The following is a 102,849-nucleotide window of genomic DNA, read 5'->3' as shown; positions in this document are numbered from 1 at the left end:
CACCCTCACGGCCTTGTAGCGATCACTAGCGACTCGACACCGCACATGATCACTCAAGGCCGTCTTGCTGTCCCCGAAACGATCAAACCCCGCTCAGCACAACAATCCGGAGGATAAAGAACAAGCTTAGAAGCGTAGCCACCGGGTCGCATCGGTCGTTGGGGCGTCGGCGGTGTGTTTTCGTCACAGCTTGGTGGTCGCGTGACCCCAGCGAGCAAGTGGAACTTTTACCTCACCAGGGGTGGTTTTCCTCTCCAGGACAAGACGGTCGGAGCGGGGCATGTGGGGATGTCCTGATCGGTGGTATGCATGGGGCGGGGGAGAAAATCGCACCCGGCCCCGTGTGCCGCTGGTTCTCGACGGCGACGACGTCGCGGGCCTTCGCCGCCGGACAGACGGGGCGTGTCAACTCGACTCGACCTGACACGATCGGGAGGATCGAGGCCCTGAGGCGCAACCTGCACGATCTACGACGAGAGCTGGGTCGCTGGCGAGAGGGAAAGCCGCGTGGAGGACCCGGCTTGAGCCCCGGATCCGTGCCGGGGCTCACATTGGGCGCTCTCCCCAAACTCCGCCGACTAAGTGGTCTGGCGAAGGGCCTCCGCGAGGGCGGTCAAGCGTTCTCGGGAGGCGAGGCCGGCGTGGTAGAGGTGGAACTCGGTCGCGCCTGCCTTCGCGTACGTCCGCAGGTGGTCGGCCAGGACGGCGGCGTCGGCGGGGCGGGGTGGGAGGGCGAGGACATAGGCGCCTACTCGCTGGCCCGCACGGGACAGCTCCGTCAGGCGGGTGAGTCGGGTGGCGTCCGTGGACGGGTCGCCCCAGCAGTTGGCCACGAGCACGTCCGCTCCCGGCTCGCCCGCGGGGAGCGGGGCGAAGGCGCCGGCTGCCCACGGGTCCGGGTTGGCGTGCAGGGTGATGGGGACGTTCGGGGCGGTCCTTCTGGATACGGCGATCAGACGTTCCCTGAGGGAGGTGGCCAGGCCTACGCGGATGGCGCGGACCTCGTCCGCCACCGGGCCGAGGGCCTCCTCGACGGTGGTGGGTTGGGGGGCCGACGTGTCGCCCGTGCGGTCTATCGCCGCGCGGACGCGGGCCCTCGTGGATTCGGGGTAGCGGGAGGCGCAGGCCGCACAGAAGCACAGGGACAGCAGGTCCGCGTCCACGGAGGTCCAGTCCGCTCCGGAGGTCTTCTCGTGCACGCTCTGATGGCCAAACCCCAGCGGGCCACAGGCTTCCAGGATCAGGCCGTCCGGCTCGCCGACCGTCAGGATCTCCTGGACGAGGCGTTCGCAGTACTCGATGACGTCCTCGTGGGCCGGGCACAGTGCGTACGGGTACGGGTCGCCGAAGGCGTTGCGTACGACCAGGTCAGGATGGGCGGCGCCCAGGTGGGAGTTGTGGGTGAGGACGGTCCAGGCGTGGACGGGGAGGCCGACCGCCTTCAGCGCGTCCCTGGCCTGGAGGTAGGCGTCGGCGGGGGTCCACGTGGGAGCGGCCGGGACGAGGCGGTCCCAGGCGGACGGGCGTACCGGGAGGTAGAAGGCCGGATAGGGCACGTCCAGGACGCGATGGGACGGATGGTACGGCGTGGCGGCCCGGGTGGAGTGGTAGCTGGCCGCCAGGGCGACCGCGTCCACGCCCAGCGCGGCCAGGCGCTCAGGGGCGGAAGGGTCGCCGACGACGTCCCAGGGGTAGACGTAGGCGATGTTCATCGGAGCGGTCTCCTGCTGGACGGGCCGGGTGTGGCGTTCATCGGACGGGGCTCAGTGAGACGAAACAGGGGTCACCACCGCGGCCTCGCCGCCGTGAAGCCAGGCTCGAACCGCTGCATGTACGTCGTGTCGTCACGCGCCACGATTCCGCACTTCTGATACTGCTCGTGCATGCGGGCCAGCGCGTCCCGGTCGAGCTCCACGCCCAGGCCGGGGCCGCTGGGGACGGGGACGGCCCCGTCGGTGAAGCGGAGGCTGCCCGGCACGACCACGTCCTGCCCGTCCTGCCACGGGGTGTGGGTGTCGCAGGCGAAGGTGAGGTTCGGGGTGGCGGCGGCCAGGTGGGTCATGGCGGCCAGGCTGATGCCGAGGTGGGAGTTGGAGTGCATGGACAGCGACAGCCCGAAGGTGTCGCAGAGGGTGGCGATATGCGCGGAACGTACGAGTCCGCCCCAGTAGTGGTGGTCCAGGAGGAGGACCCCGATCGCGCGGGAGGTGATGGCGGGTGGCACGTGTTCGGGGGTGACCACGCACATGTTCGTGGCGAGGGGCATGGGGACGGCGGCGGCGACCTCGGACATGCCGGGAATGCCGGGCGTCGGGTCCTCCAGGTACTGGAGGGTGCCTTCGAGCTCGCGGCCGACCCGGATCGAGGTCTCGACCGACCAGGCGGCGTTGGGGTCCAGGCGGAGCGGCACGCCGGGGAACGCCTCGTGCAGGGCCTTGGTCGCGGCGATCTCCTGGTCGGGCGGGAAGACGCCGCCCTTGAGCTTGATCGACTTGAAGCCATACTCCTTGATCAGGAGCGCGGCCTGCTCGACAACGCCCGCCTCGTCCAGTGCCGCGCCGAATCTGTCCGGCTCCTCGCCCGGGTGGCCGGCCCACTTGTAGAAGAGGTACGCGCTGTACGGCACCGCGTCCCTGACCCGGCCGCCGAGCAGGTCGACGACCGGCACGCCGGCCGCCTTGCCGCGAATGTCCAGGCAGGCCACCTCGAAGGCGGCGAAGACCCGGTCGACGCTCTTCTCCTTGGTGGCGACGCCGGTCAGGCCGTGCAGATCGGTCACCACGTCACCCACGAGCGCGTTGATCCGCGCGTACATCGTGTTCACGGCGTGCATGTCGAGCCCGATGAGGGCCTGCGCGCACTCACGCACCCTGCCGAGGTGCTCGAGATCGCCGTACGTCTCACCGAGGCCGGTCAGGCCCTCGTCTGTGACGACCTCGACAATGGTACGGAGGGCCCACGGCTCGTGGACCCCGGCGGCGTTAAGAAGGGGCGGATCCCGGAAGGCAACGGGTGTGACGCGGATCTCCCTGATGATCATACGACCGCCGTCCATATATGTGAACAATAGCCAGATTTGTGGACAAGTTGCCAAAACTGTAAGAATCAGGCTGAAGAAGTGTCAAGACTCCGAAGGGCCATTCGATGATCTACGGACACGACCCCAGGACCGGCGAGACGGTGGGCGCCGCCCTGCAAGAGACCGACAGCGCCGGGGTCGACATGGTCGTTTCTGCCGCGGCCGCGGCCGGCCAGGCCTGGCGGTCGACGCCGGCGGCCGAGCGCGCGATCGCGCTCGAGGCGGTCGCCGACGCCCTGGCCGCGCACGTGGACGAGCTGTGGCAGCTCGCCGACGAGGAGACGGCTCTCGGCGAGGTACGCCTGCGCGGCGAGGTCGCCCGCACCGCCGGCCAGTTCAGGCTCTTCGCCCAGGTCCTCAGGGACGGCGCGTACGTCGAGGCCATCATCGACCACGCCGACCCGTCGCTCACGCCGCCCCGGCCCGACGTGCGGCGCATGAAGCACCCGCTGTCCGGTGTGGTCGCCGTGTTCTCGGCCAGCAACTTCCCGTTCGCGTTCTCCGTGGCCGGCGGCGACACCGCCTCCGCGCTGGCCGCGGGCTGCCCGGTGGTCGTCAAGGCGCATCCCGGTCATCCGAACACCTCCGAGCGGGTCGCGAAGATCGTGCGGGACGCGCTCCCGTACCCGGACCTGCTGGGCCTCGTGCAGGGCATGCAGGCGGGCATCGACCTGGTGCAGCACCCGTCGGTGGTCGCGGCCGGGTTCACCGGGTCCGTGGCCGGCGGGAAGGCGATCCAGAAGCTGATCGACGAGCGGGAGGTGCCGATCCCCTTCTTCGGCGAGCTGGGCAGCGTCAACCCCGTGGTCGTGCTGCCGTCGGCGCCGGTGGAGGGCGTGGCCGCCGGTTTCGCGGGGTCGCTGACGCTGGGAGTCGGGCAGTTCTGCACGAATCCCGGGCTCATGTTCGTGCCCGAGGGCGACGAGCTGCGCAAGGCCCTGGTGGAGGCCGTCGAGGGGACCAGCGGCGGGCCCATGCTGGCCGAGCGGATCAGGGACGGGTATCTGGGCGGGGTCGAACGGCTCGGCGAACTGCAGCTGCTGGCCGAGGGCAAGCCGGGCGAGGGCGCCTGGGCGGTCACGCCGAAGGTGTTCACCACGGATCTGGACACCTTCGCCGGGAAGCTGCCGCACATCGGCGAGGAGTGCTTCGGGCCTGCGTCGATCGTGGTGACATATCGGGAAATTTCCGATCTACGGCCCGTGCTCGAGCGGCTGGACGGCTCGCTGACCGCCACCGTCCACGGCACCGACACCGACGAGGCCGGTGAGGTCGTGGAGGTGCTCGGGAGGAGGGCCGGGCGGCTCATCTGGAACGGGTGGCCGACCGGTGTGGCCGTGTGCTGGGCGATGCAGCACGGAGGCCCCTGGCCTGCCGCCACGACGACGCACACCTCCGTCGGGGCCACGGCCATCGACCGCTGGCTGGCGCCGACCGCATACCAGGACTGGCCGGGGGCGCTGCTGCCGGACGAGCTGAAGGATGACAACCCGCTCTCCATTCCGCGACGGGTGGATGGGCGTCTGCAGGTGTGAAGCGCGTAGGCCTGGAGGCGGCGTCGATGCCGCCTCCAGGCGCATCGCCAGGCTTCGGCGATTTCCAGCCCGGTGGCGATGAGCCGCTCCTGCGCCGCGACCTGCTCAGGCCCCGGCGATTTCCAGCCCGGTGGCGATGAGCCGCTCCAGCACCGCCACATGCTCAGGCGACGGATCCATGAGCGGCGCCCGCACACCCCCGACGTCCAGCCCGCGCAGCCGCACCCCTGCCTTCACCAGCGAGACCGCATAACCGGGCACGGTGTCCCGCAGCTCCACCAGCGGCAGATAGAACCCGGTGAGCAACCGCTGCACCAGCACCTCGTCCCCGCCGGTCACGGCCTTGTAGAAAGCGAGGGCGATCTCGGGCGCGAACGCGAACACCGCGCTCGAATACAGGCTCACCCCGATCCCCCGGTACGCGGGCACGGTGAACTCGGCGGTCGGCAGGCCGTTGAAGAAGGTGAACTCCTGGTCGGTGGACTGCCGGACGGTCAGGATGATGCGCTGCAGCAGGTCGAAGTCGCCGAGCCCGTCCTTGAAGCCCACGACGTTGGGCAGCTGCGCCAGCGACGCCACGGCCTCGGGCGTGAAGCGTGCGGTCCCCCGCTGATAGACGATGATCGGCAGCGCCACCGTCTCGGCCACCTCCCGCACGTACCGGACCAGGCCAGAGGCGGGGCCGGTGACCAGGTAGGGAGGCATCAGCAGCAGCCCGTCGGCGCCCTGGGCGGCAGCAGCGCGGGCGATCGCCTTGGAGGCGGGCAACGTGCCGCCGGCCCCGGCGAAGACGGGGGCGCGCCCCTCGGTGGCGGCGACGGCCGTGGCCACCACCCGGCTGTATTCGCCGAGATCGAGGGCGTTGAACTCACCGGTGCCGCACGCGGTGAACACTCCTCCCGCCCCGGCCGCGACCCCGTCGGCGACGTGGCGGGCGAGCACCGGTTCGGCCAGCTCCCCATCGGCCCCGAAGGGGGTCACCGGAAAGAAGAGAACACCATCTAGCCGCATCAGCAGTCCTTTCTAGCGGATGCCCTCCCTGCGCAGAGTGGCAGCCAGCTTGCGGGTGTGTTTGATCACCGCTTCGGTGATCCGCTCGACGTCGGCGGGCGGGAGACCGGCAGGCATGGAGCAGCTGATCGCGTCCGTGGCCGGGATGCGGTAGTCGACCGCCACGGCCACGCAGGCCACGCCGGGCGTGCCCTGCTCGCGCTCGTAGGACCAGCCCCTGGTGCGGACCTGGTCCAGCTCGCCGGTGAGCTTGGCCAGGTCGGTGATCGTGTGCTCGGTGAGCGACACCAGCGGCTCGGGCAGCAGCGCCACGACCTCGTCGTCGGTGAGCTGGGCGAGCAGCACCTGGCCGAGCGCCGTGACGTGGGCGGGCAGCCGCCGGCCCACCCTGGGGATCACGTGCGCGGCCTCGCGCGACTCCCTGGTCGCCAGGTAGAGCACGTGCGCGCCGTCCCTGCGGGCGAAGTGCACCGTACGCCCGATCTCGTCCCGCAGGTCCTCCAGCATCTCCTGCGCGAACGGCAGCGCGGGATCCTTGTCCAGGTATGCGGTGCCGGTCAGCAGCGCGTGCGGCCCGATCCCGAACGCGGACCTGCCGGAGTCGGTCTCGACCCAGTTGAGCTCGACCAGCGTGCGCATGAGGGCGTGCAGGCTGCTGCGCGGGAACCCGGTGCGCTGCTGGAGCTCCGACAGCGTCAACGTGTCGTGCGACTCGGCCAGGACTTCCAGGATGCGTACCGTCCGCTCGGCGGACTTGACCAGCTGGGGCTCCATGCTCATCCCATCTCGTGCCCTGCGGCTTCAAAGATCCAGGATATGGGCTAGCGTCCATATACATGGACGCTTAACCCTTGACCGCGCCGCTTGTCAGACCACGCATGAACTGCCGCTGGAACGCCAGGAACGCGATGATCGACGGCAGCAGCGCCAGCAGCGAGGCAGCGAGCAGCACGCCGATCCCGACCTCCTCGTCGGAGCGAAGCGAACGCAGCGCGATGGGGAGCGTCCACATGTCCGACTGGGGCGCGACGATCAACGGCAGCAGATACTGGTCCCAGATCATCGTGAACCCGAAGACGCCGATCACGCCGAGCGCGGGACGGCATAGCGGCACGATGATCGTGGCGAAGATCCGCAGCTCGCCGGCGCCGTCGATGCGCGCGGCCTCCTCCAGCTCGACCGGCACCTCCTTCATGAACTCGGTCATGACCAGGATCGAGAAGCCCCACGCCCCGACCGGGAGGATCATTCCGGCGTACGTGCCGATGAGGTTGGTGTGGAACACCGGCATGTCGGCCAGGACGAGGGACAGCGGGATCGCGATGATCTCCTCGGGCAGCATCATCGTGGCGAGCATGAGCAGCATCACGAACGTCATGCCGCGGAACTTCTTGCGGGCCAGCGAGTACGCCGCGAAGACGCTCACCAGCATCTGCAGCAGCAGCCCGAAGCCCACGACGATGAACGAGTTGAGCAGGTAGAGGTAGACGTTCTTGTCCTTGGCCTGGACGAAGTTCTCCAGCGTGAACTCCTCCGGCCACAGCGTGAACGACGTCGGGTCGAGGGTCTTGCTGAACGCGCTGATCAGCAAGCCCACCAGAGGTCCGGTGAAAACGATCACCATCAGGCCATAAAGGATGACCTTTCCGGTGATGGCCACAGGCCCTCTGCGCGACTCCAGCCCCAGAGCGCTGTCGAACCTCATGCCGCCTGCCTCCTGCGCAACAACTGCACGACCACGGTGAGCGCCAGCGTGGCCAGGAACAACACGATCCCGCCCGCCGAGGCGACCCCCAGCTCGTTCGACTGGAACCCGAGCTTGTAGATCAAGGTCATCAGCACTTCGGACGACCCGTTGGGGCCGCCGTTCGTAAGCACGTAGACCTCGACGAACACCCGCAGCCCGCGGATCGCGGCCAGCGTGAACAGGATCCAGAACACCGGCCGCAGCGCCGGCAGCGTGATGTGCCGCAGCCGCCGCCACGTGGAGGCGCCGTCCACGGCCGCCGCCTCGTAGAGCGTGCGGTCCACGCCGACCAGCCCGGCCAGGAAGATCATCATGTCGTACGGGGTGCCGCGCCAGATGCTCATCAGCATGATCGACCAGAGCGAGGAGTTCTCGCTGGCCAGCCACGGCTGCGGATCGACGCCCACCCAGCCGATGATCGTGTTGAGCATGCCGCTGTCGGCCGGGTGGAACATGATCCGCCACACCTCGGCCACGGCCGCCATCGTGGTCACGACGGGCAGGAACGCCGCCGTCCTGACGAACCACAGATACCGGGCCGGACCCTCGATGAGCAGCGCGAACCCGAGCCCGAGCACGAGCGAGCCGATCGTGGTGCCGAGCGCCAGCACGATGCTGTGCCAGATGGCGGCGCCGAACGCGTCGTCGGTGAGGATCGTCTTGTAGTTCTCCAGGCCCACCCACGTGTCAGTGATGTAGTGGACCTCGTGGAAGCTCTTCCACAGGCCTAAGGCCATCGGGATGAACTTGAAGTACAGGAACAGCAGCAACGCCGGCGCCAGGAACAGCCACGCGATCAGCGACCCCCGCCACCGCACCGATTTGGTGCGGCGGTGCGGGGGCGCCGTCCGGGCCCCGGCCCGGGTGAGGGTCGAGGTCATGACGCTTTCTGGCTCTGCAGTTCCTGGGTGAGCTTGGTGTTGAGCCCGTCCATCGCCGTCTTCACGTCAGCCGTGCAGTCGGCCCAGACCGTGTTGATGGCGTCGGCGGAGGTCTGGCGGATGGGCGCCCAGTTCGGCACCGGCGGGGCGTACACGGCGAACTCGTACGATTCCTGGAACACCTTCCAGCGCGGGTCCTGGCGCTCGGCGGCCATGTCCACGGTGGTGTTGACCGGCAGGCGAACGATGGCGCCGTTGGCGTCCTTGTTCATGCCGATCTTCTGGCCTTCGGGGGAGATCGCGTACTCGGCGAACTTCTTCTGGGCGTCCTCCATGGACGAGCCGACCATCATGTAGACGTTCTCGCCCTCGCCGAGGGTGCCGGGGCCGCCGGACGGGCCCTTGGGCACGGGCAGGACCTCGATCTTGTCGGTGCCGATGCTCTTGACGAAACGGGCCAGCACGTACGGGCCGACGAGATAGATGCCGCCCTGGCCCTTCTCGAACACCTCGTGCGTGACGGTCGTGTCGTTGCTGACCGCGCCGGGGTTGACGGTCTTGGACTTGCAGAACTGGTCCTGCAGGTATTGGACGGCCTCCACGAACTTGGGGTCGTTGGCGGTGGCCGTGTACTTGCCGGGACCGGCGGCCTTGAGGAAGTCGGCGCCGTTGCCGTAGATGAGCGAGGAGGCGTACCAGGAGGCGTAGCCGCGCTTGGTGCCGGCGGGGATGACGAAGCCGCTGGTGTCCTTCTGGCCGTTGCCGTCGGGGTCGTTCTCGGTGAACGCGGTGCCCAGCTTGGCGAGGTCCTCCCACGTCTGGGGCGGCTCCATCTTCAGCTTTTCGCGCCAGTCCTTGCGGACGATCAGCGCGAACGCCTGAGCCGAGAACGGGGCGGCGTACACCTTGCCGTCGCTGCCGGTGGCAGCGCTCCACGCCCGGTCCGACAGCTTGTCGCCGCCGGCCAGCGAGGCCTTGTCGACCTCCCTTAACCAGCCCTGCGACTGCATGTTGCCGAGCTGGGCGGTGTCGTTGATGACGATGTCAGGAAGCTGCTTCTGCGCGGCCTGCTGGTTGAGCTTGGTCTCGAAATCGTCGAAGAGGGCCACGACTTTCGTCTTGACACCGCTGGCCTGGGTGAATGCGTCGGCGAGCTTTTTCGCCGTCTTGGCGGAGTCGGAATCGGGCGCCTGCCTGATCCAGATCTCCAACGTGTCGTCAGTAGCTGATGATCCCCCGGAACCGCAGCCTGTCAGCGTTACGGCCAGGGACGCGATGATCGCGGTCCCGAGCAAGCGACGTGACATCAGACCGCCTCCCGTTCACATACGTGGACATGAGTCCGGTTTTTGAACTCGTGGGTGTGAACGTAACTACACGTATGCATCACGGTCAATATTCAAGGATGTGAATTTCAGTCAGAATCGTGTACACCATGGATGCATGCGCATTCTCATGACCGGTGCCGCGGGGAAAGTCGGCACGCTGCTCCGCCCGCGGCTCGCCCGCGAGGGTCGCATCCTGCGGCTCTCCGACCTTCAGGCGGTGGAGACCGGCCCGGGGGAGGAATGGGTGACGGCCGACCTCGCCGACCCGGCCGCCATGGCGGAGGCGATGAAGGGCGTGGACGCGGTGCTCCACCTGGGCGGCCAGAGCCGGGAGCGTCCCTGGGCCGACATCGTGCACGCCAACATCGACGGCATGCAGGTGCTGCTCGAGGCGGCGCGTCAGGAGGGCGTCCAGCACCTCGTGCTCATGGGCAGTCACCACGCCGCCGGCTTCCACCCCCGCCCGGCGGACGGCGAGGACCTGCCGGACTACGCCTTCCCACGCCCCGACACCTACTACGGGGTCAGCAAGGTCGTCATGGAGGCGCTGGCCGGCCTCTATCATGACCGGTTCGGCATGGACATCACCGTTGTCCGGCTCGGCACCTGCAACGAGGGGCCGCTCGACACCCGCGGGCTGGCGACCTGGATCTCGCCCGACGACCTGACCCGTCTCGTGGAGGCCGCGCTGGTGGCGCCCGGGTATCACGTCGTCTGGGGGGTTTCGGACAACACGCGGCGGTGGTGGTCGCTGGAGGAGGCCACCTCCCTCGGGTACGTCTCCCGGGACGACTCCGAGTCGTTCGCGCCGGCGCTGATCGCCGAGCACGGCGAGCCGGATCTGACGCAGCCGATCCACGACCGGGCCGGCGGCGTCTTCACGCTCAACGAGCTGGGCGGCTCCTGGTAGCCGGGATGCGGTAGCAACCGGTTGCAGAAACCTTGACGATCGGACTGGCGAACGTCAAGGTTTAGTCTTGGCAACCGTTTGCAAGGGAGGACGGGCGATGACGGCGACGATCAAAGACGTGGCGCGCGCCTGCGGCGTCCACGTGTCCACCGTGTCGCGCACCTTCTCCGCACCGCACCTGGTCAATCCTGCCACCAGGAGCAAGGTGATGGCCGTCGCGGACGACCTCGGCTACCGCCCCAACCGGGCGGCCAGAGCGCTCACGACGGGACGCACGTTCAACATGGGCCTCATCGTGGCCGACATCTCCAACCCGTTCTTCCCGCCGCTCATCAAGGCCGCCCAGGCGCAGGCCAGGGGCCGCGACTATCACGTGTTCGTGGCCGACACCGACGAGGACCCGCGGGTGGAGGAGGAGCTGATCAGGACGTTCACCAAGCAGGTGGACGGCGTCCTCCTGTGCAGTCCCCGCCTGTCCAACCGGATGATCGAGCGCCTGGCGGAGGACGTGCCGTTCGTGGTGATCAACCGCCGGATCAAGGGCATGCCCGCGGTGCTCATGAACGTCGCCCAGGGCGCCAAGCTCGCTCTGGAGCACCTGACCGGGCTCGGCCACCGCAAGATCGCCCTCGTGTCGGGCCCGATCGGCTCGTGGACCAGCAACGAGATGCAGGGCGTCGCCGCCGAGGCGCCGGGGCTCGACCTCGTCTTCTTCGGCCCCAACCAGCCCACGGAGTCGGGGGGCCTGGCCGTGGCCGCGGACGTGGCGGCCTGCGGGGCGACCGCCGTGCTGGCGTACAACGATCTCGTCGCGCTTGGCCTGATCGAGGGGCTGGCCGCGATGGAGATAGGGGTACCAGACCAGATAAGTGTCGTCGGCTTCGACGACATCCTGCCGGGCCGGCTCAACCGGCCCAAGCTGACCACGGTGGCCATGCCCGCCGTGGCAGCTGGGAGGATGGCCGTCGATCTGCTGCTGCAGTCGGGGGGCGAGGGCGCGACAGTGACCCTCGACACCGCCCTCATAGTTCGCGAGTCCACGGGAAGGGCGCAAAAATGATCTTCGGAACGCTGCCGTCGGGGGAGCAGGTCGAGCAGGTGGAGCTGTCGTCAGGACGACTGCGTGCCGAAGTGCTCACCCTGGGATGCATCGTGCGCTCGCTGGAGGTGTCGGGCCGCAACGTCGTGCTCGGTCTCGACTCGGTGGAGGACTACCTGACCCGCAGCCGCTACTTCGGCGCGGTCGTCGGCAGGTACGGCAACCGCATCGCGAACGGCCGCTTTACCCTCGACGGCGTGGAGTACCGGCTGCCGGTCAACAACGGCCTCAACAGCCTGCACGGCGGCCTCGAGGGCTTCGACCGCAAGGTGTGGACCGTCCAGGACCTCTCCGGCGACGCGGTGACTCTCACGCTGACCAGCCCCGACGGCGACCAGGGTTACCCGGGCACGCTGACCGCGCAGGTCACCTACACGCTGGCGGACGATGCGCTGCGCATCGACTACGCGATGGAGGCCGACGCGCCGACCGTGGTCAACCTGACCAACCACTCCTACTTCAACCTGGCCGGCAGCGGCGACGTACGCGACCATGTGGTGCGCCTCGAGGCCGAGCACTACCTGCCGGTGGACGAGCACAAGATCCCCACCGGGGAGCTCGCGCCGGTCAAGGGCACGCCGTTCGACTTCACCGAGCCGCACGCCGTCGCCGAGCGCTACGACGGCGCCTACGACCACTGCTTCGTCCTCGACGGCGGCATGCAGGTCACGGCCGGCGGCCTGACCATGGAGGTCACGACCACCGAGCCGGGCGTGCAGTTCTACACGGGCAGCATGCTCGACGGGGTCGCGACGCCGTACGGGCCGTTCGCCGGGTTGTGCCTGGAGACGCAGCACTACCCCGACTCGCCCAACCAGCCGCACTTCCCCTCGACCGTGCTGCGGCCGGGCGAGCGCCGCACCTCCACCACCACCTACAGGTTCACATCCTGACCTGCCGCAGCGGGGCGGCCTTGATCACCAGCAGGGCGACGTCGTCCTGCGACGGCTCGGCGGCGAACGTCTCGACCGCGTGCCGCACCCGTTCGGCCACCGCGTGGGCGCTCAGCCCCGTGCAGCCGGCCAGCAGCGCCGCCAGCCCGTCGCCGTCGTCGAGCAGGCGGTCGCCGTCGCGCCGCTCGGTCACGCCGTCGGTGACGCACAGCAGCACCTCCTCGGGCGCCAGCTCGAACGTCTCGACGTAGAACCTGGCGTCCGCCTCGATGCCCAGCAGCAACTGCGGCGTCGCGACCGCCTGGACCGTGCCGTCCGCCCGCAGCAGCAGGGGCGGCGGATGGCCGGCCGAGGCGACCGTGCACAGCGCGCCGCCCTGGGCGAGCGGGGTCAGCTCGCCGCACAGCAGGCTGAGGAACCTGCCGTCCTCGCCCTCCTCCAGCAGCGCCTGGTTGAGCCTGTCCAGGATGTCGGCCACCGTGTAGTGCTCCTTGGCGAGCAGGCGTACGGCGTGCCTGGCCAGCCCGGTGACCGCGGCCGCCTCGGGCCCGCTGCCGCACACGTCGCCGAGCGCGAAGCACCAGTGGTCGGCCACCGTGAACAGGTCGTAGAAGTCGCCGCCCACGTCGGCGCCCTCCTCGGCCGGCTCGTAGACGACCGCCGACTCCAGCCCCGGCATGGGGGCCACGCGCATGGGCAGCAGGCTGCGCTGCAGCACCCGCGACGTGGTGGCCTGCCGGGCGTACAACATGGCCGTGTGCAGGTTGAGAGCCACCAGCCGGCACAGGTCCGCCAGCAGGTCGGCCAGCTCCAGCGGCAGGGTCGGCTCGGCGCGGCCGATCACCAGCGCGCCGTGCGACCTGCCCTGGGTGAGCAGCGGGAACGACAGCACCGTCTCCGGGCCGACCGGCCAGCTCACCTCGGTGAGCGCGGTGCGTGGGATGGCCGGCAACAACGTGCGCAGCTCGGCGTTGTGCCGCTCCTCGCTGTGCCAGACGTGGGCGAGCCTGGTCATCCCCGCCAGATCGGTCAGGTAGACCGCCGCCCAGGTGGCGATCTTGGGGACGACGAGCTGCGCGGTCAACGCCGCGATCAGCTCCTCGTCGTGCACGCCCGCGAGCAGCTCGCCCGCCTCGGCCAGGAACGACAGCCGCCCTCGGTGCGCCCGGTCCTCCTCGGCCAGCCGCTCGCGCTGCACCGGCACGGCCACCTGGTCGGCGATGTGCTGCAGGCTGACCGTCAGCTCCTGGTCGAAGCGCCCCGGCTGCGTGGCCGTCACCACGATGTAGCCGGTCACCTCCCCGGACACCAGCAGTGGAGCGCACGCCAGCGAGCGGGCCCGCAGCTGCTCGGCCAGCTCGACGTCCTCGGCCAGCAGGTCGTCGAGCATCGTGGGCGCCTTCCTGTCGGCGCTGAACACGCCCGTGGCCAGCACCCCCACCAATCCCGCCGTCGCGCCGGCGCCCGCCGCCACGCCGAACCTGTCACCGCCGTCGGCCGAGAGCAGCACGTACGCGGCGTCGCCGCCGCTGGAGACCTGGACGATCTGCGCGATCGTGTCGAGCAGCTCCGCGAACGGCATGTCCTGGTCGAGCAGGTCCTTGATCCGCCGCCCCGCCTCCCTGCGCATCGGCGCGGGCGGCGGCGTCAGGACGTAGCGGTGGTCGGCGGCCACCACCATCCAGATGGCCGACCGCTGACCCCGTGCCCGCAGGTGCGAGACGTAGACGGGCATCATCGTGCCGTCGAGGTGCCGCATGTGGGCCTCGCCCCGCCAGCGGCCCAGGCCGAGCGTGTCGGCGAGGGTGAGCGCGTACGGGCCGTGGCCGCGCCAGGCGACCAGCTTCTCCAGCGACCCGCCGACGACCTCATCGGCCTGCCAGCCGAGCAGCTTCTCCGCCTCCGAGTTCCACGATTCGACGACCCCGTCGCGGTCGCAGACGATGACCCCGACATGCAGGGACTCGACGGGCGGGGCGATGGGGAGCGAGGCGGACAGGGCATCCTGCCGGTCGAAGCCGTCGCCGAGCTCCATGCGCACCCAGACCCGCTTGGCGGTCTTGGTGTACGTGACGCCCCAGGCGTCGGCCAGCATGCCCGCGAGCGCCAGCCCGCGCCCCGAGGTGCGCATCGTGTCGGCAGGAACGGCCTCGGCCTCCTCGATGGTCCTCGTCGGATGGTGGTCGTCGACCTCGATCTCCAGCTTCGCCGGGGTGGCCTCCACGTTCAGCCGGCAGGTCAGCTCGATGCCGGTGCCCGCGTGCACCACGGCGTTGGTGACGAGTTCGCTGGTCAGCAGCACGGCGTCCTCCGCCAGATGGCCCAGCCGCCATTCGCCGAGCACCTGGCGTACGAACTTGCGCGCATGTGCCGGGGCATGGGGAGTGCCGTCGAAGGCCGTGCTCGACACCCGGGTCGTGTCCACTGTGCGTCCTAGAACATCACTCGATGTGGCAGTTCGGTCACTCTCAGAGTGGCAGACTGATGCCGTTGATACCTCCAGTTCTCCAGTTGTGAAGAAGGCCGCCATGGTCGCGCAGTTGGAACCCCCGTACGTACGTGGATCGCTCCACCCGTCGGACCTACGGCCTCTGCTCACAGCGCTGCAGGGGCTGCGTGACGGGAACTTCCGGCATCGCCTTGACGTGCCTGACGATCCGGTCCTGGCCGAGCTGGCGATCGTGTTCAACCAGGTCGTCGAGCGCAACGAGCACCTGACCGCCGAGCTGACCCGAGTGCGCGGCGAGGTGGCCAAGCATGGGCGCCTCGACGAGCGGGTCGCCTCCAGCCCCGGCACGGGAAGCTGGGCGGTCAACGTGACCGCGGTCAACTCCCTGATCGACGCGCTGGTCATTCCCGCGGCCAAGGCCACCCGCGTGCTCAACGCGGTCGCGGACGGCGACCTGTCGCAGCGGGTCGATCTCCAGGAGGACAACCGGCCGCTGCGCGGCGGCCTGCGGCTGATGGGCAAGGCCGTCAACCGCATGGTCGACCAGCTCGCCCTGTTCTCCAGCGAGGTCACCAGAGTGGCGCGCGAGGTCGGCACCGAGGGACGGCTCGGCGGCCGGGCCAAGGTGCAGGGCATGTCGGGCAGCTGGCGCGACGTGACCGAGGCGGTCAACGCCATGGCCGGGCGGCTGACCGCGCAGGTGCGCGACATCGCGGTGGTCACCACCGCCGTGGCCAGGGGCGACCTGACCAGGCAGGTGACGGTTGAGGCCACCGGCGAGCTGCTGGAGCTCAAGCTGACCGTCAACACCATGGTCGATCAGCTGTCGTCGTTCGCCAGCGAGGTGACGCGGGTCGCGCGCGAGGTCGGCACCGAAGGGCAGCTCGGCGGGCGGGCCGAGGTCAAGGGCGTGCTCGGCACCTGGAAGGACCTCACGGACAACGTCAACTTCATGGCCTCCAACCTGACCACCCAGGTGCGCTCGATCGCCCAGGTGACGACCGCGGTGGCCAACGGCGACCTGTCGAAGAAGATCACTGTCGACGCCCGAGGCGAGATCCTCCAGCTCAAGGACACCATCAACACGATGGTGGGTCAGCTGTCGGCGTTCGCCGACGAGGTGACGAGGGTGGCCCGTGAGGTGGGCACGGAGGGGCGGCTCGGCGGTCAGGCCCAGGTGCGCGGCGTTTCCGGCGTCTGGAAGGACCTCACGGACAACGTCAACTTCATGGCCTCCAACCTGACCGAGCAGGTCCGCGACATCGCCCAGGTGGCCACCGCCGTCGCGCAGGGTGACCTCAGCCGCAAGATCAGCGTGGACGTCAAGGGCGAGATGCTCCAGCTCAAGGACACCGTCAACACGATGGTGGGTCAGCTGTCGGCGTTCGCCGACGAGGTGACGAGGGTGGCCCGAGAGGTGGGAACGGAGGGGCGGCTCGGCGGTCAGGCCCAGGTGCGGGGGGTTTCCGGCGTCTGGAAGGACCTCACGGACAACGTCAACTTCATGGCCTCCAACCTCACCAGCCAGGTCCGCAGCATCGCCATGGTCGCCACCGCCGTCGCCAACGGCGACCTGTCGAAGAAGATCACGGTGGACGCCCGGGGCGAGATCCTCCAGCTCAAGGACACCATCAACACCACCGTCGACAAGCTGTCGGCGTTCGCCGACGAGGTGACGCGGGTGGCGCGTGAGGTGGGCACGGAGGGCCGGCTCGGCGGTCAGGCCCAGGTGCGTGGGGTGAGCGGGGTGTGGAAGGACCTCACCGACAACGTCAACTTCATGGCCTCCAACCTCACCAGCCAGGTCCGCAACATCGCGCAGGTCGCCACCGCCGTCGCCAACGGCGACCTGTCGAAGAAGATCGACGTGGACGCCCGCGGCGAGATCCTCGAGCTGAAGACCACGATCAACACGATGGTGGACACGCTGTCGTCGTTCTCCTCCGAGGTGACCCGCGTGGCCCGCGAGGTCGGCTCCGAAGGCAGGCTCGGCGGGCAGGCCGAGGTCGAGGGCGTCTACGGCACCTGGGAACGTCTCACCAAGAACGTCAACGAGCTGGCCTCCAACCTCACCACCCAGGTCCGCGCCATCGCCGAGGTCGCCAGCGCCGTCGCGCAGGGCGACCTGAGCCGCGCGATCAGCGTCGAGGCCAAGGGCGAGGTCGCCGAGCTGAAGAACAACGTCAACCTCATGGTCGCCAACCTGCGCGAGACCACCCGCGCCAAGGACTGGCTGGAGAGCAACCTGGCCCGCATCGCCGGCCTCATGCAGGGTCACCGGGATCTCGTCGAGGTGGCCGACCTCATCCTGCGCGAGCTGACGCCGCTGGTCAGCGCCCAGTACGGCGCCTTCTTCCTGGCCGGCCACGACTCTCCCGACGGCTCACTCGCCTACATCGCCGGCTACGGCGCGGCCCACGACGTGCTGCCCGGACCCGGCAGCCCGGGGTCGGGGCTGATCAGGCAGGCGGCGCTGGAACGCAAGCGCATCCTGCTGGAGGACGTGCCGCCCGGATACATCAAGGTGCACTCCGGGCTGGGGGAGGCCGCCCCGGCCAGCGTCGTGGTGCTGCCGATCCTCTTCGAGGACAACGTGCTCGGCGTGATCGAGCTGGCCTCGTTCAGCCGGTTCAGCGACGTGCACCTGGCCTTCTTCGACCAGTTCGTGGTGACCATCGGCGTCGCCATCAACACGATCATCGCCAACTCTCGCACGGAGGCGCTGCTGTCGGAGTCGCAGCGGCTGGCCCAGCAGTTGCAGGGCCGCTCGGACGAGCTGCAGCGCCAGCAGGCCGAGCTGCGCAAGACCAACGCGGCGCTGGAGGAGAAGGCCCACCTGCTGGCCACCTCCTCCCGCTACAAGTCGGAGTTCCTCGCCAACATGTCCCACGAGCTGCGCACGCCGCTCAACAGCCTGCTCATCCTGGCCAGGCTGCTGGCCGACAACCCGGAGGACAACCTGTCGGCGCAGGAGGTCGAGTTCGCCACCACGATCCACAACGCCGGCAGCGACCTGCTCCAGCTCATCAACGACATCCTGGACCTGTCCAAGATCGAGGCGGGGCGGATGGACGTGCGCCCGGAGAAGCTGCCGCTGAGCAAGCTGCTCGACTACGTGGATGCCACGTTCCGGCCGCTCACCGTGGACCGGGGACTGACGTTCGAGATCGAGGTACGCCCCGGCACGCCGCGCGAGCTCTACAACGACGAGCGCCGGCTCCAGCAGATCCTGCGCAACCTGCTGTCGAACGCCGTCAAGTTCACCTCCTCCGGCGAGGTCCGCCTGCAGGTGTCCGTCGATCCCGCCAGGCGGACGCCGGAGGGCGAGGTCCTGGCGTTCGCCGTCAGCGACACCGGGATCGGCATCGCGGCCGACAAGCTGCCGGCCATCTTCGGCGCGTTCCAGCAGGCCGACGGCACCACGAGCCGCAAATACGGCGGCACGGGACTGGGCCTGTCGATCAGCAGCGAGATCGCCCGCCTGCTCGGCGGTGAGATCCACGCCATCAGCACTCCGGGGGCCGGCAGCACGTTCACGCTGTACGTCCCCGCAGGGTGCCCGGCGCCGGGCGTCACCGGCGACACCGACTGGCAGCCCGCGCCCAAACCCGTGGAAGCCCGTGCCGCGCAGCCGCAGGCAGAGTGGCCGGCCGTGGACACCGACGACCTGTGGCAGTCCGCCACCAAACTCAGCCTGCTCAAGGACGGGCCGCTCGGGGAGACGTTCGCGGGGCGGCGGGTGCTGATCGTGGACGACGACATCCGCAACGTCTACGCCCTCACCCACGTGCTCGGCCGGCTCGGCATGGAGATCGTCTACGCCGAGAACGGCAGGGAGGGCATCGAGGCATTGGAACGTGACGAGCGCATCGACCTCGTGCTCATGGACGTGATGATGCCGGAGATGGACGGCTACGAGACGCTCGCCGCCGTACGGGAGATGCCGAGGTTCGCCGAGCTGCCGATCATCGCGCTCACCGCGAAGGCCATGCCCGGCGACCGGGAGAAGACGATCTCCTGCGGCGCGTCCGACTATGTGCCCAAGCCCGTGGATCTCGACCATCTCCTCGAAGTGATGCGAGGGTGGATCGAGTGATGAACCGCCAGGTCAAGATCCTGCTGGTCGACGACAACGAGGAGAGCCTGGTCGCGCTGGAGGCCATCCTGCGGCCGCTCCAGCAACGGCTGTTCAAGGCCCGGTCGGGGCAGGAGGCCATGAAGCTCATGTTGCGCCACGACTTCGCGGTCGTGCTGCTCGATGTGCTCATGCCCGGCATGGACGGGTTCGAGACCGCCACCCACATCAAGCGGCTCGACCAGACCAGGGACGTGCCGATCATCTTCCTCACCGGCACCGAGCCCAGCTCGGGCGCGGCCTTCCGCGGCTACGCGGTCGGCGCGGTGGACTACCTCACCAAGCCCTTCGACCCGTGGGTGCTCAGGAGCAAGGTCACGGTCTTCATCGAGCTGTTCCGCAAGACCGCGGTGCTGGTCGAGCAGACCACCCTGCTCACCCAGCTCGTCGACGACCACGAGGCGCTGTCGGACTTCGCGAAGCGACTCGGCGCGGTCGAGTCCCGGCTGGCGAGCGTGGCCGAGGCCGCCTCCGGCGACGAGGGGCTGCGGGACACGGTCAAGGAGCTGGCCGACCGGGTGGCGGCCATGCAGGCCGCGTTCGATGTGATCTCCTCCGTGGAGGGCCGGGTCAGGGAATGAGGGCGGCCCGCAGGCGCGCGGCGTGAGTGGGGGTCAGGCCGCCGGCGAGCAGGACCAGCTCGGCGCCTCCCTGTGCGCTCAGCGCGGCCAGGAACGTGCGCATCGCGCTCTCGGGCGCCTCCAGCAGTGCCGGGGGCATGCCGGGCGGCAGCTCGATGCCGAGCGTGAGCATCAGGTCCGGCAGCGCCTTGGCGGTGAGCGCGTAGTCGCGCACGATGGCCTCGTGGTCCACGCCGACCAGGTCGAGGATCAGCGCGATCACGATGCCCGTGCGGTCCTTGCCCGCGGCGCAGTGGACGAGCGCGGGCAGCCCGTCGGCGATTTCCGCGACGACCCCGGCGAGCCAGGTCCTCCTGTGCTCGAGCAGGCCCACGTACATCTCGCCGAGGTCCAGATCCGCCGGGAGTGTGGCCAGGTGGGCGGGCGAGGCGACGGAGCCGGCGCCGAGCGGCGCGTGCCTGACGGCGCCGCCCAGGACGGGCGCCCAGTCGCCGGGCGTGCGCTCGTCGTCGCCGCGCAGGTCGGCGATGAGCCGCAGGCCCGCCACCAGCTCCGCGTCCGCGAGGGTGAGCGTGTGCGGCTGGGCGGAGCGGTAGAGCACACCCGGGCGCAGCGCGGTCTCCACCGCCACGTCCCGGAAATTGAGGAGAGGCATGTATCCCAGTAAGGAAGGCCTTGCCTGCGGCCATGCGGCCTTTGCGTGGACATGAAGTGAATCTCTCGTCACCTTTGACGAGAGTGATGTGAGGGGTGTTCGGCGAGCCTCCGCGCGCGGCGCGGTGTCTCCGACGTACCTTTGGCATCATGGCCACCCGTACGCCGAAAAGCGCATCGAAGGGGCCGGCGAAGCGGTCGACCTCGGCTCGCTCGACCCCCGCGAAGCGGACCGGAACGTCGGCGGGGTCCAGGGCGAGGGGAGCCGCCTCTGGCCGCAAGCCCTCGATGACCCACCAGGATCCGATCAGCTGGGTCTTCACGATGATCGGCAAGCTGATCGTCGGGCTGTGGATGTTGTTCGCGAACGGCGTCGGCAGCATGGCTCGCGCGCTGGGCAAGAACGCCCGCGAGCTGGATCCGGCGCACCGGCGCGACGGGATCGGGCTGACGGTGCTCGCGGGCGCGATCGTGCTGGCGGCCATGACCTGGCGCAACGCCGACGGGGCGATCTCCGGCGTGGTCAACACCACCGTGCGCGGCGTGTTCGGGTCGCTGGCCTGGGCGCTGCCGCTGCTGCTCGGCCTGCTGGCCTGGCGCTACCTGCGCCACCCCGACCAGAACGCCGACACCGGCCGCATGGTGATCGGCTGGGCGGCACTGCTCGTCGGCGTGCTCGGCGTGATCCACGTGGCCAACGGCACTCCATACCCGGCCGGCGAGGGTCAAGGCATGGACAAGGTGTCGGCCGCCGGCGGCATGATCGGGTTCATCGTGTCGGCGCCGCCGATGAGCCTCCTGCCGCCGTGGATCACGATCCCGCTGCTGCTGCTCCTGTCCGGGTTCGGTGTGCTGGTGATCACCGCCACCCCTGTGCACCGGATCCCCGAGCGGCTGGGCGAGCTCAAGCACATGTTGTTCGAGCGGCACGCCGAGCCGCAGCCGCGCGAGCCGGGCAGGAAGCGCACCCGGGTCAAGAAGTCCGACACCGGCGAGGGCGGCGACACGGTCAAGCCCTACGACACCCCCGTCCTGGCCGAGAAGCCGGACAAGCGGGCCGATCACTCCCCGGAGATCGTGCCCGGGCTGACCGACGAGGAGGAGCCGCCCGCCGCCGAGGCGGAGCGCAGGCCCGAGCCGCCGCAGCCGACGCCCGCGCCGCGCAAGGTCGAGCAGCTGGTGCTGTCGCCGCAGGCGGGGCCGTACAGCCTGCCTGACCTGCAGTTCCTCAAGCAGGGCAGCGCGCCCAAGCCGCAGACCAAGGCCAACACCACCGTGGTGAACGCGCTGACCAGCGTGCTCGAGCAGTTCACGATCGACGCGCAGGTGATCGGGTTCACCCGGGGGCCGACCGTGACCCGGTACGAGATCGAGCTGGGCCCCGCGGTCAAGGTCGAGAAGGTGACGGCGCTCACCAAGAACATCGCCTACGCCGTTAAATCCGCAGATGTCAGGATTTTGTCGCCTATCCCGGGCAAGTCGGCGATCGGGGTGGAGATCCCGAACGCCGACAAGGACCTGGTGTCGCTCGGTGACGTGCTGCGTTCCCAGGTGGCGCAGGCCGATCACCACCCGATGATCGTCGGGCTGGGCAAGGACGTCGAGGGCCGCACCATCGTCGCGAACCTCGCCAAGATGCCCCACCTGCTCATCGCGGGCGCCACCGGCGCCGGCAAGTCGGTCTGCGTCAACGGGCTGATCACCAGCATCCTCATGCGGGCCACGCCGGACGAGGTGCGCATGGTGCTGGTGGACCCCAAGCGGGTCGAGCTGAGCGTGTACGAGGGCATCCCGCACCTCATCACCCCGATCATCACCAACCCGAAGAAGGCCGCCGAGGCCCTCGAATGGGTGGTGGGCGAGATGGACCGGCGCTACGACGACCTGGCCGCGTCGGGGTTCCGGCACGTGGACGAGTTCAACAAGGCCGTGCGGGCGGGCAAGCTGCAGCCGCCGCCCGGCAGCGAGCGGGTCTACCAGCCGTACCCGTACCTGCTGGTGATCGTGGACGAGCTGTCGGACCTCATGATGGTGGCGCCGCGCGACGTCGAGGACTCGATCGTGCGGATCACGCAGCTGGCCCGCGCGGCCGGCATCCACCTGGTGATCGCCACCCAGCGGCCGTCCGTGGACGTGGTCACCGGCCTGATCAAGGCGAACGTGCCGTCCCGGCTGGCGTTCGCGGTCTCCTCGCTCACCGACTCGCGGGTCATCCTGGACCAGCCGGGCGCCGACAAGCTGGTCGGCCAGGGTGACGCGTTGTTCCTGCCGATGGGTGCGAGCAAGCCCATCCGCATCCAGAACGCGTTCGTCTCGGAGAAGGAGATCGCCGAGATCGTCTCGTACTGCAAGGAGCAGATGCAGGCCGAATACCGCGATGACGTCGCAGCTGCGCCGGTCAAGCGGGAGATCGACGAGGACATCGGCGACGACCTCGAGCTGCTGATCCAGGCGGCCGAGCTGATCGTGACCACCCAGTTCGGCTCGACCTCGATGTTGCAGCGCAAGCTGCGGGTCGGCTTCGCCAAGGCCGGGCGGCTCATGGACCTGCTCGAGAGCCGCAACGTGGTCGGCCCGAGCGAGGGGTCCAAGGCTCGCGAGGTGCTCGTGAAGCCGGACGACCTCGCGGGTTTGCTGGCCGACCTGCGTGGCGAATGACCCCAATGCGTCCCTGCGGGGTAGCTACTGGTTGAATATGAACCACTACGCAATGTTGTCGTGGTGGTTCAGACCAGGCGCCATCGGGGAGGCGTTTCGCCGTGCAGGAGCAGAGCATCGGAGCCATACTGGCGGCAGCCAGGCAGTCGGCGGGGCTGACGGTCGCGCAGGTGAGCGCGGCCACCCGGATCCGCGAGGCGATCATCCATGGCATGGAACAGGACGACTTCGATCAGTGTGGTGGCGAGTTCTACGCCAGGGGGCACGTCAAGGCCGTGGCCCAGGCCGTGGGGCTGGATCCCGAGGCCACCGTGCACCTCTACGACCAGCAGCACGGCGGGGCGCCCCAGCCGGTGCGGGCGGCGGCGGTGTTCCAGGCCGACAGGAAGATCAACGTGCCGGTGCGGCGGGGGCCCAACTGGACGATGGCGCTCGGGGTGGCGCTGGCGATCGTGGTGGTCTTCGGCATGATGCGGGTGGTGGGCGGTGCCGGAGACCACGTGCAGACCGCCGGCGTGCGGCAGGTCTCGGCCCGGCCGAGCGTTCCGCCCAACACACCCATCACGGAGACGCCCAGGCCGTCACGCAGCGTGAGCAGCAAGCGCATGGTGACCGTGCAGCTCAAGGCCAGGCGGTCGTCGTACGTGAACGTGCATGACGCGGAAGGTCGCCCGTTGTTCTCCGGGACGTTGAAGGCCGGCCGGACCTCCACCTGGCGCACGCCGGAGAAGGTCAACCTGGTCCTGAGTGACGCCAGTGCGGTGTCGGTGCTGGTCAACGGCAAGAGGGTGACGGGGCTCGGGGGACGGGGGGAGGCGGTGCGGCGCTCGTTCGAGGCGCCGAAACAGCAGACGCGACAGCGCGCGAGGTAATCCGCGGGGCCCACGCGACCCCCAAAAGGGCGCAGGAGAGGCGTTCTGTCTGTCGGGGGAAGCAAGCTTCCCGCGACCCGTGCATCGGTTAGTGGCCAACTCCCGATACCGTAGTGTTCACCATGTCATCCCGCCGAACCGCATCGCTGATCACTCTGGGCTGCGCCCGCAACGAGGTCGACTCCGAGGAGCTGGCCGCGCGACTCGAGGCTGCCGGCTGGCAGCTGGGCGACGACGACCCCGATGTCGTCGTCGTCAACACGTGTGGCTTCATCGACTCCGCCAAGAAGGACTCCATCGACACGCTCCTGGCGGCCGCCGACTCCGGCGCGAAGGTGGTCGCCGCGGGCTGCATGGCCGAGCGCTACGGCAACGAGCTGGCCGAGGCGCTGCCCGAGGCCAGCGCGGTCATCTCCTTCGACGACTACGCCGAGATCGGCGACCGGCTCGACGACGTGCTCGCGGACCGGCCGCTCAAGCCCCACACGCCACGCGACCGCCGCACGCTGCTGCCCATCTCGCCGGTGGAGCGTGCCAGCGCACCCAAGACCCACATCCCCGGCCACGGCGACCTTCCGGACGGCCTGGCGCCCTCCAGCGGGCCGCGCGTGCTGCGCAAGCGGCTCGACGAGAGCCCCGTGGCCTCGCTCAAGCTGGCCTCCGGCTGCGACCGGCGCTGCACGTTCTGCGCCATCCCGGCCTTCCGCGGCTCCTACGTCTCGCGCACGCCGGACGAGTTGCTGGCCGAGGCCGACTGGCTGGCCCACCGGGGTGTGCGCGAGCTCGTCCTCGTCAGTGAAAACTCCACGTCCTACGGCAAGGACCTCGGCGACCTGCGGGCGCTGGAGACGTTGCTGCCGCAGCTCGCCGCCATCGACGGCATCGAGCGGGTGCGGGTCAGCTACCTGCAGCCGGCCGAGCTGCGTCCCGGGCTGATCGACGTCATCACCGGCACCGAAGGTGTGGCCCCCTACTTCGACCTGTCCTTCCAGCACGCCAGCAACAGCGTGCTGCGCAGGATGCGCCGCTTCGGCGACCCCGAGCGCTTCCTGGGGCTGCTGGAGGCCGTGCGTGAGCGCGCCCCTGAGGCCGGCGTGCGCTCCAACTTCATCGTGGGCTTCCCCGGGGAGACCGAGGAGGAGTTCGGCGAGCTGGTGAGCTTCCTGGAGCAGGCCAGGCTCGACGTCATCGGCGTGTTCGGCTACTCCGACGAGGACGGCACCGAGGCGGCGCACCTGCCGGGCAAGCTCGACCAGGACGTCATCGACGAGCGCGTGCGGGTGCTCACCGCACTGGCCGAGGAGCTGACCGCCCAGCGGGCGGAGGAGCGCATCGGCACCGAGGTCGACATTCTGATCGACGACGACCTGGGCGACGGCGGCTACGAGGGCCGGGCCGCCCACCAGGGGCCCGAGGTCGACGGCTCGGTCACGGTGCAGGGCATCGGGTTGGTCAGGGGGCAGATCGTGCGCGCTCTCGTGGTCGACGCCGAGGGGGTCGACCTGATCGCGCGCATCAAGGCCAGTCCATGATTGTGTTCCCCGACGGCCTCCTCCGCTCCGCTCCCCGGTCGCTGGCGCTCCCTGCGATGCTCACTCCGGAGGCCGTCTCGTGATGAAAGACGAGCGCCGGGTGGTGAGCCCGTGGAACATCGCCAACATCCTCACGGTCCTCCGGTTGGCGCTCGTCCCGTTCTTCGTCGTCTGCCTCTTCCTGCCGGGCGCGGGCTGGCGGGTGGCCGCGCTGGCGGTGTTCGCGGTGGCCTCTTTCACCGACCACCTCGACGGCGAGCTGGCCCGCCGGTACGGCCTGATCACCGACTTCGGCAAGATCGCCGATCCGATCGCGGACAAGGCGCTCACCGGCGCCGCGCTGGTGTGCCTGTCGATCCTGGGTGAGCTGCCGTGGTGGGTCACGGGGATCATCCTGGGCAGGGAGCTGGGCGTCACGGCGCTGAGGTTCGTGTTGCTGCGGCACGCCGTCATTCCGGCCAGCTATGGCGGCAAGGTCAAGACGGTGCTGCAGATTGCCGCGATCGTCCTCTATCTCCTGCCGTGGGTGCCTGACGTGGTGCGGTGGGTGGTGATGGGCGCTGCGCTGATCGTCACGGTGGCCACCGGCGTCGACTATGTGATCCGGGCCGTGAGGTTGCGTAAGGTGGCCAAGCAGGCGCGCGGGGAGTGATCGACGGTGGATGTGGCCGGGGTTCTGTCCATGCTGGTGCAGCGGTCCGCCACGGTGGCAGTGGCCGAGTCGATCACCGGCGGGCTCATCGGGGCCGCGTTCACGTCGGTGTCCGGGTCGTCGAAGGCGTTCCGCGGTGGGGTGATCTCCTATGCCACCGATCTCAAGCGGGAGCTGCTCGGCGTGCCGGAGGAGCTGCTGCGGCGTGAGGGGGCCGTGCACCCGGAGGTGGCCGCGGCTATGGCGGCGGGGGTCGCACGGCTGTGCGGGGCCACGTACGGGCTGGCCGTGACCGGGGTGGCCGGGCCAGAGCCGCAGGACGGCAAGCCCGTGGGGACCGTGCATATGGCCGTTTCCGGACCTGGCGGGCAGATTTGGTCCCGGGAATTGAGACTTGATGGGTCGCGCGAACGTATCAGGGTAGAGACGGTGGACGAGGCCGTTGATCTCCTGGCAGGTGTGCTGAAGGCGAACATAGGGGAACAATCCGGATGATTACCGTGTTACGTCCCCAGCGAACATGCCTGACGCGGTCTGACGCGGTGTCGGTGGATACGGGTACGGTGGAGCTGTGAGTGAGGTCCGTGAGCCAACTGCAAGCACCGAGCGCCCGGCAGGCGGGCCTGATGAGTCGCGCAATGAGGCACGAGCGGCGGTTCAGGGGCAGCGACGCCCAGTGATGACGGCGAGGAGTATGTACGAAGCTAAGAAGACCAAAGTGCGGCACGATCCGATCGCGCGAGGCGTGGTGAAAACTTCCGCGCCGGGGAGGGAGCGACAGATGATTCTGCTGCGTCAGCTGCTCGGCGATGTGCTGAGGCGGTTGCGGGTGCGGCAGGGACGCACGCTACGCGAGGTGTCCACGCTTGCCCGTGTCTCGCTCGGCTATTTGTCCGAGGTGGAGCGCGGCCAGAAGGAGGCCTCGTCCGAGCTGCTCGCGTCCATTTGCGGCGCGCTCGGGGTGCCGCTTTCGCAGGTGTTGCGTGAAGTGTCCGACCAGTTCGCGCTGGCGGAGCTCCAGGCCGCTCCTGTGCTTGCCGATGTGCCGGAGCACGAGCGCCTGCCCCTTGCCGAGACGGTTCCCGGGTCGATCTCCGACTCCGTGTTCCCCGAAGTCAAGGACATGGTGGCTGCCTAGCTCGGCTGGCAGCCGGCACACCACAGGATCAGCCGCTCCTGTGGCTGCGCCCCCATCTCCCCGCGGCTGATGCGGGTGCCGCAACGGCGACAGGGCCTCCCCGCCCTGCCATAGACCCAGGTCTGGTTCGCCGGGCGGCGATCACCTGTGGTCACCGTGCCCGCGTACGTCTTGTTGGCGTCCAGGAGTCGCTGCGCCAACGACACGAGCCCGTTGAGATCCTCGATCTCCCCGACTTTTCGCCACGGCCAGATCCCCCGCAGGAACAAGGTCTCGGCGCGATAGATCGTGCCGATCCCCGCCAGGTTGCGCTGATCGAGCAGCGCCTCCCCGATGGTCCTGCCGGGCGCCGCTCGTAGCCTCCGCACGGCCTCGTCCGGGTCCCAGTCCGGGCCGAGCAGATCCGGGCCGAGATGGCCCACGACGCGCGCCTCCTCGCCGGTTCTGACGAGGTCCACCATGCCGAGCTTGACGCCCATCGCCGTCCACTCCTGATTGGCCAGGATCAGCCTGACCTGGTCGCCGGGGGGTGGTGCGATGTGGGGCGAGGCCGGCTTGATTCTCCAGCTGCCGTCCATCCGGAGGTGGGTGTGGAGGGTCAGGTCGCCTTCGACGCGGGTGAGCAGGTGCTTGCCCCGTGAGAGCGTGGCGAGCACCGCGCGGCCCGTCAGGTCGGCGGTGGCATATCGAGGGACGCGAAAGTCGGACCTGATGAGGATGCGGCCGTCCAGAGCGTCCCGCAGGCGTGCGGCCGTCCGATAGACGGCGTCTCCTTCAGGCATCTCGGGGCGCCTCCAGGCATTTCTCTAGGCAGCTCTCCAGGCTAAGCCTTTTTGTGCGGGCCGATCTCCAAGCTAAAGCCACGCGGAAGTGACCCGCTCATCCGCTGGCGCGCAGAGCTGGTGCAAGGGTGGTGGGGTGGCTGGTCAGGCCTCGTGGTGGTGTCGGGCGCCGGGGGATGGCGGCGGATACGGGGCCGGTTGGGCCAGGATCAGGGTCAGGTCGTCGGATCGGGTGCGCGTGGCGTGCCCGCGCAGCAGGTCCAGCAGGTCGCGCACGGCCTCCTCCAGTGTGGGGGCGGTCAGGGCGGCATGCAGGTGCTCGTCGAACGGCAGCTGGGCGCCGCTCCGGTCGTGGGTCTCGGTGAGCCCGTCGGTGAACAGCAGCAGGCGGTCCGACGGCAGCAGGCGGACGCGCCACACGTACGGGTCGGGAGACAGGCCCAGCGGCCGGCAGGGGCGGGGCGGCTCGAGCACGCGCAGCCGGCTGCCGATCCGGATAGGGGCGGGATGGCCGCAGTTGACGAGCAGAACTCCGCCGGGCACGAACTCGGCGAGCAGGACGGTCACGAAGTCCTCGGGACCCAGGTCGGGTCCGATGCGGGTGTCCAGGTCACGAGCCAGGCAGACCAGGTCAGGGGCGGTGGCGGCGGCACGGCGGAAGGCGCACAGCACCGCCGCGCTGAGATGGGCCGCGTCCAGGCCGTGGCCTTTGACGTCCCCGATGATCAGCCGCGCCCCCGTGGCCGTGGCGATGGCCTCGTGCAGGTCCCCGCTGATGCGGGCGCCGGGGGTCGCCGACCGGGTGTGGGCGGCCAGGTGGACGCCGCTCAGCTCGGTGGGCAGCGAAGGGATCATCGCCCGCTCGGCTATCCGGGTGATGCGGTTCAAGTCGGTGCGCTGCCGTTCATGACGGCGGGCGAGGGCGACGCACAGCAGCCCTCCGACGGCGACGATCGGCGTCCGCATGAGGAAGTGGGGCAGCTCCGAGCCGTCTCCCGAGAACGGCAGCAGGAGGGTCAGAGCGAGCGCCGCGGCCGTGACCAAGGTGGTCTGGCGGACGGTCAGGTAGTGCGCGGCGATCATCGGCCCGGCCAGCAGCGCGGGCAACACGACGGGAGTGGAGAAGGCGTCGGCCAGTGCGACGAACACCTCGCCCACCAGCAGGGCCGGCAGGAGCCGGCGCCGGGCCTTGAAGGGGGTTCGCCACGGAATGGGGACCTCCTTGGACTGCTGCCTCGGGGCAATCCATTCAGTTGCCGAGTAGCCACCTTCTCACTCTTAGTGACATTGTGGTGGCGATTCCGGCAAACTGGCGAGGCCCTGGGCGGCGTGTGCCGGCTCAGTCCCAGGCGGCGGGGTCGGCGGCGAGCTGGCGAACGCGCTCGGGCAGCGCCCCGGAGGCGACCTGTTCGAGCGTGACCTCCTCCAGGATGGCGCGCTCGGTCGCCCGCAACGCGATCCACACCTGCTGCAACGACTCCGCCGGCCCCCGGTAGCCGACGTGCTCGGGCCGCTCGCCGCGTACGTTGGCCAACGGGCCGTCCACGGCCCTGATCACGTCTGCCAACGAGATGGCGGAGGCGGGCCTGGCCAGCACGTATCCACCCTCGGGCCCCCGCTGTCCCCGTACCAGCCCGGCACGGCGCATCTGGAGCAGGATGTTTTCCAGGTATTTGGGTGGCATGTCCTGTTCCTTGGCGAGCTCGCCCACGGTGGTCGGGCCCGCACCGGCTGCGGCGAGTTCGGCGGCGGCTCGGAGGGCGTAGTCGACACGAGCGGAGAGGCGCATGTTTTCGATTATCCCTCCTGGTCAACACTGGTTAGGCGCAAGGTCGTCAGAACGGGCACGAGACCCGAATCCGGCAGGGCCTTCCACCCGGGGCTGAGCGGCGGGTCACGATGCCGAGCGCGGGGGCGCGACGACGGGGTGATCATGCGGAAATCTCGTGTTCACCTGCGACGTCACGCGCGGATGGGAGCGCTAAACTTCCAACAACCTTTTCCGATGTGACGGTGGGATTCAGCGTGGAGCGACGCCCTGGTGTGCCCAGACTACTCAGGGAGATCAACGACCGGGCCGCACTGGAGCTGTTACTGGCCACTGGCCCCATGACGCGTGGTCAGATCGGCGATCTGACCGGCCTGTCCAAGGTCACGGCGTCGCAGACGCTGGCCAGGTTGGAGGAGCGCGGCCTGGTCGAGGTGGTCGGCGCGCAAGCCGGCGGCCGCGGACCCAATGCGGCGCTTTACTCGGTGATCGCCTCCAGCGCATACGTGGCCGGGCTCGAGGTCGGGCCCGACCTGATCTCGAGCGCGATCGCCGACATCCACGGCCACACGATCGCCGACGTCACGGTCGATCCGCACGCCCACGACGACCCGGTCTCGGCCGTGCACGACGCGATCGTGAAGGCGTGCCGCGGTGCCAAGGTGGGTCTCGGCAAACTCCGCGGAGTCGTGATCGGCACCCCGGGCGTGGTCGATCCCCGCAGCGGCGACGTCCGCTTCTCCTTCGACCTGCCCGGCTGGCACGAGGGCATCCACGAGGCCCTGGCCGGCGACCTGCGGCGCGAGGTGACGATCGAGAACGACGTCAACCTCGCCGCCATCGCCGAGCGCGCCGACGGGGCCGCCAAGGGCCTCGACGACTTCGTGCTGCTGTGGTCGAGCCGCGGCCTGGGCATGGCCGTCATGCTCGCAGGCAAGCTGCACCGGGGGCGTTCCGGCAGTGCGGGCGAGATCGGCTACCTGCCGGTGCCCGGTGTGCCGCTGCCCGAGGACATCCGCACCCTGCCGGGGCGGCTGCCCTCGCTGGCGGGCGGTCTGCAGTCGCTGGTCAGCGCCGAGGCGGTCAGCGAGCTGGCCCGCGAGTACGGCTTCGCGGCCGGGAGCGCCGGCGAGTGTGTCAAGGTCGCGGTGGCCGCCGGAGCCGAGGGCGAGCCGTTGCTGGATGAGATCGCGCACCGGCTGGCTCTCGGGGTCGCGGCGGTCTGCGTGATCCTCGATCCCGGGTTGGTGGTGCTCGGCGGCGAGGTGGGGCACGCGGGCGGGCGGGCGCTCACGTCCCGCGTGGAGGAGGCGGTCGCCAAGATCTGCCCCGTACGGCCCCATGTGGCCACCAGCACCGTGGAGGGCAATCCGGTGCTGCGGGGGGCGGTGCTGGCGGCGCTCCAGCAGGCGCGCGAGGAGATCTTCAGCTCCTAGCCTCGCGGCGGCAGGCCGGACGCCTACGCCGAGCGCTTCGGCTCGAGGGAGGCGACGCGAGGCCGCCGCCCGTCCGTGAGGAGCTCCACCGCGGCCCTGGCGTTGGCGCGGGCCGCCCCGTACGTGGCCAGATAGGCCGCGCTGCCCGGCCGCCAGATGGGCAGCCCCATCTCGATGACGATCGTGTCGGGCCGGGCGGCGACCAGGGTGGAGACGAGCGCCCGGCTGTCGGCGTACCGATGGGCGTCTTTGACCACCACCACCAGCGAGCGACCCCTGGCACGCTCCAGGAGCCGCTCGGCGACGGCCTCAGCCGGCGCGACCCGGACCACCTCGCCCTCGGGCAGCCACGGCGCGACGCCCCACGGGACGTCGCCGACCGCGATGGTCGGAGGTGTGTCGACCTCGACGACCAGCGGATCGGTCAGCGGCCCTGCCGACCCGTGGAGCCTGACCGCGCGCCTGGCGGCGTCCAGGCCGACGTCCGCCGGCTCGTCCTGCGTGCCCGCCCCCGACCCGAACCAGGCCCGCAGCCGGTCGGCCCGGGCCGCGGCCTCCTCCAGGCGCTCGGCCGGCAGCCGCCCGTCGCCGACGGCGGCCACGATCTCGGCGATGATCCCCAGGATCTCGTCGTACCCCGGCTTCGGCCCCAGGCAGAGCAGGTCGGTCCCGGCCGTGAGCGACTGGACGGCGCCCTTGGCGAGCCCGACGCCGTCGCTGATCGCCTGCATGTCCAGCGCGTCGCTGACCACCACGCCGTCGTAGCCGAGCTCGCCCCTGAGCAGCCCGGTGATCGCGGCGGGCGAGAGCGTGGCGGGCTGGTCGCCGGTCAGCACGGGCACCGCGACGTGCGCGGTCATGACGGAGCGCGCCCCTGCCTCGATGGCGGCCATGAACGGCACCAGCTCCCTGGCACGCAGCACGTCCAGGGTGACGTCCACGACCGGGACGGCCAGGTGCGAGTCGACCGTGGTGGCGCCGTGGCCGGGGAAGTGCTTGACGCAGGCGGCGACCCCGGCCGACTGCAGACCCTGGACCGCGGCCACCGTGTGCCTGGCGACCAGCGCGGCGTCGTCGCCGAACGCCCTGGTGCCGATCACCGGGTTGTCCTCGGCGGTGTTGACGTCGGCCGCGGGCGCCATGTCCAGGTTGACCCCGGCGGCGACCAGCTCGGCCCCGATGGCCCGGTAGACCCGGCGGGTGAGCTCGACGTCGTCCACGGCGCCGAGCGCGGCGTTGCCCGGGTAGGGGCTGCCGACGTGGTAGGCGAGCCTGGTGACGTCGCCGCCCTCCTCGTCCAGGGAGATGAACGGGTCGCCGGCCGCCCGCAAAGCCGCGGTGAGCCCCGTCACCTGCTCGGGCGTGGCGACGTTGAAACCGAACAACGTGACGCCGCCGAGACCGTGCTCCAGCTCGTTCAGGACCCAGCCGGGCGCGGTCGTGCCGTCGAAGGCGACGAGCAGTGTGCCGGCCGCGAGACGGCGCAGCCCCCGATCACTCTGACTCATGGCTCCTCATCAGGTTCAGGGCAGGGTCAGGGGTACGGCCCACGTGAAGGCCGCACCCGCCCTGCGAAATATGGAGAAATCAGCCTTTGACAGCCCCGGCCACCAGGCCGGAGACCATGCGGCGCTGCACCAGCAGGAAGAAGGCGATGACCGGCAGGGTCATCAGCGTGGAGGTCGCCATGATGGCGCCCCAGTCGGTGCCCCGCTGCCCGAAGAAGAACTGCAGGGCCACCGGCATGGTGTAACCCGTGGTGTCCTTCATCAGGACCAGCGCGAAGATCAGATCGTTCCACGCGGTGATGAACGAGAAGATGCTCGTCGCCACCAGACCCGGCGCCACCAACGGGAAGAGCACCTTCCAGAAGGTGGTGAACCGGCTCGCGCCGTCGATCCACGCCGCCTCCTCCAGCGACTTGGGGACCGCGGCGACGAACGTCCGCAGCATCCAGATGCCGAACGGCAACGTCAGACCGACCTGGATGACGATCAGCCCGAGCAGATTGTCGTAGAGCCCGAGGCGCCGGACGTTGAGGAACAACGGAATCAGGAGCGCCTCGGTCGGGATCATCTGCACGATGAGCAGGGTGATCAGGAAGCTCGTACGCCCCTTGAACCGGAAACGCGCCACCGCGGTAGCCGCGAGCAACGCGAACGCCGACCCGATGAGCACCGTGCCGAGCGCCACGATCGCGCTGTTGCGCATGTAGACCCAGATCGAGTTGCCCGCCACGCCGTCGGTGAGGACCGTGTTGACGTGCTCGAAGGTGAAGTGCGTGGGGAACGGGATGAAGTCGGTGGTGAAGATCTGGTCGTTGGCCTTGAACGAGGTCGAGACCATCCAGTAGACGGGGAAGACCGCGAAGAGGAAGACCAGGACCCCGGCCGTGTTCAATGCGATCTTGTTGAGCCGCTTGCGGGCCAGGGGGGTCATGTCAGGTCCTCCTGCTTGACCATCTGCCGGGTGTAGAAGGCGGTGACGATGAGCAGGATGATCGTCAGCACCACCGCGATCGCCGCGCCCGTGCCCATCTTGGGCGGCGCCTTGAAGGCCTCGGCGAAGGAGAAGAGCGACAGGTTGAACGCCTCGCGGTTGGTCGGCCCGTTCAGCAGCACGTAGAGCTGGCTGAGCACCTTGAAGTCCCAGATGATCGACAGGATCGTCAGGACGGCGAAGACCGGCCTCAGCAGCGGGAAGGTGATCTTCCTGAACGTGCGCCACGGGGTGGCGCCGTCCACCCTGGCCGCCTCGTACAACTCGGCGGGGATGCCGCGCAGGCCGGCCAGCACCGACACCGCGACGAACGGGAAGGACGCCCAGACCACCGTGAGGACCAGCACGATGTAGACGGACCACGCGTCGTTGAGCCACGGCTGGCCGGTCCAGTCGGCCCGGCCGAAGATCAAGGTGGACAACCCGTCAGGAAGCAGATTGAGCGCCCAGTTGATGATGCCGGCCTCGGCGTCGAAGAGCCAGCGCCAGATCGTGCCCTGGGCGACCGGTGGGACCGCCCACGCGGACATGATGCCGATGATCACGAAGGTGGACATCCGCTTGCTCAGCCGGTTGAGCAGCACGCCGACGGCGGTGCCCAGGATCAGGGTGAGGGCCACGGTGACGGCCGCGAAGACGACCGTGTTCCGCAGCGAGGACCAGAAGATGTCGTTGTCGAAGAGCTTGGTGTAGTTGTCCAGCCCCACCCACTCCGGCTCCGCGACGCCGCGGATCACCCGGAGGCTGATGCTCTGGAACGACATGATCACCATCTGGATCATCGGGTAGAGCAGCAGCCCCGCGATGACCACAATCCCAGGGACGAGCAGGACGTACGGGATGGACCACCCGGGCATCCCGCTGCCTCGAGCGGGCTTGCGTGAACTGTGGCGGCGCCGCCCAGGGGCGGAGGTGTTGCCTCCGCCCCTGGGCGCGAGCGTTGACGTGTTCGCCATGGTCACGACTGGTTGAGGATGTCTTCGAGTTCCTTGTTGGCCTTGGCGAGCGCCTCATCGGCCGTGGCCTTGCCCTCGATGACCGAGCGGGCCGCGTTCTGCAGGACCGCCTTGGTCTCGTTGGCCTCGGTCCACTGCGGGTCGGCGGGGAACGCCTTGGCCTTGGCGAAGGCGGCGGCGAACGGCGCCTGCGCCGGGTCCTTGGCCAGCTCGGCGAGCGTGTCCGGGTAGACCGGCAGCAGGCCGCCGTCCAGCGCGTAGCGGTCGGCCCACTTCTTGCTGGTGGCGAGCTTCACGAACTCGGTCGCGAGCTCCTTGTTCTTGGCGTCGTTCCACACGGTGATGTCGTTGCCGCCGAAGAACGCGGGAGTCTCGCCGCCGGCCTTGGAGGGGAGCGGGAAGAAGGCCATCTGCTCCTCCTTCACCTTGCCCTTGCTCTCCTCCTTGATGGTGGCGATGTCCCACGACGCGGTCAGGTACATGCCGACCTTGCCGTTGGAGAAGCGGGTGCGGATGTCCGTGGTGTTCTGCGTGAGGCGGGACTTGCTGGACGCGCCCGAGGACACGATGCCCGTATAGGTCTCGAAGCCGGTCTTGAAGGCGGGGTCGGTGAGCTTGCCGACCCACTTGTCGCCCTCCTTGACGGCGTACTCGCCGCCTTCGGACCAGGCCATCGCGCCGAGCAGGTGGTTGGCGTCGGAGCCGCCGTTGAAGGCGAAGCCGTCGACGTCCTTGCCCTTCTCTTCCTGGATCTTCTTGGCCGCCGCGAGGACCTCGTCCCAGGTCTTCGGGACCTCGATCTTGAGGTCTTCGAACCAGTCCTTGCGGTACATGACGGCGCGGGTGCCGGCGCCCCACGGCATGGCGTAGACCTCGCCGTCGATGGTCTCCAGGCCGAAGAGGTTCTTCGGGATCTGCGCGTGCTCGCCGCCGGCGGTGATCGAGGTGACGGGGGCCAGCGCGTCCTGGCTCTGCCAGAGCGGCACCTGGTCGTTGCCGATCTCCGTCACGTCGGGGCCCTCGCCGCCGGCCGCGGCAGCCGTGAACTTGTCGTTGACCTGCGGCCACGGGATCCACTGCACGGTGGCATCCGCACCGGTCTGGGCCTTGAACTCGGCGACGAGGTCGTCCATGTACTTCTGGGACGGCTCGTTGGGGTCGCCGAGGCGCCAGACGGTGATGCTCTGGCCCGCGTACTTGGGGCCAGAGGCGGAGGCGGAACCTGAGGCCTGCGGCTGGGGCGTGCTCGGCTCTCCGGAGCCACATGCGGCCAGGCCCAGGGCCAGGGCGGCCGTGGTGACCGTAGTGGCCGTGATCTTCGCGATCCTCACTAGCGTTCTCCCTTCCCGGCTAATCGCGTCGGGTCTGCGCTCATCGGGTGCTGAGCCTGTGGTCCGCACCTGGCTGATCGTCAGTGTCGAATTGGTGCTAAACTAACAAGAAACTTTCTTAAAAGAAACTGCCGTTAGCGTTTCGTTGCCAGAGGGGAGAGGTCCCGTGACACGAAATCCCGGTGTGCCACGGCTGCTGCGCCGCCTGAACGACCGGACGGCCCTGGAGCTCCTTCTCGCCGAGGGCCCGCTCACCCGCGCTGAGCTGGGCGAACGCACCGGGCTTTCCAAGGTGACCGCGGGACAGCTGCTCGCGAGGCTGGAAGAGCGAGGGCTGGTGGAGGTCGCCGGCGAGCGGGCCGGCGGGCGCGGACCCAACGCCGCCCTCTATGGCGTGGTCCCCTCCAGCGCGCACGTCGCCGGCCTCGAGGTGCTGCCCGACGCCATCACCGTCGGTGTGGCCGACATCACCGGCAGGACCGTGGTGGAGGTCGTGGTCAATCCGACCGACGGCGACCCGGTCGCCACCGTGCACCAGGCCGTACGGCGGGCCTGCGAGGCGGCCAGGATCACCCTGCCGCAGTTGCGCTCATTCGTCATCGGCACCCGCGGCGTGGTCGATCCGGGCACCGGCGACGTGCGCTTCTCCTACGACCTGCCGTCCTGGCACGTCGGCGTGCTGGCCAGCCTGCGCGGGGCCCTCGGCGCCTCGGTGACCATTGAAAACGACGTCAACCTCGTCGCCCTCGCCGAGCACCACTACGGCGCCGCCGTCGGCGTCGACGACTTCGTGGTCCTCTGGGCAGGCGTCGGCCAGGGCCTGGGCGTCATGCTCGGTGGCCGCCTGCACCGCGGCAACACCGGCGGCGCGGGGGAGATCGGCTGGCTGCCCGTGCCCGGCGAGCCGCTGCCCGCCGATGTCACCCAGCCGCAGTCGGGCTCCTACCAGCGGCTGGTGGGCCAGGCGGCGATGGACGGGCTGGCCAGGGGCCACGGCATGAGCGTGCGGCCGAGCGCCGACCTGGTCCGCGCCGCCGTCGCCGACGGCCGCTCCGGCTTTCTCGACGCCGTCGCGGATCGGCTGGCCGTCGGCGTCGCGGCCGTCAGCGTCGTGCTGGACCCCGGGCTCATCGTGCTCGCCGGCGACGTCGGGCGGGCCGGAGGTCCTGAGCTGGCCGCCAGGGTCGAGGAGGCGGTGGCGAAGGTCTGCCCGACGCGGCCCAGCGTGGTCACCACGGGAGTCGCCGGAAACCCCGTGCTGCGCGGCGCCCTGGTCGCGGCCTTGGAGCAGGCCCGAGAGCAGGTTTTCTCCGACACTGTGTGAGAATTTCTGCCCATGTGGCACCCCGCACACGGCATCGTCCTGATCTCCGACCCCCGCGTGACCGCCATCCCCGTCCACGACAACGGGGAGCCGCTGGTCGAAGTGCGGGGACGGTTGAGACTCGACGACCGGATGGCCGACGAGGAGGGCGCGTACGGCCGCCTGCGTGCCGGCCTGCTCGACCGGCTCGAGCGGGCGGAGAAGGAGCTGCCCGCCGGATACCACCTCCTGATCGTGGAAGGCCACCGCTCCATCGCGAACCAGCGCCAGACCTTCGACGACTACCGGGCCGAGCTCGCCCATCGCTTTCCCAGCATGACGGCCGACGAGCTGCATGCGGCGGCCAGCCGCTACGTCTCGCCGGTCGAGGTGGCCCCGCACACCGCGGGAGCGGCCGTGGACCTCACGCTCTGCGACGCCGACGGCAGCGAATACGACCTGGGCACCGCAATCAACGACACTCCCGAGCAGAGTGCGGGCGCCTGTTACACCGCCGCCGCCGGGATCCCGGGGGACGCGCGCAGGCACCGCAAGATCCTCGCGACCGCCCTGGAATCGGCGGGCCTGGTCAACTACCCCACGGAATGGTGGCACTGGTCCTACGGCGACCGTTACTGGGCGCTGATGACGGGCTCTCCCCACGCCCTCTACGGCCCGGCCCACTGACCCTCGCGCCCGCAAGCCGGGCTAGCGCAGGGCAAGCGCCACGGCCACCCCCAGTCCGAACGCGACGACCACGCCCCGGAGGACCTTGGCGGACATGAGCCTGGCCACCCGCGTGCCCAGCAGCCCGCCCGCCAGGCTGGCCGGCGCGATCACCGCCACCGCCTGCCACTGCACGGCCCCGAACAGCGAGAACGCCACCACCGACACGGTGCTGATCACCAGCGCGAGCACTGCGCGCACGGCGTTCACCCGGTGCAGGCCTTCGTGCAGGAACATCCCGAGCACGGTCAGCAGCAGCACGCCCATGCCGCCGTTGAAATACGCGCCGTAGCAGCCGCCCAGGAACACCCCGGCGTACACGAGCTTGCTCGGCCGCCCGTCACCGCCGAATCGCCGGCGCAGCCACGGCTGCGCCAGCAGCGCCAGGCTGGCGAACGCCACCAGCCACGGGACGATCGACTCGAACAGCCTGCCCGGTGTCAGCAGCAGCAACGCGCTGCCCACCCCCGCGCCCAGCACGGCCGTGGCACTCAGCATCGCGGCCCCGCGGCGTTGCCCGCGTAGCTCGGCCCGGTAGCCGAGCACGCCGCCCAGGTATCCCGGCCACAACGCCACCGCGTTCGTCACGGACGCGGTCAGACTCGGATAGCCGAACGCCACGAGAGCGGGGAAGGAGATGAGGGTGCCGCCGCCGGCCAGGGCGTTCACCGCCCCGGCCAGCAGACCGGCCACCATCAGGAAGAGCAGATCCGTCATCGGCCGACAGCGTAGCCCTGAGCGCCGCGGGGGTTGGCGGCGGCTTTGAGGAAGGCGCCGTCGCGGGCCACCGCGCTGAGCCTGCCCAGCGTCCACGAGCCCTGGAGCTCGACCTCGTGCCCGCGCCGCCGCAGCTCCGCCACCACGTCAGGGTCCAGGCGGTCCTCGGCGTGCAGGACTCCGGGGCGGGAGCCGCGCGGGAAGAACGAGCTGGGGAAGTGCTCGGAGTGGAACATCGGCGCGTCGATGGCCTCCTGCAGGTTCAGGCGGCCGTGGACGACGGCCAGGAAGAAGTTCACGCTCCACTGGTCCTGCTGGTCGCCGCCCGGCGTGCCGAACGCCAGCCACGGCCGCCCGTCCCTGAGCGCGAACGACGGCGACAGCGTGGTGCGCGGCCGCGTCCCGGGCCGCAGCGACGCCGGCAGCCCCTCCTGCAGCCAGAACATCTGGGCCCGCGTCCCCAGGCAGAATCCCAGCTCGGGGATGGTGGGCGAGCTCTGCAGCCAGCCGCCGCTGGGAGTGGCGGACACCATGTTGCCCCAGCGGTCCACGACGTCCACATGGCAGGTGTCACCCCGGACGGTCCCGTCGCGGGCCACCGTTGGTTCGCCGACGCCTTGTCCGACGTGCCCGAGTCCGGCACCTTGTCCGACGTGCCCGGCACCCTGCGGCGAACGCGCCCCGGAGATGCCGGGTGCGCTGCCGGCCGTGCCGGGCGCGGGGAACGCCGGCAGCTTGGGCGCGCGTCCGCCAGGAGCGCCCGGCCGGAGCTCGAAGCTGGCCTCCGCCCCGACCAGCGGCCGCCGCCCGGCGTTGTACGCGGGGCTCAGCAGGTCATACATGGTGCCGGACTCGGGCACGCCGGCGTCGCCGTACCAGGCCTCGCGATCGGCGAAGGCCAGCTTGGCGACCTCGGTCACCGTGTGCACGTAGTCGGCGCTGAGATAGCCCATCGCGTCCAGGTCGAACCCGTCGAGCAACGCCAGCTGCTGCAGGAACACCGGCCCCTGCCCCCAAGGCCCGGTCTTGCACACGGTGTGCCCGCGGTAGTCCAGGGTCAGCGGCTCCTCGACCGATGCCGACCAGCGCGCCAGGTCGTCGACGGTGAGCAGCCCGCCGTGCACCTCGCCGGAGCTGTCCCGCCAGGCCGTCTTGGCGCTGAACTCGGCGATCGCCTCCGCGACGAACCCCTCGTACCACGCCCTGCGGGCGGCCTCGATCTGCCCCTCGCGGCTGCTCGACGCGGCCTGCGCCGCGGCGACCAGCTTCCGGTAGGTGGCGGCCAGCACCGGGTTGGCCAGCTTCGACCCGGCCGCCGGCACCTGCCCGCCGGGCAGCCAGGTCGCCGCCGACGTCGGCCAGTCATCGTTGAACAGTCCTTCGACCGACTCGATGGTGGCGGCGATGCGTTCCAGGACAGGAATGCCGTTCTCGGCGTAGTGGATCGCGGGGGCGAGCACGTCGGCCAGCCGCCAGGTGCCCCAGCGCTCCAGCATCAGCATCCATCCGCCGAAGGCCCCCGGCACGGTGGCAGCCAGCAGCCCTGTGCCGGGCACGATGTCCAGGCCCAGCTCCGTGAAGCGCTCGATGGTGGCCGCGGCGGGCGCCACGCCCTGCCCGCACACCACGGACACCTTCTGCTCGGCCTCACTCCACAGCAGGATCGGCACCTCGCCGCCGGGGCCGTTCAGGTGCGGCTCGGCGATCTGCAGCACGAAGCCGGCGGCCACCGCCGCGTCGAAGGCGTTCCCGCCGCGTTCCAGCACGCTCATGCCGGTGGCCGAGGCCAGCCAGTGGGTGCCGGCGACCATGCCGAAGTCGCCCGACAGCTCAGGCCTGGTGGTGAACAAGCTTTCTCCCTTTATCGACTTGCTGTAACAAGGTGGCACGCGGCCGGATGGCCGGTGCCGCTCAACAGGGGTTCGTCGGTCCGGCAGACGTCGTACGCCAGCGGGCACCGCGTATGGAAGCGGCACCCCGACGGCGGATCGACCGGACTCGGCACATCACCGCTGAGCACGATCCTGCGCCGCTCCCGCTGCCTGACCGGATCCGGCACCGGCGCCGCCGACAGCAGAGCCTGCGTGTACGGATGCCGCGGCTCGGCGAAGATCTCGGCCGTCGGCCCCGACTCCACGATCTTGCCCAGGTACATGACGGCCACCCGGTCGGCCAGGAACTCCACCACGGACAAATCATGCGTGATGAACAGGCATGAAAAGCCCATATCCCGCTGCAGATCGGTGATCAGGTTGAGCACCGACGCCTGCACCGACACATCCAGCGCTGACACCGGCTCGTCGGCCACCACCAGCTTGGGCTCCAGGATCAACGCCCTGGCCAGCCCCACCCGCTGCCGCTGCCCGCCGGACAGCTCGTGCGGGAACCTCGCGCGCATCTCCGCCCGCAGCCCCACCTTCTCCAGCATGGCCGACACGCGCCTGGAGGTCTCCCGCCGGTCGGCCGCGTGGTGCCTGAGCAGCGGCTCGCCGACGATGCGCTCGATGGTGAAGCGTGGGTTGAGCGAGGAGTAGGGGTCCTGGAAGACCATGTGGACGTCCCTGCGCAGCGGGCGCATGGCCCGGCGCGACAGGTGGGTGACGTCGCGCCCGTCCAGCTCGATCCGGCCGGACGTGGGCTGGGTCAGCCGCAACACGCACTTGCCGACGGTGGACTTGCCGCTGCCGGACTCGCCGACCAGGCCGAGCACCTCACCCTGTCCGATCTCCAGCGACAGTCCGTCCACCGCGCGTACCGGGCCGTAGTGTTTGACCAGGTTGTCGATCCGCAGAATCACTGCTCGCCTCCGGGGTGGAAACAGGCCGCCAGATGGCCGGGCGCGTGCTGGTCGAGCGAGGGCCGCTCCATCCGGCAGTCGGCCTGCGCACGCGGGCAGCGGGCCTGGAACGCGCACTCGTCCGGGTCGGACAGCGGTGACGGCACCATGCCGGGGATCTCGGCCAGCCGCCCGTTGACGGCGGCGGACGGCAGGGCCTTCATCAGACCCAGCGTGTACGGGTGCCGCGGGTTGGCGAACAACTCGGTCACCGCGGCCTGCTCGACCGCGCGGCCGGCGTACATGACCACGGCCCGGTCGGCGATGTCGGCCACCACGCCCAGATCGTGCGTGATGAGGATGATCGCCGTACCGAGCCGGTCACGCAGGTCGCGGAACACGTCCAGCACCCCCGCCTGGATCGTCACGTCGAGCGCCGTCGTGGGCTCGTCGGCGATCAGAACCCGGGGCGAGCAGGCCACCGCGATCGCGATCATCACGCGCTGCCGCATACCGCCGGACAGCTGGTGCGGGTATTCCCTCATCCTGCGCTGTGGCGCCGGAATGCCGACCAGCTCCAGCAGCTCGACGGCCCGGCCGCGGGCCGCCTGGCGGGAGAGCCGCTCGTGCCTGCGCAGCACCTCGATGATCTGGTATCCGACGGTGAACGACGGGTTGAGCGAGGTCATCGGCTCCTGGAAGACGACCGACACCTCCTTGCCGCGGACGCGCCGCATCTCGGCCTCGGGCAGCGTCGTGAGCTCGCGTCCGCCCAGCTTCACCGACCCGGACAACCTGGTCGTGTCCGGTGGCAGGAGCCGGGGGACCGACATCGCGGTGACCGACTTGCCGCAGCCGGACTCGCCGCACAAGGCCAGGATCTCGCCCTCTTCCAGCGTCAGTGAGATGTCTCTGACGGCCTGCACCAGGCCGTCCTCGGTGTCGAAGCCGACGGACAGGTCGGCGATCTCCAAGAGGCTCATCGGAAGCTCCTCGGGTCCAGGACGTCACGCAGGCCGTCGCCGAGCAGGTTGAAGCCCAGCGTGGCCAGGGCGATCATCAAGCCGGGCCAGATGGCCAGCCACGGCGCGTCGCCCAGGTACTGCTGGGCGGTGGTCAGCATCACGCCCCACGACGGTGTCGGCGGCTGCACGCCCAGCCCCAGGAACGACAGCGTGGACTCGCCGATGATGGCCGCCGGGATGGCCACCGTGGCCTGCACGATGAGCGGGTTGGCGCAGTTCGGGAGCACGTACCGGAAGATCAGGTAGGCGTCGCTCGCGCCGTCGGCGATGGCCGCCGCCACATAGTCCATCTCCCTGACCGCCAGCACCTCGCCGCGCGTGATCCGGATGACGGCCGGCAGCTGGGCAAAGCCCAGCGCCAGCACCACGCCCCTCAGCGACGGCCCGATGATCGCTGCCAGCCCCACCGCGAAGACCAGGAACGGGAACGCCAGCGTCACGTCCACCAGCCGCATCACGACGGGGTCCAGCCAGCGCCGGTAGAATCCGGCGACCAGCCCGATCGGGATGCCGACGGCCATCGCCAGCAGCGTGGACAGCACGCCGGCCTGGAGCGACACCTGGGCGCCGTGCGCGATCCTGGCGAAGGCGTCCCTGCCGAGGTCGTCGGTGCCCATCGGGTGCGCGGCCGACGGCGGCGCCAGCGTGGCCAGGTAGTCCTGCGCGGCCGGGTCGCCGGTCACCAGCGGCCCGCCCAGCGCCAGCAGGAGGAACGCGGTCACCAGCGCCAGCCCGGCCATCGGCATCGGCCGCCGGCGGAAGCGCCGCCACAACCGGTCAATCATGGCGCACCCCCGACAGCCTGATCCGCGGGTTGAGCGCCGCGTACGCGAGGTCGACCAGCAGGTTGACCAGGACGTACCCGAAGACGGTGATCAGCACGACAGCCTGGATGACCGGGTAGTTCCTGGTCAGCACCGCGTCCACGGTCAGCTTGCCGAAGCCGGGGATCACGAAGATCTGCTCGGTCACGACCGCGCCGCTGATGAGCGCGCCGAGTTGCAGGCCGAGCACGGTCACCACCGTCGTCAGGCTGTTGCGCAGCGCGTGCGCGCCCACGACCTTCACCTCGGACAGGCCCTTCGACCTGGCGGTCCTGACGTAGTCGGCCGACAGCGCGCCCAGCATGGCCGAGCGGGTCTGCCGCATCAGGATCGCCGCGAACCCGGTGCCGAGCACGAGGGCGGGCAGGATCATGCGCTGGAGGTTCGCGGCCGGGTCCTCCGTGAAGGGGACATACCCGGACGCGGGCAGCACCCGCCAGGTGACCGCGAACAACAGGATGCCGAGCAGGCCGAGCCAGAAGTGCGGCACCGACAGCCCGGCCAGGCCGAACCCGGTGGCCACGTAGTCGGCGAACCTGCCGCGCCGGACGGCGGCCACGATGCCGGCGCCCACGCCGACGACGATCGCGACCAGGATGGCCAGCGCCGACAACTCCAAGGTCACGGGCAGCCGCTCGGCGATGATGTCGATCACCGGCAGCTGGTCCTGCGTCGAGCGGCCGAAGTTGCCGGTGAGGGTCTGGGCGACGTAGTCCACGTATTGGGCGGGCAGCGGCTTGTCCAGGCCGAACTCCTTGCGGATGGCCTCGACCACGGCGGGTGAGGCCTCCTCGCCCGCCATGACCGTAGCCGGGTCGCCCGGTAGCGCCCTGACCCCGAGGAAGATCAGGATGCTGGCCAGGAACAACACGATCACCGCCGACCCGCAGCGCCGCAGAATGAACCAGAGCATTACGCGGCGAATCCGGCGGTGACGAAGCGCGGCAGGCCATCCTTGAAGTACTGGACGCCCGCGACGGTCTTGCTCATGCCCAGGTAGTACTTGCTGTGGTACAGGTACAGGACGCCTCTGATCTCGGCGGCCTTCTTCATGGCGGAGGCGTACAGCGCGGCGCGCTCGGCGGTGTCGGACTCGGCGGCGGCCTGCTTGATCGGGTCGTCGATGCCCGCGTCGGACATGCCGCTGTAGTTGTTGCTGCCGCGGCTGGTGATGAGGTTCGTCAGGTTGCCGTCCGGGTCCACGCGGCCCGACCAGCCGTTCAGCAGGACGTCGAACTTGCCGGACTTGCCCTGCTCGAGCGTGCTCACGAACTCGGCGGTCTGCACGCTCACGTTGAAGCCCGCCTCCTTGGTCATCTGCTGGATGACCTGCGCCAGCCGTACGTTGGTCGCGTCGTTGGGGCTGGTGAGCGTGACCGGGATCGGCGTCGGCACGCCGCTGGCCTGCACGAGCTGCTTGGCCTTGGCCAGGTCGCGCTTGGGGCAGGTCAGATCCTGGGCCCGGAACCGGCTGTCCAGCGGCACGGGGAAGCAGTCGGGTTCGTGCAGGCCGTTGTAGACGGTCTTGTTGATCAGGTCCCGGTCCAGCGCCAGCTCGAAGGCCTCACGGAGCTGCGGGCTCTTGGCCAGGGCCGTGTTCACCGTGCCGGGCTTCTCGGTGGAGCCGTCGGCGTTGCCGGTGTTGATCGTGATGCCGTAGTAGCCGAGGCCGCCGCCCGACACGACCGTGAGGTTCGGATCGGTCTGCACCCCCTTGACCGTGGTCGTGGCGAGCTGGTCGCCCACGTGCACGTCGCCGGACTTGAGGTTCGCGGCCCGGACGTTCGGGTCCACGATGATCTTGTATACGATCTTGTCGAGCTTTACCTTGGCCGCGTCGTAGTAGTCGGCGGCCTTCTCCAGCACGATCTGGCTGCCCGACGTGCGGCCGGCGAATTTGAACGGCCCCACGCACACCGGGCTCGCGCCGAAGTTGTCGCCCGCCGCGTCCAGGGCCTTCGGCGACATGATCATGCCGGCGCGGTCCGCGAGCTGGGCGGTCAGCGGCGTGAACGCCTGCGTCAGCGTGAGCGTCACCGTGGTGGGATCGACCACGGTGACCTTCGACACCGCGGCCAGGTCGGCCTGCCGTGCGGACTTCTCCCAGGTGCGATGCCGGTCCAGCGACTTCTTGACCGCCTCGGCGTCGAACGCCGTGCCGTCGTTGAACGTCACGCCCTCACGCAGCTTGATCGTCACCTCCTTGCCGTCGCCGGACACCTCGGGCAGGGCGGCGGCCAGCTGGGGGACCAGGGTGGCCTGCGCGTCGATGTCGTAGAGCTTCTCGCACATGTTCGCGAACACCTCGCGGCCCACCAGCGTGGTCGAGATGCTCGGGTCGAGCGCGTCGGGGTCGGCGTTGAGCGCCACGTTGAGCGTGCCGCCGGCCTTGACCGGCCGGTTGTCGGCCGTGGCGGCGGCGATGGAGGGAGGGGCGGCGGGCGTGCTGCTTGAGCCGGCTCCTCCGCCGCAGGCCGTCAGGCCGAGGGGGAGGACGGCGAGTGCCGCGACGAGCCTGGGTCTCATATGGGCCTCCGTGGGAACGGTTTAGGAGACTGTATACAAGACCTTACATTTCACTGGTGTTCAGATTACGGCTGGGTGTTAACTCGGTATTTCGGTCTCGCTCGATGCGTGGCCCGCTGCCGCCAAGAACGACCGCCGTGCCGCCGCCACATGCGCGACAGCTCTGGCCTGCGCCTCGTCCTCGTCGCCCGCCGCGATGGCCTCGCACAGCCCCAGGTGCTCCGACCAGGAGTGCGGCCCGCGTGTGGAAGCCGTCTGACTGAAGACCCACTGCGCCCGCTGCAGCATCGGCTTCATCACCAGGCTGAGGTAGGAATTGCCCGTCGCCTCGCCCACCGCCAGGTGGAAGGCGGTGTTGAGGTCGGCCACCTCCTCCAGCCGGCCCGCCTCCACGGCCTCCTTGGCCTGCTCGAGCATCCGGCGCAGCCGCTCCGCGGTGGCCGGGGTGCGCTTGCGTGCCGCCAGCCGCGCCGCCAGCCCTTCGATCGCCATGCGTACGTCGAACAGCTCCTCGGCCTCCGCGGCGGACAGGCGGGCCACCGTGGCGCCCAGGCGGGGTACGACCTCGACGAAACCCTCGGTGGCCAGCACCCGGATGGACTCCCGCACGGGGTTGCGCGACACGCCGAGCTGGGCGGCCAGCCGGTCCTCCACCAGCCGCGCGCCTTGGGGGAGCTCGCCGGAGAGTATGCGCCGCCGCAGCTCCCCGGTGACCTCGTCGCGCAAGCTCCGATGGGCCGCGCCCAGCGTCACATCAGCCATCTCGCGACTCATCGTATACAGCGCCGTCACTTCGTCCGCTCGGGACGCCAGTCGTCCTCCGTCGCCTCCCTGCTGACCTCCCACATACGGTTGAACTCCGCCTTGAAGTGCTCGTACCAGAAGTGGTCGCGACGTGGGGTGAGCGTGAAGACCGGGTCCCGGCCCGCCACGCTGTGCGTGCCGAGCTCGACGTGGATGACGCCGTCGTCCTCACCGGCATCCAGCAGCACCAGCCCGAACGCGGGCACGAACGGCAGGAACCGCACCTCGACCCCTTCCAGATCGCGCAGCAGGTAGATCGTGGACTTGACCCGGTGCTCGAACACGTCGGATCGGTCGGGACTCGTGCTCCTCCTGGCCGCCTCCTCCGGGACCGCGCCCTTCGGATCGATCAGCAGGACCTGGACCGACGCCCCGCGGGCCAGGCCCTTACGCAGCTGCTCGACGTGCGCACGGATCGTGCGGCTCAGCGTCACCCCGGCGAAGCGGATGTCGGCGGCGCGGGCGACCCGCTCGTCGAGCCCCTGCCGCACGGTGGTCAGGAAGGCGTCACCGGCCAGCTTCGCTTCCACCAGGCGGTTGAGGTCGGCGACCCGCGCTTCGAGGTCGGCGACCTGGTGGCGGGGGCCGAGCGCGTTCACCGCGACCAGGGCCAGCGTGGCCAGGATCGCGGCGCTCACGACCTGCGGGTTGACGACGCTGAAAACGCCGAGCACGCCGACGACCAGCGCGATGAGCGCCGTCAGGTAGATCTCGAGGTTCTTGCCGGTGCTGACGTCCGCGCGTAAGCGCTTCAGGGGACCCATGCACTCAGTTTCCCGCGTTGGCGTGGCGCACGATCCACAGACCGGTGCCGGACATGGCCCGGCGCTAGGAGAGCCGGTCGAACACGGACTCCACCGCGGCCGGCAGCCGTGCCGGATCGTCGCCGGCGAGCGCTCTCCCCGCGTAGTAGGCCGCCAATCCCATCTCCGCCGCGATGGCGGCGATCTCCGGGCTCGCGCCCTGGCCGGCGAGCAGGTCACGCAGGAGCTCGGCGTACCGGCGCTGTTTGGTGAGGCTGCGGGCGAGCAACTCGGGATGACTGGCGACCAGGCGCTCGTGCCGGGTGTAGCCGGCGGGCTCGGCGGTGATCCGGCGCACGTAGGAGGCGACGATGCGGCGCGCCACGGCCAGCGCGGCAGGCAGTGCGTCCCCGATCGGCCGGTCCGCGGTGATCTCCGTAGCCTCTGCCAGCACCGCTTCGAGATCGCCCCCGTCGGCGAAGACGACCTCCTGCTTGTCGCCGAAGTAGCGGAAGAAGGTGGCCCGCCCCACCTCGGCGCGCTCGGCGATGTCGGCGACCGTGACTTTGTCGAAGCCGCGCTCCTCGAACAGCACGTGGGCCGCCTCGATGATCGCCTCACGGGACCGTTGCTGCTTGCGCTCCCTGAGCGAGCCCTGCTCCATACCTCTCAGTCTATTGAGCGCAGCGCGGTCGATACTGCGTATCATAAGAGACTAAGTCTCAATAAGAAGATCGGAGCGTCATGAGAATTCGGCCCACAATGGTCACCGCCGCACTCGCCCTCGCCATGACCGGCACCGCAGCGCCCGCCCTCGCGCGGGACAACGGGGGCACCGAACGCCGGACCGAGGCGTTCCTCTCGGCACTCGAGCGCGAGGACCTCGCAACGGTGTCGGCGCTGCTGGATCCCGATGCCACGCTGACGCTGCCGCTGTCCTTCTCCGGCCGCCGGGAGGACGCTGCCCGTTTCACGGGTAAGGAGCAGGTGCTCGGATACGTCAAGAACGCGTTCGCGCTCTTCGGCCGCATCGACTTCGTCAACGTCAAGACGACCGTGTCCGCGGCGGGGAACACGTCGTTCGTCCAGGCGGACGGCGGCTTCACGACCGCGGACGGGCGCCCGTACCGGAATGTGTACGTCTACGCCTTCGAGTGGCGGGCCGGGCGCATGGTCAAGGGCGCCGAATACGCCAACCCCGTGACCTTCTGCACGACCTTCCCCACCACCCCGGGCTGCTGACCGCTCGCTCACGCTGGCCTGCCCGCTCACGCCGGCCACGTAGGCCCGCCGACCACGTAGGCCTTCGTCGTGGCGGCGGCCCGGTCGGCATCGGGCAGGTCAGGCGCGCAGGCGCAGGCCGCGGGGCGTCGGGTGGAAGCCGGCCGCCTCCAGCGCCGCCGCCAGCGGCGACTCGATGATGGAGGCGCCGTCGGCCCGCTCGACCGTCAGCTTCCCGAGCGCCCCGTCACGCACGGCGAGGGCCAGCGCGTCCACGGCGGGCTGCAGCCGGTCGCCGTCGGCGAACGACAGCAGCGTCTTGCCGCCCCGTTCGACGTAGAGCACCAGGTGGCCGTCGACCAGCACGACCAGCGACCCGGCCTTCCGGCCAGGCTTGTGGCCGACGTCGCCGGGATGCTGCGGCCAGGGGAGCGCGGCGCCGTACGGGCTGGCCGGGTCGGCGGCGGCCAGCACCACGGCCCGCGCCCCTCCGGCCGACCCGCCAAATCCTCCACCGCTCGCACCCTGTCCGAACCCGTCGCCGCCCGTCGGGGCAATGCCGGGTGCCATCGCGCGCATCCGGTCCACCGCCCCGGGCAGGGCGAACTGGGCGCCCCCGAGACCCTCCACGAAGTAACCCCGGCGGCACCGGCCGCTCTCCTCGTACGCCCGCAAGACCTGATAAATGGGCGTAAATCCCCCCGGCAGCCGTTCCGACGTCACCGCACCCCGGGTCACCACCCCGTGCCGTTCGAGCAGGACCTCGGCCTGGGCCTGGGCCCGCTGGGTGGCGTCGGCGGCCGGTGCGGGCAGCAGCCACCACCGCCCGGCCACGGTCGGCGGCCCGCTCCTGGTTGGCAGCACCGCCCGGCGCCGCCGCGTCGTGGCCGGCCGGTGCGCGGGACGCCCGGTGCCGAGCGTGGCCCGCAGCGGCGCCAGCGTGTCCCCGGACACCCGCCCCGACCACACCAGGTCCCACAGCGCGGACACCAGCGTCTGGTCGTCCAGCGACCCGAGCTGGTCGGAGATGCCGCGGAAGAACAGCGCTCCGCCGCCACCCAACAGCTCGAGCACCCGTTCGTGCACCGGCGTCGTCGTGATCTCGGCAGACTCCGGCAGCAGCAGCGGCGCCGTGTCGGCGAAGTAGAGCGACACCCACCCGTCACCGCCCGGCAGCGTCCCCTGCCCGACCCACATGACCTCGCCCGACGAGGTCAGCTCGTCGAGCAGCGCCGGATGGTAGCCCGGCACCCGCGACGGCAACACGAGCGTCTCCAGCGCGGACGCGGGCACAGCGGCTCCCTGAAGCTGCTCGATGGAGCGGACCAGCGAGTCCATGGCTCGCGCCGCCCCCGCTCCGCCCCGCGTCCCGAAGCCACCGGCCCCGCCCTGCCCAGCCGAGCCGCCCGGTCCTGCCCAGCCAGGGCCCGAGGATGCCGGACCGCCCGTGCCGGTGATGCCGTGCCAGACAGGCAGGAACAGGGCAAGCGTCTCGGGGGCGACCGGCTCGACCTCCTTCCGCAGCCGGGCCAGCGACCGGCGCCGCAACATCCGAAGCACCCCGGCGTCGCACCACTCCTCACCCCGCCCGCCGGGCCGGAACTCCCCGCTGACGACCCGCCCGGACGCAGCCAGCCGCCGCAGGGCATCGGTCACCACGGCCACGCCGAGCCCGAAACGGGCCGCGGCCGTGCCGGCGTGGAAGGGGCCGCGGGTGCGGGCGTGCCGCGCCACCAGGTCGGCCAGCGGATCGGCCACCGGCTCCAGGAACGCGTGCGGCACCCCCACGGGCAGTGGTACGCCCAGCGCGTCACGCATCCGCGCCGCGTCCTCGATCGCCGCCCACTGCTCCTCGCCCGCGATCCGCACCTTGATGGCCCGTCGCGCGCGTACGAGCTCCTCCAGCCAGGCCGGGTCGCCGCCGCGTACGCTCACGTCGGGAGCCAGCAATGGTCCGTGCGAGCGCAGCAGGTCCGCGAGGTCCTCCACGTCGCGCAGCGGCCGGTCGAGCCTGGCCAGCTCCCGCTCGCTGTCGGAGATCACGTCGGGGTCGAGCAACTCGCGCAGGTCGGCCTGGCCGAGCAGCTCGGCCAGCAGCGTGGTGTCCAGCGCCAGGGCCTGCGCCCGGCGCTCGGCCAGCGGCGCGTCGCCCTCGTACATGAACGCGCCCACGTAGTGGAACAGCAGCGACGCCGCGAACGGCGAGGCCTGCGAGGTCTCCACCTCCACCAGCCGCACCTTGCGCGCCGCGATGTCCCGCATGAGCCGCACCAGCCCCGGCACGTCGAAGACGTCCTGCAGGCACTCGCGCATCGTCTCCAGCACGATCGGGAACGACGCGTACTGTGAGGCCACACCCAGCAGGTGGGCCGCCCGCTGCCGCTGCTGCCACAGCGGGCTGCGCCGGCCGGGCACGCGGCGTGGCAGCAGCAGCGCCCGCCCCGCGCACTCCCTGAACCGGGAGGCGAACATGGCCGACCCGCCCAGCTCCTCGGTGACGATCTGCTCGATCTCCTCGGCGTCGAACGCGGCCACGTCGGTGGGCGGCTCGGCCAGCGTGTCCGGGATGCGCAGCACGATGCCGTCGTCGGAGTGCACGGCCTGCACGTCGACCCCGTAACGCTCGCGCAGCCGCCGGTTGATCGCCAGCGCCCACGGGGCGTGCACCCGCGCGCCGTAGGGGGAGTGGATCACCACCCGCCAGTCACCGAGCTCGTCGTGGAACCGCTCGACCAGCAACGTGCGGTCGTCGGGCACGTAGCCGGTGGCCTCCCGCTGCTCCCGCAGATAGGCCAGCAGGTTGCCCGCCGCGTATTCGTCCAGACCGGCCGCCCGCATCCGCTCCGTCGAATCGTCCTTGGCCTGCTCGCGCAGAAACTGCCCGATCGCCTGCCCCAGCTCGGCCGGCCGTCCCGGGGCGTCGCCGTGCCAGAACGGCAGCTTGCCCGGCTGACCGGGCGCGGGCGAGACGAGCACCCGGTCGGCGGTGATGTCCTCGATCCGCCACGACGTGGCGCCCAGCACGAACACGTCGCCCACGCGCGACTCGTAGACCATCTCCTCGTCCAGCTCGCCCACTCTGGAGGCCCGCTCGCCCACCAGGAACACGCCGAACAGGCCCCGGTCGGGGATCGTGCCGCCGTTCGTCACCGCCAGACGCTGGGCGCCGGGACGCCCCTGGAGCGTGCCGGTGACTCGGTCCCACACGACGCGCGGGCGCAGCTCGGCGAACTCCTCGCTCGGGTAGCGCCCGGCCAGCATGTCGAGCGTGGCCTCCAGCGCGGTGCGCGGCAGCGTGGCGTAGGGGGCGGCCCGCTTGACCACCGACTCCAGCTCGTCGACCGTCCACTCCTCCAGCGCGGTCATCGCCACGATCTGCTGGGCCAGCACGTCGAGCGGATTACGCGGATAGCGCAGCTCCTCGATCTGGCCGCTCTTCATCCGCTCGGCCACCACGGCGGTCTGTACGAGATCGCCGCGGTATTTCGGGAAGATCACGCCTTTGGAGACCGCGCCCACCTGGTGACCGGCCCGGCCGATGCGCTGCAGGCCGCTGGCCACGCTCGGCGGCGCCTCCACACACGCGACCAGGTCCACCGCGCCCATGTCGATGCCCAGCTCCAGGCTGGAAGTGGCGACCACGGCGGGCAGCCGGCCCGACTTGAGCGCCTCCTCGATCTGCGCCCGCTCCTCCTTGGAGACCGAGCCATGGTGCGCCCGCACGATCTCCGTCACCACGCCCTTGCTGCCCCCGGCCTGCGCCATCATCTCGGCGGGTGTGCGCTTGGGCGGCTCCCAGCGCGAACCGGCAGGCGCCCCCTGCCCCGGCTCCCGGCCCGGACCTGCAGGTGCTCCCTGGCCCGGGCCCCGGCTCGAACCTGCAGGTGCTCCCTGGCCCGGCTCCCAGCCCGGACCCGCAGGCGCTCCCTCGTCGGGCGCCGTCTCCCAGATCGACAGGTCGACGGCGTCGGCGCCGCCGCGCTCCCGCTCGTAGGCCAGCTCGTTGAGCCTGGTGCACAGCCGCTCGGCCAGCCGCCGCGAGTTGGCGAACACGATCGTGGAGCTGTGCTCTCCGATCAGGTCGAACAGCCGCTCTTCGACATGAGGCCAGATCGACCTGTTGGCGGGCTCGGGAGTCTCCAGGGCGAAGTCGTCGCCCTCCGCGCGCGGTCGGCCTTCCATTTCGGTCATGTCCTCGACCGGGACCACGACCTCGACCTCGATCCGCTTGTCCGCCGGCGGCTGCACCACCGTGGCCGGCCGGGTCCCGCCGAGGAACGCCGCCACCTCACTCACCGGCCGCACGGTCGCCGACAGCCCGATCCGCTGCGCGGGCCGCTCGAGCAGCGCGTCCAGCCGCTCCAGACTGAGCGCGAGATGCGCGCCGCGCTTGGTGGCCGCGACCGCGTGCACCTCGTCCACGATCACCGTCTCGACCTCGCGCAGCGCCTCCCGCGCCTGGCTGGTGAGCAGCAGGAACAGCGACTCCGGCGTCGTGATCAGGATGTCGGACGGTTTGGCCGCGAACCTCCTGCGGTCCTCGGCGGGGGTGTCGCCGGAGCGGATCGCCACCGAGATCTCCGGCACGGGCAGCCCGAGCCGCCGCGCCGTCTGCTTGAGCCCGGCCAACGGCGCGCGCAGGTTGCGCTCTACGTCGACGGCCAGCGCCTTGAGCGGCGACACGTAGAGCACCCGCGTCCCCTTGCGCCCGGCCGGCCCTTTGAGCGGCTCTTGGAGCGGCTCTTTGGGCGGCGTTGCCGCCAGCCGGTCGAGCGACCACAGGAACGCCGCCAGCGTCTTGCCCGACCCGGTGGGCGCGACGACCAGGGTGTTGTCGCCACGCGAGATCGACTCCCACGCCCCCTCCTGGGCGGCCGTGGGCGCTTGGAAGGCTCCAGCGAACCATTGCCTGGTCATCTGGCTGAACTGGGCTAGCGAGCTCACCAGGACATACTGCCTCGCGCGACCGACAGAAATCGCATTGGCGCGGCAGCGTGCGATTGAGGCGGGGTTCTGGCGGACATACAGCGACCGTGACCATTGATTACGCGGCCATCGAAGCCCGCCGAGCGGAAATCAGGCAGCGCTATGTCTTACCGCGCCGACCATCGAGCAGCGCGCGCGGGCTGCACCACATCGCCCTGCTGTCGTCCAATGTGGAGCGCACCATCCAGTTCTACCAGGACCTCCTGGAGTTCCCGCTCACGGAGATCATCGAGAACCGCGACTACAAAGGCTCGAACCACTTCTTCTTCGACATCGGCAACGGCAACCTGCTCGCGTTCTTCGACTTCCCCGGGCTCGACCTGGGCCCCTACCAGGAGGTGCTCGGCGGGCTGCACCACATCGCGATCTCGGTCGATCCCGCCACGTGGGAGCGGTTGCGCGGGAAGCTGGAGATGGCCGGCGTGCCGCACCAGATAGAGAGCGGCGCCTCCATTTACTTCAAGGACCCCGATGGCGCCCGGCTGGAGCTGCTCGCCGACCATCTCGGTGAGATGTACGGCGCGCGGGTGTTGTGAGCTTGTGAGCTAACGCCGCGACGCCCTGCGCGTACGCGGCCTGCCCGCACGGGGCTCCTGCCTGATACCGGCATGCCTCTCTGATCGCTCGGCTTTCTCCTTCTCTACGGCGAGGCGCAGCGTGAGCAGTAATCGGCGGCGCCTGCTCCGGTTGGCCTTCGTCTTGGCGGACTTCGGGGGTGAAGACTTGGCGGTCTTTGGCATGCGGTTGTCTTACCCACCCTCCGCGCGATTCCATACTTGGTTCCATGCGGTTGACGGAGTTCTGGAGACGGATGAAGGCTCATTTCGGTGAGACGTACGCCGAGTCGTGGGCCCGCGACTACGTGATCGCCCCGCTCGGCGGACGCACGGTCATGCAGGCGCTGAACGACGGGGAGAGCGCCAAGACCGTCTGGCGGGCCGTCTGTCAGGTGGAGGACGTCTCACCCAAGCTGCGCTGAGCCCAGGGTCTCCCGCAGCGCACCGGCCGTATGCTCCAGATCGTCCGCGCGACCGCGGCCTCCACGCGACCACAGAAACTGCCATCCGTGGGCCGTCGGGGTGGCGAAGATGATCGTCTGCCGGCCCGTGTGCGGATGCCACACCCACAACACCGGATCGTCACCGCCCACCAGGCGGCTCACCAGTCCCTGGTTGGGCAGCAACTCGGCGAGTGCCTCGAGATGAGCGCGCCGTTCCCCGGTGTAGCCGCTCGCCACGTCGCCGCCTCCTACCCTCGCCCCTGCACTGAGTCTCCCCAGCTCACCCCGCATGACAACACGCGGGCGCCAACCGTCGTGAATGTCATCGGGACGCCCCGGGGCACGGCCCGCCCGGAGCTGTTCCAGGTCGCCCCCGCGCCTCCTCGCCGCCCCGCGGACGGCCGGTTTGACGGCGGCCCGTGTTCCCGCGTGTTCCTGATGTGATCGAACAGTCGTTCGGCTACGATGGGACCACGCCGAGCCACGTCTTCCCCGGCAGTCGCAGAAAAATGTCGGTGGCAGGCCGTAGCTTTTCACTCGACTGATCGGACCACGACCCTCCAGGGGGAGCTCCCATGGCTATCAACGACCGCGAGAAGGCCCTCGAGACCGCACTCGCTCAGATCGAGCGGCAGTTCGGCAAGGGCTCAGTGATGCGCCTGGGCGACGACGCCCGAGCTCCCATCGAGGTGATCCCCACAGGGTCGATCTCTCTTGACGTGGCACTCGGCATCGGCGGCCTGCCACGCGGCCGCATCGTCGAGATCTACGGCCCCGAGTCCTCCGGTAAGACCACGGTCGCCCTGCACGCGGTGGCCAACGCCCAGCGGGCCGGCGGCATCGCGGCGTTCATCGACGCCGAGCACGCCCTCGACCCCGAATACGCCAAGAAGCTGGGAGTCGACACCGACGCCCTGCTGGTCTCCCAGCCCGACACGGGCGAGCAGGCGCTCGAGATCGCCGACATGCTGATCAGGTCCGGCGCCGTGGACATCATCGTCATCGACTCGGTGGCCGCGCTCGTGCCCAAGGCCGAGATCGAGGGCGAGATGGGCGACAGCCACGTCGGCCTCCAGGCCCGCCTCATGTCCCAGGCTCTGCGCAAGGTCGCCGGCGCCCTCAGCACCACCGGCACCACCGCCATCTTCATCAACCAGCTCCGCGAGAAGATCGGCGTCATGTTCGGGTCACCTGAGACCACAACGGGCGGAAAGGCTCTAAAGTTCTACGCTTCGGTGAGAATGGACATTCGCCGCATCGAGACGCTCAAGGACGGCACGGAGGCGGTCGGCAACCGCACCAGGGTCAAGGTCGTGAAGAACAAGATGGCGCCGCCTTTCCGCGTCGCCGACTTCGACATCCTCTACGGCGTGGGCATCTCCCGTGAGGGCGGCCTCATCGACATGGGCGTGGAGCACGGCTTCGTCCGCAAGTCCGGGGCGTGGTACACGTACGAGGGCGACCAGCTCGGTCAGGGCAAGGAAAATGCCCGCAACTTCCTGAAGAACCACCCTGACATGGCCAACGAGATCGAAAAGAAGATCAAGGACAAGCTGGGCGTGGGCCCCCGCCTGGACACCCCCGCCGAGCCCGCCGTTGCTCCGGTCCCGGCCGCGGCGCCTTCGGGCCGCGGCTCGAAGTCCACTCCCAAGCCGGGCGACGTCTGATCGTCCGCCCATGAGTGAAACGAACTGGCCACAGGCGCCCCGGCCCCGGGGTGCCTGGCCCGACCAGTCGCGCGCCTGGGGTGCTTATGGGTAGCTCGCCGAACGACGCATGGTCGCGCGGACGAGATCTGGCTCGTTCGGCGTCGGATGGCTGGCCGTCGATAGAAGAATGGCGCGAGCACCGCAACCGTCTCCAGCCCTCGGAGACGTCACCTGATGGCTCTGATCCAGGACCCGACGAAGATCAGGCCATTACTACCGGATCCCCACCCTCGGGGGCGAACGCGCCGTCCCGGGAGGACGCACAGGTCCCCGATGCCAGAGACGCTAGGAGCATGGCCGCAGACGGCTCTTATGCCCACACCCCAGCTGGACAGGCGGGCCCGTCCAAAGCAGACGCTGGCGATGAGGCGTCCCGCGATGAGGCGTCCCGCTGGGAAGAACCCGGAGGTGGGAAGCATGGGGACGGCGGGTGGCACTCCGAAGTGCTGGCTGGCAGCAGTTGGTTCGCACAGCAGCCGGCGGACGGCGGCACCCAACGAGCGCGTAAAGGCCGCGAATCCGACGCCCGCTTCGATGGCGGATCCGACGGTGGCTTCGGTGGCCGATCCAAGAGACGAGGGCGGAGGAGCCGCTCCGGCGGGCGGGAGGTTGAGGGCGGACGGGATCGTGGCAGCATGCCTGAGGGACCCGACGCTGATAGCCCTGCCGGACCCGATGCCGACTCGGAGTCGGTGGCCCGGGCCATCTGTCTCCGTCTCCTCACGATGGCTCCCAAGACGCGAGCCCAGCTCGCCGAGGCCCTGCGCAAACGGGATGTCCCGGCGGAGGCGGCCGAAGCGGTGCTCAGCCGGTTCTCCGAGCTGGGCCTGATCAACGACGAGGCGTTCGCGGAAGCGTGGGTCGATTCCCGCCATCATGGCCGCGGCCTGGCCCGACGTGCGCTGGCGGCTGAGTTGCGGCACCGGGGCGTGGACAACGACACGGTGAAGGAAGCCGTGGAGCGCCTGGATCCCGACCAGGAGGCGGAGACGGCTCGTCGGCTGGTGGACCGCAAGCTCGCCGCCACCCGATCCCTGGACCCGCAGACGCGCACCCGCCGTCTCGCGGGCATGCTCGCCCGCAAGGGCTACTCCTCCGGCGTGGCCTACCGCGTCATCCGGGAAGCCCTGGAGGAGGAAGGCATCGATCTCGAAGCTGACTTCCCCTGACCTCTGGCGCTCCGCTCTCTCCCTCCCAGGGCAAAGATCGGGAGTTTGCGTTTCGTTCACCTTTTTCGGCTCTTTCGCAGGGATTGGGACCCCCGGTGTGGCTGTGTCGGACCAGGTCACCCACCATCGCCGTGGTCCCCGGAATGCCTGGTCGTAGGGGGCTGACAGGCTCGGATGGGGGCAATACCGGCATTAATGGGGGAGATTGGGTCGAATGTGGAGCTGCAGGCCTGTAAGACACGCTTGATGGTGCGTTTGCTTGCTCGTGACCAGTTCGACGCATAACCTCGACGGCAGTGAGGGAGTTACTCCGCGCAGCGCGGATTGCCATACCGGTGAACGACGGACGAACGAGCTTGGTTGATCGAGGCGGGCAAGGTGTCGGCTGTCCCAGTCGTCGCCCGGTCAGCCTTGGCTTGACATCGATCCCGGCGCCGAACGGGCTCTGCGTGGCGCGCTTGTGACCCCTCCCATGTTTGGGTCCGCGTTATGAGGTGTTGACGACGCGAGGAGGGCGGGGCGCACATGGGGCCGCTGGTCGTGGTGCTGATGGTGGCGGTGCTCGTGCTCGCGTTCGGGATGATCGTCGCGCTTCTCGTCGTCATACGCCGCACCTCCGGCAGCGTACCGAAAGCGGGGGCCAAGCCGAGCCCCGAGCAGCTGCAGGCCGTGCACGAGGAGATCGAGCAGGCACGTGAGGAGGCGCGGGAGATCCGCCACAAGGCGGAGACCGACGCCGATGAGATCCTGCGCAGGTCGGAGGCGGCCGCCGAGAGCGCCGCGCAGATGCGCCGCGAGGTCGAGCAGGAGAGCCGGATACTCAAGTCCGAGCTCAAGGAGCTGCGTGCCGACCTCGAACGCCGGGAGGCCAGGCTGGCCGAGCGGGAGCAGCGGCTGGATGAGGAGGCCAGACGGCAGACCGAGCGGGACAGGAAACTGGCCGAGACCGAGATCGAGCTCGCCGACCGGCGCGAGGAGTTGCTCCAGGTCGAGGAGCAGCGCCGGGTCATCTTGGAGCGGGTCGCCGGGCTGACCACCGACCAGGCCAAGTCCGAGCTGGTCAAGGAGATCGAAAACCAGGCCAAGCGCGAGGCCGCGCTGATCGTCAGAGAGATCGAGGGCGATGCCCGCATGGAGGGCGAGAAGCGGGCGACCAAGATCGTGACGCTGGCCGTGCAGCGGGTCGCGGCGGAGCAGACCGCGGAGTCGGTCGTCAGCGTGCTGCACCTGCCCGGAGACGAGATGAAGGGCCGCATCATCGGCCGCGAGGGCCGCAACATCCGGGCCTTCGAGTCGACCACCGGGGTGAATCTCATCATCGACGACACCCCCGAGGCCGTGCTGTTGTCCTGTTTCGACCCGGTCCGGCGGGAGACGGCGCGGCTCACGCTGGAGAAGCTCGTGCTCGACGGTCGCATCCATCCGCAGCGCATCGAGGAGGCGCACGACCGCAGCCGCCAGGAGGTGCAGGACCTGTGCGCGCGGGCCGGTGAGGACGCCCTGGTGGAGCTGGGCATCACCGACATGCATCCGGAGCTGACGCTGCTGCTCGGCCAGCTGAGATACCGCACCTCGTACGGGCAGAACGTGCTGAAGCACCTCATCGAGTCCGCGCACATCGCCGGGATCATGGCCGCCGAGCTGAAGATGAACCAGACGCTGATGAAGCGCTGCGCCCTCTTGCACGACATCGGCAAGGCGCTCACGCACGAGGTCGAGGGCAGCCACGCGCTGATCGGCGCGGAGATCGCCCGCCGCTACGGCGAGGAGGAGGACGTGGTGCACGCCATCGAGGCGCACCACAACGAGGTCGAGGTACGCACCGTCGAAGCGGTGCTCACGCAGGCCGCCGACGCGATCAGCGGCAGCCGGCCCGGCGCCCGCCGCGAGTCCCTGGAGGCATACGTCAAGCGGCTGGAGCGGCTGGAGGAGATCGCGCAGTCGTACGAGGGCGTGGAGAAGGTGTTCGCCATGCAGGCCGGGCGGGAGATCCGGGTCATGGTCAAGCCGGACGCGATCGACGACATCCAGGCCCAAGTGATCGCCAGAGACGTGGCCAAGCAGGTGGAGGAGGAGCTCACCTACCCCGGGCAGATCCGGATCACGGTCGTACGGGAGTCGCGCGCCACGGAGTTCGCCCGTTGACCATTGAGCCCCTTGAGCATGAGCCCGTTCAGTAATTAGCCGTTACGGTGAAGATCTGCTGGTAGAAGGCCAGTTCGGCGGCCAGGGCGGCGGTGCGGGTCTCGGTGCGGCGGAAACCGTGCGACTCGCCGTCGAAGGCGAGATACGTGCAGGCGACCCCACGCTCTGACAGCGCGTCGGCGAAGGCCTCGGACTGCTCAGGCGGCACCACGGGATCGTCGAGCCCCTGCATCAACAGCATGGGGCAGGAGACGCCCTCGACGAGGGCGAGCGGCTCGCGAGCGGCGTAGACCTGCGGGTCTTCCGGTCCGACCAGCCACTCCACGTAACGTGAGGCGAAGTCGTGGGTGTGCGCGGCGAGCGGGCCCAGCATGCTGATGCCGTAGTACGCCACGCCGCCGGCGAACACATCGGACCGGCAGCAGGCGGCCATCACGGTCCAGCCGCCCGCGCTCCCACCGCGTACCGCGATTCTGGCAGGGTCGGCCAGGCCCTCGGCGGCCAGCCATGCGGCGGCGGCGAGCGTGTCCGCGACGTCCAGCAGTCCCCACTGCCCCTTCAGCCGCTCACGGTAGGCCCTTCCATAGCCCGTCGAGCCGCTGTAGTTGAGGTCGAGCACGCCGATGCCGCGCGAGGTCAGGAACGCCTTCTCCAGATCGAGCGCGGTGTCGGCGTGCGCGACCGGCCCCCCGTGCACGAAGATCACGTAGGGCGGCACTCCGCCCTCGGCGGCCGGATCGTACGGCGGGTAGAGGAAGGCGTGAGTGTCCTCGCCCGAGCGCGGCACCCGCACCGCCTGCGGCACGGGCAGGAAGGCCGGGTCCGGCAACCGCTCGATGTCCTGCCGCAGCGCCCGGCTCCGGCCCGAGGGAGTGTCCACGCTGACGACGGTCCGGGGAACGGTGGGGGCGTAGGCGATCCCGGTCACGGTCGCGCCGTCAGCGGCCAGTGTCCCGTCCCACCCGCGGTAGGGCACGTCGAGGTCGGTGAGCCTGCCCGACGCCGGGTCGAGCATGCCCAGACGCAGGTCGGCGTGCCCGTGCAGGACGGCCAGCCGCCCATCCCCGAGCACGGTGTACGGCCTGCCGCCCAGGAGCCGCGGCGCAGGGGTGAACTCCTCTTCTGCCGGGCAGAGCGCCTGCGCGCCGTCGCCGTGCAGGCCGACCTCGTAGAGGTTCCACCAGCCGGAGGAGTCGGAGACGAGGTAGAGGCGGGAGTCGTTCTTCCACGCAGGCGCCAGCACGGACTCCGACGCGCCGCCCCGCACGGTCCACGCGTCTCCGCCCGACAGGGAGGTGACGCGTAGCTCGGTGCCGTCCCATGGTCTGCGTGGATGGTTCCAGCAGACGTAGGCCAGATGCCGCCCGTCGGGCGAAATGGCGGGAGAGGCGTAGAAGTCGCAACCGGTGGCCCATTCGCGGACGTCGCCGCCGTCCAGCGGGACCGACACCACGGCCCGGGTGACCTTGCCGTCCTCGGCGTGCCGCTCGCGTACGCACCACACCTGGCCGTCGTGGACCAGCAGGTCGGCGTAGCGGCAGCCCTCCGGTGTGAGAGGTTTCGGCTCGCCGTTATCTCCCAGAAGGTAGAGGCGCTGATCCTCGTGGTTGGCGAAGACCACGTCACCCGCAGGGGTCACGGCGTAGGGGCGGCCGCCGTCCTCGTGGACCCTGGTGTGCGCGCTCCAGGGCGCAGGAAGCAGCTCACGGCAGGTGCCATCGGCGGCCCGGCACATGAGCGTGGTGCGCCCGCCCTCACCAGGGCGCTCCTCCGTCCACCACACCCGGCCGTCCTGGGCCGCCGGCCAGGCGGGACGCACGCCCGAACCCGCCACGTCTCTGGTCGAAATGGGGGAGGGCCAGAAAGGCATACCCGCATCCTGCCGGAAGATCGCCGAGCGTGCGGGCGGTCCCCCGAGATCAGGGGCATCCCTCGGCCCGTGGGAGGGACGAGGGCAGCCTGAGCCCCGTCCTGCCGAACCACTTGTGCAGCAGCCTCGTGGCCGTGCCGTCCCGCCACATCTCGATGATCGCCCGGTTGACGGCCTCACAGGTGGCGGTGTCGCCCATCTTCAGCCCCACACCCCACTTCTCCTGGAAGAAGGGGTCGTTGAGCAGTTTGAACCGGCCGGGCTCGGCCTCGGCGAACCCGGCCAGGATCAAGTTCTGGGTGCTGACTGCGTCGAGCCGGCCGGAGGCGAGCTTGCTCACGCACTCGGAGTAGTTTCTCGTGGGCACCAGCTTCGCCGGCAGATCCAGCATGCCGTCCGGTGGCGGGTCCACGATCCGCCGGTACGAGTTCGACCCCTCCGCCAGGCAGATGCGCTTGTGCCGAAGATCGGTCACCTTCTTGATGGTGGTGTTGTCGGCGCGGACCATCGTGTCCTGCTCGACGAGCACGTAGGGCCCGCCGAAGGTCACGTGGCGCTTGCGGGCCTCGGTGATGGCGTAGGTGGCGAAGATCATGTCCACGGTGCCGTTCTGGAGCAGCGCCTCGCGGGTGGACGAAGGCGACTCCCGCCAGGTGATCTGCACGTCCTCGCCGCCGGCCAGTGCCTTGACGACGTATCTGGCGACGTCCACGTCGAAGCCCTGAGGGTCGCCGGCGCCGGTCTTCAGCCCGAGGCTCGGCTGGTCCCATTTGGTGCCGACGACGACTCTCTTGGCGCCTCTGATCTTCTCCACGACGGTCGAGTACGCGCCCCCGCCTTGGCATGCGGCCAGGGTCACTACCATGGCCGCACACGCGAACGCCGCCCCCAGCATGGTTACGAGTGTGTGCGCTGGGAAACGCCAGGAAACCGGCCTTACCCGAAATATGGACGTTTCTTGGCGTTTTACGGGTACACGGGCAGCGGGCGGAAGGCCCGCCGCCCGGTCACTCCACGGGACGGTCGGGCGCCACGCCGCCGCCCTCGGTGCCCTCGCCGGCGCCGATGCCGACGGCGGCCGAGCCGGGCGCCGCGACGGGCCGGGCAGCGGTCCTGCGGCTGCGCCTGCTACGCCGCTCCAGCCAGGTGGCCATGTAGCTCAGCGCCATGTTGAGCGCCACATAGATGATGCCGATGACGATCGCCGCCGGGATCAGCGAGCCGAAGAACGCGGCGGGCAGGATCTTGAAGCCGGTGTTGAGCAGGTCGACGTAGGCGATGATGTAGCCGAGCGCGGTGTCCTTCAGCAGGACCACGAGCTGGCTGACGATCGCCGGCATCATCGCCGTGACGCCCTGCGGCAGCAGCACGAGCCGCATGACCTGGTTCTTGCGCATGCCGACCGCGTACGCGGCCTCGGACTGGCCCTTCGGTACCGCGTTCACCCCGGCCCTGACCACCTCGGCCAGCACCGAGCCGTTGTAGAAGGTCAGGCCCAGGACCACAGCGATGAAGGTGTAGTCGCCGCCGCCCACCACCGCGGGTGCGAGGTAGAAGATGAAGAAGATCAGCAGCAACAGCGGGATGGCCCGGAAGACCTCGACCACCACGCCGGCCGGGACCCGAATCCAGGCGTGGTCGGAGAGCCTGGCCAGGCCGAAGATCGCGCCGAAGAGCAGAGCCAGCACCGCGGCGACCGCGGCGGCCCGGAGTGTGCCGATCAGGCCGGGGATGATGAAGTTCAGCCAGGTGTCCCATTCCAGGAACGGCTGCCAGATCTTGGCTTCCCACTGACCCTTGGCGTCGAAACCGGCATAAATGCCATACAGGACGGCGGCGACCGCCACGACGCTGGCGACCGTGAGGAGGCCGTTGCGGACCCGGGCGCGCGGCCCCGGTGCATCGAACAGAACGGCGCTGCTCATCGAACCACCGCCAGACGCTTGGCCAGCCAGCCGGTGAAGTAACCGATGGGCAGTGTCACGCACATGAAGGCGACCACGATGCCCAGGAAGATCGGAATCGAGGCGCCGACCTGGTCGAAGGCCTCCTTCATCTTGTTCGCGGAGTCGAAGGCGTACCCGCCGGCCACCGCGACGGTCGTGTTCTTGATCATGGCGATCATCACGCTGCCCAGCGGCGCGATGACCGCGCGGAAAGCCTGCGGCAAAATGATCATCGTCAACGACTGCATGAACGTCAGGCCGATCGCTCTGGCCGCCTCCGCTTGGCCGAGCGGCACCGTGTTGATGCCGGACCGCAGCGCCTCGCAGACGAAGGCCGCGGTGTAGGCCGACAGGCCCATCGCGACGATCCAGAACGAGTTGACACTGGGCACACTCGAGAAGACCAGGCCGAGCTGGTCGCTGAGGCCGAGTGCGGAGAAGGCCAGGACCAGGGTGAGCGGGGTGTTGCGCACGACGTTGACGTAGATCGTGCCTGCCGCGCGCAGGACCGGCGTGGGGGAAACTCTCATCGCCACCAGGACGGTGCCGAGAATCAGGGAGGCGATCGCGCCCACGATGGAGAGCTTGATGTTCTCCAGGAATCCCAGGGCGAGATCGGGCGCGTATCTAATCAGATCTTCCATCGTGCTCCACCGCATAGAGCGACGGCGGCCGGGATCCCGGCCGCCGTCTCTGACGTGATCAGCTGCAGCCCTCGGCAGGCGGGGCCGACGTGGACACCTGCAGACCCTGAATGCCGCCGAACCACTTGTCCAGCAGCTGCTTCATGGTGCCGTTGTCCCACAGCTTCTTCACCGCCGCGTTGACGGCCTCACAGGTCTTGGTGTCGCCCTTCTTGAGGCCGATGCCGTACTTCTCGTCCGTGAAGCCCTGGCCCAGCACCTTGAAGTTGCCGCCGGCCTGCTTGGCGAAGCCCGCCAGGATCAGGTCGTCGGTGGTGACGGCGTCAAGGTTGCTGCCGTTGAGCTTCTGCACGCACTCGGAGTAGTTGGCGGCGTCGACGGTCGTCGCGTCGATGTCGAGCTCGCCGTCCGGCGGCGGGTCGGTGATCCGCTTGTACGAGTTGGAGCCCGCGGCCTTGCAGATCTTCTTGCCCTTGAGGTCCTGCGGGGCGTTGATCGAGGTGTCGTCCTTGCGGACCATCACGTCCTGGTGCGCGACGACGTACGGGCCACCGAAGGTGACCTTGCCCTTGCGCTCCTCAGTGATCGAGTAGGTGGCGAAGACGATGTCGACCGTGCCGTTCTGGAGGAACGGCTCGCGGTTGGAGGAGGCCGACTCCTTCCACTCGATCTCCACGTCCTTGCCGCCGGCGATCTCCTTGACGACGGCCTTGGCCACGTCGACGTCGAAACCCTCGGGCTCGGCGCCCTTCTTCAGGCCCAAGCTCGGCTGGTCCCACTTGGTGCCGACGACGATCTTGCTCGCCCCCTGGACCTTCTCCACCACAGTGGCGTAGGTCTGGTCTCCGCCGCCACAAGCGGTCAGGCCCGCGGCCAGTGCCGCTACCGAGAGCGCTATGGCTCCCGCTCGACGCATGTGCATGTGTACCTGCCCTCGTAATTTCTCAGTGCGTGAGGATCTTCGAAAGAAAGTCGCGCGCCCGGTCGGTCTGCGCGTTCGTGAAGAACTCGTCGGGAGTGTTCTCCTCCACGATCTGGCCGTCTGCCATGAACACCACCCGGTTGGCGGCCCGGCGGGCGAAGCCCATCTCGTGCGTGACGACCATCATGGTCATCCCGTCACGGGCCAGCCCGATCATGACATCGAGCACCTCCTGCACCATCTCGGGGTCCAGTGCCGAGGTCGGCTCGTCGAACAGGATCATCTTCGGGTCCATGGCCAGCGCCCTGGCGATCGCGACCCGCTGCTGCTGGCCGCCGGAGAGCTGAGCCGGGTATTTGTCCGCCTGCGCCGCGATGCCCACCCGCTCCAGAAGCTCCATCGCCCGCTTGTTGGCGGCGTCCTTGGCGACGCCGCGCACCTTGGTCGGGCCGAGGGTGACGTTCTCCCGGATGGTCTTGTGGGCGAACAAGTTGAACGACTGGAAAACCATGCCTACTTCAGAGCGTAGCCTGGCCAGCGCCTTGCCCTCGGCGGGCAGCACCTGGCCGTCAAATATGATCTTCCCGTCGTCGATCGTCTCCAACCGGTTGATCGCCCGGCAGAGCGTTGACTTCCCCCCGCCCGACGGGCCGATGACGACCAGGACCTCGCCACGAGAGACGGTCAAGTTGATGTTCTTCAGGACGTGCAAGGCCCCGAAGTGCTTGTTGACGTCCTCCAACTGAACCAGTGGAGTGCCGTCGCCGTTCTCCGTCATGGAACGAAACGGTAGAGGGCGTAAAGGCGCTGGTCACTAACCGAGTGGTACCGATCCGATCACATCCGGCCGTCAAGCTGGTCTTTTAGATCTGTGAGGGCCGTCGCAAGCCCGACACCGACTACCCTTGAACATGCCATGACTGTGACCCAGGAGGGCGCCCGCACGTACGAAGTGCGCACATACGGGTGCCAGATGAACGTGCATGACTCCGAGCGGCTGTCAGGCCTGCTGGAGGACGCCGGCTACATGCCCGCGCCGGACGGTGAGACCGCCGACGTGGTCGTGTTCAACACGTGTGCCGTGCGGGAAAACGCCGACAACCGCCTCTACGGCAACCTCGGCCACCTCAGGCCCGCCAAGACCCGCAACCCGCGCATGCAGATCGCCGTGGGCGGCTGCCTGGCGCAGAAGGACCAGGGCGAGATCGTCCGCAAGGCGCCGTGGGTCGACGTGGTGTTCGGCACCCACAACATCGGCTCGCTGCCGGTGCTGCTGGAGCGGGCCCGCATCGAGGGCGAGGCGCAGGTCGAGCTGAAGGAGTCCCTGGAGGTCTTCCCCTCGACGCTGCCCACCAAGCGCGAGTCTCCCTACGCGGCCTGGGTGTCCATCTCGGTCGGCTGCAACAACACGTGCACGTTCTGCATCGTGCCGTCGCTGCGCGGCAAGGAGAAGGACCGCCGTCCCGGCGACATCCTCGCCGAGGTCCAGGCCTTGGTGGACCAGGGCGTCCTCGAGGTCACCCTGCTCGGCCAGAACGTCAACACCTACGGCGTGGAGTTCGGCGACCGCCTGGCCTTCGGCAAGCTGCTGCGTGCCTGCGGCGACATCGACGGCCTGGAGCGGGTCCGCTTCACCTCCCCGCACCCGGCCGCCTTCACCGACGACGTGATCGCCGCCATGGCCGAGACGCCCAATGTGATGCACCAGCTGCACATGCCGCTGCAGTCCGGCTCCTCGCGCATCTTGAAGGCGATGCGGCGTTCGTACCGTGCCGAGCGCTATCTCGGCATCATCGAGCGCGTCCGCGCCGCCATGCCCGACGCCGCCATTTCGACGGACATCATCGTCGGCTTCCCGGGGGAGACCGAGGAGGACTTCCAGGGCACGCTCGACGTCGTCCGCCAGAGCCGCTTCGCCAACGCCTTCACCTTCCAATACTCCATCCGTCCCGGCACCCCGGCGGCCACCATGCCCGACCAGGTGCCCAAGGAGGTCGTGCAGGAGCGCTACGAGCGGCTGGTCGCCCTGCAGGAGGAGATCTCCTGGGAGGAGAACAAGAAGCAGGTCGGCCGGACGCTGGAAGTGCTGGTGGCCGAGGGCGAAGGCCGCAAAGATGACGCCACCCGGCGGTTGTCGGGGCGGGCGGCTGACAACCGGCTCGTGCATTTCGCGGTGGGGTCAGAGGTCCCGCGCCCGGGGGACATGGTGACGGTCGAGGTGACGTACGCGGCACCGCACCACCTGGTGGCGGACGGGCGCGTGCGGTCGGTCCGGCGCACTCGGGCCGGCGACGCCTGGGAGGCTCGCCAGGCCGGCCCGGCGACCGGACCCGGGGTCCTGCTGGGCATGCCCACGATCGGCCGTCCCGACCCGCTGCCTACCGCGCCGACGGGTGCCTGCTCGGCGCACTGAGGCTGGGCTTTCGTCATGGCCGGCCGTGACGGCAGGGTCACCTCCCGCCTGAGCGGGATTCCCGCGCCTCGGTCGGCCGGCGGGACCGCAGCAGTCAGGCGGGCTGCTGCTCGAAGACGAAGTTGATGATGTCGGGGAGCCGGACGACGCGGCCGAACGCTCCCCAGTTGCCGTCGGGGATCTCGACGATGTGCACCCAGGCGGACGGCTCGCTGGAGAGCCGGTCGGGATCGTCGTCGGCCTTGGCCAGCACGGCCGTGACCCGCCGTACCATCTCGGCGCGCTTGTCATCGTCCAAGGATCCGGCCGGAACGCTCACCCGGACCACGTATCTGGCCGGCTCGTCCGCCGTCACCGGGCGCCCGCCGACAGACCAGGCGTCCACGTCCTGGAAGACCAGCCAGGAAATGGACCTCGCGGCCGCGGTGTCGGGCGCTCCCTCCACCTGCATGACCTCCGCGACGAGCTCCTCGGACAAGCGAGCGCGCTGGTCCTCGCGGAGCGAACCGCGGGGAACGAACACTTCGACGAACGGCATGCCCTCCTCCTAAGGGTTGCTTTATTGAACTTACTTCCAAGCGGAAGCTATCCCGAGTGCGTTCAATAAGGCAACCCTCTAGGCTGAACAGCATGCGCCGTACGAGCTTCGCCGACATGAGCTGCGCCATCGCCCGCAGCCTGGAGATCGTGGGGGACTGGTGGACGCCCCTCATCGTTCGTGACGTCTACCTCGGCGTCCGCCGCTTCGACGACCTGGTCACCGATCTCGGGATCTCCCGCAACCTGCTGACCGCCCGGCTCGATCAACTGGTGGACCAGCAGATCCTCGAACGGCGCCGCTACCAGGAGCGTCCCCCGCGTCACGAGTACGGTCTCACCGAGGCGGGCCGCGATCTCGTCCCCGTGCTGATGGCCCTGATGGCATGGGGCAACCGGTGGGCCGGGCTCGAGGACGGCCCACCGGCCCTCCTCGAACACCGGCCGTGCGGAAACCTCTTCACCCCGCTGATCGTCTGTCCGCACTGCGGGGAGCAGGTCACCGCCGACGACGTCAAGGTCCACCCTGGACCTGGAGGTCGCGTGGGGCCCGGCACCTGGCTGCTCGCCGAGCGACTCACTCAATCAGACGTGTCGTGATACCAAGCCGGTCGGCCCGGTGGCAGCGATTGCCCTGTCCATCTCCACCGCAGGTCCGGCGTCACAGCATTGAAGGCGAGAACGTATGTCCGTCCCGGAGTCCGACACCACAGCACGCAAATCGGTAACCCTGCGTCGTCGCCTGATTGCCGAAGTGGAGCAGCTCAGCGGTCCGCGCGGCTTCTCGGCGGCTACCGACGAGGCCTTGTCCTTCTGGGTCGCGCGCAAGAGGCTGCGTCGCGCGATCGATCGCCACGGGGAGGACACCAGCGGGCGCGGCCCCTGCTGTCAGTAACGAGAGGATCAGCAGTTCCCGAGAATCGACTCCATCGCGTTCTTCTCCGCCGACGTGACCCAGACGTCGTACTTGGCCTTCACGTCGATCTGGCGGGCGATGTACGTGCAGCGGTACGCCTTGCGCGGCGGCAGCCAGGTGGCGGCGTCGGAGTCGCTCTTCTGGCTGTTCAGCGGCCCGTCCACGGCCAGGAGGTTCAGCGGGTCGTTGGCGAACTCCTTGCGCTTGGTGGCCGACCATTGCTGGGCGCCCTTCTGCCAGGCGTCCGACAGCGGGATCAAGTGATCGATCTGGACGTCCATGCTCGTGTCCTGGCCGCGTTTGAACTCGATCGTCTTGCCGCTGTAGGGGTCCTTCAGCGTGCCGGTCAGAACGATGCAGTCCTGGGTGCCGCGCTTGAAAGTTTCGTCCTCCAGGTCGCGCTTCAGGATGTCGTTACGGGTGTCGCAGCCGTTGCGGTCCACGTCCGTCCACGCCGGGCCGAACTCGTCGCGGTCGAAGCCCGTCTTGGGAGCCCGGCCTTTGACGTCCAGCTTGGCGAGCTTCTTGCGGGCGTCCGAGACCGAGGCCGAGTCGGGTTTCCCGGGAGTGTCGGGGTACGTGGACTGCGCTTCTAAGCCGCCGCAGCCGGTCAACACCGTCATCGTGGCCAGACCGGCCAGGAACGTCCGAACCCGCACCCCTACCCCCAGACTTCGCCTTTCGTAAAGTCAAGGTATAGCAAGTGCCCGTAAATGGTCTTATAACGCCTCGGGGGCGTCTTGTCTCCCACCTCGGCGCGAACGGGATCTCGCGCAGGCGGGCGTACGGCGTGCTCACCACCTCGAAGCGGGCGGCGAAGGCGGCGGCGGGGCCCTCGTCCCACAGGGAGAGAGAACGAGCCTTGTCGTACGCTGATCGGGGATCATGACACGTCGGGAAGAGGCGGCATGGCGCAGCGGCGCTTACTCGAAGGACTTGGGGTCACGGTCGCTGAGGAAACGGCGTACCGGGCTTTGCTCAGACACGGTCCCGCGACGCTGAGCGAGCTGGCCGCCGAGACAGGCTCGTCCGCCGCCGCCATCCGCCGCATGCTGCCCCGGCTGGAGGACCTCGGCCTGATCTCCCGCGTGGCCGGCCGCCCCCTCCGCCTCATCGCCACCCCGCCCACCATCGCCATCGACATCCTCGTCGCCCGCCGCCAGGAGGAGCTCACCCACAGCCGCGCGGCCGCCGCGCTTCTGGCCACGGAAGTCGCCGCTCGCAGCGGGCCGCAGCCGGAGGAGGTGCTGGAGGTGGTGACCGGCCGCGACGCCGTGGCCCGCCGCTACCTCCAGCTGGAACGCAACGCCACGCGGGAGATGCTGGTGCTGGTGCATCCGCCGTACGCGGTGGACATCAGCGACGACCGGGAGAATCGGCAACGAGCGGCCCGCAGGGGAGCGCCCGTCACCCGCGGCATCTACAGCCCTCAGGCCTTCGAACACCCCGGCATGCTGGCCCACACGCGCCGCGCCGTCGCTGACGGCGAGCAGGCCAGGCTCGGCCAGGTGCCGGTCAAACTGGCCGTCGCCGACGCCCGCACCGCCATCCTGCCGCTGGTCTCCGATGAGGACCAAGCCGTCGAGAGCGCCCTCGTGGTCCACCCGTCAGCGCTGCTCGACGCCCTGGTCGGCCTGTTCGAGACGCTGTGGCGAGCCGCCGTGCCGCTGCGCCTGTCGACGGAGGGCCTGGAACAGGAGCGAGAGGCCCCGGACGCCGAGGTGCTGGCCCTGCTGGCAGCCGGCATGAAGGATGATGCCATCGCCAGGCAACTGGGCCTGAGCCCGCGTACGGTGCAGCGCCGCGTCCAGGTGCTGAGCGAGCGCCTGGGCGCCCGGACCCGCTTCCACGCCGGCTTCCTCGCCGCCCAGCACGACCTGCTACCCAAATGATCAGGACCCGCCCCGCTCACTCTTCGGACTGCGCATATCGCCCAGGTATTCCTCCTTCTAGGAACGAACCCGTGTCGCGGCGAATGACACTGCCAGCGCCGCGATCACTGGAATCGCGGTATAGAAGATCAGGAACAGCAGACCCACCGGCCATAGTCCCTGGCCGCCTCCGCCCTCTCGGACGACACCGATAAGAAAGAGGACGTAGAAGGGACTCGCTGCCAGCAGGCCCCACCAGAGCCCGCCTTGCGGGACGAACCACGCAGCCGTCCCGGAGAGAACGGCTAGGCCGAGGAAAGCCAGGAGGAGGTACGGTGAGTCGAAGAAATCTCGCGGTGCGCCGGGCGACACCACTGGAGAGGTCAGGTGACAGACTCCCGCAGCGGCGGCGCCTGCGATCGCCAAGATCAGGATCCAGACGGTGGCGTCGGTAAGACGAGGCATGGAACCATTCCTTGCGTCCGGTCTTCTACGTGATCAGCATTCCGCCGTCCACCGGCAGCGTCACCCCTGTGATGTACGAGGACGCGTCGCTCGCCAGGAAGACGGCCGCGGCCACCAGCTCGGTCGGGTCGCCGGGCCGGCCCATGACCACCCGCGACTCCAGCATCCGCTCCAGATAGCCGGGTTGGTACTGCTCGGTCATCTCCGAGGCGAAGAAGCCCGGCTCCAGGCAGTTGACCCTGATCCCGCGCCGCCCGGTCCACTGCTGGGCCAGGTCGCGGGTGAGGCCGATCACTGCCGCCTTGGACGCGCTGTAGGCGGCCTGGGGCAGTCCGGCCGTGGTCTCGCCGAGCACACTGCCGATGTTCACGATCGACGAACCCGAGGGCATGACCCGAGCGCATGCCTGTGCCATCCAGTACGTCCCGTACAGGTTGACGTCGATGACCTGTCGGAACTCCTCGGGCGTCTCGCGCACCGCGGGCACGGCTGTGGCGATCCCGGCGTTGTTGATCAGCACGTTGACGCCGCCCAGCGTCTCGACGGCGGCGGCGACCAGTGCCGTGCAGTCCTCGTGACGTGCGACGTCCGTCGGCACGGCGAGGCACCGGCGGCCGGTCTCCTCAACCAGCCGCCGCGTCTCCTCCAGCCGGTCCGCGCGCCGGGCGCCGATCACGATGTCGGCGCCCACCTCGGCCAGCCCGCGGGCGAAGGCCACGCCCAAGCCCGACGAAGCCCCGGTGACGATCGCCACCTTCCCGTCCAGCCGGAACAGCTCCAGCACGTCAACCCCCGCCCTCCCGGTCGAGACCGAAACGATCCCGCACGCGCGTTTCGTTAGGACGAGAGTGCCACACTGCGTGCCTTCCTTCGGGGACGGCCTCGACGCGCACGTGCTGCCGAGACCGGAATGCTCCGCCCTCCGCATGCTGTCCAGACCGAAACGCCCCGGCCCCGACATGCTGTCGAGACCGGGGCGCCCAGCACCTCGGAGGCCCTTAGAGGCCGTATTCCTTGACGATCCGCTCGTGCCGCTCGACCTCGACGTCGATCTCCCGCGCCAGGTCCAGCCAGGCCAGCGGATGCACCCACCGCTCGGTCGCGTCGTCGAGCAGCGCGTCGACCTCGGAGGGCGAGACGTCCGGCGGCACCGCGACCCAGCCGAACACGCCCGGCAGCGGCTCCCCGCTCGTCGGGTGGTTGACCTTGTAGTTTTCGTCGCTGTAAACCCACATCGGCCAGCCGCGCTCGGCCATGACCTCGGTGAACTCCGCCCAGTCCTCCTCGCTCGGCGCCGCGCCGTCGAAGAAGTAGCTGGTGTAGCCGCCGGGCCGCAGGATGCGCACGGCGGCGAAGGGTGGCACGAAGTTCTGCTGCTCCTGCGGGTCCTCCGGCACGGGCTCCAGCAGCTGCGGGTCGAAGACCACCAGGTCGCCGGCGTTGTAGTCCATGCCGCGCGGCTGGGGCAGCGCCAGCCGCGCGGTGGCGGGGCCGGTGCGGATCGACAGCACCTGGCGCTGTCCACCGTCGGGGGCGGGGAGGATGACCCGGATGAGGCCCATTTCCTCCTCGATCGGCCCTTCCTTGGACTTGATCGGCATGCCGATCTTGGCCGCGCCCCTGCGTACGGTGTCCCAGTCCTCCGCCGAGGTGGCCATGACGATCATGCGCCAGACGTCCTCGTCGCTGAGCTCGTCGATCACCTCGAGCAGCGACTGGGCGGCCTTGGCGTTCTGGTCGAGCTGCTGGGCGGCGCCGGACAGCAGGCGGCGGGCCTCGATGTCGGCCCCGGCCGCTACGGCGTGCTCGGCGGCGTCGAGCGCCTCCTCCCACCGCTCCCGCGCGCTGTGCAGGCGGGCGAGCGCCACCTGCTGGGCGGCGTGCGGCAACATCGCGGCCATCTGCTCCAGCCGCTCGTCCTGGCGGGCCTCGATGAGCAGCGTGGTCAGGAAGGCCACGTCGTCTTCCTCAGCCTCGGCGATCTTGCCCGAGTCGACGAGCAGGCTCCAGTAGATGTCGGCGCCCGTGGCGGGGTAGCCGAGGAAGCCGACTGTCGTGGTGTGGCGGCGGGTGGCCTCGAGGTCCTCGCCGGACAGCGGCGCCAGCCAGCCGACCCACTTCTCCGGGTCGGCGTTGAAGCCGTCGGCCGCGTCGAACAGGCCCACCCGGTCATCGAGCGGCCCAGGGGCCTCGGGCTCGGCGGCGGCGTCGGCGGCGGCCCGCAGTGCGGCGATGCGCTCGGCCAGGCCCTCGGTGTCGCGCAGCTCGGCGGTGCCGGACTCGGCCAGGTCGGCCAGCAGCCTGGCCTGCCACACGCCCTGCCGGGCGACGGCCAGGTCGCCCGCGATCAGCGCGAGCTCGACGCGGGCGCGGTAGCCGCCCATCATGCCGAAGTAGTCGATCCACTGGCGCAGCACGCGGCCGAGCTGCCAGGTGTTGGTGATCTGCGAGGAACCGGCCAGCAGGCCGACGGCCCGCGACCACTCCACGAACACGCGTGGGTGCTCGCCGACCACGTCGAGATCGGGCAGCGCGTCCACGGCCTCGGCGGTGCGGCCCAGCTTGGCCAGGATCAGCGCCCGGCGCACGCCGTCGCGGTGCTCCTTGGCGACCGGGTCGTCAGGCTGGAACCCGGCGGCCGCCTGCAGCGCGTTGAGCGCGTCCTCCGGCCGGCCGGCCGCCAGCAGCGCGCGGGCGCTCTCGGCGCCGAGCTCCCAGCTGGCCTCGCGCCCGGCCACGCGCAGCCGCTCGACGGCGGACTCGGCGTAGGTCACGGCCTCGCCCGGCTTGCCGGCGTCGATCAGAGCGGCGACGTAGTGGGTCACGAGCCCGGTGAAGGCGGGCTTCTCCGGGCTCATGCCCTCGATGTAGGCCCCCAGCGTCTCCAGACGCTCGCTTGCGTAACCGGGGCCGTCGGTGTTGGCCCACGTGATGGCCAGAGCCTCGACCGCCGCCGGGGCGGACGGGCACTCGCGCACGTCTTCGCGCTGGGCGAACGCCACCAACTGCTGCGCGTCGTCGATGGCGACCGCGCCCTGCGCCCGGTCGCCGATGCGGCCGACCAGGTGCCAGTAGCGGGCGTAGAACTCGAGCCAGGGCAGCTCCAGGGCTTCTGCCTGCTGCGCGATGGCCGGGGCCATGACGTCGAGCTGGGGATATCGGCCCTCGTAGGCCTGTGCAGGGAGGTCTCCCAGCGCCATGGCGAGGCCAACGTTGCCCGCCTCGGAAAGCTGCTGCTGGGTGTCGCCGACCCAGGCCCAGATGTCCACGTCCATGGGCAGTCAGTCTGCCAGGTCAACGAGCGTGCCCAAAACGCAAGAGCTCGATCAGCTCGTCCGTTTCTCCGTCGTCGAGGGCCGAAAACATGGATGCCATGAGATCGTCGGTACGCTCCTCGACCTCCGCGCGGCGCGCCACCACCTCGGGCGCAGGGGTGGCGTACGGCTCGGGCCAAGTGAAGAACTTCGCGATCATCTTGCCCGCGGCGAGCCCGAAAGGGGTCGCGTCGTGGTCGGCGGCGAGCGTGGCTTCCAGCGGGTGCAGCCCGGCCGCGATCACGGCGTTGGCGTGCAGGCCGCCGCGCAGCTCGCGTACGCAGTGCATGAGCTGGACGGCCCGCGCGGGCGGGTCGTCGGCCAGCGGCACCTTCCGCCAGCCCGCGAACAGCGGGGCGCCGGTGGAGGGAGCCCGCTGGACGACGCGTTCGAGCAGCTCGGCGATTCTGGCGCAGCCGTCGTAGTCGCCGAGCTTGCGCCTGCCCCAGGCCCGGCACGCCTCGGCGTACAGCTCGACGGCCTGGTCGACGGGAAGCTTGCGGCCGCCGTTCCAGCTCTCCTCGACGTGTGCGGGCGGAAAGAAGACGACGACCGAATTGACCACGTCGGCGTCGCACTCGCCGAGCACGCCGCAGCGGCCCCTGAAATAGAGCTCGCGTGCGCCGAGGCCGAGCTCGTCGCAGATCGCCTTGGCCTCTCTGGAGATCATGAATCCGCCGCCGAACTGGCCGATGGGCGCTTTCACCTGCGCGGCGGTGGTGCGTGGGTCTGCCATGTCCACCCCTCGGTCCGTGAAGTAGACCCAGGATCCCTCAGGAGAACATCATTCTGCAAGCATCAGGTCCCCGCTCGCCACGAGCACGGCGGGACCGGAAAGGTAGCTCGTGTCCTCATCGAGGATCACGGTCAGCGTGCCGCCGAGCACCTCGACGGTCCAGGTGCCGGTGGTGTCGCCTGACAGGCTCGCGGCGGCGACCGCCGTGGCCACCGCGCCGGTGCCGCAGGCACGCGTCTCGCCGCAGCCGCGCTCGTAGACGCGCATGACCGCGCGGCTGGTGCCGACCGGGTTGAACAGCTCGATGTTGACCCCGGCGGGGAAGACGCCGGTGTCGAAGCCGGGCTGGTGGGTGAGGTCCAGCTGGACGACCGGGTCGCCGATGGGACAGGCCAGGTGCGGGTTGCCCATGTCGACGTGGATGCCGGTGTATTCGTGGCCGCCGACGCTCGCCACGCTCTGGCCGCGCACGACGGGCTTGCCCATGTCGACTGTGATGTCGCCGTTGGGCTCGACGCGGATCATGCGAACGCCGCCCCGCGTGGCCACCGCGAACTCCTGCGGATCGGCCAGCCCGGCGTCGATCAGGTAGCGGGCGAACACGCGCACGCCGTTTCCGCACATCTCGGGCGTGCTGCCGTCGGCGTTGCGGTAGTCCATGAACCACTCGGCCGCGGCCGCCTGCTCGGCCACCTCGTGGCACTGCTTCGTGCGCACCACCCGCAGCACGCCGTCGGCTCCGATGCCGGCCCTTCTGTCGCAGATCTTGGCGACGAGCTCGGTCGACATGTCGACCGCGCCGTCGGGATCGGGGAGGATGACGAAGTCGTTCTCGGTGCCGTGGCCCTTCAGAAACCGCATTGTAGGAGTTTATGCGCAGGGATGGCCGGCGACTCGCGCGAGGGACCGCTCGAGGAGGTCCGGGGCGTCGTACGGCAGCCAGCACACCCGCGGATCGCGACGGAACCACGACTCCTGGCGGCGGGCGAAGCGCCTGGTGGCCCTGATCGTCTCCGCGATCGCCTGCTCCTCGCTCCATTCGCCCTCGAGGAAGCGGATGACCTGGGCGTATCCGAGGGCGCGGCTCGCCGTGCGGCCCTCCGCCAGCCCCTGACCGAGCAGCGTCCGCACCTCCTCGACCAGGCCCGCCTGCCACATCCGCTCGACCCTGAGCGCGATCCGCTCGTCCAGCTCCGGCCGGGGCACGTCGAGGCCGATTTGGAGGCTCGGGTAGACGGCGTCGTAGGACGGCATCGTGGCCGAGAACGGGCGGCCCGAATGCTCGATCACCTCCAGCGCGCGCACGATGCGGCGGCCGTTGCTGGGCAGGATGGCCGCCGCGGCCGCCGGGTCCCGCTCGCGCAGCCGCTCGTACAGCGGGGCCGGGCCCCGCTCGGCCAGCTCGTCCTCCAGCCGCGCCCTGATGTCCGGGTCGGTGCCGGGGAACTCCAGGTCGTCGAGCGCCGCCCGCACATACAGGCCGCTGCCGCCCACCAGCACGGGCACCTCGACGGCGTCGATGACCTTCCTGGCCAGCCGCTGGTACTCGGCCACGCTGGCGGTGACCGTGACGTCCCAGATGTCCAGCAGGTGGTGGGGGACGCCGCGCATCTCGGCCGGGCTCAGCTTGGCGGTGCCGATGTCCATCCCGCGGTAGAGCTGCATGGAGTCGGCGTTGACACACTGGCCCCCGAGGCGGAGCGCGATCTCCACGGCAAGGTCGGACTTTCCGGCCGCGGTGGGGCCGACGACGGCGATGACTGGCTGCTGGCGCACGTGCACAAGTTTGCTAGAGGTCGAGCAGTGTCGGCTGCAGATAACCCTCGTGGGTCAGCAGCCAGCGCTTGGTCTCCACACCTTCGCCGCCGCTGAAACCGCCCAGACCGTTGCCCGCGATCACCCGGTGGCAGGGGACGACGATCGGGATCGGGTTGGAGCCCATGATCGAGCCGATCCCGCGGGCCGGCACCGTCGAGCCGCTGAGCCGGGCCAGCTCGCCGTAGGTGACGGCGGTGCCGTACGGGACCTTGTGCAGGGCCTGGAGCACCTGGAGGCGCGCGCCGGACATGAGCCGCCAGTCCACGGGCGTCTCGAACTCCTTCAGCTCTCCGGCGAAATAAGCGTTCAGCTCCGCGACCACGGAGGCCGTACGATCCGAATCATGGACTTCCGCGAGCCCGAGCCGGTCGGCCAGCCCCGCCCGGGAGCCCCAGCCCGACGCGACGAGACCGGCCTCGGTGACGGCCAGCACGAATGTGCCCACCGGCGTCGGCACGTCAGCGAAGGCAACGCCGTCCTTCATTGGGGCCATGATGTCCTCACGTGAGCTCGTGGTGCTGGGCACCTCCAGCGCTGTCCCTACCCGACACCGTAACCACAATGGCTACCTTCTGCGCTGGGACGGTCAGGGCTTCCTGTTCGACCCGGGAGAGGGCACACAGCGGCAAATGGTGCACGCCGGGCTGAGCGCGCACGACGTGCACTGGGTGTGCGTGACGCACTTCCACGGTGACCACTGCCTGGGCGTTCCGGGGGTCATCCAGCGCATCGCCCGCGACAAGGTCAGGCATCCGGTGCGGGCGGTGTTCCCGGCCTCCGGGGAGACCTACTGGAGGCGGTTGCGCCACGCCGCCGCCTTCGCCGACACGCCGGTCATCAGCGAGCATCCGGTCTCCGGCCACCTGGCCGGCGTCGGGCCGATCATCGCGCGCCGCCTGTCCCATCCCATCGAGTCGTACGGCTACCGCGTGCAGGAGCCGTCAGGCCGCCGCATGTTGCCCGACAAGCTGGCCGCCCACGGCATCCGCGGCCCGGAGGTCGGCGAGCTGCAGCGCACCGGCTCCGTACGCGGCGTCACTCTCGAGGAATGCAGCGTGCCCAAACCGGGGCAGAGCGTGGCGTTCGTCATGGACACCCGGCTCTGCGACATGGTCTTCGAGCTGGCCTCCGGCGTGGACCTGCTGGTCATCGAGTCCACGTTCCTGTCGTCGGAGAGCGCGCTGGCCAAGGAATACGGGCACCTGACGGCCTTCGAGGCGGGGCTGGTGGCGGCGGACGCGGGGGTGCGCAGGCTGGTGCTCACGCACTTTTCGGAGCGGTATGGGTTCGCCGACGAGCCGGCCTTCGTGGCCGAGGTACGGCGTCACTACGACGGGGAGGTCGTGCTCGCCCGCGACCTGATGACGGTCCCGGTGCCGCGCCGTCAGGTCCACAGCCCGGCGATGTAACCGACGCCGTAGGGGGCCGCCCGCGTGAGCAGGCGGCCGTGCAGCCTCGCCGTCTCCGCGGCTCCGGCCAGCACTTGCAGGGCTGCCCTGCCGCTCACCCAAAGGCGGTCCGCTTCCTCGGGGTCCAGTGCGGCGAGTGCTTCGGGGGCGGCGGTGGCGACGGCGTCCGCGATCAGGTCGTCGTACGGCTGGGCGGCGTCGTCGTACCTGCCGGGGGCCTTGGAGGTGAGGCAGGCCGAGCCGTCGGCCATGACCAGCAGCGCCACCCGCTCCCCGGCCGCCGCCAGCTTGGCGCCCAGGGACAGGCACTCCTCGGTCGTGGCGTCGAAGGCCACGGAGTGGAAGGCGTCGGGGGCGCGGTCACGCAGGAGGCAGCGGCCGACGGTCAGGGACAGCGGCAGGACGGGCTCGCCGGGGCCGGCCGTGACGTCCAGGCCCCAGGGGCGCAGGGTGCCCGTCGCGTGGCCGCCGTACGAGGCGGCGTGGCCGTCCCCGCCGACGACGATGAGCGTGTCGGGGCGGGTCGCGAGCAGGCCGGCGATCGCGGTGTCGCAGGCGGAGCGGAGATCGGGCAGCTGGGTCACGATCAGCGGAGTGGGCGGGCAGACGGCCGCGGCGGCAAGCACGAGCGCAAGCGTACGGTGCCGCCGCCCGCCACTTCGTCAGTAGGGGCTCTGTCCGTCCCGCACCTTCGCGAACAGGCTCTGGGCGTAGGCGTGGGCCGCCTTGTGCAGCCCGCCCCCGAAGCTGATCCTGGCCACCCCCAGCTCGGCCAGCCGCCCGAGCGACGGCGTGCCCGGCCTGAACAGGATGTTGACCGGCCCGTCGACCTCGGCCACCAGTGCCCGGATCCCGTCCTCGTCGGCCAGCGTGATCGGGTAGACGCAGTCGGCGCCAGCTTCGCGGTAGAGCCGCGCGCGCTCGACGGCCTCCTGCGTGGAGGTCCTGCCGTGGAGGTACGTGTCGATCCGCGCATTGATCACCAGATCCTGCCCGGCGGCCGCCCGCACCTCGGCCAGAAACTCCGCCTGGACGCCCGCGTCGAACAGCTCGCCGGTGCGGGGATCGGTGTCCTCCAGATTGCAGCCCACAGCGCCGGCCGCAGCGAGCCGTTCCACCAGTTCGGCGGGCTTGAGCCCGTAGCCGCGTTCCACATCGGCCGTCACCGGCACGTCCACGGCCCTGGTGATGCGGGAGATGGCGGCCATCATCTCGCCGACCGGCGTGCCCTCGCCGTCCGCGTACCCGAGCACCTTCGCGACGGCGGCGCTGCCGGTGGCGACCGCCGGGAAACCGGCCTCCTGTACGGCACATGCGGAGGCGGCGTCCCAGATGTTGGGCAGGACCAGGGGGCTCCCGGGCACGTGCAGCGCGCGCAGCACGCCCACCTTCTCAGTCGTCATACGACGACCCTACGGAGCAAGGTGGCTTCCGCCGTAGGTCCAATACGGTCCATTAACGGCAAGCCACTTCACCTGGGGGCGGCTCTCAGCAGCAGCCCTGGGGTACTGGCTCGTTCGGTTGGCTCAGCAGCCGCTCGTGGCGCACTGGCCGATGACTTCGCCCGCCGGGCCGTCCGCCGGGGTGTCGGCCTCCGGCGCCTGCGGCGCCTTGGTGGGGGAGGACGGCGAGGGCCGCTGGCCGGTGCCGGTCTGGGTCGTGCCGCGTGAGGGGTCGGAGCCCGTCGAGCCGGTGTCGCCGCCGGTGTCGGCAGCGGGGTCGCCGCCGGTGCCCGTATCGGTGTCGGCGTCGCCCATGCTGCCGTCGTCCGGCAGGCCGTCCTTGGGAGCGTCGGTGGCGACATCCCCCATGGTGGCGTCGTCGTCCTGGAAGTTCGGGTCGGCGCTCTGGGAGGCGGCGGGCCCGCCGGTGCCCTGCTGCGTGGCGGGAGTGGTGGGGTTGGCGGCCAGCATGTAGCCGACGCCGCCCGCCGCGAGCACGGCGACGAGCGCCGAAACGGCGATGGCGATGGTCTTCTTCTTGTTCTTCGGGGGTTCGGCGCCGCGGCCGTCGCTTCTCTGGGCCAGGCGGACATCCCCTGGTCCGGACAGGATCTCGGGACGATCCGGCTCGCTCGGATCTTGCATTGCGGTGACAACTCCTGCAGTCGTATCGGGGGAAAACTCGTCTGCTTCGAGGGTGATGGACCACACTAGCCGCAACAGACGAATGCTCGCACACCAATCACAAAGGAATCACGACTTGTCCCCGCTTAGATCCATTTCCGCAGGTAGCCGTGGGCACCTGCGATCGGTGGCAGGCGCGGCCGGGGTCCTGGTCACCGCCGTCCTGGGAATATTCCTGGCATTTACCGGTTCCTCGGAACGGTCCTCACAAAGAACTCCGGAAATGGATGAGGAAACGCAGCTTTCCGTAAGATCCAATTCACCCTCCGCTACTTCCGCCATCTCTCATACGAGATGGATCGCATCCCCGATGCTGGTCCATGGAACGTTCCAGAACACGGTCCCCGTCCCGGCTCCGTGGCTGCAGGCCGTGCCCCCGCCAGGAGCGGTGGTCCCGTCGTCCGCCCCGGTGCCGTCGTCCGCCCCGGCACCGCCGATCACGCCGGCGGCCCGGCCGCAGCGGTCGGCCGCTCCCCGGACGCCCGTCCCCAAGCGCCCCAAGACGACGCCTCGAGTCGGCTCACCGACCCCACAGGCGCCTCCTCCGGAGCGGCCGGAGCCAGAGCCGGAACGGCCACGGGTTTTCGGGGGAGGCGTCGCGGACCCCTGCGCCACGTTCCATGACTTCCGCCGAGAGCCCTGCTACAGCTTCCTGAATCGGCTCGCCGGATGACGGGCCGGCCACCGATGACGGTGGCCGGCCGGCTGTCGCCGGCACTTCACACGGTGCTCTCCCGGACCGCTTGACGGGACTCAGGCCTCGGCGCCGAGCGCCGCCTTCGTCAGTTCGGCCTGCCGCCGTATCTGCCCCATGACGACCGGGTTGACCCCTTTGGCCTGGAACGTGGCGACCATCTGGTCCACGACCGCGTTGGCCCGCCCCAGATCACCCTGCCTGGCCTGGGCCCTGGCGAGGCGGCGCATCACCAGGTTCAGGGTGATGTTGTCGATGGTGGCCTCCTGCACGACCCGCGTGAGGTGCTCGATGCCCTGCTTGGGATCCGGTGGGCGCACGCGCAGCCGCTTGTCCGCCGTCAGCGCCTTGAACTCGCTCTCCGCGTTCAGGCCCTTCACCATCCGCGCGTACGTGGCCAGCCGGTGGTCGCCGTACCTGTCGATCACCTCGTCCAGCGCCAGGTTGCCCGAGCGCAGCGCCGGCGAGTCGGAGCCGAGCAGTGAGAACAGCTTGCCCTGCTCCTCGCCCAGCATCAGCTCCGCCACCTGGTGGTCGTCGCGGGCGACCGGGAAACGTACCCTGACCAGGCAGGCGGGGGAGACGATGCGGGAGCCGTCGGCGGCGATGTACTGGGCGCGGACCTGGTATTCGCCGGGCTGCTGGAAGTAGTGCCCGTCGCGGCCGTGCCCGATGTACGCGCTGCGGTACAGGGCCGGGTTGCCCTCGTCCAGCCGGATGTCCGGCGAGGTGTCCACGCAGTGGCGGATCATCGGCCGGTACAACACGGTCCTGCCGCCCGGCTGCGTGATCGACACCTGCGTGAACTCCGAGTCCGGGTGCAGGTGGCCGTGGGTGACGCGGGGCTCGCCGGCGCAGGCGAGCTTGAGCTCGACCACGACGGGCTCGCCCAGCTCGAACGACTCCTTGGCGCGCAACTCCAGCCGCAACCCGGAATGGTCCTCGACCGGCTGCTCGAACGGTTCGATCTCGGCCGCCCCGGTGCCGAACGCGTTGGCGCCCATGGCGACGTCGCGGAAGAAGCCGTGGCGCAGGTGCACCAGCTCCGGGTCGGTGAACTGGAAGGGGAAGGCCGCCCAATAGCCCTGTTCACCACCGGGCCTGAAGTTCTGTACGTAGTTCATCCACGACAGATCACCGAAGCCGCCGTCCGGGCCGAGGGGCTGGGGTGGGGTGGCGAGGTTCTTCTGCCAGGAGTGGAGCAGGTTGAAGGCGTGCCCTAACTCATGCACATACGTCCGTAGCTGCGCGCGTTGCGCCTGCGGGGAGTCGCCCTTGATCGCGTCGTAGAAGACCGCCGCCCCCTGCCGCTGATGGGCGTCGTTGTAGTCGAACATGATGCCCCGGTAGCCGCCCACATGCTTGCTGGCCACCAGCAGCCACACCCGCCACGCCGGCGCGTCCGCGAACGTGCTGAACTGCTGCGTCATCGCATGGTGCAACTCGGCGTCGTTCCACGCCAGATCCGCCCCCGACCCGTCCACCGGGATCACCCCGGGCTCCGCCGTCGTCAGCTCGATGCCCGCCTCGGCGTACGCGGCGGTCACACTCAACTCCCTCGCGGGCGACCCGCTCGGACCCGGCAGCGACCCGGTGCGGTACGACACGAACGGCACCGTGCCCGTCACCGAGTCCTGCTCGAGCAGCACCCGCCGGAAGAACGGCGAGGAGAACGACAGCTGATAGGTGCGCCCCGCCACCGCCGCCGTCCCCGACCCGTCGATGATCGTCACGCTCACGTCCTCGTCCGGCGTGTCGAAGGTGAACACCCCGCGCCCGTCGATCCGGGCCTCGGCACCCTCGGCCCGCACGGCGGGGGCGTTGACCACGAACGACCCGACATACGAGATCGTCGCGCCCGCCACGGCGAACAGGTCGCCGCTCACCCGCCCGGTCGGCCTGGTCCCGTCGACGTCGACGCGGAGCGCCAGCCGCGAGTCGCCGTCCTGCCCCTCGTACAACCCGCTGATCATGGCAGCTCCTGGGGGAATCGTCAGGGATTACATCGTCCCCCGCCAGGAGAGCCTGTCAACGAGATCCACGAACTTGAAGCGCCCCCAGCAGCTCCTCCGACGCCCGGGTGATCGTCTCGACGGCCCGGTCGAACGCCTCGGCGTTGTGCGCCGCCGGCGCGCGGAAGCCGGAGATCTTCCTGACGTACTGCAGCGCGGCCGCGCGCACGTCCTCCTCGGTCACGCTCTCGGTGAACGGGGGACGGAGGGTCTTGATGCTCCTACACATGCCTCAACGGTAACCGGCCCTAAGACGGAGGGCTGAGCTCGTTGCCGAAGTCGAGGGCGATCTTGCGCAAGCCCTCGGCCAGCTCGTCGCGGTCCCGCGCGTCGATGCGTTCGGCGGGCCCCGACACCGACATCGCGGCCACCACCCGGTTGCCGTCCCACACGGGCACGGCCAGGCAGTGCACGCCCAGCTCCTCCTCGCCCAGGTCCATGGCGTAGCCGCGGGCCCTGACGACGTCGAGCTCGGTGAGCATGCCGCCGACGTCGGTGATCGTGTTGGGGGTGCGGCGCGGCATGCCGGTCCGCTCGAACACGGCGACCGCTTCGCCGTTGGGCCGCCCCGCCAGCAGCACCTTGCCCACGGCGGTGCTGTGCGGCAGCACCCGCCGGCCGACCTCGGCGAACATGCGCAGCCTCCGCGGTGAGGGAACCTGCGCCACGTAGACGACGAAGTCCCCTTCGAGCACGGCCAGGTTCGCGGTCTCGCCGGACAGCTCGACCATCTTCGTCAGGTACGGCTGCGCCCACACGCCCACCATGCTCTCCGCGATGCCGCCGAGCCGCACCAGGCCGCCGCCCAGGGCGTACCTTCTGTCAGATTCCTGGCGCACGTAGCCACGCGCGAGCAGGGTCTGCAGCAGCCGGTGAATGGTGCCGTACGGCAGCCCGGTCCTGGCCGCGATCTCCGACAGTCCGGCCTCGCCGCCATGCGCGGCCAGCGCCTCCAGCACATCGAGCGCCCGCTCGACCGACTGGACACTCACAGGCTCACCCCGCGCAGCGAGGCGTCCAGCACCTCGGCGGTGTGCGCCACCCTGATCTCCGCGCCGGCCCGCCGCATGGCGGCGGCGATCTGCATGGTGCACCCGGGGTTGGCGGAGACCAGCAGCTCGGCCCTGGTCGAGCCGACCGCCTTGGCCTTCCTGTCGCCCAGGTCGCGGGCGGCCTGCGGCTGGAAGATGTTGTACGTGCCCGCCGAGCCGCAGCAGATGGCCGACTCGGGGATCTCGCGCAGCTCCAGTCCGGGAATGCCGCTCAGCAGCTCGCGCGGCTGGGCGCGCACGCCCTGGGCGTGGGCCAGGTGGCAGGCGTCGTGGTAGGCGACGGTGAGCGGCAGCGGATGCCGCCTGGCCACGGGTCCCAGCTCCGTCAGGAACTCCGACAGGTCACGCACCTTGAAGCCGGGCTCGCGGCCGAGCAGCACGGCGTACTCCTTCATGGTGGAGCCGCAGCCGGCCGCGTTCACCACGACGGTGTCCACCCCGGCCTGCTCGAAGGTCCTGACGGTGCGCCGGGCCAGTCGCCTGGCCTGGTCCTCGCGCCCGGAGTGCACGCTGAGCGCCCCGCAGCAGCCCTGACCCCGCGGGATGACCACGTCGCAGCCCTCCAGCGCGAGCACCCGCGCCGTGGCCGCGTTCACCTGGGGGAAGAACTCGCCCTGCACGCACCCGGTGAGCATGCCGACCACAGCACGGCGCTCCCCGCGAGCCCGGACCACGCGCGGCAGCCGCTGCCGCCGCTCCACGCGCGGCGCCAGCGCGGCCATGGCCCCGAGGCTGGGGTTGACGCGCGTGAGCAAGGGCGCCATCCGCTCGGCCAGCCACATCCCCGGCCGCAGCAGCCGCAGCCTGCGCGGGTAAGGGAACAGGGAGAACACGATGCCGCGCACGGCCCGCTCCTGCGGGTCGCGTTCGTGCCGTCGCTCGACCTCCGCCCTGGTCAGCTCGATCAACCGGTCGTACTTGACCCCGGACGGGCAGGCGGTCACGCACGCCATGCATCCCAGGCAAGCGTCGAAATGCCCCGCCATTTCCGGCGTGATCGGGGTGCCCTCGACATGCTGCTGCATCAGGTGGATCCGCCCGCGCGGCGAGTCCATCTCCTCGCCCCAGAGCAGGTACGTCGGACACGTCGGCAGGCAGAACCCGCAGTGCACACAATCGTTGATCAGTTTCGGGTCCATCTAGATCCCTCCCACAAAGCGGCCGGGAGACATCCTGCGCCCGGGATCGAACTGCTCCTTGACCCGCCGCATCAGGGGCAACCCGCTGACCTGCCCCCACCGGTCGACGCTCGGGTAAGGAGCGGCGAGCACGCTCACCCGCCCGCCGGCCGCCTCGACCCGCTTGCGCAACACGGACACCGCCGCGGCCAGCTCCGGCTCCGCGATCGCCCCCCACGACTCCAGCACCACCCGCCCGGACAGCACAGAGCCTCGCAGCGACAGCCCGGTGCCGGCCACCACGTCCAGCACGGCCTGCGTGCCCGTGGCCGGGAATCGTACCTCGACCAGCACCTCGTCGTTCTGGATCAGTCCCCACCACGACGGCGGCTCGCCGGTCACCGTGCCCTTGCCAATCAGCGCGCGCAGCACCTCGGCTCGGGAGCCTGCGGCCGCGCCCTCGACCAGCACGGCCAAGGTCAGCGGCCCGCCGGGATCCGGCCAGTCCACCTCGGCGGCGCTCGGCTCGGCCTGCGAGGCGGCCAGCGCGGCGGCCATCGGCGGCAGCTCGTCGCGATCGAGCTCCGCCGTGATCCAGCGGCGGTCGGCGGGCAGCGGGTGCAGGCGGAACGTGGCCTCCGCGATGACGCCGAGCGTCCCGTACGAGCCGGTGAAGAGCTTGCCGAGGTCGTAGCCCGCGACGTTCTTGACCACTTTGCCGCCCGAGCGCGCGATCGTCCCGTCGGGCAGCACGACCGTGATGCCGATGAGCAGGTCGCGGGCGGTGCCATAGCGGAACGCGCGCGGCCCCGCGGGCGCGGTGGCCAGCGTGCCGCCGACCGTCGAGTCCTCGGCGAACGGCACGTCCAGCGCGAGCTCCTGTCCCTTGCCCGCGAGCGCGGCGGCCAGGGCGTCCATCGTCACCCCGGCCTGCGCCCGCACCACGAGGTCGCCGGCCGCGTGCTCCAGGATCTCGTTCATGCAACACAGGTCGAGCAGGACGTCGCACCGCTCCGGCGGCGGGCCCCAGTGCAGCTTCGTGCCGCCGCCGGCGGGGACCACCGCGAGGTCCCGTTCGGCGCAGGCGCGCAGCACGGCCGCGATCTCCTCGACCGTCTCCGGCAACGCCACCCAGCGCGGCTTGACCCCGCTGACGACGTCGTCCGCGCCCGCTTCCCTGACCGTCACCCCAGCATCAGACAGCAGCATCAGAACTGCTCCGCCTTCCCGGACTCCACCAGCGGATGCGCGCCCTTCCGAACGCCCGGCGCCTCACCGCACAGCCGCGGCGTGGGGAACACCTTGCCCGGATTGGACAGCCCTCGGGGGTCGAACGCGCACCGGACCAGCTGCATCGTGTCGAGGTCGGTCTCGCTGAACATCCTCGGCATGTAACGGCTCTTGTCCACGCCCACGCCGTGCTCGCCGGTGATCGAGCCGCCGTGCTCGATGCACAGGTCCAGGATCGCGCCGGAGACCACCTCGGCCCGCTCGCCCGCGCCCGGCTCGGCGTCGTCGAACAGCACCAGCGGGTGCAGGTTGCCGTCGCCGGCGTGGAAGACGTTGGCCACCCTGATCCCGTGCTCGGCCGACAGCCGGTCGATGGCGGCCAGCACGCTCGGCAGGGAGGTGCGCGGCACCACGCCGTCCTGCACGATGTACGCCGGGCTGATGCGGCCGACGGCGGCGAACGCGGACTTGCGTCCCTTCCAGATCGCCGCCCGCTCGGCGGGATCGGCCGCCACCCGCAGCTCGAACGCCCCCGAGCAGATCTCGGTGAGTTGCGCGAACTGCCGCTCGACCTCCGCCTCGGGCCCGTCCAGCTCGACGATCAGCACCGCCCCGGCGCCCTCCGGGTAGCGGCAGGCCACCGCCGCCTCGGCCGCCTCGATGGCGAGAGCGTCCATCATCTCGATCGCGGCCGGCACGATGCCCGCCCCGATGATCGCCGACACCGCCTGGCCGCCCTGCTCGATGCTCTCGAACGCGGCCAGCACCGTGGTCACGGCCTGCGGCGCGCGGCTGAGACGTACCGTGATCTTGGTGGCGATGCCCAGCGTGCCCTCCGAGCCGATGAACGCGCCCAGCAGGTCGTAGCCGGGGTCCATGCGGTCGAGCGTGACCAGGTCGCCGTCGGGGGTGACGATCTCGCAGGCCTCGACGTGGTTGACGGTGAAGCCGTACTTGAGGCAGTGGGCGCCGCCGGAGTTCTCCGCCACGTTGCCGCCGATCGAGCAGACCTGCTGGCTGGAGGGGTCGGGGGCGTAGTAATAACCCCGGTCGCGCACGGCTTCGGTGATGGCCAGGTTGGTCACGCCCGGCTCCACGACCGCCCGGCGATCGTCCAGGTCGATCTCCAGGATCGCCCGCATCTTGGAGGTGACGATGAGCACGCCGTCCTCGCGCGGTAGCGCGCCGCCCGACAGGCCCGTGCCCGAGCCCCTGGCCACGAACGGCACGCCGAAGTCGTTGCACAGGCGTACCACGCGGGCGACCTGTTCGGCCGTGTCCGGCAACACGACCACGCCCGGGGTCGCCCGGTGGTAGGTCAGGCCGTCGCACTCGTAGGTGCGCAGGCGTACCGGATCGGTGATCACCGAGTCGGGGGGCAGTAGCGAACGCAGGGCCGCCACCAGGGTGTCCAGCACTCGATCACCTCCGTGTCCGATTATTCACGGCATGCGGGCATAAGCGGGAAGAGTCAGGAACTCGGCAAAGTCGTCGTCCAGCGCCACTTCCTTGAACAACGCGGTGGCCTGGTCGAACAATTTCTCGTCGTAGCCCGGCTCCCCGGCGATCTTGGCGAGCTCCTCGGAGATGATCTGCTCGACCAGCTCCTTGGTCACCTGCGCGCCCGTGTCCGCGAGCGTGATGTCGTTGTGGATCCACTGCCAAATCTGCGAGCGCGAGATCTCGGCCGTGGCGGCGTCCTCCATGAGGTTGTGGATCGCCACCGCGCCCAGCCCGCCCATCCATGCGGCCAGGTAACGCAGCGCCACGTCCACGTTGCTACGCAGCCCCGTCTCGGTGATCTCCCCAGGCGTCTCCGAGACCGCCAGCAGGTCGGCCGCCGTCACGCTGACGTCCTCACGCAGCCGGTCGAGCTGGTTGGGCCGCGAGCCCAGCACTCCGTCGAACACCTCGCGGCAGATCGGCACCAGGTCCGGGTGGGCCACCCACGACCCGTCGAACCCGTCGCCCGACTCGCGCGTCTTGTCCGCCCGCACCTTCTCCAGCGCCACGGCGTTGACCTCGGGGTCCCTGCGCGAGGGGATGAACGCCGCCATCCCGCCGATGGCGTGCGCGCCGCGCTTGTGGCAGGTGCGCACCAGCAGCTCCGTGTAGGCGCGCATGAACGGGGCCGTCATCGTGACCGCGTTCCGCTCGGGCAGCAGGAACTCCCTGCCCCTGGTGCGGAACTTCTTGATCACGCTGAACAGGTAGTCCCAGCGGCCCGCGTTGAGCCCGGCCGAATGGTCGCGCAACTCGTAGAGGATCTCCTCCATCTCGAACGCGGCCGGGTAGGTCTCGATGAGCACGGTGGCCCTGATGGTGCCGTAGGGGATGCCGAGCAGCTCCTGCGCCCTGGTGAAGACGTCGTTCCAGAGCCGTGCCTCCAGGTACGACTCGATCTTGGGCAGGTAGAAGTAGGGGCCCTTGCCCTTGTCGATCTGCCGCTGGGCGCAGTGGAAGAGGTAGAGCCCGAAGTCGAACAGCGACCCCGACACCGGTTGCCCGTCCACCTGGGCGTGCTTCTCGTCCAGGTGCCAGCCGCGCGGCCGCACCACGACGGTGGCCAGCTCGTCGTCGGGCCTCAGCGCGTATGCCTTCCCGCCGGTCTCGAAGTCGATCGTGCGGTCAAGTGCGTCACGCAGATTGAGATGGCCGGCCACGCAGTTTTCCCAGAGCGGGGAGTTGGCGTCCTCGAAGTCGGCCAGCCACACCTTGGCGCCGGAGTTGAGCGCGTTGATGGTCATCTTCTTGTCGACGGGCCCGGTGATCTCGACCCGGCGGTCCTCCAGGCCGGGAGCCGGCGCCGCGACCTGCCATTCGGCCTCCCTGACCTCCTTGGTCTCGGGGAGGAAGTCGAGCAGGCCGCCGTTTGAGAGCTCCGTCTGCCGCGTCTGCCGTGCCTCCAGCAGCTCCAGCCGTCTGGCGCCGAACTCCCGCTGGAGAGCCGCCACGAAACCGAGCGCCTCCGGCGTGAGGATCTCGTCGAACCGGTCGAGGATCGGGCCGGTGATCTCCATGGGACCTCTTTCCGCTCTGTGGAAAATCACTTCTGGATTGTGGAAGTGAAGCTACTCCCCTCCTGCTTCCCGGGTCAAAGGTGGGGTATTCCTCGGGGGTTACTCGGGGGAGTTCCTGATGGGATCGAGGGCCTCACCGCGAAAGGATTCAACGCATGAAGACGATTGCGATCGCGGGCGGGCTGCTGGCCTCGGCGGTGCTGCTGACAGGGTGCGGGCTCGGCGACCTCGCCGGCCCCACGAACCAGGACACGACGTCCTACGAGGTGACGGACAAGGTCACCAAGCTTCAGCTCGAAAGCCACGCCGGCGACACCGTCGTCACCGAGACCGACGGCACGGCCATCCGGGTCGTCGAGAAGCTCCGCTGGCGCGGCGACGACAAGCCCAAGCCGGAGCACAAGGTCGAGGGTGGCGCGTTGTTCGTGACGTACGACTGCGCGTCGAACTGGGGCAGTTGCAGCGTCGACTACGAGATCGAGGTCCCGAAGGGACTGGCGGTCGACCTCGACAGCGGCTCGGGCAACATCACGCTCAGGGCCCTGACCGGGGACATCGACGTGCACGTCGGCTCCGGCGACGTGGACGCCTCGGACCTGGCCGGCAAGAGGGTGGTCGCCGAGGCGGGGTCGGGGAACGTCGAGCTCAAGTACACGACGGTGCCCACCAGCGCACAGCTGAAGGCCGGGTCGGGAGACATCGTCCTCAACGTCCCCGACGGGGCTTACGACGTGAAGACCGAGACGGGATCCGGCGACGCGACCGTCTCGGTCAAGGACGACGGCTCGTCCCCCAACAAGATCTCCTTGAGCGCGGGCTCGGGCAACGTCAGCGTGCTGCCCGGATAACTCAGATGCTTACCCCGGGGATGTCTGCCACCATCGTGGGAAGACACCGAGGTGTCCAGACGTTCCCTCATAGAGATGACACGAATGCACGAAAACATCACGCTCGAATCCGGCGATTTCGACCTCGAGGAGCGCCAGGCGCTCCGCCGTGTGGCAGGTCTGTCCACTGAACTCCAGGACATTTCCGAAGTCGAATACCGGCAGCTACGACTCGAGCGGGTCGTCCTCGTCGGCGTCTGGACCTCGGGCTCCGCCGAGGACGCGGAAAACTCCCTGCTCGAACTCAAGCTCCTGGCCGAGACGGCCGGGTCGCAGGTGCTCGACGGGCTCATCCAGCGCCGTCAGAAGCCCGACCCCGCCACATACATCGGCTCCGGCAAGGCGCTGGAGCTGCGCGACGTGGTCGAGTCCCACGGCGCCGACACCGTGATCTGCGACGGCGAGCTGACCCCCGGTCAGCTCCGTCAGCTCGAGGACACGGTCAAGGTCAAGGTGATCGACCGTACGGCGCTGATCCTCGACATCTTCGCCCAGCACGCCAAGAGCCGCGAGGGCAAGGCGCAGGTCGAGCTCGCGCAACTGCAATACCTGCTGCCCCGCCTGCGCGGCTGGGGTGGCAACCTGTCCAGGCAGGTCGGTGGCCGGGCCGCGGGCGGCGTCGGCATCGGCGGCCGCGGCCCCGGTGAGACCAAGATCGAGCTGGACCGCCGCCGCATCCGCGAGCGGATGGCCAAGCTGCGCCGCCAGATCGGCGGCATGTCCACCGCCCGCGACACCATGCGTTACCAGCGCCAGCGGCGCGAGGTCCCGGCCGTGGCCATCGCCGGCTACACCAACGCCGGCAAGTCCTCGTTGCTCAACCGGATCACCGGTGCGGGCGTGCTGGTGGAGGACGCGCTGTTCGCCACCCTCGACCCGACGGTGCGCCGGGCGCGCACGCCCGAGGGCAGGCTGTTCACGATCGCCGACACCGTCGGCTTCGTGCGCCACCTGCCGCACCAGCTGGTCGAGGCGTTCCGCTCCACGCTGGAGGAGGTTGCCGACGCCGACCTGATCCTGCACGTGGTCGACGGCTCGCACCCCGACCCCGAGGGGCAGCTGGCGGCGGTGCGCGAGGTGCTCGCCGACATCGACGGCGCACAGGACATCCGCGAGATCGTCGTGATCAACAAGGCCGACGCGGCCGATCCCGACGTGATCGACCGGGTGCTGCGGCGTGAGCGGGACAGCATCGTCGTGTCGGCGCGGACGGGCAAGGGCATCCCCGAGCTCATCGCGCTCATCGAGCGCGAGCTTCCCAGGCTGGACCTCGAGGTGCACCTGCTGGTGCCGTACGAGCGGGGCGACCTGATCTCACGGGCTCACAAGGAGGGCGAGGTGCTCTCCGTGGACCACGTGGAGGACGGCACGATCCTGCACGCTCGCGTGCTGCCCAGCCTGTTCCAGGAGCTGGAGCGGGTGGGCAAGCCGGTCGAACGCGTCTTTTGACGATTCCGCTGGGCGACTCCGCCGTGCTGCGGTACGGTGGGGCCGCTCGGCACGGATGATGACGTCGGCGGCCATCGGCGGCTCATCACGGCATGGTTGGGCAGCACTGGCCGCAAAGCGTGCAGAGTTGCCTAAAAGCGACAGTGGTCCCCGAACCCCGGCTATTGCTAGGATTGGCCAGACCTGACGTAGGTCTTCTAGCTTTTTGGGTGTGGGTTCTGGGTTTCAGATGATGACTCATGGTGTCGAAGTCGTCAGCGGGGGCCAGGAGTACGAGGCGGGGCTGGGTGGCGGTTGGGATCTGTGGTCTTTCTTCCGAATAACCCTGTACACCAGCCCAACATGTGAAATAACGTAACTGAACCGAAATCGCCGGATCATGACTCTGGCGATACGGTCACCGCACAACTCGAGCGGATGAGAGCAGGAGACCCCCCATGTCGTCCGGACCCGGAGCGGACTCAGTGGGCGCGGCACAGGCCGTGCGCTGGGCACTTTGCCCGCGCTGGGGCTCACGCAGGGCGGTGATGCGGTGACCGTTCGGCTCCTCACCAACATCGGCCGCCTCTGGACCGGCAACGAGGTCCTCAGCAACGCGGCCATTCTCGTTCACAACGACCGCATCGCCTGGGTCGGGCGAGCCCCCGACCTGCCGCAGAGCGTGCCCGGAGTCGTCGATGACATCGTCGACGTCGACCACGTCGAAAACCTCGGCGGCGCGCTGGTCACGCCGGGCCTCATCGACGCCCACACGCACCCCGTCTACGCCGGCAACCGCTACGCCGAGCTCGCCATCCGCACCGGCGGCTCCAGCGCCGCCTCGATCACCGCGGCGGGCGGCGGCGTGGGCTCCACCGTCACCGTGACCCGCGGCACCGACCCGTGGACCCTGTGCAACGGCGTACGCGAGCGGCTGCGCGGCTGGCTGCTCAGCGGCACCACCACCGTCGAGGCCAAGACCGGCTACCACCTCACGCGCGACGGCGAGCTGGCCGACGTGCGGCTCCTGCGCGAGCTGGAGAAGGAGCCGATGATGCCGCGCGTGCACGTCACCTTCCTGGCGGCGCACACCGTCCCGCCCGAATACTTCGGCCGCCAGCGCGAATACGTCGAGGCCGTGGGCGCCTGGTGCGCCGACGCGGCCGCGGCGGGCGCCGACAGCGTCGACGTCTACTGCGACGAGGGCCACTTCACCACCGAGGAATCCCGCTGGGTCCTCGCCTCCGGCCGCAACGTCGGCCTGCTGCCGCGCATCCACGCCGGCCTCTACAGCCGCCGCGGCGCGGTCCAGCTGGCCGCCGAACTCGGCTGCGCCTCCGCCGACGGCCTGCACCACATGTCGGACGAGGACATCGCCATCATGTCCCGCTACGGCGTGCCCGCGGTCGTCTGCCCGGCCACGGCACTCCAGCGCGGCCACCTGCCGCCGGTCCGCCAGATGATCAAGCACGGCGTGCAGATCGCGCTCGGCAGCGACCACAACCCCGGCTACTGCGGCATCACGTCGATGTCGCTGGTGATCGCCATGGCGGTGTCGGCGTTCGGGATGAGCGTCAACGACGCGCTCCGCGCGGCCACCCTCGGCGGCGCCACTGTCCTGGGCGCTCCCGACCGTGGCGTCCTGGCGCCGGGGCGGCTGGCGGACATCGTGCAGTGGGACGCCGACCACGAGGGCGCTTTCGCCTGGTCCTTCGGCCTCAAGCCGCGCCGCGTGTGGCGGGGCGGCACGCCGGTCCAGTAACCGCTTCAGGGCGACGGGCCGACTGGCTAATCTCGGCATATGTCGCCCACCGTCGCCGTTGTCACGGATTCATCTGCTTACCTGCCTGCAGTGCCGGGTATCGCCGTCGTGCCGTTGCAGGTGATCGTGAAGGGCACGCCGTACGACGAGGGCTCCTATGGCGGCGGGATGCCGGATGGAGCGGACTCGGGCGGCGCGAGGGGCGGCGGGTCGGTGGATCGTGCGGTGGGCGGCGGGATGCCGGATCGTGCGGACCTCGCCTCCGCGGCCACCTCCCGTCCCTCACCGGCCCGCTTCGCCGCCTGCTATGCGTCCCTGGCCGGAGCCGGCGCGACAGGGGTGGTCTCCATCCACCTGTCCAGCGACATGTCGGGAACCGTCGACTCGGCCAGGTTAGCCGCCCGTGACGCACCCGTACCGGTGGAAGTGATCGACAGCCGTTCGATCGCGATGGGCCTCGGCTACCCGGTGCTGGCCGCGGCGCGCGCCGCCGCGGAAGGCGGTTCACTGGAGTCGGTGACCTCGGTGGCCCGCCGCTGCGCCGAGACCACCCAGACCTTCTTCTACGTCGACACGCTCGACTACCTGCGCCGCAGCGGCCGCATCGGCACCGCCGCCTCGGTGCTCGGCTCCGCTCTCATGATCAAGCCGCTCCTCCACATCGTGAACGGCCGGATCTCGCTGCTGGAGAAGGTTCGCACGCCGACGCGCGCGATCGCCCGCCTGGAGGATCTGGCGGTGCGGGCGGCCGGTGAGGGTCCGGTGGAGGTGGCGGTCCAGCATCTGGCGGCGAGATCCCGTGCGGAAGCACTCGCGGAACGTCTGCCGAAACGAGTGCCCGGACTGGTGGACCTGCGGGTGGTGGAGGTCGGCCCGGTGATCGGCGCCCACGTCGGCCCAGGCATGCTGGGGTTGACCGTCACCCCATGCCACGTGTAGCCACCTGGGGCCGTGGCGGCCTCAAGCGCACCTCTGCGGCCTCTGTGTCCACAGCCCTATCACTCATGCGTCTCCTATCCCCAGAACGTCGCTCGGGCCCTCACAGCGGCCGCTAGGGTCCTACGTTCTCTTGCGTGCGAACGCCTGATCCGACCGCGGAGCGCGCCATAGCCGCATCCCGGCTACGGTCGATCATGACCCCTGCCCGCCGTCCCCGCCGACTCCTGCCTCGGCGCACTGGCGGTCACGCCCTGCGCGTCGAGACAAGGGAGAGCGGCGACGGCACTCCCTCCACGTTTCAGGCTCGCAGGTCCGGGATCGAGGATCCCCCGACCGCACGTCGGGAGACGACCGACCACCTGCCAGCCGTCGGAGACAACGACACCACGCCGTTCGGCTGGGGCGAGACTTCCGCACTGGGCCACGACGAGGACCCCGCCACGTCCCACCCTTCCGGCCGCAACGGCGACACGGCTCTCATACCGTCCGACCGCAACGACCGCCTGGCCTCGGCCCTGGGATGGCATGGCGGTGATCAGGCCGCACTGCCGCCTCGGGCGGAGAGCGGGTCGGCCTCGGCGTTGGGATGGCATGGCGATGATCAGGTCCCACTGCCGCCTCGGGCGGAGAGCGGGTCGGCCTCGGCGTTGGGATGGCATGGCGATGATCAGGTCCCACTGCCGCCTCAGCCCGAAAGCGGGCCGGCCTCGGCACTGGGACGGCGTGACGGTGATCAGGTCCCACTGCCGCCTCGGGCGGAGAGCGGGTCGGCCTCGGCGCCGGGATGGCATGGCGGTGACCCGCACCCACCACCACCTCGGCCCGACGGCCGGCCAGTCCCGGCCCCACCGGGCGGTATCGATGGCCCGACCCTGGCACCACTTGGGCGTACCAGCGGTCCGATCCCCATACCGCCCTCCTTCCAGGCGTTCCGGGCAGCGCTGGCCTCGCGGGGCCCTGCCTTGGACCCCGGCAAGCCGGGTCTTCGCGTGCTGCTCGCCGTCGGCGCCCTTGCGGTGGCCGTCGCCGGCTTCTTCGTTTGGCGATCTCAGCCCACACCGGAGCCACTCCCGCCTCCCACCCCGATCTCGTCCTCGACGCCGTCCCCGACCGTAAAGGTGACCGTCCACGTCGCAGGCAAGATCCGCAAACCCGGCGTCTACCTTCTCCCAGCGGGCGCCCGGGTCGCAGACGCGGTGACGGTGGCCGGTGGGGTGGCCCGTGGCGCCTCCACCGGCTCGCTCAACCTCGCCAGACGCTTGATCGACGGGGAGCAGATCGTGGTGGGCACCCCCGCGGGCCCGGCCGCTCCCGGCTCTGCCGTCTCGGACCCGGCCGCGACCGTCCTCGACCTGAACTCCGCCACGACAGAGCAACTCGAGCAACTCCCAGGTGTGGGAGAGGTCCTAGCCGCCCGCATCACCGAGTTCCGTGACAGCCACGGCGGATTCACCAGCGTGGAGCAGTTGCGCGAAGTGAGCGGCATCGGCCCGCGCAAGTACGACGAGATCAAGCCGAAGGTTCGCGTCTGACATGGCCGTCGGCACGGACTTCGACGAGCGCAAGCACGCCTGGCCGCTGACGCTTCCCGCTCTCGCCGCCTGGGCCAGTGCCCTGATCCTCCTCGATCGCGCCGCTTCCGTCAGCCTGATCGTGGCAATGTCCACAGCACTGGCCGCCTGCGCCGTGGCGTGGCGCACTCGCGCATCTACCAGGAGTTGGCGCAACGTCGCCTTGGCCACGCTCATCTGCGCAGCGGCTGTTTCGGCGTCGGTTGCCTTCCGGGTCCAGGCTCTCACCACCGGGCCGGTAGCCGCACTGGCGGCGAAGGGCTCGTCCATCACCGCCCAGATCGCCCTCACCGACGACCCCAAACGCAGAGCGTCCCGAGGCGGACGTTTCAACCAGGACAGTTATGTGGTCGCGGCCACCCTCGAGATCATTCAGAGAGCCGGAAGCAGACAGGCCGTCAGCGTTCCCATCACCGTCTTCGCCAGTGGGCGCGAATGGAGCGACTTGCTCCCCAGCCAGCATCTCGAAGTCACCGGCCGTCTGGCGAAAGCGACCCCTGGCGACTTGGTGGCGGCCATTCTCCTGGTCCGGGGTCCACCACGGGTCCTGACGCCACCGTCGCAGCTCCAAACGGTCGCGGGCAGTCTGAGATCCGGCCTGCGCGCCGCCGCCGACGTCCTTCCCCCGGACCAGCGAGGACTGCTTCCCGGCCTGGTCGTGGGCGACGTCTCGCGCATGGATCCGCAGGTGGCATCCGATCTGAGGGAAGCCGGGATGAACCACCTTCACGCGGTGAGCGGGGCCAACCTCGCCATCGTCGCCGGCGCCACCCTTGCCATTTCCCGCTTTATCGGCCTTTCCCTGCCCATGAGGGCGGGTTTCGCCGCCATCGCGATGCTCGCCTTCGCCGTCGTGGCCCGCCCGTCGCCAAGCGTCCTGCGGGCCCTCCTCATGGGCCTGGTGGCCGCCGTCGCCCTTGGCACAGGACGTGCGAGGGACGGCCTCGCGGCGCTGTCGGCAACGGTCCTGCTGCTGATGTTGTTCGCGCCCGAATTGGCTCGCTCGTACGGTTTCGCGCTCTCGGTCGCGGCCACCGCAGGCATTCTCATCCTCACCCCGCGCTGGCGTGACCGCCTGTCATCCACAGAGCCGCGAAGTGACGTGTCCCAAGCCGGCGACTTCCAGGGCGGTGACTTCCACGTGGGCGATGTCCGGGGTGGCGATGTCCGGGGTGGCGATGTCCGGGGTGGCGATGTCCGGGGTGGCGATGTCCGGGGTGGCGATGTCCGGGGCGGTAGCTGCCAGGGCGGTGATGCCCAGGGCGGTGATGCTCAAGGCGGCAACGCCAGACTGCCGTACCGGTTGCCGCGCTGGCTGGCGGAGGCGGTGGCCGTGCCGGCGGCCGCTCAGGTGGCCGTGACGCCCGTGCTCGTGCTGATGTCGGGACAACTGACGCCCGTGGCGGTGCTCGCCAACCTGCTCGTGGCGCCGGCAGTCGCTCCCGCGACCCTGCTCGGCTTCGGCGCCGCACTCGTGGCGCCCCTATGGCCTGAGGCGGCGAGCTTCCTGGTCGTCCCGGCCGGATACGCCGTCGGCTGGATCATCGCGGTTGCCGGCTGGGCCGTCGGCCTGCCCCTCGCCACGCTGCCGTGGCCCAGCGGCCTCCTGGGGATCGGCCTGCTCGGGCTCACGGCGGCCGTCGCGATACCCATCCTGCGCCGCCGGGCCTGGCGGGCGACGGCGCTGACGGTCGCCGCCGGCGCGCTGGTGGCCGTCCTGGCGGTACGTCCCCTCGCCGGGCCGTGGCCGCCCGATGGCTGGCTGATGGTGATGTGCGACGTCGGGCAGGGGGACGGGCTGATCATCGCGGCGGGGCCAGGCCGGGGCGTCGTCGTCGACACCGGCCCTGACCCGGTCATCATGGACCGATGCCTGCGCAGGGTCGGCGTTGACGACGTACCGCTGCTCGTTGTCACGCATCCGCATGCCGACCACGAGGACGGGCTCACGGGAGTGCTCAGGAACCGGCGTGTGGGGGCCGTGGTCGTCAGCCCGCACCGCACGGAGCCCCGAGCAGGCGCGCACACATCGGTCACCCTGGCGCAGCGACGGATACCCGAATGGACGGCGGCGCCGGGGAGCCGCTGGCGGTTGGGGCCTTCGGAGCTGACCGTGCTCGCTCCCGACCCCGCCATGAGCGAGATGCACGGGCAAGGGGAGGGCAGTGCGATCAACAACTCCAGCGTGGTGCTCCACGTACGGTGGCGTTCGGGATCCATACTGCTCGGCGGTGATCTGGAGACGGAGGCCCAGGAAGAGCTTCTGCGCCGCGTTCGCGTACGGGCCGACATCCTCAAGACTCCGCACCACGGATCCAACCGGCAGTCGCCCGCCTTCCTGGCTTCCCTTGGGGCGCGGGCGGCGTTGATCAGCGTGGGCGCCGACAACGACTACGGTCATCCGGCCCCGTCCACGCTCGCGCTGCTGCGGCGCCTCGGCGCGATCATCTACCGCACGGATCAGGCTGGAGATCTTGCGGTGGTCGAGCGCAATGGGGGATTGGCGGTGGTAGCGCGTGGGCCGTAGTCCGTCCTAGCGGGCAGGTGGAAGAGTCCGTCGGGTGCAGCAGCCCGGTTCTGGCAGGCGGGGCGGTGTTCGATCCGAGCCCTCGCCAGGCGACCTTTATCCGAAGAATGCCGCGGTCGTCGCCACGAACCGGTCGGCGTCACTGAGCCATGGGAAGTGGCCTGCTCCTGGTTGCACGACGAAGGCGGGCCGCTTCCCGGTCGGCCCATGGCGCGTCGCGCGTGCCGTGTCATGTCAGGCCGTGGATGGGGCTGTCCCCGTACAGCGCGCCAATGTCGACCAGGAGGACATCGCGGCGGCGTTGGGCGGCATCGATGACATCGGGATGGAAGCCGTACAGGGAGAACAGGGCAAGGACCGCGTCATCGGGCCGATGTCCTTGGTCGGCGAGTAGGGTGCGGATGTGTTCGAGGCGCTGGAGGTCCTTCAGCCCGCGGGGCTGGATGGTGGCCTTGGCCTCACCGATCAGGGCGATGGTCGCCCGAGGGCTTTGCGGGCGCTCACCTAGCGCCATGGCGAGCAGGTCGACCTCATGCCTGGTCCGGGCGGCAGGATCGGCGATCTCCGCTGTGCCGACCGCGCCGAGCGACAGCCGCGTCTCGTCGAAGGCGAAGGTGCGGGCCCACTCGCGCGCGGTCTCCTCGAAGTGCGGGCCGAGGATCTTCGAATGGTACGTCGGGCGGGATGACTGCCATACCTGGGCTCCGCGCCGCCGTTCCACCAGGTCCACCATGGGCAGCGTGATCAGCTGGTTGAAGCGGATCACCGGGTCTGCCACGCTGATGACGGGATGCCGTGCCTTGAGCATGTCCTGCTCTCTGCGGATGTAGCCGGTGGACTCGAGTACTTCCAGCGGAGCGACCATGGCGGAGCGGGACCGCTCGAGCACCGAACCGACCTTCGCCGGTGTCGACGCACCCCGGGCCACCGCGGACAGCACGTCGTAATACAGCGTGCGGTGGGTGATCCGCGGGTCCTCGCGCAGCAGAAACTCCGCCTCCACTCGTGAGTACAGGGCCCGCCCCGGGTCCAGCAGGGTGCGTTCCACCCAAGGACCGAACTCCGCCTCGCTCTGCGGCGCCGGTCCCGCGGCCAGCGGCCGGTAGCCGGGGGCGCCGCCGAGCACGGCATCCACCTGCAGTGCCACCGCCGGATCCTCGATCCCCCAGTGGGTGCGCGTGGTGCGGTAGTCGAAGGCCGGCAGGCGCAGGTCCAGCACGGCTCGGCCGCGTAGCGGCTTGGTGCCGGACAACAGCTCAGACATCACGCTCATGGCCGAGCCGCACAGCACGATCCGGCCACCGGGCGCCTTGCCTGACTGCGACTGGTCGTACAGCAATTGCAGGAACCCGGGGATCTCCGGGGAGTGCTGCAGCAGATACGGCAGCTCGTCGATGACGATCAGTGGCGCCCCCGGCGCCCGGTTCACCACATCCAGCGCGGCGGTGAGCACATCCCGCCAGTCGTCCAGCCGCATCGCCCCAGGTCGCACTCCCGCGTGCGCGGCGATCGCCTCGGTGAACCGGTGCAGCGCGGGCACCCGGCCTTCCTCTTGTACGGCGGCCAGATATAGCCCGCCCGCTGCTTCTGTGAGCGCCTCCAGCAGGAACGACTTCCCGTTCCGCCGCCGTCCCGAGAGGATGGCCAGCCGCAACTCCGTGGCTGGATCGACGAGGAAACCGTTCAACAGCGCCCACTCGTGATCACGGTCCAGCAGCCGCTCTGGCTTGGCCAGCGGTATAGTCACAACCCCCCCATAGTTGTTCAGGTTGACCTTAACCAATTCCGTATAGCTAAGCCTAGCTCACGTGGGCGCGCGGTCATATAGCCGCGTGTGGCCGACCAAAGGAGAGAGCCATCGCATCCAGCGCACACCAGGCCAAGGGCCTGACGCGTCCGCGCACCGGCAACGGGAGTAGCGCCTTTGTCTGTCCAGGCAAGGCCGCGCACTGATGCCGTGATTGACATCGTCGAGTACCAGGTTGTCGGTGGCGCATGGCATGCTGCCAGGCATGGCGGGAAGCGATCCAGCACCTGTGACCTTGGTCCTCGGCGATGAGGAGTTGCTGGCCGAGCGGGCGGTGAGCGGCGTCGTAGCGGCGGCGCGGGCCGCAGGTTCGGGCGTCGAGGTGCACGACCTCGTGGGGAGCAAGGTGACGGCAGGGGAGTTGATCCAGTTGACCTCGCCATCGCTCTTCGGCGATCGTTCCGTGGTGGTGATCCGGTCGGCTCAGGATCTGCCCAAGGAAGTGATCAACGAGGTCGTGACCTATGCCAAGCAGCCGTCCGACGACACCGCGCTCGTGCTGGTGCACCCGGGCGGGGTGAAGGGCAAGGCGCTGGTCGACGGGGTGAAGAAGGCCAAAGCTGCGGTGATCATGATCAACAAGGTCACCAAGACGGGGGAGCGGCTGGATTTCGTCAAAGGCGAGTTCAAGCGGGCCGGGCGAGGCATCTCCAGTGACGCGGCTCAGGCGTTGCTCGATGCCGTTGGCAACGATCTGCGGGAGCTGGCGGCGGCGTGCGGCCAGCTGATGTTCGACACCGAGGACAAGACGATCAGCGCGGCGGCCGTGGCGCGCTATCACAAGGGGCGGGCCGAGGTCACCGGGTTCAACGTGGCCGACTCGGCGGTCGAGGGGCGGCTGGGCGACGCTCTGGAGCAACTGCGGTGGGCGCTCGGCACCGGCGTCGCTCCGGTGCTGCTAGTGAGCGCCTTGGCCGGAGGACTGAGGTCGCTCGCCAAGGTGGGGAGTGCGCCGCGCAATCTCCGGGGCGGACAGTTGGCGAGCCATGTCGGGATGCCACCGTGGAAGGTGGATCGGGTGAAGCGGCAGCTCAACGGATGGGGGCCCGAAGGCTTGTCGAGGGCCATCCAGGCGGTGGCCGACGCGGACGAGCAGGTCAAGGGCGGGGGAGCGGATCCGGCGTACGCGCTGGAGCATACGGTGCAGGTGATCGTGGCCAGCCGCACTGGGAGGTAGTGCGCCGCTGTGCCGGAGCTGAGGCTTGGCTCGTGGTGGGTGGGCTAGCGGATCTGGCTCGGTGGGGCCCGAGCAGCGAAACCGTCCTACTACCGGAGATGGGGGGCGGCCTCACTCGGCACGCGCACGGGTGCGTGAGCGGTAGCCGGCGATCTTGGCCAGGTTCCCGCACCGGTCCATTGAGCACCAGCGGCGTCGTCGTGCCTGTGAGTCATCAAGGAACAGCAGCGAGCAGTCTGGATTCTCGCATTCCTTGACCCGCTCCAGCTGCGGGCCGCCGAGCAACAGCACTGCGTCGCGGGCCACGGTCGCCAAGGCGGCGGGCGTCACGTCGGCGCTGCGCCGGCTGATGGACGGCAAGTCGCCGCTGACGGAGAGCTGTGGGGCGAGGTCGGGATTTGCGGCCACCGCGTTGGTGAGCGCGACGTCGGCAGGGTCGACAGGACGCCCGGCGATCGCGGCGCGCAACAGCTGGTAGATCGCCTCACGCAGGCCCAGGGCGTCCGTCAGGTGCTCGATGGTGGCCGGGGGGACATCCGGGCTGAGTCCGGCCTCGTGAATCCAGCGGCCGAGTGCGGCGGGGTTCGGCAGCCTTTCGACGGGAACGGCGTGCCGCTTGCCGAGCGTGGCGACGAAGTCAAGACAGAGGCGGCCGCCGATGAAAGGGAACGCCATCAGGGAGGCGGCAGGCGGGCGGGTCATGCTCCGATCCTACAGGGTTGACACCTGTTGAATAGGTATACATGATGACACCTGTTCAATTAGTGTCGAGAGAGTGAGTGCGGCATGCGCGCGGTGCGGATCGACGAATTCGGCGGACCCGAGGTCTTGCGTCTTGTGGAGGTCCCGGTCCCCGACGCCGGGCCGGGCGAGGTGCTGGTACGAATCGCGGCAGCGGGGGTGAACCGGGCGGACGCCCTCATCCGTTCGGGTTCCTACCATCGGGCCGGACGCCCGCCGCTGATACCCGGACTGGAGGCGGCGGGCACGGTGGCCGCAGTGGGCGACGGCGTGCACGGCATCGAGGTGGGGCAGCAG

Annotated in this window: 89 protein-coding genes (1 of these 89 only partly in view); 34 read left to right on the top strand and 55 right to left on the bottom strand. The window is 69.8% G+C overall.

Annotated elements, in window-relative coordinates; genetic code table 11:
- Positions 1 to 578: 578 nt before the first annotated feature.
- The gene (locus Q9G87_RS48475; RefSeq protein ID WP_305923445.1) at positions 579 to 1,712 is read right to left on the bottom strand and encodes a hypothetical protein; all 1,134 of its coding nucleotides are present in this window, start codon (positions 1,710 to 1,712) and stop codon (positions 579 to 581) included.
- Between the two features lie 71 nt (positions 1,713 to 1,783).
- On the bottom strand, positions 1,784 to 3,055 hold the full coding sequence (locus Q9G87_RS48470; RefSeq protein WP_305923444.1) for a glucarate dehydratase family protein: 1,272 nt from the start codon (positions 3,053 to 3,055) through the stop codon (positions 1,784 to 1,786).
- Positions 3,056 to 3,144: 89 nt separating this feature from the next.
- Here Q9G87_RS48470 and Q9G87_RS48465 point away from each other — a divergent pair, with 89 nt between their 5' ends.
- Positions 3,145 to 4,614 carry an aldehyde dehydrogenase (NADP(+)) gene (locus tag Q9G87_RS48465; RefSeq protein WP_305923443.1) on the top strand — a complete coding sequence of 490 codons (1,470 nt, stop codon included), beginning with the start codon at positions 3,145 to 3,147 and terminating at the stop codon, positions 4,612 to 4,614.
- 105 nt (positions 4,615 to 4,719) lie between these two features.
- Here the strand turns inward: Q9G87_RS48465 and Q9G87_RS48460 are convergent, their stop codons facing one another.
- The 5 genes from Q9G87_RS48460 to Q9G87_RS48440 all read right to left on the bottom strand — a co-directional run bounded on the left by Q9G87_RS48460 (position 4,720) and on the right by Q9G87_RS48440 (position 9,560).
- Positions 4,720 to 5,625: a 5-dehydro-4-deoxyglucarate dehydratase gene (locus Q9G87_RS48460; RefSeq protein ID WP_305923442.1), complete on the bottom strand. Its 906-nt coding sequence runs from the start codon at positions 5,623 to 5,625 to the stop codon at positions 4,720 to 4,722.
- A 12-nt stretch (positions 5,626 to 5,637) separates the two neighbouring features.
- Positions 5,638 to 6,405 (bottom strand): IclR family transcriptional regulator, encoded by a 768-nt coding sequence (locus Q9G87_RS48455; RefSeq protein WP_305923441.1) that lies wholly within the window; start codon positions 6,403 to 6,405, stop codon positions 5,638 to 5,640.
- 64 nt (positions 6,406 to 6,469) lie between these two features.
- Positions 6,470 to 7,330 carry a carbohydrate ABC transporter permease gene (locus Q9G87_RS48450; protein ID WP_305923440.1) on the bottom strand — a complete coding sequence of 287 codons (861 nt, stop codon included), beginning with the start codon at positions 7,328 to 7,330 and terminating at the stop codon, positions 6,470 to 6,472.
- On the bottom strand, positions 7,327 to 8,253 hold the full coding sequence (locus Q9G87_RS48445) for a carbohydrate ABC transporter permease (RefSeq protein WP_305923439.1): 927 nt from the start codon (positions 8,251 to 8,253) through the stop codon (positions 7,327 to 7,329). Before Q9G87_RS48445 ends, Q9G87_RS48450 begins: the two co-directional genes overlap by 4 nt.
- Positions 8,250 to 9,560 (bottom strand): sugar ABC transporter substrate-binding protein, encoded by a 1,311-nt coding sequence (locus Q9G87_RS48440; RefSeq protein ID WP_305923438.1) that lies wholly within the window; start codon positions 9,558 to 9,560, stop codon positions 8,250 to 8,252. The genes Q9G87_RS48445 and Q9G87_RS48440 overlap by 4 nt, the downstream gene beginning before the upstream one ends.
- A gap of 136 nt (positions 9,561 to 9,696) precedes the next feature.
- Here Q9G87_RS48440 and Q9G87_RS48435 point away from each other — a divergent pair, with 136 nt between their 5' ends.
- The 3 genes from Q9G87_RS48435 to Q9G87_RS48425 all read left to right on the top strand — a co-directional run bounded on the left by Q9G87_RS48435 (position 9,697) and on the right by Q9G87_RS48425 (position 12,483).
- Positions 9,697 to 10,491: an NAD-dependent epimerase/dehydratase family protein gene (locus Q9G87_RS48435; RefSeq protein ID WP_305923437.1), complete on the top strand. Its 795-nt coding sequence runs from the start codon at positions 9,697 to 9,699 to the stop codon at positions 10,489 to 10,491.
- A 97-nt stretch (positions 10,492 to 10,588) separates the two neighbouring features.
- Positions 10,589 to 11,551: a LacI family DNA-binding transcriptional regulator gene (locus Q9G87_RS48430; RefSeq protein ID WP_305923436.1), complete on the top strand. Its 963-nt coding sequence runs from the start codon at positions 10,589 to 10,591 to the stop codon at positions 11,549 to 11,551.
- Positions 11,548 to 12,483, top strand: a complete 936-nt coding sequence (locus Q9G87_RS48425) for an aldose epimerase family protein (RefSeq protein ID WP_305923435.1) — start codon at positions 11,548 to 11,550, stop codon at positions 12,481 to 12,483. The genes Q9G87_RS48430 and Q9G87_RS48425 overlap by 4 nt, the downstream gene beginning before the upstream one ends.
- Here Q9G87_RS48425 and Q9G87_RS48420 read toward each other — a convergent pair.
- A complete protein-coding gene (locus tag Q9G87_RS48420) occupies positions 12,473 to 14,908 on the bottom strand; it encodes a SpoIIE family protein phosphatase (protein WP_305923434.1) in 2,436 nt (811 codons plus the stop codon). The genes Q9G87_RS48425 and Q9G87_RS48420 overlap by 11 nt on opposite strands.
- 103 nt (positions 14,909 to 15,011) lie before the next feature.
- On the opposite strand from Q9G87_RS48420, the gene Q9G87_RS48415 reads away from it, so the two are divergent.
- The gene (locus tag Q9G87_RS48415) at positions 15,012 to 19,028 is read left to right on the top strand and encodes a HAMP domain-containing protein (protein ID WP_305923433.1); all 4,017 of its coding nucleotides are present in this window, start codon (positions 15,012 to 15,014) and stop codon (positions 19,026 to 19,028) included.
- A complete protein-coding gene (locus Q9G87_RS48410; RefSeq protein WP_305923432.1) occupies positions 19,028 to 19,648 on the top strand; it encodes a response regulator in 621 nt (206 codons plus the stop codon). Before Q9G87_RS48415 ends, Q9G87_RS48410 begins: the two co-directional genes overlap by 1 nt.
- Here Q9G87_RS48410 and Q9G87_RS48405 read toward each other — a convergent pair.
- Entirely contained in the window at positions 19,638 to 20,303 is a 666-nt protein-coding gene (locus Q9G87_RS48405) for a tyrosine-protein phosphatase (protein ID WP_305923431.1), read from the bottom strand. The two genes, Q9G87_RS48410 and Q9G87_RS48405, sit on opposite strands and share 11 nt — an antisense overlap.
- A gap of 287 nt (positions 20,304 to 20,590) precedes the next feature.
- On the opposite strand from Q9G87_RS48405, the gene Q9G87_RS48400 reads away from it, so the two are divergent.
- From Q9G87_RS48400 to Q9G87_RS48375, 6 genes are all read left to right on the top strand, one after another.
- Entirely contained in the window at positions 20,591 to 22,960 is a 2,370-nt protein-coding gene (locus tag Q9G87_RS48400; RefSeq protein ID WP_452452047.1) for a DNA translocase FtsK, read from the top strand.
- Positions 22,961 to 23,061: 101 nt separating this feature from the next.
- The gene (locus Q9G87_RS48395; RefSeq protein WP_305923429.1) at positions 23,062 to 23,832 is read left to right on the top strand and encodes a helix-turn-helix domain-containing protein; all 771 of its coding nucleotides are present in this window, start codon (positions 23,062 to 23,064) and stop codon (positions 23,830 to 23,832) included.
- Between the two features lie 122 nt (positions 23,833 to 23,954).
- Positions 23,955 to 25,364, top strand: coding sequence for a 30S ribosomal protein S12 methylthiotransferase RimO (rimO, locus tag Q9G87_RS48390; protein ID WP_305923428.1), 1,410 nt, complete (start codon positions 23,955 to 23,957; stop codon positions 25,362 to 25,364).
- An 82-nt stretch (positions 25,365 to 25,446) separates the two neighbouring features.
- Entirely contained in the window at positions 25,447 to 26,016 is a 570-nt protein-coding gene (gene pgsA, locus Q9G87_RS48385; RefSeq protein ID WP_305923427.1) for a CDP-diacylglycerol--glycerol-3-phosphate 3-phosphatidyltransferase, read from the top strand.
- Positions 26,017 to 26,046: 30 nt separating this feature from the next.
- Entirely contained in the window at positions 26,047 to 26,511 is a 465-nt protein-coding gene (locus tag Q9G87_RS48380) for a CinA family protein (RefSeq protein ID WP_305923426.1), read from the top strand.
- 286 nt (positions 26,512 to 26,797) lie between these two features.
- Positions 26,798 to 27,154, top strand: a complete 357-nt coding sequence (locus Q9G87_RS48375) for a helix-turn-helix domain-containing protein (protein ID WP_091084154.1) — start codon at positions 26,798 to 26,800, stop codon at positions 27,152 to 27,154.
- Here the strand turns inward: Q9G87_RS48375 and Q9G87_RS48370 are convergent.
- The 3 genes from Q9G87_RS48370 to Q9G87_RS48360 form a co-directional block, all read right to left on the bottom strand.
- Positions 27,151 to 27,936, bottom strand: coding sequence for a DNA-formamidopyrimidine glycosylase family protein (locus tag Q9G87_RS48370; RefSeq protein WP_305923425.1), 786 nt, complete (start codon positions 27,934 to 27,936; stop codon positions 27,151 to 27,153). The genes Q9G87_RS48375 and Q9G87_RS48370 overlap by 4 nt on opposite strands.
- A 144-nt stretch (positions 27,937 to 28,080) precedes the next feature.
- Positions 28,081 to 29,085, bottom strand: coding sequence for a PP2C family protein-serine/threonine phosphatase (locus tag Q9G87_RS48365; RefSeq protein ID WP_305923424.1), 1,005 nt, complete (start codon positions 29,083 to 29,085; stop codon positions 28,081 to 28,083).
- A gap of 190 nt (positions 29,086 to 29,275) precedes the next feature.
- Positions 29,276 to 29,725: an RrF2 family transcriptional regulator gene (locus Q9G87_RS48360; RefSeq protein ID WP_305923423.1), complete on the bottom strand. Its 450-nt coding sequence runs from the start codon at positions 29,723 to 29,725 to the stop codon at positions 29,276 to 29,278.
- Between the two features lie 236 nt (positions 29,726 to 29,961).
- On the opposite strand from Q9G87_RS48360, the gene Q9G87_RS48355 reads away from it, so the two are divergent.
- The gene (locus Q9G87_RS48355) at positions 29,962 to 31,140 is read left to right on the top strand and encodes an ROK family transcriptional regulator (RefSeq protein ID WP_305923422.1); all 1,179 of its coding nucleotides are present in this window, start codon (positions 29,962 to 29,964) and stop codon (positions 31,138 to 31,140) included.
- Positions 31,141 to 31,163: 23 nt separating this feature from the next.
- Here the strand turns inward: Q9G87_RS48355 and Q9G87_RS48350 are convergent, their stop codons facing one another.
- The 4 genes from Q9G87_RS48350 to Q9G87_RS48335 all read right to left on the bottom strand — a co-directional run bounded on the left by Q9G87_RS48350 (position 31,164) and on the right by Q9G87_RS48335 (position 35,926).
- On the bottom strand, positions 31,164 to 32,648 hold the full coding sequence (locus Q9G87_RS48350; protein ID WP_305923421.1) for a glycoside hydrolase family 3 protein: 1,485 nt from the start codon (positions 32,646 to 32,648) through the stop codon (positions 31,164 to 31,166).
- A 79-nt stretch (positions 32,649 to 32,727) separates the two neighbouring features.
- On the bottom strand, positions 32,728 to 33,579 hold the full coding sequence (locus tag Q9G87_RS48345; RefSeq protein WP_305923420.1) for a carbohydrate ABC transporter permease: 852 nt from the start codon (positions 33,577 to 33,579) through the stop codon (positions 32,728 to 32,730).
- On the bottom strand, positions 33,576 to 34,496 hold the full coding sequence (locus Q9G87_RS48340; protein ID WP_305923419.1) for a carbohydrate ABC transporter permease: 921 nt from the start codon (positions 34,494 to 34,496) through the stop codon (positions 33,576 to 33,578). The genes Q9G87_RS48345 and Q9G87_RS48340 overlap by 4 nt, the downstream gene beginning before the upstream one ends.
- 101 nt (positions 34,497 to 34,597) lie before the next feature.
- A complete protein-coding gene (locus tag Q9G87_RS48335) occupies positions 34,598 to 35,926 on the bottom strand; it encodes an extracellular solute-binding protein (RefSeq protein WP_305923418.1) in 1,329 nt (442 codons plus the stop codon).
- A 166-nt stretch (positions 35,927 to 36,092) separates the two neighbouring features.
- Here Q9G87_RS48335 and Q9G87_RS48330 point away from each other — a divergent pair, with 166 nt between their 5' ends.
- Positions 36,093 to 37,250, top strand: a complete 1,158-nt coding sequence (locus Q9G87_RS48330; protein WP_305923417.1) for an ROK family transcriptional regulator — start codon at positions 36,093 to 36,095, stop codon at positions 37,248 to 37,250.
- 12 nt (positions 37,251 to 37,262) lie between these two features.
- Positions 37,263 to 37,916, top strand: coding sequence for a M15 family metallopeptidase (locus tag Q9G87_RS48325; RefSeq protein WP_305923416.1), 654 nt, complete (start codon positions 37,263 to 37,265; stop codon positions 37,914 to 37,916).
- Between the two features lie 21 nt (positions 37,917 to 37,937).
- Here Q9G87_RS48325 and Q9G87_RS48320 read toward each other — a convergent pair whose 3' ends face one another.
- The 10 genes from Q9G87_RS48320 to Q9G87_RS48275 form a co-directional block, all read right to left on the bottom strand.
- Positions 37,938 to 38,672, bottom strand: a complete 735-nt coding sequence (locus Q9G87_RS48320) for a sulfite exporter TauE/SafE family protein (protein ID WP_305923415.1) — start codon at positions 38,670 to 38,672, stop codon at positions 37,938 to 37,940.
- On the bottom strand, positions 38,669 to 40,483 hold the full coding sequence (locus Q9G87_RS48315) for a gamma-glutamyltransferase family protein (protein WP_305923450.1): 1,815 nt from the start codon (positions 40,481 to 40,483) through the stop codon (positions 38,669 to 38,671). Before Q9G87_RS48315 ends, Q9G87_RS48320 begins: the two co-directional genes overlap by 4 nt.
- A 50-nt stretch (positions 40,484 to 40,533) precedes the next feature.
- Complete coding sequence (locus Q9G87_RS48310; RefSeq protein ID WP_305923414.1) at positions 40,534 to 41,469, bottom strand: ABC transporter ATP-binding protein; 936 nt, start codon at positions 41,467 to 41,469, stop codon at positions 40,534 to 40,536.
- On the bottom strand, positions 41,466 to 42,431 hold the full coding sequence (locus Q9G87_RS48305) for an ABC transporter ATP-binding protein (RefSeq protein WP_305923413.1): 966 nt from the start codon (positions 42,429 to 42,431) through the stop codon (positions 41,466 to 41,468). Before Q9G87_RS48305 ends, Q9G87_RS48310 begins: the two co-directional genes overlap by 4 nt.
- A complete protein-coding gene (locus tag Q9G87_RS48300; RefSeq protein ID WP_305923412.1) occupies positions 42,428 to 43,258 on the bottom strand; it encodes an ABC transporter permease in 831 nt (276 codons plus the stop codon). Before Q9G87_RS48300 ends, Q9G87_RS48305 begins: the two co-directional genes overlap by 4 nt.
- Positions 43,251 to 44,210, bottom strand: coding sequence for an ABC transporter permease (locus Q9G87_RS48295; RefSeq protein ID WP_305923411.1), 960 nt, complete (start codon positions 44,208 to 44,210; stop codon positions 43,251 to 43,253). The genes Q9G87_RS48300 and Q9G87_RS48295 overlap by 8 nt, the downstream gene beginning before the upstream one ends.
- The gene (locus tag Q9G87_RS48290) at positions 44,210 to 45,823 is read right to left on the bottom strand and encodes an ABC transporter substrate-binding protein (RefSeq protein WP_305923410.1); all 1,614 of its coding nucleotides are present in this window, start codon (positions 45,821 to 45,823) and stop codon (positions 44,210 to 44,212) included. The genes Q9G87_RS48295 and Q9G87_RS48290 overlap by 1 nt, the downstream gene beginning before the upstream one ends.
- Before the next feature lie 78 nt (positions 45,824 to 45,901).
- The gene (locus tag Q9G87_RS48285) at positions 45,902 to 46,585 is read right to left on the bottom strand and encodes a GntR family transcriptional regulator (RefSeq protein WP_305923409.1); all 684 of its coding nucleotides are present in this window, start codon (positions 46,583 to 46,585) and stop codon (positions 45,902 to 45,904) included.
- A gap of 26 nt (positions 46,586 to 46,611) precedes the next feature.
- On the bottom strand, positions 46,612 to 47,391 hold the full coding sequence (locus Q9G87_RS48280) for a hypothetical protein (protein WP_305923408.1): 780 nt from the start codon (positions 47,389 to 47,391) through the stop codon (positions 46,612 to 46,614).
- Between the two features lie 64 nt (positions 47,392 to 47,455).
- Entirely contained in the window at positions 47,456 to 48,034 is a 579-nt protein-coding gene (locus Q9G87_RS48275; RefSeq protein WP_305923407.1) for a TetR/AcrR family transcriptional regulator, read from the bottom strand.
- A gap of 80 nt (positions 48,035 to 48,114) precedes the next feature.
- Between Q9G87_RS48275 and Q9G87_RS48270 the strand changes: the two genes are divergently transcribed.
- A complete protein-coding gene (locus Q9G87_RS48270) occupies positions 48,115 to 48,612 on the top strand; it encodes a nuclear transport factor 2 family protein (protein WP_305923406.1) in 498 nt (165 codons plus the stop codon).
- A 99-nt stretch (positions 48,613 to 48,711) separates the two neighbouring features.
- On the opposite strand, the gene Q9G87_RS48265 is transcribed toward Q9G87_RS48270, so the two are convergent.
- A complete protein-coding gene (locus Q9G87_RS48265) occupies positions 48,712 to 53,508 on the bottom strand; it encodes an Lhr family helicase (RefSeq protein ID WP_305923449.1) in 4,797 nt (1,598 codons plus the stop codon).
- Between the two features lie 116 nt (positions 53,509 to 53,624).
- Here Q9G87_RS48265 and Q9G87_RS48260 point away from each other — a divergent pair, with 116 nt between their 5' ends.
- Both Q9G87_RS48260 and Q9G87_RS48255 read left to right on the top strand, forming a co-directional pair.
- A complete protein-coding gene (locus Q9G87_RS48260) occupies positions 53,625 to 54,113 on the top strand; it encodes a VOC family protein (RefSeq protein ID WP_305923405.1) in 489 nt (162 codons plus the stop codon).
- A gap of 248 nt (positions 54,114 to 54,361) precedes the next feature.
- A complete protein-coding gene (locus Q9G87_RS48255) occupies positions 54,362 to 54,556 on the top strand; it encodes a DUF3046 domain-containing protein (RefSeq protein ID WP_305923404.1) in 195 nt (64 codons plus the stop codon).
- Here the strand turns inward: Q9G87_RS48255 and Q9G87_RS48250 are convergent.
- Positions 54,539 to 54,814 (bottom strand): hypothetical protein, encoded by a 276-nt coding sequence (locus tag Q9G87_RS48250; RefSeq protein ID WP_305923403.1) that lies wholly within the window; start codon positions 54,812 to 54,814, stop codon positions 54,539 to 54,541. The two genes, Q9G87_RS48255 and Q9G87_RS48250, sit on opposite strands and share 18 nt — an antisense overlap.
- Positions 54,815 to 55,152: 338 nt before the next feature.
- Here Q9G87_RS48250 and recA point away from each other — a divergent pair, with 338 nt between their 5' ends.
- The 3 genes from recA to rny all read left to right on the top strand — a co-directional run bounded on the left by recA (position 55,153) and on the right by rny (position 59,600).
- Positions 55,153 to 56,244, top strand: coding sequence for a recombinase RecA (gene recA, locus Q9G87_RS48245; RefSeq protein WP_305923402.1), 1,092 nt, complete (start codon positions 55,153 to 55,155; stop codon positions 56,242 to 56,244).
- Positions 56,245 to 56,921: 677 nt separating this feature from the next.
- Complete coding sequence (gene recX, locus Q9G87_RS48240) at positions 56,922 to 57,455, top strand: recombination regulator RecX (RefSeq protein ID WP_371825934.1); 534 nt, start codon at positions 56,922 to 56,924, stop codon at positions 57,453 to 57,455.
- 525 nt (positions 57,456 to 57,980) lie between these two features.
- A complete protein-coding gene (rny, locus tag Q9G87_RS48235; protein ID WP_305923400.1) occupies positions 57,981 to 59,600 on the top strand; it encodes a ribonuclease Y in 1,620 nt (539 codons plus the stop codon).
- A 28-nt stretch (positions 59,601 to 59,628) separates the two neighbouring features.
- On the opposite strand, the gene Q9G87_RS48230 is transcribed toward rny, so the two are convergent.
- The 6 genes from Q9G87_RS48230 to Q9G87_RS48205 form a co-directional block, all read right to left on the bottom strand.
- Positions 59,629 to 61,470, bottom strand: a complete 1,842-nt coding sequence (locus Q9G87_RS48230; protein ID WP_305923399.1) for a S9 family peptidase — start codon at positions 61,468 to 61,470, stop codon at positions 59,629 to 59,631.
- Between the two features lie 49 nt (positions 61,471 to 61,519).
- The gene (locus tag Q9G87_RS48225) at positions 61,520 to 62,365 is read right to left on the bottom strand and encodes a glutamate ABC transporter substrate-binding protein (RefSeq protein WP_305923398.1); all 846 of its coding nucleotides are present in this window, start codon (positions 62,363 to 62,365) and stop codon (positions 61,520 to 61,522) included.
- A 112-nt stretch (positions 62,366 to 62,477) separates the two neighbouring features.
- Positions 62,478 to 63,395: an amino acid ABC transporter permease gene (locus tag Q9G87_RS48220; protein WP_305923397.1), complete on the bottom strand. Its 918-nt coding sequence runs from the start codon at positions 63,393 to 63,395 to the stop codon at positions 62,478 to 62,480.
- The gene (locus Q9G87_RS48215) at positions 63,392 to 64,060 is read right to left on the bottom strand and encodes an amino acid ABC transporter permease (protein WP_305923396.1); all 669 of its coding nucleotides are present in this window, start codon (positions 64,058 to 64,060) and stop codon (positions 63,392 to 63,394) included. Before Q9G87_RS48215 ends, Q9G87_RS48220 begins: the two co-directional genes overlap by 4 nt.
- Before the next feature lie 58 nt (positions 64,061 to 64,118).
- Positions 64,119 to 64,982, bottom strand: a complete 864-nt coding sequence (locus tag Q9G87_RS48210) for a glutamate ABC transporter substrate-binding protein (protein ID WP_305923395.1) — start codon at positions 64,980 to 64,982, stop codon at positions 64,119 to 64,121.
- A 22-nt stretch (positions 64,983 to 65,004) separates the two neighbouring features.
- On the bottom strand, positions 65,005 to 65,760 hold the full coding sequence (locus tag Q9G87_RS48205) for an amino acid ABC transporter ATP-binding protein (protein ID WP_305923394.1): 756 nt from the start codon (positions 65,758 to 65,760) through the stop codon (positions 65,005 to 65,007).
- A 138-nt stretch (positions 65,761 to 65,898) separates the two neighbouring features.
- Between Q9G87_RS48205 and miaB the strand changes: the two genes are divergently transcribed.
- Positions 65,899 to 67,395, top strand: coding sequence for a tRNA (N6-isopentenyl adenosine(37)-C2)-methylthiotransferase MiaB (gene miaB, locus Q9G87_RS48200; protein WP_305923393.1), 1,497 nt, complete (start codon positions 65,899 to 65,901; stop codon positions 67,393 to 67,395).
- Positions 67,396 to 67,489: 94 nt separating this feature from the next.
- Here the strand turns inward: miaB and Q9G87_RS48195 are convergent, their stop codons facing one another.
- Positions 67,490 to 67,933 (bottom strand): tautomerase family protein, encoded by a 444-nt coding sequence (locus tag Q9G87_RS48195; protein WP_305923392.1) that lies wholly within the window; start codon positions 67,931 to 67,933, stop codon positions 67,490 to 67,492.
- 92 nt (positions 67,934 to 68,025) lie between these two features.
- Between Q9G87_RS48195 and Q9G87_RS48190 the strand changes: the two genes are divergently transcribed.
- Both Q9G87_RS48190 and Q9G87_RS48185 read left to right on the top strand, forming a co-directional pair.
- Entirely contained in the window at positions 68,026 to 68,532 is a 507-nt protein-coding gene (locus Q9G87_RS48190; protein ID WP_305923391.1) for a winged helix-turn-helix transcriptional regulator, read from the top strand.
- 85 nt (positions 68,533 to 68,617) lie between these two features.
- On the top strand, positions 68,618 to 68,827 hold the full coding sequence (locus Q9G87_RS48185; RefSeq protein WP_305923390.1) for a hypothetical protein: 210 nt from the start codon (positions 68,618 to 68,620) through the stop codon (positions 68,825 to 68,827).
- Positions 68,828 to 68,835: 8 nt separating this feature from the next.
- Here the strand turns inward: Q9G87_RS48185 and Q9G87_RS48180 are convergent, their stop codons facing one another.
- Positions 68,836 to 69,507 (bottom strand): HNH endonuclease family protein, encoded by a 672-nt coding sequence (locus tag Q9G87_RS48180; protein WP_305923389.1) that lies wholly within the window; start codon positions 69,505 to 69,507, stop codon positions 68,836 to 68,838.
- Positions 69,508 to 69,756: 249 nt separating this feature from the next.
- On the opposite strand from Q9G87_RS48180, the gene Q9G87_RS48175 reads away from it, so the two are divergent.
- Entirely contained in the window at positions 69,757 to 70,740 is a 984-nt protein-coding gene (locus Q9G87_RS48175; RefSeq protein ID WP_305923388.1) for a helix-turn-helix transcriptional regulator, read from the top strand.
- A 57-nt stretch (positions 70,741 to 70,797) separates the two neighbouring features.
- Here Q9G87_RS48175 and Q9G87_RS48170 read toward each other — a convergent pair whose 3' ends face one another.
- From Q9G87_RS48170 to Q9G87_RS48140, 7 genes are all read right to left on the bottom strand, one after another.
- On the bottom strand, positions 70,798 to 71,184 hold the full coding sequence (locus Q9G87_RS48170; RefSeq protein ID WP_305923387.1) for a hypothetical protein: 387 nt from the start codon (positions 71,182 to 71,184) through the stop codon (positions 70,798 to 70,800).
- Positions 71,185 to 71,209: 25 nt separating this feature from the next.
- Positions 71,210 to 71,968 (bottom strand): SDR family NAD(P)-dependent oxidoreductase, encoded by a 759-nt coding sequence (locus Q9G87_RS48165; RefSeq protein ID WP_305923386.1) that lies wholly within the window; start codon positions 71,966 to 71,968, stop codon positions 71,210 to 71,212.
- A gap of 214 nt (positions 71,969 to 72,182) precedes the next feature.
- Positions 72,183 to 74,459, bottom strand: a complete 2,277-nt coding sequence (locus Q9G87_RS48160; RefSeq protein ID WP_305923385.1) for a tetratricopeptide repeat protein — start codon at positions 74,457 to 74,459, stop codon at positions 72,183 to 72,185.
- A 19-nt stretch (positions 74,460 to 74,478) separates the two neighbouring features.
- Positions 74,479 to 75,234, bottom strand: coding sequence for an SCO6745 family protein (locus Q9G87_RS48155; RefSeq protein ID WP_305923384.1), 756 nt, complete (start codon positions 75,232 to 75,234; stop codon positions 74,479 to 74,481).
- A 48-nt stretch (positions 75,235 to 75,282) separates the two neighbouring features.
- On the bottom strand, positions 75,283 to 76,095 hold the full coding sequence (gene dapF, locus Q9G87_RS48150; protein WP_305923383.1) for a diaminopimelate epimerase: 813 nt from the start codon (positions 76,093 to 76,095) through the stop codon (positions 75,283 to 75,285).
- A 9-nt stretch (positions 76,096 to 76,104) separates the two neighbouring features.
- Entirely contained in the window at positions 76,105 to 77,010 is a 906-nt protein-coding gene (gene miaA / locus Q9G87_RS48145; RefSeq protein WP_305923382.1) for a tRNA (adenosine(37)-N6)-dimethylallyltransferase MiaA, read from the bottom strand.
- Between the two features lie 13 nt (positions 77,011 to 77,023).
- Entirely contained in the window at positions 77,024 to 77,536 is a 513-nt protein-coding gene (locus Q9G87_RS48140; RefSeq protein ID WP_305923381.1) for a methylated-DNA--[protein]-cysteine S-methyltransferase, read from the bottom strand.
- Positions 77,537 to 77,546: 10 nt separating this feature from the next.
- On the opposite strand from Q9G87_RS48140, the gene Q9G87_RS48135 reads away from it, so the two are divergent.
- Positions 77,547 to 78,461 (top strand): ribonuclease Z, encoded by a 915-nt coding sequence (locus Q9G87_RS48135; RefSeq protein WP_305923448.1) that lies wholly within the window; start codon positions 77,547 to 77,549, stop codon positions 78,459 to 78,461.
- Here Q9G87_RS48135 and Q9G87_RS48130 read toward each other — a convergent pair.
- The 10 genes from Q9G87_RS48130 to aceB form a co-directional block, all read right to left on the bottom strand.
- Positions 78,437 to 79,087 (bottom strand): class III extradiol ring-cleavage dioxygenase family protein, encoded by a 651-nt coding sequence (locus tag Q9G87_RS48130; protein WP_305923380.1) that lies wholly within the window; start codon positions 79,085 to 79,087, stop codon positions 78,437 to 78,439. The genes Q9G87_RS48135 and Q9G87_RS48130 overlap by 25 nt on opposite strands.
- A gap of 36 nt (positions 79,088 to 79,123) precedes the next feature.
- Positions 79,124 to 79,864 carry an isocitrate lyase/PEP mutase family protein gene (locus Q9G87_RS48125; protein WP_305923379.1) on the bottom strand — a complete coding sequence of 247 codons (741 nt, stop codon included), beginning with the start codon at positions 79,862 to 79,864 and terminating at the stop codon, positions 79,124 to 79,126.
- 123 nt (positions 79,865 to 79,987) lie between these two features.
- Positions 79,988 to 80,548 carry a flagellar basal body-associated FliL family protein gene (locus Q9G87_RS48120; protein WP_305923378.1) on the bottom strand — a complete coding sequence of 187 codons (561 nt, stop codon included), beginning with the start codon at positions 80,546 to 80,548 and terminating at the stop codon, positions 79,988 to 79,990.
- A gap of 792 nt (positions 80,549 to 81,340) precedes the next feature.
- Positions 81,341 to 83,254, bottom strand: a complete 1,914-nt coding sequence (locus Q9G87_RS48115; RefSeq protein WP_305923377.1) for a hypothetical protein — start codon at positions 83,252 to 83,254, stop codon at positions 81,341 to 81,343.
- A 55-nt stretch (positions 83,255 to 83,309) separates the two neighbouring features.
- On the bottom strand, positions 83,310 to 83,522 hold the full coding sequence (locus Q9G87_RS48110) for a DUF2277 domain-containing protein (RefSeq protein WP_192791071.1): 213 nt from the start codon (positions 83,520 to 83,522) through the stop codon (positions 83,310 to 83,312).
- A gap of 19 nt (positions 83,523 to 83,541) precedes the next feature.
- Positions 83,542 to 84,285 carry an IclR family transcriptional regulator gene (locus Q9G87_RS48105; protein WP_305923376.1) on the bottom strand — a complete coding sequence of 248 codons (744 nt, stop codon included), beginning with the start codon at positions 84,283 to 84,285 and terminating at the stop codon, positions 83,542 to 83,544.
- Positions 84,282 to 85,484 (bottom strand): (Fe-S)-binding protein, encoded by a 1,203-nt coding sequence (locus tag Q9G87_RS48100; RefSeq protein WP_305923375.1) that lies wholly within the window; start codon positions 85,482 to 85,484, stop codon positions 84,282 to 84,284. Before Q9G87_RS48100 ends, Q9G87_RS48105 begins: the two co-directional genes overlap by 4 nt.
- Positions 85,485 to 86,672, bottom strand: coding sequence for an FAD-binding oxidoreductase (locus Q9G87_RS48095; protein WP_305923374.1), 1,188 nt, complete (start codon positions 86,670 to 86,672; stop codon positions 85,485 to 85,487).
- The gene (locus Q9G87_RS48090; protein WP_305923447.1) at positions 86,672 to 88,108 is read right to left on the bottom strand and encodes an FAD-linked oxidase C-terminal domain-containing protein; all 1,437 of its coding nucleotides are present in this window, start codon (positions 88,106 to 88,108) and stop codon (positions 86,672 to 86,674) included. The genes Q9G87_RS48095 and Q9G87_RS48090 overlap by 1 nt, the downstream gene beginning before the upstream one ends.
- 27 nt (positions 88,109 to 88,135) lie before the next feature.
- Complete coding sequence (aceB, locus tag Q9G87_RS48085; protein WP_305923373.1) at positions 88,136 to 89,713, bottom strand: malate synthase A; 1,578 nt, start codon at positions 89,711 to 89,713, stop codon at positions 88,136 to 88,138.
- Between the two features lie 155 nt (positions 89,714 to 89,868).
- Here aceB and Q9G87_RS48080 point away from each other — a divergent pair, with 155 nt between their 5' ends.
- From Q9G87_RS48080 to Q9G87_RS48055, 6 genes are all read left to right on the top strand, one after another.
- The gene (locus Q9G87_RS48080; RefSeq protein ID WP_305923372.1) at positions 89,869 to 90,561 is read left to right on the top strand and encodes a DUF4097 family beta strand repeat-containing protein; all 693 of its coding nucleotides are present in this window, start codon (positions 89,869 to 89,871) and stop codon (positions 90,559 to 90,561) included.
- Positions 90,562 to 90,645: 84 nt separating this feature from the next.
- A complete protein-coding gene (hflX, locus tag Q9G87_RS48075; RefSeq protein ID WP_305923371.1) occupies positions 90,646 to 92,049 on the top strand; it encodes a GTPase HflX in 1,404 nt (467 codons plus the stop codon).
- Between the two features lie 532 nt (positions 92,050 to 92,581).
- Positions 92,582 to 93,790 (top strand): imidazolonepropionase, encoded by a 1,209-nt coding sequence (gene hutI, locus Q9G87_RS48070; RefSeq protein ID WP_305923370.1) that lies wholly within the window; start codon positions 92,582 to 92,584, stop codon positions 93,788 to 93,790.
- 90 nt (positions 93,791 to 93,880) lie between these two features.
- Positions 93,881 to 94,729, top strand: coding sequence for a DegV family protein (locus tag Q9G87_RS48065; RefSeq protein WP_305923369.1), 849 nt, complete (start codon positions 93,881 to 93,883; stop codon positions 94,727 to 94,729).
- A 1,118-nt stretch (positions 94,730 to 95,847) separates the two neighbouring features.
- Positions 95,848 to 96,261: a ComEA family DNA-binding protein gene (locus tag Q9G87_RS48060; RefSeq protein WP_305923368.1), complete on the top strand. Its 414-nt coding sequence runs from the start codon at positions 95,848 to 95,850 to the stop codon at positions 96,259 to 96,261.
- Between the two features lies 1 nt (position 96,262).
- A complete protein-coding gene (locus Q9G87_RS48055) occupies positions 96,263 to 98,827 on the top strand; it encodes a ComEC/Rec2 family competence protein (RefSeq protein ID WP_305923367.1) in 2,565 nt (854 codons plus the stop codon).
- Between the two features lie 229 nt (positions 98,828 to 99,056).
- Here Q9G87_RS48055 and Q9G87_RS48050 read toward each other — a convergent pair whose 3' ends face one another.
- Positions 99,057 to 100,574, bottom strand: coding sequence for an AAA family ATPase (locus Q9G87_RS48050; protein ID WP_305923366.1), 1,518 nt, complete (start codon positions 100,572 to 100,574; stop codon positions 99,057 to 99,059).
- A gap of 253 nt (positions 100,575 to 100,827) precedes the next feature.
- Between Q9G87_RS48050 and holA the strand changes: the two genes are divergently transcribed.
- Entirely contained in the window at positions 100,828 to 101,811 is a 984-nt protein-coding gene (holA, locus tag Q9G87_RS48045) for a DNA polymerase III subunit delta (protein ID WP_305923446.1), read from the top strand.
- A gap of 111 nt (positions 101,812 to 101,922) precedes the next feature.
- Here holA and Q9G87_RS48040 read toward each other — a convergent pair whose 3' ends face one another.
- Positions 101,923 to 102,513 carry a CGNR zinc finger domain-containing protein gene (locus tag Q9G87_RS48040; protein WP_305923365.1) on the bottom strand — a complete coding sequence of 197 codons (591 nt, stop codon included), beginning with the start codon at positions 102,511 to 102,513 and terminating at the stop codon, positions 101,923 to 101,925.
- 84 nt (positions 102,514 to 102,597) lie between these two features.
- On the opposite strand from Q9G87_RS48040, the gene Q9G87_RS48035 reads away from it, so the two are divergent.
- Positions 102,598 to 102,849, top strand: partial view of a quinone oxidoreductase family protein gene (locus tag Q9G87_RS48035; RefSeq protein ID WP_305923364.1) — the 5' portion only. It continues 738 nt past the right edge of the window; the window shows 252 of its 990 coding nt (coding positions 1-252); the start codon lies at positions 102,598 to 102,600; the stop codon falls past the right edge of the window.

The organism is Nonomuraea turcica (assembly GCF_030718205.1).
GTDB lineage: Bacteria > Actinomycetota > Actinomycetes > Streptosporangiales > Streptosporangiaceae > Nonomuraea.
Note: the sequence above shows the minus strand (reverse complement) of the source record. Positions and strands in the feature narration are given on the sequence as shown.

What these genes read in the sequence shown, in the direction of transcription:
- Q9G87_RS48275 (WP_305923407.1), bottom strand. Translation starts at nt 48,034, where the DNA reads ATGGAGCAGGGCTCGCTCAGGGAGCGCAAGCAGCAACGGTCCCGTGAG.
- Q9G87_RS48175 (WP_305923388.1), top strand. Translation starts at nt 69,757, where the DNA reads ATGGCGCAGCGGCGCTTACTCGAAGGACTTGGGGTCACGGTCGCTGAG.
- Q9G87_RS48210 (WP_305923395.1), bottom strand. Translation starts at nt 64,982, where the DNA reads ATGCACATGCGTCGAGCGGGAGCCATAGCGCTCTCGGTAGCGGCACTG.
- Q9G87_RS48040 (WP_305923365.1), bottom strand. Translation starts at nt 102,513, where the DNA reads ATGACCCGCCCGCCTGCCGCCTCCCTGATGGCGTTCCCTTTCATCGGC.
- Q9G87_RS48375 (WP_091084154.1), top strand. Translation starts at nt 26,798, where the DNA reads ATGATTCTGCTGCGTCAGCTGCTCGGCGATGTGCTGAGGCGGTTGCGG.
- Q9G87_RS48425 (WP_305923435.1), top strand. Translation starts at nt 11,548, where the DNA reads ATGATCTTCGGAACGCTGCCGTCGGGGGAGCAGGTCGAGCAGGTGGAG.
- Q9G87_RS48300 (WP_305923412.1), bottom strand. Translation starts at nt 43,258, where the DNA reads ATGATTGACCGGTTGTGGCGGCGCTTCCGCCGGCGGCCGATGCCGATG.
- Q9G87_RS48315 (WP_305923450.1), bottom strand. Translation starts at nt 40,483, where the DNA reads ATGGTCGCCGGCACCCACTGGCTGGCCTCGGCCACCGGCATGAGCGTG.
- Q9G87_RS48400 (WP_452452047.1), top strand. Translation starts at nt 20,591, where the DNA reads ATGACCCACCAGGATCCGATCAGCTGGGTCTTCACGATGATCGGCAAG.
- Q9G87_RS48450 (WP_305923440.1), bottom strand. Translation starts at nt 7,330, where the DNA reads ATGAGGTTCGACAGCGCTCTGGGGCTGGAGTCGCGCAGAGGGCCTGTG.
- Q9G87_RS48445 (WP_305923439.1), bottom strand. Translation starts at nt 8,253, where the DNA reads ATGACCTCGACCCTCACCCGGGCCGGGGCCCGGACGGCGCCCCCGCAC.
- pgsA (WP_305923427.1), top strand. Translation starts at nt 25,447, where the DNA reads ATGAAAGACGAGCGCCGGGTGGTGAGCCCGTGGAACATCGCCAACATC.
- Q9G87_RS48190 (WP_305923391.1), top strand. Translation starts at nt 68,026, where the DNA reads ATGCGCCGTACGAGCTTCGCCGACATGAGCTGCGCCATCGCCCGCAGC.
- Q9G87_RS48170 (WP_305923387.1), bottom strand. Translation starts at nt 71,184, where the DNA reads ATGCCTCGTCTTACCGACGCCACCGTCTGGATCCTGATCTTGGCGATC.
- Q9G87_RS48120 (WP_305923378.1), bottom strand. Translation starts at nt 80,548, where the DNA reads ATGCAAGATCCGAGCGAGCCGGATCGTCCCGAGATCCTGTCCGGACCA.
- recX (WP_371825934.1), top strand. Translation starts at nt 56,922, where the DNA reads ATGCCTGAGGGACCCGACGCTGATAGCCCTGCCGGACCCGATGCCGAC.
- holA (WP_305923446.1), top strand. Translation starts at nt 100,828, where the DNA reads ATGCTGCCAGGCATGGCGGGAAGCGATCCAGCACCTGTGACCTTGGTC.
- Q9G87_RS48220 (WP_305923397.1), bottom strand. Translation starts at nt 63,395, where the DNA reads ATGAGCAGCGCCGTTCTGTTCGATGCACCGGGGCCGCGCGCCCGGGTC.
- Q9G87_RS48360 (WP_305923423.1), bottom strand. Translation starts at nt 29,725, where the DNA reads ATGCGCCTCTCCGCTCGTGTCGACTACGCCCTCCGAGCCGCCGCCGAA.
- Q9G87_RS48135 (WP_305923448.1), top strand. Translation starts at nt 77,547, where the DNA reads ATGTCCTCACGTGAGCTCGTGGTGCTGGGCACCTCCAGCGCTGTCCCT.
- Q9G87_RS48265 (WP_305923449.1), bottom strand. Translation starts at nt 53,508, where the DNA reads ATGACCAGGCAATGGTTCGCTGGAGCCTTCCAAGCGCCCACGGCCGCC.
- Q9G87_RS48475 (WP_305923445.1), bottom strand. Translation starts at nt 1,712, where the DNA reads ATGAACATCGCCTACGTCTACCCCTGGGACGTCGTCGGCGACCCTTCC.
- Q9G87_RS48100 (WP_305923375.1), bottom strand. Translation starts at nt 85,484, where the DNA reads ATGGACCCGAAACTGATCAACGATTGTGTGCACTGCGGGTTCTGCCTG.
- Q9G87_RS48280 (WP_305923408.1), bottom strand. Translation starts at nt 47,391, where the DNA reads ATGGGTCCCCTGAAGCGCTTACGCGCGGACGTCAGCACCGGCAAGAAC.
- Q9G87_RS48350 (WP_305923421.1), bottom strand. Translation starts at nt 32,648, where the DNA reads ATGAGTCAGAGTGATCGGGGGCTGCGCCGTCTCGCGGCCGGCACACTG.
- Q9G87_RS48325 (WP_305923416.1), top strand. Translation starts at nt 37,263, where the DNA reads ATGTGGCACCCCGCACACGGCATCGTCCTGATCTCCGACCCCCGCGTG.
- Q9G87_RS48110 (WP_192791071.1), bottom strand. Translation starts at nt 83,522, where the DNA reads ATGTGTAGGAGCATCAAGACCCTCCGTCCCCCGTTCACCGAGAGCGTG.
- Q9G87_RS48370 (WP_305923425.1), bottom strand. Translation starts at nt 27,936, where the DNA reads ATGCCTGAAGGAGACGCCGTCTATCGGACGGCCGCACGCCTGCGGGAC.
- Q9G87_RS48305 (WP_305923413.1), bottom strand. Translation starts at nt 42,431, where the DNA reads ATGAGCCTCTTGGAGATCGCCGACCTGTCCGTCGGCTTCGACACCGAG.
- Q9G87_RS48440 (WP_305923438.1), bottom strand. Translation starts at nt 9,560, where the DNA reads ATGTCACGTCGCTTGCTCGGGACCGCGATCATCGCGTCCCTGGCCGTA.
- Q9G87_RS48320 (WP_305923415.1), bottom strand. Translation starts at nt 38,672, where the DNA reads ATGACGGATCTGCTCTTCCTGATGGTGGCCGGTCTGCTGGCCGGGGCG.
- Q9G87_RS48270 (WP_305923406.1), top strand. Translation starts at nt 48,115, where the DNA reads ATGAGAATTCGGCCCACAATGGTCACCGCCGCACTCGCCCTCGCCATG.
- rimO (WP_305923428.1), top strand. Translation starts at nt 23,955, where the DNA reads ATGTCATCCCGCCGAACCGCATCGCTGATCACTCTGGGCTGCGCCCGC.
- Q9G87_RS48470 (WP_305923444.1), bottom strand. Translation starts at nt 3,055, where the DNA reads ATGGACGGCGGTCGTATGATCATCAGGGAGATCCGCGTCACACCCGTT.
- hflX (WP_305923371.1), top strand. Translation starts at nt 90,646, where the DNA reads ATGCACGAAAACATCACGCTCGAATCCGGCGATTTCGACCTCGAGGAG.
- Q9G87_RS48285 (WP_305923409.1), bottom strand. Translation starts at nt 46,585, where the DNA reads ATGGCTGATGTGACGCTGGGCGCGGCCCATCGGAGCTTGCGCGACGAG.
- aceB (WP_305923373.1), bottom strand. Translation starts at nt 89,713, where the DNA reads ATGGAGATCACCGGCCCGATCCTCGACCGGTTCGACGAGATCCTCACG.
- Q9G87_RS48155 (WP_305923384.1), bottom strand. Translation starts at nt 75,234, where the DNA reads ATGGCAGACCCACGCACCACCGCCGCGCAGGTGAAAGCGCCCATCGGC.
- Q9G87_RS48055 (WP_305923367.1), top strand. Translation starts at nt 96,263, where the DNA reads ATGGCCGTCGGCACGGACTTCGACGAGCGCAAGCACGCCTGGCCGCTG.
- Q9G87_RS48345 (WP_305923420.1), bottom strand. Translation starts at nt 33,579, where the DNA reads ATGACCCCCCTGGCCCGCAAGCGGCTCAACAAGATCGCATTGAACACG.
- Q9G87_RS48465 (WP_305923443.1), top strand. Translation starts at nt 3,145, where the DNA reads ATGATCTACGGACACGACCCCAGGACCGGCGAGACGGTGGGCGCCGCC.
- Q9G87_RS48080 (WP_305923372.1), top strand. Translation starts at nt 89,869, where the DNA reads ATGAAGACGATTGCGATCGCGGGCGGGCTGCTGGCCTCGGCGGTGCTG.
- Q9G87_RS48460 (WP_305923442.1), bottom strand. Translation starts at nt 5,625, where the DNA reads ATGCGGCTAGATGGTGTTCTCTTCTTTCCGGTGACCCCCTTCGGGGCC.
- Q9G87_RS48095 (WP_305923374.1), bottom strand. Translation starts at nt 86,672, where the DNA reads ATGCTGCTGTCTGATGCTGGGGTGACGGTCAGGGAAGCGGGCGCGGAC.
- dapF (WP_305923383.1), bottom strand. Translation starts at nt 76,095, where the DNA reads ATGCGGTTTCTGAAGGGCCACGGCACCGAGAACGACTTCGTCATCCTC.
- Q9G87_RS48415 (WP_305923433.1), top strand. Translation starts at nt 15,012, where the DNA reads ATGGTCGCGCAGTTGGAACCCCCGTACGTACGTGGATCGCTCCACCCG.
- Q9G87_RS48230 (WP_305923399.1), bottom strand. Translation starts at nt 61,470, where the DNA reads ATGCCTTTCTGGCCCTCCCCCATTTCGACCAGAGACGTGGCGGGTTCG.
- Q9G87_RS48290 (WP_305923410.1), bottom strand. Translation starts at nt 45,823, where the DNA reads ATGAGACCCAGGCTCGTCGCGGCACTCGCCGTCCTCCCCCTCGGCCTG.
- Q9G87_RS48455 (WP_305923441.1), bottom strand. Translation starts at nt 6,405, where the DNA reads ATGAGCATGGAGCCCCAGCTGGTCAAGTCCGCCGAGCGGACGGTACGC.
- Q9G87_RS48140 (WP_305923381.1), bottom strand. Translation starts at nt 77,536, where the DNA reads ATGAAGGACGGCGTTGCCTTCGCTGACGTGCCGACGCCGGTGGGCACA.
- Q9G87_RS48255 (WP_305923404.1), top strand. Translation starts at nt 54,362, where the DNA reads ATGCGGTTGACGGAGTTCTGGAGACGGATGAAGGCTCATTTCGGTGAG.
- Q9G87_RS48405 (WP_305923431.1), bottom strand. Translation starts at nt 20,303, where the DNA reads ATGCCTCTCCTCAATTTCCGGGACGTGGCGGTGGAGACCGCGCTGCGC.
- Q9G87_RS48410 (WP_305923432.1), top strand. Translation starts at nt 19,028, where the DNA reads ATGAACCGCCAGGTCAAGATCCTGCTGGTCGACGACAACGAGGAGAGC.
- Q9G87_RS48115 (WP_305923377.1), bottom strand. Translation starts at nt 83,254, where the DNA reads ATGATCAGCGGGTTGTACGAGGGGCAGGACGGCGACTCGCGGCTGGCG.
- Q9G87_RS48435 (WP_305923437.1), top strand. Translation starts at nt 9,697, where the DNA reads ATGCGCATTCTCATGACCGGTGCCGCGGGGAAAGTCGGCACGCTGCTC.
- Q9G87_RS48340 (WP_305923419.1), bottom strand. Translation starts at nt 34,496, where the DNA reads ATGCCCGGGTGGTCCATCCCGTACGTCCTGCTCGTCCCTGGGATTGTG.
- Q9G87_RS48125 (WP_305923379.1), bottom strand. Translation starts at nt 79,864, where the DNA reads ATGACGACTGAGAAGGTGGGCGTGCTGCGCGCGCTGCACGTGCCCGGG.
- Q9G87_RS48295 (WP_305923411.1), bottom strand. Translation starts at nt 44,210, where the DNA reads ATGCTCTGGTTCATTCTGCGGCGCTGCGGGTCGGCGGTGATCGTGTTG.
- Q9G87_RS48195 (WP_305923392.1), bottom strand. Translation starts at nt 67,933, where the DNA reads ATGCCGTTCGTCGAAGTGTTCGTTCCCCGCGGTTCGCTCCGCGAGGAC.
- Q9G87_RS48380 (WP_305923426.1), top strand. Translation starts at nt 26,047, where the DNA reads ATGCTGGTGCAGCGGTCCGCCACGGTGGCAGTGGCCGAGTCGATCACC.
- miaB (WP_305923393.1), top strand. Translation starts at nt 65,899, where the DNA reads ATGACTGTGACCCAGGAGGGCGCCCGCACGTACGAAGTGCGCACATAC.
- Q9G87_RS48215 (WP_305923396.1), bottom strand. Translation starts at nt 64,060, where the DNA reads ATGGAAGATCTGATTAGATACGCGCCCGATCTCGCCCTGGGATTCCTG.
- Q9G87_RS48160 (WP_305923385.1), bottom strand. Translation starts at nt 74,459, where the DNA reads ATGGACGTGGACATCTGGGCCTGGGTCGGCGACACCCAGCAGCAGCTT.
- Q9G87_RS48225 (WP_305923398.1), bottom strand. Translation starts at nt 62,365, where the DNA reads ATGCTGGGGGCGGCGTTCGCGTGTGCGGCCATGGTAGTGACCCTGGCC.
- Q9G87_RS48205 (WP_305923394.1), bottom strand. Translation starts at nt 65,760, where the DNA reads ATGACGGAGAACGGCGACGGCACTCCACTGGTTCAGTTGGAGGACGTC.
- rny (WP_305923400.1), top strand. Translation starts at nt 57,981, where the DNA reads ATGGGGCCGCTGGTCGTGGTGCTGATGGTGGCGGTGCTCGTGCTCGCG.
- Q9G87_RS48185 (WP_305923390.1), top strand. Translation starts at nt 68,618, where the DNA reads ATGTCCGTCCCGGAGTCCGACACCACAGCACGCAAATCGGTAACCCTG.
- recA (WP_305923402.1), top strand. Translation starts at nt 55,153, where the DNA reads ATGGCTATCAACGACCGCGAGAAGGCCCTCGAGACCGCACTCGCTCAG.
- Q9G87_RS48430 (WP_305923436.1), top strand. Translation starts at nt 10,589, where the DNA reads ATGACGGCGACGATCAAAGACGTGGCGCGCGCCTGCGGCGTCCACGTG.